This is a genomic window from Pseudomonas sp. D1-36 (genome assembly GCF_051132205.1).
Lineage (GTDB): Bacteria > Pseudomonadota > Gammaproteobacteria > Pseudomonadales > Pseudomonadaceae > Aquipseudomonas.
Window position 1 is genome coordinate 4812368 of sequence record NZ_CP071674.1, and the last position, 112999, is coordinate 4925366.

Below are 112999 nucleotides of genomic sequence, written 5' to 3' on the forward strand. Positions count from 1 at the left end.
GCAACCCACAAGCGCATGATGTCAGCGCCGAGGGTGTCGTTGACTTTCTGCGGCGCGATCACGTTGCCCAGGGACTTGGACATCTTGCGGCCGGACTCGTCGACGGTGAAGCCGTGGGTCAGCAGCTCGCGGTACGGCGCGTGGTTGTCGATGGCGCAACCGGTCAGCAAGGACGAGTGGAACCAGCCGCGATGCTGGTCCGAACCTTCCAGGTACAGGTCGGCGCGCGGGCCGGTCTCGTGGCCCATCGGGTGTGAACCGCGCAGCACGTGCCAGTGGGTGGTGCCGGAGTCGAACCAGACGTCCAGGGTGTCGCTGATCTTGTCGTACAGCGGCGCTTCGTCGCCCAGCAGCTCGGCGGCGTCCAGCTTGAACCAGGCTTCGATGCCTTCGGCTTCGACGCGCTGGGCAACTTGTTCCATCAGCTCGACAGTACGCGGGTGCAGCTCGCCGCTTTCCTTGTTCAGGAAGAACGGAATCGGCACGCCCCAGTTGCGCTGGCGAGAGATGCACCAGTCCGGACGGTTGGCGATCATCGAGTGCAGGCGCGCCTGGCCCCAGGCCGGCACGAACTGGGTCTCTTCGATAGCCTTGAGCGAACGCTGGCGCAGGGTGTCGCCGCTGGTGGGCTGCTTGTCCATGCCGATGAACCACTGCGCCGTGGCACGGTAGATCAGCGGGGTCTTGTGGCGCCAGCAGTGCATGTAGCTGTGCTCGATGACGGTGGTGTGCAACAGCGCGCCGACTTCGGTCAGCTTGTCGACGATGGCCGGGTTCGCTTTCCAGATGAACTGGCCGCCGAAGAATTCCAGCGACGGCACGTACACGCCATTGCTCTGCACCGGGTTGAGGATGTCATCGTTGACCATGCCGTATTTCTTGCAGGTCACGAAGTCGTCAACGCCATAGGCCGGCGCGGAGTGAACCACGCCGGTGCCCGCGCCCAGTTCCACGTAGTCGGCCAGGTACACCGGCGACAGACGGTCGTAGAACGGATGGCGGAAATTGATCAGTTCCAACGCCGAACCTGGCGCGGTGGCAACCACCGAACCTTCGAGGCCGTAACGGGCCAGGCAGGATTCGACCAGCTCTTCGGCCAACACCAGCAGCTTGTCACCGACATCGACCAGGGCGTAGTTGAATTCCGGGTGGACGTTCAGCGCCTGGTTGGCCGGGATGGTCCACGGGGTGGTGGTCCAGATCACGATAGCCGCCGGCTTGGCCAGCTTGCCCAGGCCGAACGCGGCGGCGAGCTTGTCTTCATCGGCGATCGGGAATGCGACATCGATGGTCGAGGACTTCTTGTTTTCGTACTCGACTTCCGCCTCGGCCAGGGCCGAACCGCAATCGAAGCACCAGTTCACGGGCTTGAGGCCCTTGAACACGAAGCCACCCTCGACGATTTTCGCCAAGGCACGGATTTCGCCGGCTTCGTTCGCAAAGTTCATGGTCTTGTACGGGTTGGCGAAGTCGCCCAACACGCCGAGGCGGATGAATTCGGATTTCTGCCCTTCGATCTGCTCGGTGGCATAGGCACGGCACAGCTCGCGGGTCTTGTCCGCGCCCAGGTTCTTGCCGTGGGTCACCTCGACCTTGTGCTCGATCGGCAGGCCGTGGCAGTCCCAGCCCGGGACATACGGCGCGTCAAAACCCGACAGGGTCTTGGAGCGGATGATCATGTCCTTGAGAATCTTGTTCAGCGCGTGACCGATGTGGATGGTGCCGTTGGCGTACGGAGGGCCGTCGTGCAGGACGAACTTCGGACGATCCTTGCCAATTTCGCGCAACTTTCCGTACAGGCCAATGCTGTCCCAACGCTGCAGAATCTGTGGTTCGCGCTGAGGCAGGCCGGCCTTCATTGGGAAGGCGGTGTCCGGAAGGTTTAGCGTGGCTTTATAGTCGGTCATTTAAGGCTCTTCATTAGCGATTGGCGCTGGTTGCGACAAGGGCACGGGCGGCGGCGATATCTGCATGGATCGCCGTCTTGAGCGCCTCCAGAGAGGCAAAACGCTGCTCTTCACGCAGCTTCTGGTGGAAAACCACCGTCAAACGCCGGTCATACAGATCGCCGGCAAAATCCAGAATGTGTACTTCGAGATGGGCCTTGCCATCTCCCTGGACCGTCGGCCGTACACCGATATTGGCGACGCCGGGCCAGGTCTTGCCATCGATGTCGACACTCACCAGGAACACCCCGGTGAGCGGCACACGACGGCGCTTGAGCTGCACGTTGGCCGTTGGCGTGCCTAATTGGCGCGCCAGTTTCTGCCCATGCAGGATCCGCCCGGCAATCCGGTACGGCCGGCCGAGCAAGCGCTCGGCCAATTCGAAGTCGGCGGCCGCCAAGGCGTTGCGGACCTGGGTGCTGCTGACGCGCAAACCGTCCATCTCGACGGTCTGCGCCGCTTCAACCGTGAAGCCCTGGGCGATACCTGCCTGTTGCAGGTAATCAAAATCTCCGGACCGATCACAGCCAAAACGGAAGTCATCGCCGACTTCCAAGTGTTTCACATCGAGACCATCCACCAGGATGGTATCGACGAATTCGGCGGCACTGAGTTTGCTCAGGCGCTGGTTGAAGGCCAGGCACAGGACCCGGTCGACGCCTTCGGCGGCCAGCAGCTGCAGCTTGTCCCGCAGCCGCGCCAAGCGGGCCGGAGCGGTGTCCGGGGCGAAAAACTCCCGGGGCTGCGGCTCGAAGATCACCACGCAGCTGGGCAGGCCCAATTCCAGCGCACGCTCGCGCAGCCGCGCCAGGATAGCCTGGTGACCACGGTGGACACCGTCGAAGTTGCCAATGGTGGCGACACAGCCCCGATGGCGGGGACGCAGGTTGTGAAGGCCTCGAACCAGCTGCATAACGCGCTTCTTGCTCATAAAGTGGCCGATTATAACCACACCCGGCTGTCGGTGACAGGCAACACCGTAACCCAAAGTGATCGAACCGACAAAACCGCCGTCGGGCCCGTGATCATACAGAGCAGGTGCTCAGTTCAAGGCTTTGCGATTGAAGTCGCGCAAACGGAACCCCATCAGCAGCAACATGCCGAAATACGCCACCACGCCCGCCACGACCAACACGCCCAGGCGCAGGAAACGCTCGAGCATCTGCCCTTCGCCCCAAGCCGGCATGAAGTGCATCCCGGCCAACAATACCGCCGACATCACCGCCACGGCGACCAGCAGCTTGAGGCCGAACTTGCCCCAGCCCGGCAGCGGTTGATACATCTTCTGCTTGCGCAGTTGATAGAACAGCAGCCCAGCGTTGAGGCAGGCCCCTGCACTGATTGCCAAGGCCAGGCCGGCATGGGCCAGGGGACCGATGAGCAGCAGGTTGAACAGTTGGGTCATCACCAGCGTGAAGACCGCGATCTTCACCGGCGTGCGGATGTTCTGCTGGGCATAGAAACCTGGCGCAAGGACCTTGATCACGATGATCCCGAGCAGCCCCACCGAATAGGCAATCAGTGCCCGCTGCGTCATCAGGGCATCAAATGCATTGAATTGACCGTACTGGAACAAGGAAACGGTCAGCGGCTCGGCGAGGATCCCCAACGCCAGCGCGCAAGGCAGGACCAGCACGAAGCACAGGCGCAGGCCCCAATCGAGGATCCGCGAGTACTCATGGCGATCCTGGCTGGCGTAGGTCTTGGCCAGGGTCGGCAGCAGAATCGTGCCCAGCGCCACGCCCAGCACGCCGGACGGCAACTCCATCAAGCGGTCGGCGTAGTACATCCACGACACCGAGCCAGCCACCAGAAACGAGGCAAAAATGGTGTTGATGATCAGCGAGATCTGACTCACCGAGACACCGAGAATCGCCGGCAGCATCTGCTTCATGACGCGCCACACGCCGCTGTCGCGCAGGTTCAGCCGCGGCAGCACCAGCATGCCGATCCTCTTCAGGTGCGGCAGTTGATAGAGCAACTGCGCCAGGCCACCCACCAATACCGCCCAACCCAGGGCCATTACCGGTGGATCGAAATACGGCGTCAGGAACAACGCAAACACGATCATGCTGACATTGAGCAGCGTCGGCACGAAGGCCGGCACCGAAAAGCGGTTCCAGGTATTGAGGATCGCCCCGGCCAGCGACGACAGGGAGATCAGCAATATATAAGGAAAGGTCACCCGCAACAGATCCGAGGTGAGCTGGAACTTTTCCGGCGTGTCGGTGAACCCTGGCGCGGTGGCCCAGATCACCCAAGGCGCGGCGAGCATGCCGGCGGCCGTGACAAGTGCCAACACCAGCGTCAGCAACCCCGTTACATAGGCGATGAAGGTGCGGGTCGCCTCGTCGCCCTTCTGGCTTTTATATTCCGCCAGGATCGGCACGAAGGCCTGGGAAAAAGCCCCTTCGGCAAAGATTCGCCGCAGCAGGTTGGGCAATTTGAACGCAATGAAGAAGGCGTCGGTGGCCATTCCGGCACCGAATATCCGGGCGATCAGCGTATCGCGAACGAACCCCAGGACACGGGAAAGCATCGTGATAGAGCTGACGGCAGCCAACGATTTAAGCAGATTCATGAAAAGAGTTTTTGCCTGTCGATAAACAGCAGGCGAACAATGCGCCCACTTGTGCGATACTCCGCGCCGCTAAACAGCACAGCGCCAAAGCCCGCGAGTTTACAGGTCGCACGCCGGAAAGAAATCATTCGGTGCGCCGCACCTGCCATTCAGCGGAACGTGTCACCCGCCCTTGACAAGACCTCAACTCATCGGCATGATTCGCGGCCTATTTTGTTTGCTATTTCCTAAAAAGTCTTTCGAGGAGCTCGACGGTGGCCAACTCACCTTCCGCCAAAAAACGTGCAAAACAGGCTGAGAAGCGTCGCAGCCACAACGCCAGCCTGCGTTCCATGGTCCGTACCTACATCAAGAATGTAGTCAAGGCCATCGACGCAAAAGACGCTGAAAAAGCACAAGCTGCTTACGTTCTGGCTGTGCCAGTTATCGACCGCATGGCCGATAAAGGCATCATCCACAAGAACAAGGCTGCTCGCCATAAGAGCCGCCTGAATGGCCACGTAAAGGCCTTGAACGTTGCCGCTGCTGCCTAAGCGACGCGCTCGTTAAAAAACCGACCTCAGGGTCGGTTTTTTATTGCCTGGGATTTATCAACCACACAGCAAAAAAACTGTGGGAGCGAGCTTGCTCGCGAATGCTGTCTGCCAGCAGCATTGATGCCACCTGACACACCGTATCGCGAGCGGGCTCGCTCCCACACAGGGGCATTGAGCGTAGGTTATTGAGCCCGAGCCCACGGCAGGATCGGAATCGCCGTCACCGCATTTTGCGGGCTGCCCTCGATCACGCGATCGCTATAGACCAGATACACCAGCGTATTGCGCTTCTTGTCGAGGAACCGCACCACCTGCATGGTCTTGAACACCAACGAAGTGCGCTCGCGGAACACCTCTTCGCCGTCCTTGAGGTCGCCCTTGAAGCTGATGGGCCCGACCTGCCGACAGGCGATGGACGCCTCGGCGCGATCTTCGGCCAGGCCCAGACCGCCTTTAACACCACCGGTCTTGGCTCGCGACAGGTAACAGGTCACGCCGTCCACCTTGGGATCGTCAAACGCCTCGACCACGATCCGATCGTTCGGCCCGACAAACTTGAACACCGTAGAGACCTGGCCGATTTCCTCGGCCGAAGCCAGCAGCGGCAGTGCCAGTAGCAAACCGATCAATCCTTTTGCCATACCCATGTTTTTTCCTTAGACGAGGATCAGGTTGTCACGGTGGACCAATTCGGGCTCCGCCATGTAACCCAACAAGCCGACGATCGCATCAGACGACTGGCCGATGATTTTCTGCGCTTCCAACGCGCTGTAGTTGGCCAGGCCGCGGGCGATTTCGCGACCGTCCGGCGCGACGCATACCACCATCTCGCCGCGACGAAAACTGCCCTGGACCAGCTTCACGCCCACTGGCAGCAAACTCTTGTTGCCCTGGGACAAGGCCGACACCGCCCCCGCATCCAGCACCAAGGTGCCACGGGTTTGCAGATGCCCGGCCAACCATTGCTTGCGTGCCGCCAGCATGCCGCGCTCGGGCGATAACAATGTTCCGATACGCTCGCCAGCCTTCAGGCGATCCAATACACGTTCCAGCCGACCACCCACGATAATCGTATGCGCCCCGGAGCGGGCCGCCAGGCGCGCCGCGCGCAGCTTGGTCTGCATGCCGCCACGCCCCAAAGCCCCGCCGGTGCCACCCGCCACGGCATCCAGCGCCGGATCATCGGCGCGGGCCTCGTAGATCAGCTTGGCGTCGGGATTGTTGCGTGGATCGGCATCGAACATGCCGTCGCGATCCGTGAGGATCACCAGCAGATCCGCCTCCACCAGGTTCGCCACCAGCGCGGCCAGGGTGTCGTTGTCGCCAAAACGGATTTCGTCGGTGACCACCGTGTCGTTCTCGTTGATCACCGGGATAACCTTCAGCTCGACCAACGCCCGCAACGTACTGCGGGCATTGAGGTAGCGCTTGCGGTCGGACAGGTCGTCATGGGTCAGCAGGATCTGCGCCGTGTGGCGACCATGCTCGGCGAAGCTCGACTCCCAAGCCTGGACCAGGCCCATCTGGCCGATGGCGGCGGCAGCTTGCAGCTCATGCATCGCGCTGGGTCGCGACGTCCAGCCCAGGCGACTCATGCCGGCAGCCACGGCCCCGGAAGAGACCAACACCAACTCGACACCCGCCTCATGCAAGGCCACCATCTGTTCGACCCACACCGCCATAGCCGTGCGATCCAGGCCCTTGCCATCCGCCGTCAGCAGTGCGCTGCCGATCTTGACGACCCAGCGCTGCGCACCCGTCACCTTGCTCCGCATTTTCTTCAACCTTTGCCAGCGAACGGCGCGACCCAGCGCCGCCCATGGGATTATTCGTATTTGCGTTTTACAGATACCAAAACGCCGCTCGATTGAGCGGCGCCTTGGAAACCGGCTGACTGCGATGATAACACCGCCCTGGACCAGTTAATGCCAGCCACACGAGAATCCTTGTGGGAGCGAGCCTGCTCGCTCCCATAGGTTTTGCCCTCAAGCGGCCGGTATCAGCACAAGATCAGTCGCGGACGTAGATGATCTCCGGACCGTCCTCGTCATCCACATCTTCTTCGTCCCAATCGTCGTCACCGATGTCATGGACCGACTTGACGCCACTGCGGCGCAAGGCACGCTGGTCGTCCAGCGCCTGCAACTGGGCGCGCGCCTCGTCTTCGATGCGCTGGTCGAGCTCGGCCAGCTCTTCCTTGTAGGCCGGGTCGTTGGCCAGGCGATCGGCGCGATCTTCCAGGTAACGCATGATGTCGTGGCACAGACGCTCGGTGTTTTCCTTGGCGATGGCCGAGATCACGTAGACCGGACCTTCCCACTCCAGGCGATCGACGATCTCCTTGACCCGCTCCTCATGCTCTTCCTCGAGGATCTGGTCGCACTTGTTCAGCACCAGCCAACGGTCGCGCTCGGCCAGGGCCGGGCTGAACTTGGTCAGCTCGTTGACGATGACTTCGGCAGCATCGGCAGCACTGGTTTCATCCAGAGGCGCCATGTCGACGAGGTGCAGCAACAGGCGGGTACGGGACAAGTGCTTGAGGAAGCGAATGCCCAGGCCGGCACCCTCGGAAGCGCCTTCGATCAGCCCCGGAATGTCGGCGATCACGAAGCTTTTCCAACGGTCGACACTGACCACGCCCAGGTTTGGCACCAGGGTGGTGAACGGGTAGTCGGCCACTTTAGGCTTGGCCGCCGACACCGAGCGAATGAAGGTACTTTTACCGGCATTCGGCAGACCTAACAGACCCACATCGGCCAACACTTTCATTTCCAGCTTCAGGTCACGCTGTTCGCCGGGCTTGCCTGGCGTAGTCTGGCGCGGCGCGCGGTTGGTACTGGATTTGAAACGGGTGTTGCCCAGACCGTGCCAGCCACCATGGGCCACCAGCAAACGCTGGCCGGCCTTGGTCAGGTCGCCGATGACTTCCTGGGTGGCGGAATCGATCACCGTGGTACCGACCGGCACGCGCAGGATCAGGTCTTCGCCCTTCTTGCCGGTGCAGTCGGTGCTGCCACCGTTGGAGCCACGCTCTGCATCGAAATGCCGGGTGTAACGGTAGTCCACCAGGGTATTGAGGTTTTCATCGGCGAGCATGTAGATCGAGCCGCCGTCGCCCCCGTCACCACCGTTCGGGCCACCGTTTTCAATGAATTTTTCCCGACGGAAACTCATGCAGCCATTGCCGCCGTCGCCAGCCTTTACTCGAATCGATACTTCATCAACAAACTTCATGACACACGCCTCTCGCCGTACGGACGAGCCGAAAAAAACAAGACATAAGACTCTTGCAAAAATGAGCGCAGCGACCTCAAAACACGCCCCAACCGCAGCGCCGACAGCCCATACAAACAGTTTTGCAAGAGACTCACCCCACAAACGAAAAAGCCCCGTCGCAAGACAGGGCTTTTCCAGCGGTCTCGCAATTAAGCTGCGATAACGCTTACGTAACGACGACCGAAGGCGCCTTTTACTTCGAACTTGATCACGCCTTCGATTTTAGCGAAGAGGGTGTGATCCTTACCCATGCCAACGCCGTAGCCAGCGTGGAATTGGGTGCCGCGCTGACGCACGATGATGTTGCCCGCTTTGATAGCCTGGCCGCCATACATCTTCACGCCAAGGCGTTTGGCTTCTGAGTCGCGACCGTTACGGGTACTACCACCAGCTTTTTTGTGTGCCATGAGTTCAATTCTCCTAGTGAGGAATTAGGCTGAAATTAAGCCTGAATACCGGTGATTTTGATCTCGGTGTACCACTGGCGGTGGCCCATACGCTTCATGTGGTGCTTACGACGACGGAACTTGATGATGCGGACTTTATCGTGACGACCTTGGGAGATCACTTCAGCCACAACGGTAGCGCCAGCAACGACTGGAGCGCCGATATTCACGTCATCGCCATTGGCGACCAACAGAACGCGATCAAAAGTCACGGATTCGCCGGTAGCGATTTCCAGTTTTTCGATCTTCAGGTATTCACCTGGGGCGACCTTGTATTGCTTGCCACCAGTAACGATTACTGCATACGACATGGTATTTCTCCGATAATCCTGCTCACCCAGCGCTTTATAAGAAGAGGTATTGGCTGGCATGGCTGCATGGGCTGGAAGGCCCGGATGCAATTGCGTAAGGCAGGTGCTGCCCAGGAAGTTCAGGGTGCGCGATTGTACGCAAGCCGCAACAGCCTTGCAAGTAGCCGCCAGACACTGTTAAAGCGTCGCGAGCGAAGGGAAGACAAGGAAAAAACAGGCGAGGAAGCGGAGTTTACAGGCTGTAAATGAGCATTCCGAGCCTGTTTTTGACGCAGGATTACCGAGCGCAGCAGCTTTAACAGGGTCTGGTCGCGCCTTGACACCTGCGGACGTGGGTCCTAGCATGCCGCGCAACCCTTCTGGAGCGCCTGTCGCTGATGCAACCCCAAGCTTTCTACCGCGCAGTGGCGGACGATTTTAGTGCCGTCGACGGTATCATCAAGAAGCAGCTGACGTCCCGCGTGCCGCTGGTATCGAAAATCGGCGACTACATCACGTCGGCCGGCGGCAAGCGCCTGCGTCCTTTATTGGTGCTACTGTGCGGCAAGGCACTGGGTCGCGAAGGCGACGACATGCGCCTGCTCGCCGCCACCATCGAATTCCTGCACACCGCGACCCTGCTGCATGACGACGTCGTCGACATGTCCGGCATGCGCCGTGGCCGTTCGACCGCCAACGCCATGTGGGGCAACGCCCCGAGCGTGCTGGTGGGTGATTTCCTGTACTCGCGCTCGTTCGAAATGATGGTCGAGCTGGGCTCGATGCCGGTAATGAAGATCCTGTCCCAGGCCACGCGCATCATCGCCGAAGGCGAAGTGCTGCAGTTGTCCAAGGTGCGCGATGCCAGCACCACCGAAGAAACCTACATGGAGGTCATTCGCGGCAAGACCGCGATGCTCTTCGAAGCCTCGACCCACAGCGCCGCCGCCCTGGCCGGTGCCACCGCCGAGCAGAGCGAAGCCCTGCGCACCTTTGGCGACCACCTGGGCGTGGCCTTCCAGCTGGTGGACGACCTGCTGGACTACAAGGGCGACGCCGAGACCCTGGGCAAGAACGTCGGTGACGACCTGGCCGAAGGCAAGCCGACCCTGCCGCTGATCTACACCATGCGTGAAGGCACACCTGAACAGGCAGCTTTGGTACGCCAGGCGATCCAGAAAGGCGGGATCGAGGACCTGGAGAGCATCCGGATCGCGGTCGAAGCTTCCGGATCGCTGGAATACACCGCGAAATTGGCCCAGGACTACGTCGCCCGCGCAATCAAGTGCCTCGACGCCCTACCGGCCAGCGAGTACCGCGATGCGCTGGTGGAACTGAGCGAGTTTGCGGTCGCCCGCACCCATTGATTGCATGAAAACGGCGAGCTTTTGTGGCGAGGGAGCTTGCTCCCGCTCGGTTGCGCAGCGACCGCAAGTGCCATAAGGGGGCGGCTGCGCAGCCCACCGGGAGCAAGCTCCCTCGCCACAAAAGCCCCGTATCACCCTCCTGGCAACAAAACCCTATACAATGTGCGCCCTTTTGCCCTCCTGATACCAAGGAACCTTAGTGAGCACGTTGCCTCCCTGTCCGAAATGCAATTCCGAATACACCTACGAAGACGGTACCCAGCTGGTCTGCCCGGAGTGCGCCCATGAATGGTCCGCCGGCGGCGAAGCGCAAGCGCCATCCGACGACATCGTGAAGAAGGATTCGGTCGGCAACGTCCTGCAGGACGGCGATACCATTACCGTGATCAAGGACCTCAAGGTCAAGGGCACTTCCCTGGTGGTCAAGGTTGGCACCAAGGTCAAGAACATCCGCCTATGCGATGGCGATCACGATATCGACTGCAAGATCGACGGCATCGGCCCGATGAAGCTTAAATCCGAGTTCGTCAGAAAAGTCTGAATCTGTTGTATTTCCCATCCCATGCCCCGCGTGGGATGGTGCTTGTCTTCCCCCTCCCCAACCCTATTTTGTGCGACCCCACGGGATTCCAACCCGCTTGGGCTTTCACAACCCATCGTCAGAAAAAAACCGTTGCGCCAATAGAGACTTGCTATTTAGCGAATAAGAATTATTCTCATCGAACCCATCAAGGAGATGAGAACCATGACTTATTTGATCGATGCCTGGCTGGACCGTCCACATCCCTACCTGAGGATCCTGCACCGGGAAACCGGGGAAGTCTGTGCGGTGCTTGAAGAAGAAGCCTTGAATGAGCTGCAGGACCAGGGGGATCTGGACCTCAACAGCCTCAACTCCAGCGAACCGCTGGTGCTAAAGGAGTTGGTGCGAAACCTGTTCCTGTTCTGCTACGCCCGGGCGTTGCGCCCAACGGGTGATTTCAGCGGCAGATTCCATGGATGAGCATAAATAACCTGTGGGAGAACCTGTGGGAGCGATGGTGCGGCTCGCTCCCACAGTTTTTTGTCCGGCTGTAAAAACCGGACAGGGTCTTACAATACGTCCAACAGCTCGACGTCGAACACCAGCACGCTGTGCGGCGGGATGCTGCCAACGCCCTGGGCGCCGTAGGCCAGCTCGCTAGGCACGTACAAACGCCATTTACTGCCGGCGTTCATCAGTTGCAGCGCCTCGGTCCAGCCAGGAATCACGCCGCCTACCGGGAATTCGGCTGGCTGGCCACGATCGTAGGAACTGTCGAACACAGTGCCGTCGATCAGGGTGCCGTGGTAATGGGTGCGCACCTGGTCTTCACGGGTCGGCTTGGCGCCTTCACCCTGGGTCAGCACTTCGAATTGCAGGCCGGAGGCCAGGGTGGTGATGCCTTCGCGCTTGGCATTTTCAGCCAGGAACGCACGACCTTCGCCCGCAGCGGCCTCAGCCTTGGCGGCGGCTTCCGCTTGCATGATTTCACGGATGACCTTGAAGCTGGCGGACATCTCGTCCTGGCCCACGCGGCTTGGCTTGCCGGCGAACGCGTCGGTCAGGCCGGCCAGGATCGCGTCCAGGCTCACGCCCGGTGGCGGATTGTCGCGCAGTTGGTCGCCCAACTGACGGCCAATGCCGTAGCTGACGCGTGTTTCGTCGGTGGACAGGTTAACTTCGGACATGATGCTGCTCCGCTGTGCGGACGGCCCGGGAAGTTGCCGTGCGTACACAGCGCCTCCCGGAGCGCCCGGAACCAAAAGGGCGAGCAGACTAGCACAGATGCCGCAGCGCGTGACGAACCTCAGTGCTTGGTCAGCTTGTCCAGATACCCCATGGCGAAGGCCGACACCACGAACGTCATGTGGATGATCACGTACCACATCAGGTGGTCGGGATCGACATTCTTGGCATCCATGAAGATACGCAACAAATGGATGGAAGAGATGGCTACGATCGACGCGGCCACCTTCATCTTCAGGGATGAAGAGTCCATGGTGCCCAGCCAGTTGAGCTTTTCCTTGTCGGAATCGATGTCCAGTTGCGAGACGAAATTCTCATAGCCGGAGATCATCACCATGACCAGCAAACCGCCCACCAGCGCCATGTCGATCAGCGACAGCAGTACCAGGATCAGCTCGGACTCGGCCATGGAAAACACGTTGGGGATGACGTGAAAGACTTCCTGGAAGAATTTCAGCGCCAGGGCCAGCAAGCCCAGAGACAGCCCGAAGTAGATCGGCGCCAGCAGCCAACGGGAGGCGTACATTGCATTTTCGATAAAGCGTTCCATTGAGTCTCACACCAGGGCTGAAAAAACGCGGCGAGTATACCAGCCACGCCCCTACCGACAAACGCCGGTCCGGCCTGCGGATCTACTGGCGGAGCATGCCCTTGGACGACTCACTGAAGCGGACGAAACTCGAAACCGCCAACGTTGCGACAACGCCCTCCGTTGATCTCCCGCAGTTGCGCCTGCATGTGCAGGGACCAGATCTGCGGATCGTCGGCCAGTTCATAACCGTGGGTTGTCAGGCTCTGGACGATGGTGTCGAGTATGGTTTCTGCGGCGGTCGGCCCGGGAAACGGCCCCTGGGCCTTGATGGCGGAAGGTTGCTCACCGGCCATTCCGGCGGCGAAGAGCACGGTCCACATGCCCGTGTCTCCAGCGAGCGGACGGACAGCACATTCAATGCGGGTCACCAGGCCCAGGCACTGGCGGGTAAGGCAAAGGTTGCGCGACATGGCGGCGCCCCTCGGTAGATCCGGTATTCAGCCCAGGCGGGGCTGTTTCGATCCAATGATGGCTCTCGTTATCCTTGAACTGAGGATAGGAGAAAAGTTCCGGCGGCGAAGGATTTCGAAACCAGAATGCGCCGAGCGGTCACAGTGTGAATATTGACGCCAAACTGGTGGCGCATTAAGAAAATGATCCACAACAAAACAGTGTGGGAGCGAGCCTGCTCGCGAAGGCGGATGGACAGCAACAATGATGTCGACTGTCCATCCGCTATCGCGAGCAGGCTCGCTCCCACAATTAGGTTTCCGATATCGAGAAAATCCTCAAGCCGGCTTGGCCTCCGCCAGCGCCTGCTGCGCCAGTTCCTTTTCCGCCTCCTTGATATCGTCCTCGCTGATCATTTCCGCGATAACCCGCAGCCGCTCCACCACGCGCGCATTGACGCTGCCCTCCGGGAACTCGCCGTTCTCGTCCGGCTCGCCCGCGGGTTCGCCCACCAGCAGGCTCAGGGCTTCGTCGGCCTGGCGCACGGCGTAGACGTGGAATTGCCCGGCGCGCACGGCGGCCAGCACTTTTTCATCGAGCATCAGCGTCGCAACGTTGGCCTGGGGAATGATCGCCCCCTGCTCGCCTGTCAGCCCGCGGGCTTCACAGAGGCGGAAGAAGCCTTCGATCTTCTCGTTGACCCCACCCACCGCCTGCACTTCACCAAATTGGTTGATCGAGCCGGTGATGGCGAAGCACTGCTTCAATGGCGTCTTCGACAAGGCCGAGATCAGCGTGCAAGCTTCGCCGAGGGATGCGCTGTCGCCGTCCACATAGCCGTAGGACTGCTCCAGGGCGATGCTGGCCGAGATCGCTAGCGGGAATTCCTGGGCATACCGGCTTCCCAGGTAGCCGGTAAGAATCATCACACCCTTGGAGTGGATCGGCTGGCCGAGGTTGACCTCTCGCTCGATGTCGACGATACCGCTGCCGCCGGGATATACCGTGGCCGAAATGCGCGCCGGGACACCGAACGCAGAGTCGCCCACCTCAAGTACCGTCAACCCGTTGCACTTGCCCACGGCCGCGCCGTCGGTGTCGATGAGGATGATCCCCGCCAGCATGTCGTCGAGGATTCGCGCCGAGACACGCCCGGTGCGGGTTGCCTTGGCCTTCAAGGCGCGCTCGATGTGACCGGCATCGGTCATCTCGTCACCGGCCAGTTGGCGTATGAAATCCGCCTCGCTGACCAGTTGGAAAAGGTCACCGATACGCGCCGAAAGGCGTCCCTGGTGTTCGGCCAGACGCGCACTGTAAGTCGCCAGGCGCGCCACCGCATCGGCGGTCAGCGGCGCCATGCCCTCTTCCGAGGTGCGTGTCTTGAGCAACTGGGCAAACTGCTCCAGGCTCTCGTCGCCCATCGGGATGTCTTCATCGAAGTCCACCAGTACGCGAAACATTTCCTGGAAATCCGAATCCAGGTCCTGCAAGGCGTAATAGAGCTGGCGCGCGCCGATGATCACGACCTTGACCTGCAACGGGATGTGCTGCGGCGTCAGGGTGACCGTCGCCAGCCGCCCCAACTCGCCCAGTGGCGACTCCATTTTCAGCTTGCGCGACTGCAGGGCACGCTTGAGCGCATCCCACACGAACGGCTCGCCGAGCATCTTTTCCGCTTCCAGGATCAGAAAACCACCGTTGGCACGGTGCAAGGCGCCTGGGCGCAACTGCCGATACGTGGTGTAGAGCGCGCCCTGGTCGGTGCTGTACTCGATGCGCCCGAACAGGTTGTCGTAGGTCGGGTGCGGCTCGAACACCACCGGCGCGCCACCGCTCGCCGGATGGCCGACGACCAGGCTCGGCGCGTATTGCTCTTCCAGCAGCTTGCGGGCGACGGCGTCGGTCTTGCTGTCGTCCACCAGTTGTTCGACCACGGTCTTGAGCAGATAGACCTGCATGGCTTGCAGATACCCACAAACCGCGGCGTTCTCGGCGTACTTTTCCGACAACGGCGCCAGCAAAGGCTGTAAGGCCAGGGTGATGGTTTCTTCGTTGAGCTGACGCAACTGGTTGTTGGATTCGCGTTTCCACTGCGGGAGGCTGGCGAGCTCTTCGTTCAGGCGCTCCTCCAGGCCGGAAATATCTTCGTGGAACCGCTCGCGCTCGGCCTCCGGCAGTTGGGCGAACTCCGCCTCGTCCAGCGCCTTGCCCTCGCTCATCGGCGTGAACGCGATGTTGCTGCTGTCACGGTACAGCGCGACATCCTTTTCCAATGCCAGGCGCTCGATCACATCGAGAGCGCGGTCGTAGCGCTGGTTGAAGGCGCGGTCGATGGCGCTTTTTTTCTGCTGGTAGGACGGGTGCTCGAACACGGCCGGAAAAGTCGCCAGCAGATTGTCGATAAGGCCATTGATATCGCCGATGAACGTGCCCGCCGTACCCGAGGGCAGCTCCAGGGCGCGTGGCTCGCGAGGCTCATCGAAGTTATTGACATAGACCCAGTCCGACGGGGTCTGCATGCGCTTGCCTTCGGCCTTGAGGTAGCGCTTGACGAAAGAGAACCGGCCAGTACCGGGCTCACCCATGACGAATACGTTGTAACCGGGGCGTGGCATCGCCACACCGAACTGCAATGCTTCGACCGCACGCTCCTGGCCAAGCACACCGCGGAAGGGCTCCAGATCATTGGTGGTAGAGAAGCTGAACTGTTCAGCGGAAAACGGACGGGTCAGCGCTTCGGGCGCTAGACGCAAGCTGGCAGCAACAGGATCAGGCATCGGGCTTCCTTACATCAGGCGGGGCAGATAGCGGCATTCTGGCGCTGCCTATACCTGACTGGCAAGGAGCGTCTCAGGCCAAAGCATAGTCGAGGGAAAAACCCAGCGCAGAGCCCCGCAAGCAACGTGTTTGCAGTAATGTTTTTGCAAAATGTCACGGAACCCTCGGATCGTGCCTAAACTCCAAACTGCGCGGCTGGAACAATAACCGGCCCACTGGCTCCTGTAGGGGCCAGACCCTGTCCATTGGTATGCACATAAAGAGAACATAGCTATGAAACGGATTCTTCTCGGTACTCTCTTCACCGCTGTATCCATCAACGCCATGGCTCAGGCGCCGGGCGGCCCGGATTGCGGTTGGGGCAACATGCTGTTCGAAGGTCAGCGTGGCACCCCGGCCCACTTCCTCGCATCCACCACCAACGGCACCTCCGGCAACGCCACCTTCGGCATGACCTCCGGCACCAACGGCTGCTCGACCAACGCAGCACTGACCTACGGTGGCAAGTCCTGGCTGGCCATGAATGGCATGATGAACGAGCTGTCCGAAGACATGGCCAAGGGTCAGGGCGAAGCGCTGACCACCTACGCCGTGGTACTGGGTGTGGCGCCGGAAGATCGCGCTCACTTCTCCGCTGTGACCCACGAGCACTTCCAGCAGATCTTCAGCAAGGCTGACGTGACCGCAGAAGACGTGCATGCCAACACCCTGGCCATTCTGAAAAACGACCCTCGCCTGGCCAAGTACGCGACTCAAGCTTAAGCTCGACACCACTCGCTCCTTTCGGGGAGCGGGTTTTCTTTCTGGGGCCCTCTCGGTCTTTATTTTTCGATCTTCCAAGTAGCCGACTATGCTCAAACGCCTTGCCTGGCTGGCGCTCTGTGTGTGCGCCCCGCTATCCGCCGCGCCTCATGTCGACCCTCAACGTTTGCAGCAACTGGCCAATGACCGCTTCTGGATTTCCCTTGGCCACTACGAAACCGCCAAGCTCGGCGGCTGGCGCAGCTACATCAGCGACAAGAAATTCTTCCTCGCACCCGACGGCAACGAGCATCCCGACCGCGAACTGACCGCCACGCTGCAAGCCCTGTACGGCCCGGCCAGTGCCGGCCAGCAGCATGTCCAGTGCGTGTACCCGGCGCGTACCCGCTGGCTGAAGGCGCAGCTCGACCTGACGGACCTGCCCTCGGTCAATTGCAGCGATTACACCCAATGGTTCAAGGACGTTTCGCCCCACAGCGCGGTGATGATCTTCCCGGCCGCGTACCTGAACAGCCCGTCATCGATGTTCGGCCATACGTTGCTGCGCATCGACCAGGCCGATGTGCAAAGCGACAAGACCGCGCTGCTCAGCTACGCGATCAACTTCGGCGCCTACATTGAAGGTTCGGATAACAGCATCCTCTACGCCTGGAAGGGCCTGATGGGCGGCTACCCTGGCCTGTTCGCCCTGGTGCCGTACCAGGAAAAACTCTCCGAATACCGCAGCCTCGAGAATCGCGACCTATGGGAATACCGCCTGAACCTGAGCCAGGCGGAAACCGAACGGATGGTCGAGCATGTGTGGGAGCTCAAGCAGATCCAGTTCGACTATTTCTTCTTCGACGAAAACTGCTCCTATCGCCTGCTTGAATTGCTGCAAGTCGCCCGTCCCAGCCTGCGCCTGACCGAACAGTTCCCGCTCACGGCGATCCCCACCGACACCGTCAAGGCGGTGAAAGAAGCCGGGCTGGTGGAAAGCATCCAGTACCGCCCGTCCCGGGAGCGAGAGTTGCTCAGCCGCGCCGAACCGCTCAGCGATAATGAGCAGCAGTGGGTTTTGAAGGTCAGCGCCGACCAGCAACAATTGCAAACGCCCGACTTCAAGGCGCTACCGCGCGAGCGCCAGGCGCTGATCATCGATGCCGCCTACCGCCTGGAGCGTTATCGCGCCAACGGCCAGGAGCGCGATCCACAGCGGGCCCAGCGCAGTTTCGAGCTGCTGAGGGCGATCAACCAGAACCCCGCGCCGGAACTGGACATCCCACAGCCGGGCCTTCCGGAAGACGGCCACGAATCGCGCACCTGGCAGGCCGGCCTGGGTACGCGGGGTGACCGTGCGTTCGGTGAGTACGGCCTGCGCATGGCCTATCACGACCTCAACGACAACGCCGAAAGCTTTCCGCTGGGGGCGCAAATCGAGATCCTTCAACTAAAGCTGCGCCAGTACGAAGGCAACGACTGGCAAGTGCAGCAGCTGGACCTGGCGACCATCCGCTCCCTGACCCCGCGCAACGAGCTGCTGCAACCGTTGTCCTGGCAGGTCACTGGTGGCCTGGAGCGGGTGCCGGGCAAACATGACGATGAAACACTGGTCAGCCACGTCAACGGCGGCGCGGGCGGCACTTGGGCGCTGGGCGAAGATGTACTGGGCTTTGCACTGGGCACGGTGCGGGTCGAACACAACAACGATTTCGCTCAATTCATCGCCCCGGCCGCCGGATTCAACAGCGGCGTGCTGTGGAAAAACCCGCTGGGCAACCTGAGCCTGGAAGCCAAGGGCGATTACTTCGTTAATGGCGAGGTACGCCGTAGCCTGAGCCTGAACCAGCAGTGGGAATTGTCCCGCAACCTGGGCCTGCGCCTGAGCGCCCAGCGAGAGTTCAGCCACTTGGCCTCGCCAGAGAACGAGGTGATGCTCGAGGTGAAGTGGTACCACTACTGAACGAACGGATTGATCACCGCGCTTTCCCACCTTTCTGACGAATCCGCTTCTAGACTTCTTTTATGAGTGGATCGGGCAGGAACGCAAAACATGTGGCGCGCGGCGGTGGTATTGGGGGTGTTGGTGTTGCTCGGTGGCTGTGAAACAACCCATGAGGATTTGATTGCCCGAGGTTATCCACCGGCCTTCGCCGACGGTTTCGATGATGGCTGCAGTAGCGGTCGGCAAGCCGCCGGCGTAATCACAGGCCAGTTCAGGAAGGACGTGCCGCGTTATCTCAAGGATGCCCGCTACGCCGAGGGCTGGAGCGACGGCTTTCGCCAGTGCCAGGCCATGCGCGAGAGTGAAGAGCGTGACGTCTACCGCGAACGCCACTGGGACGATCGCGAACGTGCCTGGCAGCAGGAGAAAGATCGCGACGCCGCTCGGGCCTATCGCACGCAGTGAGTCGCTCAGAGACATCCGTCGAAACCAAAACCTTGCGACCATGGCCCAAACTCCAACAGAGGAGAACCCTATGAGTCGCGCTTTCGTCAACGAAGACAACGCCGCCGCCCAGGCCGATCAACCGGTCGAACGCCAGGTCAGCGCACAGCCCAACTACGTCACGCCGGCGGGGCTTGCTCAATTGCAGGCACGGGTCACCGAACTGCAGCAACTGCATAGCCAACAGTCTGCCCAGGGCGAGCGGGCAGACAAGCAGCGTATCGCCGATATCGAACGGGATCTGCGATATTTCAATCAACGCCTGCAAAGCGCCCAGGTCGTTACGCCGAGCCATTGCGATCAGGTGCGAATCGGGCACTGGGTGACTTTTGCCGATGAGCACGATCAGGAACGGTGTGTGCAATTGGTTGGGGAAGACCAGGCCGATGCGGCCAATGGACTGATCAACTGGGGCTCGCCGCTGGGGCGGGCCTTGCTGGGGGCGAAGGTTGGGGATGAAGTGGTGTGGAAGCGGCCGGCGGGGGATCTATCGATTGAGGTGGTGGCAATTGACCTGAAGTAAAGCCACGGTCCATGAAAAACGGAGCCCGAAGGCTCCGTTTTTCATGCAACCGACCGAATCAGGCCAGTTTCTTGTGCCGTACGCGATGCGGCTGGGCGGCGGCTTCGCCGAGGCGTTTCTTGCGATCGGCTTCGTACTCGGTGTAGTTGCCTTCGAAGAACACCGCTTGGGAGTCGTCTTCATATGCCAGGATGTGAGTTGCCACGCGGTCAAGGAACCACCGGTCGTGGGAGATCACAATGGCGGCGCCCGGGAAGTCCAGCAAAGCTTCTTCCAGGGAACGCAGGGTTTCGACGTCGAGGTCGTTGGACGGTTCGTCGAGCAGCAAGACGTTACCGCCCTCCTTCAACGTCAACGCCAGGTGCAAGCGACCGCGCTCACCGCCGGAGAGATCCTTGACGAACTTCTGCTGATCGCCGCCCTTGAAGTTGAAACGACCGACATAAGTGCGCGACGGGATTTCATAGTTGCCGATACGGATCTGGTCGGAACCGTCAGAGATCTGCTGGAACACGGTCTTGCTGCCGTCCAGGTCCTCACGGCTCTGGTCGACGCAGGCCAGTTGCACGGTTTCACCGATCTCGATGGTGCCGGAGTCCGGGGTTTCCTTGCCCATCAGCATGCGGAACAGCGTGGATTTACCCGCACCGTTACCACCGATCACACCGACAATGGCGCCTTTAGGCATGGAGAACGACAGGTTGTCGATCAACACGCGGTCGCCGTAGCCCTTGGTGACGTTCTTGAATTCGATGACCTTGTCACCCAGGCGCGGGCCGGCCGGGATGTAGATCTCGTTGGTTTCGCTGCGCTTTTGGAATTCCTGAGACTGCATTTCCTCGAAGCGTTGCAGACGAGCCTTGGATTTGGACTGGCGGGCCTTGGCGCCCTTGCGCACCCATTCCAGTTCTTCCTTCATGGCTTTTTCATGGGCCGACTGCTGCTTGGACTCCTGGGCCAGACGATCGGACTTGGCTTCCAGCCAGCCCGAATAGTTGCCCTCGTACGGAATGCCCGCGCCGCGGTCGAGTTCCAGGATCCAGCCGGCGACGTTGTCCAGGAAGTAACGGTCGTGCGTGATCGCAACCACGGTGCCTGGGAAGTCGTGCAGGAAGTGTTCGAGCCAGGCGACGGAGTCGGCGTCCAGGTGGTTCGTCGGTTCGTCGAGCAGCAACATGTCCGGCGCGGACAGCAGCAGGCGGCACAGGGCCACGCGACGCTTTTCACCGCCCGACAGATGTTCCACTTTCGCGTCCCAGGCCGGCAGGCGCAGCGCATCGGCGGCCACTTCCAGCTGGCGATCCAGGTTATGACCGTCGCTGGCCTGCAGGATCGCTTCGAGCTTGGCCTGTTCGGCGGCCAGCTTGTCAAAATCGGCGTCCGGGTCGGCGTAGGCGGCGTAGACCTCGTCCAGGCGCGCCTGGGCGTCCTTGATCACGCTGACCGCTTCCTCGACCACTTCACGCACGGTCTTGGTCGGGTCCAGTTGTGGCTCTTGCGGCAGGTAGCCGATGTTCAGGTCGGGCATCGGACGGGCTTCACCGTCGAACTCCTTGTCGACGCCGGCCATGATTTTCAGCAGCGTGGACTTACCCGAGCCGTTGAGGCCCAGTACGCCGATCTTGGCGCCAGGGAAAAAGGAAAGAGAAATGTTTTTCAGGATTTCCCGCTTCGGCGGAACAACTTTGCCCAGCCGATGCATGGTGAAGACGTATTGAGCCATGGTGAACCTAGCGTCAGTGACAGTGAAAAGAACGAGCCAGGCCATGCGCGGCGCGGGCAGTTGATGTTAATCACTGCCTGCGAGCCGATGGAGCCTGGGAATCCGGAGCTGGAACGCTCTTGTTTGACCGGCAAAGCTACCTCAACCGTCGGTCCAGGTCCAGCCGCCGAGGGCTGGCACTTTGCCACAAGTCAAGGCATGCTAGCCGCCCTTCGGGCGTCCGGCTTATAGTGACGTCGCGCCAGTCCAGCAAACCGCAGGATTACAGCTTGTCCAACGTCACTCCGCCCCCGTCCCCACGCGCACCCGTCGCCGTGCCAGGCTTGCCCCTGCGCGGGACATTGAAGGGCGGGCTGGCCTCGCTGGTGCTGTTGTTGCTGGGGCTACTCTTCTGGCAGTTGCTTGACCAACTGCGCGAAACCCAACAGCAGCAGCGCCAATACACCATCGATTACACGGCCGACCTCGCCGCGCAAGTCAGCCTGAACATGGCCCTGAACGCGCAAATAGCCCTCAATCTGCTACCGATCGTCGAACAACCGCAAACCGCCGACGAACAGCAGGCGCTGTTGCGCAAGCTCAAGCAATCATTGCCCGAATTGCGCAGCCTGGCGCTGCTGAGCCCCTCCGGCAGAGTGCTCAGCGACAGTGACGCGGATAGCCAGGACGCGGATTACCTGGCCGAACTGGTACGGCGCAGTCGCGCCCAGGCTCACTATTTCAGCAATGCCGAGGACGGTTCCGTGGTGCATCTGCTGTTGCACCAGGCCAGCGGCAGCTCTCGCGGATACTGGGCGCTGCGCCTGTCTCCGAGTTTCTTTTCGACATTGACCAAACAGGGCGATACGGGCCTGCGGCCACTGTGGCTGGTGGAGAACCGTCTCAATCGGCAGATCATCAGCCGCGACGAAAGCCTGCCCACGATCACCCCGTCCCAACTGACCCCGCAGGACCTGAGCAACACGGTGTTGACCGTCCCCCTGAGCAGCAGCGACTGGCAGCTGCGCGGGCTGTTCGACCGGCGCCAGGTGCTCGAGCAACTGCTCCCGGCCTTCATCGGCAAATGCCTGCTGGGCCTGGCGTTTTCCATGTTGCCGGTCATTGCCCTGCTGAACATGCGCCGACGCCAGCGGCAGCTGCACGAAGGGCGCCGTCGCTATCAGGACATTTTCGAGGGCACCGGCGTGGCCCTCTGCGTGCTCGACCTGTCCGGCCTCAAGGCGTTTTTTGCCAGGACTGGCCTGCACAACGGCGAGCAATTGCGCGCCTGGTTGCAGGTTCCGCAACAGCTCGAACAGTTGCAACAGCAAGTGCACGTCACCGAAGTCAACCAGGTGGCGTTGAAGCTGCTCAATGTCGACTCCTGCCAACAAGCCTGGCAATTGCTGGTTGGCAACGCCGAAAGGGACAACAACCCGGTCGGTTCGAAACTGCTCGAAGCGTTGCTCGATCCCCATAAACAGCTGGAGCTGGAAATCAGGCTCCAGGACGCCCACGGCCGGGATCAGCATCTGTGGCTGGTGTTGCGCCTGCCGGAAACCCAGCACGACTATAACGCGGTCATCCTGAGCATCAGCGACATCACCAGCCGCAAGCTGATCGAACTGTCGCTACTGGAACGCGAAGGGTTCTGGTCCGATGTGGTGCGCACCGTTCCGGATCATCTTTATGTGCAGGATGTGATCAGCCAGCGGATGATCTTCAGCAACCACCACCTGGGCCAGACGCTCGGCTACGACCGAACCGAACTGCACCAGATGGGCGAGTATTTCTGGGAAATCCTGCTGCACAGCGACGACGCCGATCACTATCACACGCTGCGCCAGGAACAGCGGCGCGGCGGCTACACGCAGTTGCTGCAATGCCAGCTGCGGTTCCGCCATCGCAACGGCAAGTGGCGCCGTTTCGAGGTCCGCGAACAGGCCCTGGCCCGGGACCGCTACGACCAGGTGACCCGGATCATCGGCGTGGCCAAGGACATTACCGAGCAGATCGAGGCCAGCGAATCGCTGCGCGACAGCGAGCAACGCTACCGGATGCTCGCCGAAAGCATCAGCGATGTGATTTTCTCGACCGACAGCAAGCTGTCGCTCAACTATGTCAGCCCGTCCGTCCAGGCGGTGCTGGGCTACACCGCCGACTCGATCTTCCAGAACGGCTGGCAGTCGACCATCGCCAACCCGCAACAACTGACCGGCATCTACAGCCTGATGGACCGCCTCAGCAAGGCCCTCGACAAGCCCGACCAACTGACCGAGCTGCGCAACCAGATGCAGACCCAGTTGTATCTGTTCGACTGCCTGCGCGCCGATGGGCGCAAGATCCCTATCGAGCTGCGGCTGGTGCTGGTGTGGGATGACCATGGCGCGTTCGAAGGTGTACTGGGGGTGGGCCGTGACATCAGCCAGCAGCGGCGCGCCGAAAAAGACCTGCGCATGGCCGCCACCGTATTCGAGCACTCGACATCGGCGATCCTGATCACCGACCCGGCCGGCTACATCGTTCAGGCCAACGAGGCGTTCAGTCGCGTCAGCGGTTACGCGGTATCGCAAGTGCTCGACCAACTGCCCACCATGCTGACCGTGGATGAGCAGCAGGAAGCCCATTTGCGCTACGTGCTCAAGCAACTGCAACAACACAGCACCTGGGAAGGCGAAGTCTGGCTCAAGCGCCGTAATGGCGAACATTACCCGGCCTGGGTCGGCATCACGGCGGTGCTCGACGACGAAGGCGACCTTGCCAGCTACGTGTGTTTCTTCAGCGACATCAGCGAACGCAAGGCCAGCGAGCAACGCATCCATCGCCTGGCCTACTACGACGCATTGACTCACCTGCCCAACCGCACGCTGTTCCAGGACCGTCTGCACACCGCGCTGCAGTCAGCCGAGCGACAGAAGACCTGGGTCGTGCTGATGTTTCTCGACCTGGACCGCTTCAAGCCGATCAACGACTCCCTGGGTCATGCCGCTGGCGACCGGATGCTCAAGGAAATGGCGACGCGCCTGCTCGGCTGCGTGGCCGACGACGACACCGTGGCGCGCATGGGCGGCGATGAATTCACCCTGCTGCTGCAACCGCGAGCCACTCGCGAGATGGCGTTGAACAGGGCGATCACCGTGGCCGAGCAGATCCTTGCTAGCCTCGTCCGGCCCTTCGTGCTGGAAGGTCGCGAGTTTTTCGTCACCGCCAGTATCGGTATCGCCCTCAGTCCCCAGGACGGCAACGAACTCAGCCAATTGATGAAGAACGCCGACACGGCCATGTATCACGCCAAGGAGCGCGGCAAGAACAACTTCCAGTTCTACCAGGCCGACATGAACGCCAGCGCCCTGGAGCGGCTGGAATTGGAAAGCGACCTGCGCCACGCCTTGGAACAGAATGAGTTCGTGCTCTATTACCAACCCCAGTTCAGTGGCGACGGCAAGCGCCTGACCGGCGCCGAGGCCTTGCTGCGCTGGCGCCATCCGCGACGCGGGTTGGTGCCGCCGGGGGATTTCATCCCGGTGCTGGAAGAACTCGGCCTGGTGGTGGACGTCGGCGACTGGGTCATCAGCGAAGCCTGTCGCCAGCTCAGGACCTGGCACCAGGCCAAGGTCCGGGTGCCGAAGGTCTCGGTCAACATCTCGGCCCGGCAGTTCTCCGACGGCCAACTCGGCACACGCATCGCCAATATCTTGCGCAGCACTGGGCTGCCACCGGCCTGCCTGGAGCTGGAACTGACGGAAAGTATTCTGATGCGCGAAGTCAGCGAGGCGATGCAGATCCTCGCCGGGTTGAAAAACCTTGGCCTGAGTATCGCGGTGGATGACTTCGGCACCGGTTATTCGTCGCTCAACTACCTCAAGCAATTCCCCATCGACGTGCTGAAGATCGACCGCACCTTCGTCGACGGCCTGCCGTCCGGCGAGCAGGACGCGCAGATCGCCCGGGCGATCATCGCCATGGCCCACAGCCTCAACCTGGCGGTGATCGCCGAAGGCGTCGAGACCCACGAGCAACTGGACTTCTTGCGCGAACACGGCTGCGACGAAGTACAGGGCTACCTGTTCGGCCGGCCGATGCCGGCGAATCGGTTTGAAGCGCAGTTCAGCAATGATGCGTTGTTCATGATCGACTGAAATTTTTGGTGTCTGGACTGGCCTCATCGCGAGCAGGCTCGCTCCCACACTTGTTTTGGGTGCCTTGGCAATCTACATACACCACAGATCCCTGTGGGAGCGAGCCTGCTCGCGATGAGGCCGGTACAGGCGACGCTGAGCCCTGCGTGAAACCCATTCGTCCAAGACATGACGCCCTTTCATATGCCTTCCAAAACCGGTTGAGGTAGAATGCCCCCCTTTTCTGCCCCGATCCTTGAGGACCGCCATGTTCAGCCGTGATTTGACTATTGCCAAGTACGACGCCGATCTCTTTGCCGCCATGGAGCAAGAAGCTCAGCGCCAGGAAGAGCACATCGAGCTGATCGCTTCGGAAAACTACACCAGCCCAGCGGTGATGGAAGCTCAAGGCTCGGTACTGACCAACAAGTACGCCGAAGGCTACCCAGGCAAGCGTTACTACGGTGGTTGCGAGTACGTCGACGTGGTCGAGCAATTGGCCATCGACCGCGCCAAGCAGCTGTTCGGCGCCGATTACGCCAACGTCCAGCCACACGCAGGTTCCCAGGCCAATGCCGCCGTGTACCTGGCGTTGCTGTCGGCCGGTGACACCATCCTGGGCATGAGCCTGGCCCACGGCGGTCACCTGACCCACGGCGCCAGCGTTTCCTCCTCCGGCAAGCTGTACAACGCCGTTCAGTACGGTATCGACGGCAATGGCCTGATCGACTACGACGAAGTCGAGCGCCTGGCCCTCGAGCACAAGCCGAAAATGATCGTGGCCGGTTTCTCCGCCTACTCCCAGATCCTCGATTTCCCGCGCTTTCGCGAGATCGCCGACAAGGTCGGGGCCTACCTGTTCGTCGACATGGCCCACGTTGCCGGCCTGGTTGCCGCTGGCGTGTACCCGAACCCGGTACCGTTCGCCGACGTGGTCACCACCACCACCCACAAGACCCTGCGCGGTCCACGTGGCGGCCTGATCCTGGCGCGCGCCAACGCCGACATCGAGAAGAAGCTGAACTCGGCGGTATTCCCAGGCGCCCAGGGCGGCCCGCTGGAGCACGTGATCGCGGCCAAGGCGATCTGCTTCAAGGAAGCCCTGCAGCCTGAGTTCAAGGCCTACCAGCAACAAGTGGTGAAGAACGCCAAGGCCATGGCCGGCGTGTTCATCGAGCGCGGCTTCGACGTGGTGTCCGGCGGTACTGAAAACCACCTGTTCCTGCTCTCGCTGATCAAGCAAGAGATTTCCGGCAAAGACGCTGACGCGGCGCTGGGTAAAGCGTTCATCACCGTCAACAAGAACTCGGTACCCAACGATCCACGTTCCCCGTTCGTCACCTCGGGCCTGCGTTTCGGCACCCCTGCGGTGACCACTCGCGGTTTCAAGGAAGCCGAGTGCAAGGAACTGGCTGGCTGGATCTGCGACATCCTGGCCGACCTGAACAACGAAGCGGTGATCGACGCCGTGCGTGAGAAGGTCAAGGCGATCTGCAAGAAGCTGCCGGTATACGGCGCCTGATAGCAGTAGCAAAAAAAAACCGGCCCCAGTGGCCGGTTTTTTTATCGTTGGAAAACCACTCGCCCCACGCGTGGATGGTCAGTGGAGCGCGGCTTCGAAGCCGGCGCGGATCTTTTCTTCGGGCAGTTCATCGGCGATGAACACGATAACGCTTTCTCGGGCCTCGCCTGGCGCCCAATCGGTGTCCCAATCGAAACCGTACAATTTGAGCACACCCTGGAATACCAACCGACGGGACTCGCCCGCGATGTTCAAAACGCCTTTGTAGCGCAGCAACTGCTTGCCGTGTTCTTCCAGCAACTGGTTCATGAAGTCGCTGAGCTTGTCGATGTCCAGCGGCTTGTCGGTGCGCAGCACCAGGCTGCTGATGCGATCGCCCGTGGTCGCCTTGCCAACCGGACGAAGGCTGAGCCCGGCGCCCAGGTCCGCATTGAGGTTGAAACCGCGGATGTCCAGCAATTCGGCCAGGTCGATCTTGCCGTGTTCGACCACCCGAATCGGCGCCCGCCGGTTGATGCGCATAAGGCGTTCCCGAAGAGCCTCGACATGGGCCGCGTCGACCAGGTCTGTCTTGCTCAATAGCAGGCGATCGGCAAATCCGACCTGGGCCTGGGCAATGGCCTGGGCCAGGTGGGTGTCGGCATGCGCGGCATCCACCAAGGTCAGGATACCGTCGAGGATGTAGCGCTCACGCAGGTCCTCGTCGATGAAAAAGGTTTGCGCCACCGGTGCGGGATCGGCGAGACCGGTGCATTCGATCACTAGGCGGTCAAATTGGATCTCGCCGCTGTCCAGCCGCTCGAGCAACAAGTACAGGGCCTTGGTGAGGTCGGTGTGGATGGTGCAACAAACGCAGCCGTTGGCCAGGGTCATGACCTGCACCGGCTCTTCGCCCAGCAACTGGGTATCGATGCCTGCATCGCTGAATTCGTTCTCGATCACGGCAATTTTCAGGCCGTGCTCGGCCTTGAGCAGATGACGCAGCAGCGTGGTCTTGCCAGCGCCGAGGAAGCCGCTGAGGATCGTGACCGGGATGGGAGCGGACAAACTGAATCTCCTTGATGCCTGAAAAAGAAAGCGGATCCTGTGGGAGCGAGCTTGCTCGCGATGGCGTCAGGTCAGTCAATTCATCATTAATTGACCCACCGCTATCGCGAGCAGGCTCGCTCCCACAAGGCGATCCGTGGTGTACGCAATCCCAAGGCCACCCCAAAACAACTGTGGGAGCGAGCCTGCTCGCGATGGCGTCAGGTCAGTCAATTCATCATTAACTGACCCACCGCTATCGCGAGCAGGCTCGCTCCCACAAGGGATGGGCCTCAGTTCAACAGCACTTGGGCCCGGCCTTGCCGCCGTAACGGGCCTCTTGGCGCTCTCGGAAGAACGCCTCGTAGTCCATCAGCGGCTTGTCCGGGTGCTTGGTTTGCATGTGCTCGACGTAGTTGTCGTAGTCGGGCATGCCGACCATCAGGCGGGCGGCCTGACCGAGGTATTTACCGAGGCGACTCAAGTCATTGAACATCGTTGCAATCCTCTATCAAGCGTCCGGCAGGGCCTGGAATGGCGCTTCTTTGTCCGTGCGCTCTTTCGTGCCCCAGGCGGCGATGCCGACCTTGAGCGCGTAGAACAGGATGCTGAAGACCACGAACAGGAACAATACCGTCAGCGTTGCGTTGGTGTAGGCATTGAACACCACGTGCTGCATCTGCTCGATGCTCTTGGCCGGGGCCAGGATCTGGCCGGCGGCCAGGGCATCGTTGTATTTGCGCGCCAGGGCGAGGAAGCCGATCGCCGGGTTGGCGTCGAACAGCTTGATCAGGCCCGCGGTGGTGGTGCAGATCAGCAGCCAGCTCGCCGGCAGCAGCGTGACCCAGACGTAGCGCTGGCGCTTCATTTTGATCAGCACCACGGTGGCGAGCATCAGCGCGATACCGGCCAGCATCTGGTTGGAGATGCCGAACAGCGGCCACAAGGTGTTGATGCCGCCCAGCGGATCGATCACGCCCTGATACAGCAAGTAACCCCACAGCGCGACGCAGCCGGCGGTGGCGATCAGGTTGGCGGTCCAGGATTCGGTTCGCTTGAGGGCCGGCACGAACGAGCCGAGCAGATCCTGCAGCATGAACCGCCCGGCACGGGTGCCGGCGTCCACCGCGGTGAGGATGAACAGCGCTTCGAACAGGATCGCGAAGTGATACCAGAAGGCCATGGTGTTCTCACCCGGCAGCACCGAGTGCAGGATCTGCGCGATACCGACCGCCAGGGTCGGCGCACCGCCGGCACGGGCCAGGATGGTGGTTTCACCGATGTCCTTGGCCACCGCTTGCAGCGCGTCGGGGGTGATTGCAAAGCCCCAACTGCTGACGGTCTGGGCCACGGCCACCACGTCAGTGCCGACGATCGCCGCCGGGCTGTTCATGGCGAAGTACACGCCCGGCTCGATCACCGAGGCGGCAACCATCGCCATGATGGCCACGAAGGACTCCATCAGCATGCCGCCGTAACCGATGTAGCGGGCGTTGGTTTCGTTATCCAGCAGCTTGGGCGTGGTGCCCGAGGAGATCAGCGCATGGAAGCCCGAGACCGCGCCGCAGGCGATGGTGATGAACAGGAACGGGAACAAGCCGCCCTTCCACACCGGCCCGGTGCCGTCGGTGAACTGAGTCAGCGCGGGCATTTTCAGTTCGGGCATGGTGACCAGGATGCCGATCGCCAGGGCGACGATGGTGCCGATCTTGAGGAAGGTCGACAGGTAGTCCCGTGGCGCCAGGATCAGCCACACCGGCAGGACCGCCGCGACAAAACCGTAGCCGATCAGCATCCAGGTGATCTGGATTCCGGTGAAGGTGAAGGCCTTGGCCCAGACCGGATCGGCGGCGATCTGCCCGCCCAGCCAGATAGAACCCAACAGCAACAGCACGCCGATGATCGAGATCTCGCCGATGCGGCCCGGGCGGATGTAGCGCATGTAGATGCCCATGAACATCGCGATCGGGATGGTCGCCATCACCGTGAAGATGCCCCACGGGCTCTCGGCCAGGGCCTTGACCACGATCAGCGCCAGCACCGCGAGGATGATGATCATGATCAGGAAGCAGCCGAACAGCGCGATGGTGCCGGGAATACGGCCCATTTCCTCGCGCACCATGTCGCCCAGGGAGCGACCGTTGCGGCGGGTGGACAGGAACAGGACCATGAAGTCCTGCACCGCACCGGCCAGCACCACGCCGGCGATCAGCCAGAGCGTGCCGGGCAGGTAGCCCATCTGCGCGGCCAGCACCGGCCCGACCAGCGGCCCCGCGCCGGCAATGGCCGCGAAGTGGTGGCCGAACAGGATGTGCTTGTTGGTCGGGACGTAGTCCAGGCCATCGTTGTTGAGCACGGCAGGCGTGGCCCGGCGCGCATCGAGTTGCATCACGTTGTTGGCGATGAAGAGGCTGTAGTAGCGATAGGCGACCAGGTAAATGGCCACGGCTGCGACGACGATCCAGAGGGCGTTGATCGCCTCGCCTCGACGCAATGCCACGACGCCCAGGGCGCACGCTCCTACGACGGCCAGCAGTAGCCAGGGCAGATGGCGTAGCAGGCTATTATTGTTTTTCATTTTTATATTCCAGCCAGGGTGGACAAGAAAGATAGCCACTGGAGTTTAGCGCTAACCAGCGTAAAGGCCATACCCCGACATTCGTCGGCCACTGACCGAACGACAACGACGGCGCGCCAGTTGGGTCTATAGTCAGTGGATCTTCAGGGGGAACGGGTAATGAGCGAACGCCGCCGCTTCGTACGAATTGAATTCCATGCCAAGACCGAACTGAGCCAAGGGCCCTTCATCTGGCCAGTGAAGTTGCTCGACCTGTCCCTCAATGGGCTGCTGATCGAAAAGCCCCAGCCTTGGCTCGGTGACCCCGAGGCGCCTTTCATGGCAGACATCCACCTGAGCCCGGAGGCAGAGGTCAAGATGGAAGTCCGGCTGGCTCACGACGACCACGGCCACCTGGGCTTCGTCTGCGAGCACATCGACCTGGATTCCATCGCCCACTTGCGTCGATTGGTGGAACTGAACCTGGCCGACCATGATGAACTGGAGCGGGAACTGGCGGCGTTGATCCAGATTTGAATCCAGCGGTGCCCCCTGTGGCGAGGGGATTTATCCCCGCTGGGCTGCAAAGCAGCCCTAAACCTGACAACTCGGTGTGCCAGGTTGATTGGGGTCGCTTTTTTGGGGCTGCTGCGCAGCCCAGCGGGGATAAATCCCCTCGCCACAGATAAATCCGCTCACCACAGTGGACCGCACCCGCCTCGGTGCTATTCGAACAACGCATCCAACGCCTGCTCCAGACGTGTCACCGCGATGATCTGCAACCCCGCCGGCGCCTCCTTCGGCGCATTGCCCTTGGGCACGATGGCGCGCTTGAAGCCATGCTTGGCCGCTTCTTTCAGCCGCTCCTGCCCACTGGGCACCGGTCGCACTTCTCCCGACAACCCCACTTCCCCAAACACCAACAAATCGTGGGGCAGCGGCCGGTTTCGCAGGCTGGACATGACCGCTGCCATCAGTGCCAGGTCGGATGCGGTCTCCAGCACCTTGACTCCGCCCACCACGTTGAGAAACACGTCTTGGTCGTGCGTAGGAATCCCGCCGTGCCGGTGCAGGACAGCCAGCAACATCGCCAATCGGTTCTGATCCAGCCCCAACGTGACACGGCGCGGGTTCGCCAGGTGACTGTCATCCACCAACGCCTGCACTTCCACCAGCATCGGTCGGGTGCCTTCCCACGTAGCCATGACAACGCTGCCTGGAACTTCTTCCTGGGCGCGTGTCAGAAAGATCGCCGAGGGGTTGGATACTTCCTTCAAGCCCCTGTCGGTCATGCCAAATACACCCAGTTCGTTGACGGCGCCGAAGCGATTCTTCACCGCCCGCAGCAATCGCAGGCGACCATCGGATTCGCCTTCGAAATACAGCACGGTATCGACCATGTGCTCCAGCACCCGTGGCCCGGCCAGCGCGCCTTCCTTGGTGACGTGGCCTACCAGGAAAATCGCCGTGCCGCTCTGCTTGGCGTAACGCACCAGCAACGCAGCGCTCTCGCGCACCTGGGAAACGCCGCCCGGGGCCGATTGCAGTTGTTCGGTAAAAATCGTCTGGATCGAGTCGATCACCATGACCTTGGGTTTTTCCAGGCGCGCCGTGGCGATGATCGTTTCGATGCAAGTCTCGGTCATGACTCGCAACTGATCCTGGGGCAACCCCAGGCGCCGGGCGCGCATGGCCACCTGCTGCTGGGATTCTTCGCCAGTGACATACAGCGCCGGCATGCGCGTGGCGAGATTGCACAACGTCTGCAACAGGATGGTGGACTTGCCGATGCCCGGATCGCCGCCGATCAACACCACCGAACCGTCCACCAGACCACCGCCCAGCACGCGGTCCAGCTCACCGGATGCCGTGGAGAAACGCGGAATTTCCTCAACGCTGACCTCGGCCAGCGTCTTGATCTGCGCCTGCTGGCCGGCCCAGCCCGTACGCCCGGTGGGCGCCGCCGCGCCGCCGCTTTCCACCATGGTTTCGGTCAGAGTGTTCCAGGCCCCGCATTCGCTGCATTGGCCGGCCCATTTGGGAAAGGTCGAGCCGCACTCGGTGCAGCCGTACATGCGCTTTGCCTTGGCCATCTGAACTCCGGGTAAAAACCGCGATGATAACAGCCGGGCTTTACCGCGGGGCCGGCATTTTGATTTCACCCTTTGCCAGATCTGCCGGGGTATTGCCCAACGGATCCCTGGCCTCCAGGTCGGCCCCCTTGGCCTTCAGGGCATCGAGCAACTCGCCACGCTTGAACAGACCGGCATACATCGCGGCGGTCTGCCCGGCACCGTTGCGCTGATCTGGGCTGCAATCGGTGGACAATAAACGACGCGCGATCTGCACTTCGCCCTTGAAAATCGCCCCCATCAACGCGGTGTTGCCACGTTTGTCCTGGGCACAGGCATCCGCCCCGGCGACCAACAGACGCTCGACCGCCGGGCCATGACCGTGATACGCCGCCAGGATCAGAGCGGTGTAGCCCTTCTCATCCCGCGTGTCCAGCGAATAGCCGGCCTCGATGAAGGTATCGAGCATCGGCACATCGCCCCGGCGGGCGGCATCGAAATAATAATCTTGCAACTGTGCCCGCACCTCATCCGCGCCGGCGGTCGGAGCCTGATCGGCCAGCACAGCACATGACCATGTGATTAATATCAATGAAAGGAACTTACGCATCATGACCTCTCCATGCGACTGCGAATTATGGGAGCCGAACCCACTCGGCTCCCATAAGCGGATCAGTCGCTCAGCTTCTCGGCCAGCGCCTTGACTCGCGCCAGGTCGCCCTTGGCGACACGGGCCACTCCCGTCCCGTATTCAGGATCGGCCTTGTAGAGGAACGACAGGATGATGTGCTTGCTCTCGTCATCGGTAGTCGCCAAAGACCCACCAAAACTCTCGATCAAGTCACTGCGCTCCTTTTGGTTGAACGAGCGGTACAGGTCGCCCGCCTGCTTGAAGTTCTGCTCGCGCTGAATTTTCGCCTGTTGGGTGCTACCGGTCAGCTCGGCCTGGCTATAGCGCGCCGCTTGTTGTTCTTCACGGGGCATCAAGCGGCTCGGCTGGTAATTCACACCGGTGCTGGTCTTGCCAAAATTCATCGCGCCATCCTGGTTGCCGTTGTTGACAGCGACCTTGGGGGCATTGATTGGCAACTGCAGCGCGTTCGGCCCAATCCGGTACATTTGCGTATCGGCGTAGGAAAACACCCGCCCCTGCAACAACCGGTCTTCCGAAGGCTCGATACCCGGCACCAGGTTCGCCGGCGCCATTGCCACTTGTTCGGTTTCCTGGAAAACATTCGCCGGATTACGGTTCAACACCATTTGCCCAACTTTTCGCTCCGGAACATCCGGCCATATCTTGGTCGCGTCCAATGGATCGAAGTCAAACTTGGCCAGGTCCTGAGGCTTGAGCACCTGGATGAACAAGTCCCACTTTGGAAAGTCCCCCTTATTGATATGGCTGACCAAATCGTTGGTCATATGGCTGTAATCCTGTCCTTGTACCTTCACCACTTCTTTCGGGTCGAGATTTTTGAGGCCCTGCAAACTTTTCCAATGAAACTTTACGTAACTGATCTCGCCCTTTGCGTTGATCAGTTTGTAAGCATGTACACCGTTACCGTCCATCTCGCGGTAACTGGCTGGTGTCCCGGAGTTTGAATACAACTCGGTCAGGGTGCGAGTCGCTTCTGGAACATGGGAAAAGAAGTCGAAACGACGGGAGTCATCATCCAGGTTGGTTCGCGGATCGGGTTTGAACGCGTGGACCATGTCAGGGAACTTAATAGCGTCACGGATGAAAAATGTCGGAAAGTTATTACCCACCAGATCCCAGTTACCCTCCGCCGTATAGAACTTGGTGGCAAAGCCACGCGGGTCGCGCAGTGTTTCGGGCGAATGATTGCCATGCACCACGGCGGAAAAACGTACGAACACTGGCGTGACCTGGCCCGCCGCGAAAACCTTGGCCTTGGTCAGGTCGCTCAAATCATTGGACACGGTAAATTCGCCATGGGCACCGGTGCCACGGGCATGGACGACGCGCTCGGGGATACGTTCGCGGTCGAACCGCTGAAGCTTCTGGATCAGTTGAACATCCTGCAGCAAGGTTGGGCCATTGGGCCCCGCCGTTTGCGAGTTCTGGTTGTCGCCTACCGCTGCACCATTATCGCGAGTCAGCGTGGCGGCATGGATGGACAGGGAAAACAGGCTGGCGGTCAGCACAACAAGGGAACGGCGACCGGACATAGCGCCGAGGCCTAGGGAAGTGTTCATTGAAGTTTCCTCTGATTTTATAAAGCGCATCCATGTGCGCCTTTCAGAGGCTAGTGCTCGGAAAATGAAAACCTAAATAGAAATGCCATACCGCGCTGATAGAAAAAACAATATAGGGACTCAGCCCTGAAGCGCGTATCGCGCGCGATTGGTGGCACTTTGTAAACTTTTCGCGGGGGGCCGGGTCGATTACAGGCACGCTTTGTAAGCAATCATGTCGAGCGAGACACCGATGACTGGCTTACACTGCGGCTATCAACTCATCTGTCACAAGGAATCATTCATGGGCGTGCTAAGCGAGTTCAAGGCCTTCGCGGTCAAAGGCAATGTCGTCGACATGGCCGTCGGGATCATCATCGGTGCGGCTTTCGGCAAGATCGTTTCGTCGTTCGTGGGTGACGTGGTCATGCCTCCGATCGGCCTTCTGATCGGCGGGGTGGACTTCAGCGACCTGGCCATCACCCTCAAGGCCGCCCAAGGCGATACGCCGGCAGTTGTGCTGGCCTATGGCAAATTCATCCAGAGCACAGTGGACTTTATCATCGTCGCGTTCGCGATCTTCATGGGCGTCAAGGCCATCAACCGGCTCAAGCGCGAAGAAGCCGTCGCGCCGAGCGCCCCCCCTGTGCCGACCAAGGAAGAGCTATTGCTGAGTGAGATCCGCGACTTGCTCAAGGCCCAGAACGAACGGCCCTGATATTCCCGCGCCTAGAAATGGCGTCCCCGGGACGCCATTTTTCTACCAATAGTTTTCCACCGCTACCTGGCCGGGCCGGCGGGTGAGGCTCAGTTGCAGGCCCCTGGCCTTGAGCAGCTTGCGCGTGTCGTCAATCATCTGGGGATTGCCGCACAGCATGACCCGGGAATGCTCAGGCGTCAGCGGGACACCGGCGACCCGTTCCAGCTCACCGTTTTCTATCAACGTAGTGATTCGCCCGTTAAGGGCCTCTGGAACCTGCTCACGGGTGACGGTCGATATAAACCGGAACTTATGCGCGTATTCGGCCAGGTAGTCTCGCTGGAACAACCCCTCGATAAGGTCTTGGTACGCCAGTTCCCTGGCCTCCCGCGCACTGTAGACGAGGATGATCCGTTCGAATTTTTCCCAGACCTCGAAATCCTGCAGGATCGAAAGAAACGGGGCGACACCCGTTCCCGTGGACAACAGCCATAGATCACGACCGTCGACAAAACGGTCCAGCGTCAAATAGCCAAAGGCCTGGCGCTCGACCAGCAGATTATCCCCTGGTTTCAGACGGCTCAGCTCGCTGGTGAATTCACCGCCCGGGACGACGATCGAAAAGAACTCGAGAAACTCGTCGAACGGCGATGACACCATGGAATAAGCGCGCCAGACGGTGCTCCCATCCGCCTTGACGACACCGAGCCGGGCGAACTGACCAGCCCGGAAGCGGAAACCGCGATCCCTGGTGGTGCGTAGCGTAAACAAGTGAGGCGTCAACGTTTGTACGTCGACCAGTCTCTGGCGGGTAAACTTTTCTGCATTGTCGGTCATGGGGCACTCCAATCGAACAAGGCCTGCAGTGTCCCGCAAAGTGAGGATATTAACCACCGCCGAAGATTGATAGCGTTAAGCCACCCACCTTGTACATCGGCGGATAAAGCTCTACAAAGTAAAAAACATGTATCAGAAACACTGTTAGTAAAGTGCCTTCGTCAATAGCGACGACGCCAGACAAAAGAAAAAAATCTAACTACCGAGCAAGGAAAAGTCCTACACTCATTTTCGCGTCACCGATTGGATCCACCTCGTTGAAAGTTCCAAAGGAGAAATGCAATGGACGAGTGGAAGGACTTGCAACTGCGAAAACTGTCATGTGAAAAGGACTTGCAAAGGGCCTATCGTCTGGTACTGGATTTCTTTAATTTTCAAGGATTTGAATACTGTGCCTTTGCCGCATACTCGGGCGTTCCCGATCGGTATGCCAGCAAGATCAATATTAATAATTACCCTTATGGATGGGACCGGCTTTATGAACAAAATGGTTACGTCAACAATGACCCGATAGTGGCGCATTGCAACCAGTCCGCATTACCGATCCTGTGGAGTGAGAGTGCATTTTCCGAAGCACCCAAGTTATGGCGGGAACTTAACCGACAGGGTCTCAGGCACGGCTGGACACAAGCCATACATGATGAGCACGGCTCCCATTACAGTTTATTCAGCCTCGCCAGGACGCATTGTCCGATCGATGCCGACGAGCACTATGGGAACCTTGGCTATGCCATCTTCGCCAGCCAGAAATTGCATGCTCTGGCGGGCAAGAAGCTGGTCGACAATATGGTGCCCCCGCAAACCTACCACCTCTCCCCCCGGGAGATCGAAGTGCTGAGGTGGTCCGCCGAAGGAAAGACGGCGTCGGAGGTCGGGCGCATCCTGTGCCTGTCCGAACGTACCGTGAATTTCCACGTCTGCAGCTGCATGCGGAAGTTGAACGTGACCAATAAAATCTCGGCGGTGGCGAAAGCTGCGCACATCCATGTGATCTAGGTAACCACTCAGTCCGCAAAAACCCACGGGTAATGCCTGGCAAAAAAACGTACCATTTACGGCCCCACTTGAATGATGACGCGCCTAGTCCGCGACGCAGTTCATTCAGGAGGTCCCGCTGACAGACCTGCCCAAGGCAGCGGGACACCCGTTGATTTGCCAGAGTCCCAGCCATGCCCTTGCTCGATACTCCCTTCGCCCAACTCGACCTGATCCGCCAGCCCGAACAGCCGAACGAACCCCTGCAAGCGTTCGACGCTGCCGATGAATATCTGCTTGCGCACCTGGCCGAACACCAACCGGGCGCGGAAACCCGGGTGCTGGTACTCAATGATGGCTTCGGCGCCCTGGCGGCCAGCCTCGCAGGCAAGGTCAAGGTCACCAGCAGCGGTGACTCGTTCCTGGCGCTGCAGGCATTGGAAAAGAATCTGGTGCGCAACGGCTTGCCGTTCGATACGGTGCCCATCGTGCCGGCCAGCGAAGCGCTGACGGGGCCTTTCGATTGTGTCCTGGTCAAGGTGCCCAAGACCCTGGCGCTGCTGGAGGAGCAACTGATCCGGCTGCAAGGGCAACTGGCACCAGGGGCCCAGGTGATCGCTGCCGCGATGGTCAAGCACCTGCCCCGAGCCGCAGGCGACCTGATGGAGCGCTACGTCGGCCCGGTGCAGGCCTCGCTCGCTGTCAAGAAAGCCCGTCTGTTGATTGCCACGCCGCAACCGAGGACACCGGCCGCTTCCCCTTACCCCACTCGGTATGCGCTGGATGAGCCGAACATCGAATTGCTCAATCATGCCAATGTATTCTGCCGTGAAGGGCTGGACATCGGCACCCGCGCCTTCCTGCCGCACCTGCCCAAGAACCTGGGCTCGGCGCGTGTTGCGGACCTGGGTTGCGGCAACGGCGTGCTGGCCATTGCCAGCGCCCTGGCTAACCCGGACGCTCACTACACCCTGGTGGACGAGTCGTACATGGCCGTGCAATCAGCCGCCGAAAACTGGCGAGCCGCCCTGGGCGAGCGCGAAGTGATCGTGCGGGCGGGCGATGGCTTGGCCGGGCAAGAAGCGCAGTCCCTGGATGTGGTGCTGTGCAACCCGCCCTTCCATCAGCAGCAAGTGGTGGGCGATTTCCTTGCCTGGCGCATGTTTCAGCAGGCCCGTGAAGCGTTGGTGGTCGGCGGCGCGCTGTACATCGTCGGCAACCGCCACCTGGGCTATCACAGCAAGCTGGCGCGGCTGTTCCGCGGTGTCGAGCAGGTGGCCGCCACGCCGAAGTTCGTGATCCTCAAAGCCCGCAAATAACTCCGTCAGTGAGTCGTCAAACCCGCGGCGTTCATGAACATCCGCATCAAGCTGGCTACGATGAACAATGCCAGCACGCTACCGGCCCAAATCGCCGCCAGCCAACCGATCCGCTGCCATAGCGGCTTTTTTTCCGCGGCCTCGATGTCTTTCAAGTCAGGCTTGGCCATCTTCGGCACCTCGCAGGTCGGTCAATGGTAGCCATCGTCATGGGTCACCTTGCCGCGGAACACGTAGTAGCTCCAGAAGGTGTACACCAGGATCAACGGAATGATGAACAACGTGCCGACCAGCATGAAGCCCTGGCTCTGTGGCGGCGACGCGGCGTCCCAGATCGAAATGGACGGCGGCACGATGTTCGGCCACAGGCTGATGCCAAGGCCGCTGTAACCCAGGAAAATCAGCACCAGCGTCAGGATGAAAGGCGTGTAGTTGGCGTTGCGGGCCACGGCGCGGAACAACCCGTACATGGTCACCAACACCAGGATCGGCACCGGCAGGAACCAGAACAGGTTCGGCAAGGTGAACCAGCGCGCGGCGATATCGGCATGGGCCAGTGGGGTCCAGATGCTGACGATGCCGATCACCGCCAGCACCACGAAGGCCAACGGCCTGGCCAGGTCATGCATCTGTTCTTGCAGCTTGCCTTCGGTCTTCATGATCAGCCAGGTACAGCCGAGCAAGGCATAGGCGGCGATCAGCGCCAGGCCGCAAAACATGGTGAACGGCGTGAGCCAGTCCAGGGAACCGCCGGCGAACTGGCGATTGACCACTTCGAAGCCGTCGATGAACGCCCCCAGGGCGACCCCCTGGAAGAACGTCGCCGTCAGCGAGCCACCGATAAATGCCTTGTCCCAAAGATGCCGCTTCTCGGCCTTGGCCTTGAAGCGGAACTCGAACGCCACGCCCCGGAAGATGAGCCCGATGAGCATCAGAATCAGCGGCAGGTACAATGCCGAGAGCACCACCGAATACGCCAGCGGGAACGCCCCGAACAGCCCTGCCCCGCCCAGCACCAGCCAGGTCTCGTTACCGTCCCAGACCGGCGCGACGGTGTTCATCATCACGTCGCGGTCGCGCTCGCCCTTGACGAAGGGGAAGAGAATGCCGATGCCCAGGTCGAAGCCGTCCATGATCACGTACATCATGATGCCGAAGATGATGACCACGGCCCAGATCAGCGGAAGATCAATACCCATGACTCAATTCCCCTTGTTCGAGCTGTCGTTGTGGTCCACTTCGTCGTCGCCTTCGTTGGCGGCCGACAATGGACGGGCCGGGGTGCGTTTCTGACCGGGGCCACCGTCGGTCGGCTCGGCTTCCTGGGCCACCGGGCCCTTGCGCACCAGACGCATCATGTAGCTCAACCCCGCGCCGAACAGCGCGAAATACACCACCACGAACATGACCAGGGTGAAGCTCATCTGCGCAAAGCTGTGGCCGGACGACGCATCCGCCGTGCGCATCAAGCCGTAGACTACCCACGGCTGGCGACCGATTTCCGTGGTGAACCAGCCGGCCAGGATCGCGATCAGCCCGGAAGGCCCCATCCACAGCACCAGATGCAGGAACGGGCGGGATTGGTAAAGCCGGTTGCCGCGGCGTAGCCAGAGGCTGCACAGCCCAGTGAATATCATCAGCAACCCCAGGCCCACCATGACCCGGAACGACCAGAACACGATGGTCGAATTCGGTCGATCCTCAGGCGGGAAATCCTTCAGCGCCGGCACCTGATCGGTCAGCGAGTGGGTCAGGATCAAGCTGCCCAGGTACGGGATTTCCACAGCGAACTTGGTTTGCTCGGCCTTCATGTCCGGCCAGCCGAACAGAATCAGCGGCGTGGGTTCGTCGCCGACGTTTTCCCAGTGCCCTTCGATGGCGGCAATTTTTGCCGGCTGGTGCTTCAGCGTATTGAGACCGTGGAAGTCACCGATTACCGCCTGTACAGGCGCGACCAGCAGGGCCATCCACATCGCCATCGACAACATGCGGCGAATGGCCGGGTTATCGCGACCGCGCAGCAGGTGCCAGGCCGCCGACGAGCCGACGAAAAACGCGGTGGCGACAAAGGCCGCGACCGACATGTGCATCAGCCGGAACGGAAACGAGGGGTTGAACACCACGGCCAGCCAGTCCACCGGAATGACTCGGCCATCGATGATTTCGTAGCCTTGCGGGGTTTGCATCCAACTGTTGGACGACAGGATCCAGAAGGTCGAGATCAGCGTACCGATCGCCACCATGACCGTGGAAAAGAAGTGCAAGCCACGCCCCACGCGATTCCAGCCGAACAGCATTACGCCGAGGAAGCCCGCTTCGAGGAAGAATGCCGTGAGCACTTCATAAGTCAGGAGCGGCCCGGTTACAGCGCCAGCGAAATCCGAAAAACGGCTCCAGTTGGTGCCGAACTGATAAGCCATCACCAGCCCGGAGACCACCCCCATGCCGAAGTTGACGGCGAAAATCTTCGACCAGAAGTGATACAGGTCGCGGTAGGTATCGTCGTGTGTCTTCAGCCACAGGCCTTCGAGTACCGCCAGGTAACTCGCCAGGCCAATGGTGATGGCCGGGAACAGGATGTGGAACGAGATGGTGAACGCGAACTGGATTCGGGCGAGATCAAGCGCCTCCAAACCGAACATAAGTCTTCCTCTGTCAGGTAAAACCGGCTGCGGGCGGGGCTTGCATCACAGCCCCCAGGGATATGGAGTGCGATGCTTTTAAAATCGTTCTTTTTAAACCGTCACAACGCAGGACTTTGGCCCAATGGCCGCCAGCACAACGCCCCAAGGGGATTGACCTGGGTCAAGCAATGTTCAAAGAGTAGTCGCTATATGGCCGATGGACGGCGTGGTTTTTTGTCGCGTGGCAGGTTGTCCCAGGTGCTCAGGACATAAGCAAAAACTCTTGTGGCGAGGGGATTCATCCCCGCTCGATTGCACAGCACTCGCAAAGGCTTGGGGCCGCTTAGCGCCCCAGCGGGGCGGTGCGACGTTTCGCTAAATCCCCTCGCCACAAATGTTCCCTCAAGCCAATATCGATGTTTGGCTAACTATTTTTCCAACCACCGCAACTTCCTGTTACAGCTCAGTGATAATCTCGACCTTCCCATCACCGGACCCCGTCACAGATGCCCAGCCAAGCGCCCCTTCTGCTCCGTCACCATCGTCCCTTCATTGCTTTCTGGCTGGCTCGGATATTCACCGCCAGCGGTTTCCAGATGCTGACGGTGGCCATCGGCTGGAACCTCTATCAACTGACCGGCAATGTCCTGGACCTGGGGCTCGTCGGCCTCGTGGAGTTCGCCCCACGGGTGCTGTTCATGCTGCATACCGGGCACGTGGCGGATCGATACGATCGACGTAAAGTCGCGGCCATCTGCCAATCGTTGCAAGCCATGATCGCCCTCACCCTGGCGATTGGCAGCGCCAGCGACAACGTTACGCGAGAGATGATCTTCATCCTCGCGTTCCTGCTCGGCGCGGCCCGCTCCTTCGAAATGCCGACCACCCAGGCGCTGTTGCCGAGCATTGTCCCTGCCGCGTTGTTTCCCCGGGCTGTGGCCGCCGCGCAATCAGCACAACAATCGGCCACCATCGTCGCCCCGGCCCTGGGCGGTTTGCTGTACGCCTTTGGCAGCGTCTGGGTCTATGGGCCAACCGTGTTGCTTTATGTCATCGCCTGCTGCCTGATGCTCAACCTGCCCGCCCGGCAGACACCGCTGAATAAAGGCAAGGCGACCCTCGACTCGCTGTTGGCCGGTATTCGCTTCATTCGCAGCCGCCCGGACATCCTAGGGGCGATCTCTCTGGACTTGTTTGCGGTGCTGTTGGGCGGCGCCACCGCGCTGTTGCCGGTATTCGCCAAGGACATCCTGCTCACCGGCCCCTGGGGCCTGGGCCTGTTGCGTTCGGCGCCGGCGGTCGGGGCCTTGCTGATGTCGCTGTGGCTGGCGCGGTTTGCCGTGGAGCGCAAGGTCGGCCGGGTGATGTTTACCGCCGTGGGCGTGTTCGGCGTCGCCACCATTGCGTTCGGCCTTTCCACGTCGTTCTGGTTCTCCCTGGCGGTATTGGTGGTGCTGGGCGCGGCGGACATGATCAGCATGGTCATCCGCGCCTCCTTCGTGCAGTTGGAAACGCCCGACGAGATGCGCGGTCGGGTGAGCGCTGTGAATGGGTTGTTTATCGGCGCCTCGAACCAGTTGGGCGAATTCGAGTCCGGGCTCACCGCCCACTGGTTCGGCACGGTGCCGGCGGTGGTCATGGGCGGCGTCGGCACGCTGCTGGTGACCGGGGCCTGGATCAAACTGTTCCCGACCCTGGCCAACCGTGACCGGATGCACGAACCGGTGGACGAGGCGAAAGCCTAGAGCAACTTATCCAGGGTGATGGGGAAATCCCGCACCCGTTTGCCCGTGGCATGGTAGATCGCATTCGCCACCGCCGCGGCCACGCCGACAATGCCGATTTCGCCGACGCCCTTGGACCCGAGGGCGTTGACGATCTCGTCATGTTCTTCGACAAATATCACGTCTATCTCGCCAATGTCGGCATTCACCGGCACATGGTACTCGGCCAGATTGTGGTTCATGTGGCGGCCAAGGGCATGGTCGGTCAAGGTTTCTTCGTGCAGTGCCATGCCAACGCCCCAGACCACCCCACCGAGGATCTGGCTGCGGGCAGTCTTCGGATTGACTACCCGGCCCGCCGCGATGGCGCTGACCACTCGGTTGACCTTCACCGTGCCAAGGTCTTCATCCACCAACACCTCAACAAAAACCGCCGAATGCGTGGCGGTCGCATAGGCCTGGCGTTTTTCATCCGGTCCGGTGGCGACCTCCGCGTGCAACGGCATTTCGCCGCTTTTTTGCGCCAGCTCCGCCAGGGCGACACGGGCCTCGCCCATGCGCAGTTCACCGTCGATGAAGGTTACCTGCTCAAGGGTCGCGCCGCTGAAGGCAGGACAGGACTGACGGGCCACGGCGAGCAGCTTTTCCCTGAGCGCTTCGCAGGCTTTCTGCACCGCCGTGCCCACCGACGAGACGGTAAACGAACCACCCTGCAATGGTGCCGTTGGCAGCGACGAGTCGCCCAGGACAAAGGTGACGTCCTCAAGGGAAACGCCTGACGCCTCGGCGGCAATTTGAGTCATGACGGTATAGGTGCCGGTGCCGATGTCCGTCGTTGCGCTGCTGACGGTCAACTTGCCGTTGGCGTCCAGCGAGGCGCGGGCACTGGCTTTTTGCTGCATGGCTTCCCACACGCCGCCCGCCATGCCCCAGCCCACCAGTTGTCGGCCGCTGCGCATGCTGCGCGGTTCGGGGTTGCGCTTGCTCCAACCGAAACGGTCGGCGCCCTGGGCGTAACAGGCCCGCAGCTCCTTGCTGGAATAGGGCTTGCCTTCGTTTTCGTTGCGTTCGGCATAGTTGATCAGACGCAACTGCACCGGGTCGATCGCCAGGGCGCAGGCCAGCTCGTCCATGGCACATTCCAGCCCGATCAACCCGAGGGCCGCGCCCGGGGCGCGCATGTCCAGCGGTGTGTAAACGTCCAACGGCGCCAGTTTGTACGTCAGTGTCACGTTATCGCAGTGATAGAGCATGCCGCTCCACTCCACCACGTGCTCGGTAAAATCTTCGAAACGCGAGGTCTGGCCAATGGCGGTATGCGCTACCGCGAGCAATCTTCCGTTGGCCGCAGCACCCAATTGCAAGCGCTGGAATGTCCGAGGCCGATAGCCAAACGTAAACATCTGCTGGCGCGTCAGGCTGACCCGTACGGAACGCTTGAGATGCAGCGCCGCCATCACCGCGAGCGCCAATTGGTATTGCGGACGCAGGCCGGAACCAAACGCGCCGCCCACGTAGGCGGCAAATACCCGCACTTGCTCCTTTTCCAGCCCGAATACTTTTTGCACGTACGCCTGGCAGTTCTGCGCGCCTTGGGTCTTGTCGTGGATATGCAGGCTTGCGTCGGGTTGGTACAACACGGTGGAGGCATGGGGCTCCATCGGGTTGTGGTGTTCTATCGGCGTGCTGTAGGACACGTCCACACTCAGGGCTGCGCTCGCGTACTCGCCCTGAAAATTCCCACGGGGCTTGGGCAGTTCTGCAGGTGCTGGATGGGCTTCGTTTTGCAGGATTGTCAGATCGGTCTGATGCCCCTCAGCCTCGTATTCAATCTCCACCAGCGAGCCGGCATAACGGGCCAGCTCCAGGTTTTCGGCGACCACCAGGGCCAGCGGCTGGCCGCTATAGAGGATCTGGTCGTTGAACAGTGGCCGGAACGGCGAGCCCTCCGCTGCGTCGGCATCCTGATAGGGTTCGTCGTAGCTGGCGATTTTGGGCCGATTGGTATGATCGATCACAGCAACGACACCCGGCAGCGCCAGGGCGCGGGAAGCATCGATACCCACCACCCGCCCCCGGGCGATGGCACTGGATACGACACTGCCGTGCAACAAGCCATCTTCCGGATATTCCCCGGCGTAACGGGCCCGACCGGTCACCTTGAGGAGGCCATCAACCCGGTCCAGCGGTTGGCCTATGGTTTTGCTCGGTGCATTCATCGGGCGGTTCCTCCCACCAGTGCGGCATCGCTCAAGGCTCGGACAATCGCCCGGCGCGCCAACTTGACCTTGAAACCGTTGTGCTCTAGCGGCTCGGCGTCTTGCAGCAGCGCATCCGCGGCGGCCGTGAACGTCTCGCGGCTGACCGCCTGACCCACCAACCAACTCTCCACGGATCGATCACGCCAAGGCTTGTGGGCCACGCCACCCAAGGCCAGGCGAGCCTGGCGAATCACCGGCCCGTCCAGCTCCAGCGCGGCGGCGACCGAGACCAGAGCGAAGGCATAGGACGCGCGGTCACGGATCTTCAAGTACTGGCTATGTTCGGCGAAGCCTGTGGGCGGCAGCTCGATATAGGTGATCAGTTCATCATCGGCCAGTTGGTTGTCCCGGTCCGGAGCGTCGCCGGGCAGGCGATGGAAGTCGGCGAATTCGATGGTCCGTGGTCCACCCCGGCCCAGCACATGGACCACCGCGTCAAGCGCGGCCAGTGCCACGCACATGTCCGAGGGATGAGTCGCGACGCATTGATCGCTCGCCCCAAGAATCGCGTGAATACGGTTCAAACCGCTTCGAGCCGGGCAGCCACTGCCGGGCCGACGTTTGTTGCACGGCACACCGGCGTCATAAAAATAGTAACAACGGGTACGCTGCAACAGGTTGCCACCCGTGCTGGCCATGTTGCGCAGCTGTGGCGAAGCACCGGCAAGAATGGCCTGGGAGAGCAATGGATAACGGCGCTCGATCCAGGGGTGCCAGGCCAAATCGGCGTTACTCACCAACGCGCCAATCATCACCCCGCCCGATGGCGTTTCGCTGAGGTCGGCCAAGGGCAGCCCGGTGATATCGATCAGGTGCTGGGGGCGGGTGAGGTTTTCCTTCATCAGGTCGAGCAGGTTGGTGCCGCCAGCGATGAAACGCGAATCGGCACTCGACAGCTCGACGGCGGCCTGCAGCGTGTCGGGCTTGCTGTAGCGAAAGGGATTCACGACTCACCTCCGGTCTGCTGGCAGAGCGGCAGGGCTTCTTCGATGGCATCGCGAATGTTGTTGTAGGCACCGCATCGGCAGAGGTTGCCGCTCATCAGCTCGCTGATTTCGGCGCCAGTGCTCGCCCGCCCCTCGTGGGCCAGCGCCACTGCCGAACAGATCTGCCCGGGAGTGCAATAGCCGCACTGGAACGCGTCATGCTTGATGAATGCCCGTTGCATCGGATGCAACTCGTCGCCATTGGCCAGGCCCTCGACGGTGGTCAACTCGGCACCGTCGCACATCACCGCGAGGGTCAGGCAGGCGTTGATCCGCTTGCCGTCGCGCAGCACCGTGCAGGCGCCGCATTGGCCGTGGTCACAGCCCTTTTTGCTGCCCACCAGGTCCAATTGTTCGCGCAGCAAATCGAGCAACGTAGTCCAGGGCAGCACCTGCAACTCGCGCACCGCGCCATTGAGTGTCAGACGTATGGGATGACGGACGAAGGACGCCTGCGTCGCTTCGGACAAGGTCGCGCTCATGGAACACCTCACGGTTGGTCGTACACGCGGCGTTTTGGAAAACCGCCGTCATAAGGGGTACGACTTCGGGGTGGGATGAGCGTTCCAAGACAATTGCCCGCCCCCAATGCACGAGTCCAGCGCGCCTGTGCGGTACATATGTATCGCACAGACTGTAATGTATCGCCTTACACTCTATTCCATGATGAAATCCTTCCAGCACAAAGGCCTCAGGGTCTTTTATGAAACGGGTTCGACGCGGGAATTCGGCAGACCACGGGAAGCGGCTGGCTCGCATGCTTCAGTTCATGGACAGGGCATGCATGCCAAGCGACCTGGACATACCCGGGTGGCGATTGCATTCGCTCAAGGGTGATCTGGTCGATCATTGGTCGCTGAGCGTTTCAGGGAACTGGCGAATTGTCTTCCGCTTCATCGAGTCCGACATCGAACTGGTCGACTACCTCGACCATCACTGACAGGAGGCTGGAACATGCCCATGCACAATCCGCCACATCCTGGCGAAACATTGCTGGTGGACGTATTGCCCGAGCTGGGCATCACGGTGACCGAACTGGCGAGACACCTCGGTTTCGCTCGATCGCACCTTTCTCGGGTACTGCACGGCCATGCACCGGTCAGCCCAGACCTGGCAGTACGCCTGGAACGCGCAGGCATCGGCAAGGCACGCGTCTGGCTGGGCGTCCAGACCGACTATGACCTATGGCAAGCCGAGCGGCGCGAACAACCAATGATCGAACCCCTTGCCCATCACATTTGACGCTGTCACGCCAACAACTCCGCCGCCACCACGCTCCTCACCCCTTTACCGGCTAATGCTTCCACCAGCGCAAGGGCAAACACCAAGGCGGCGGCGGAACCCTGGGCGGTGATGCAATTGCCGTCCACCACCACCGGCTGGTCGACGAAGCTGCACCCGGACAGTTGCTGGCTCACGGCGGGCAGGCAGGTCATCCGGCGCTGGCGCAGCACGCCGAACGCCTGGAGCACCAACGCCGGGGCTTCGGCGATGGCGGCGAAGATGCGCCCGGCGGCCGCCTGGTCTTTGATCAACTGTTGCAAAGGCGGGTGGGCCGCCAGGTGTTGCACGCCGATGATGCCGCCCGGCAAGACGATCAAATCGAAATCCTGCACCAGCACGTCCACCAGCATGCCGTCGGCGGTCAGGCGCGTTCCGCGTGCGCAGGTGAGCATGCGACGGCCTTCGATACTCGCCACGACGACTTCAAGCTGCGCCCGGCGCAACACGTCGATCAGCGTCACCACCTGCAAATCATCAACGCCTTCAGCCACGGCGATCAGGACTCGGGGGATCTTGGTTCCAGGCATCATGGGCACTCTCCGCTGGGTGATCCTTCAAGACTAGTCAGCTTTGCCGGGCCCTGTCAGCCGAAGGTCGTCCACGGCATGTCATTTGATGTACAACTGGGTCGACATTCGGTTGCCCGGTGCGTTGATCGACACGTTGCTGAAGCTGAAGGTGCCTTCCTGCTTGCCCTTCAGATCGAAGATATACAAGTAGCCGACCGTTCGCCGGGCTCCGGTCGAACAATCATTGAGATTGCCATTGTCGTATGCACACACCGGTGAACGGGTGCCGTCGACCTCGAAGCCGTCCAGCGTGACATTTGGCTGGTGGCCTATGCCGAGCTCCAGCACGTAGACCTTGATATGCGGGCCACTGTGGTCGCAACGGGTTTGCGCCTGTCCTGCGGAAACGTCTTCGAAACCACAGGCCGGCGACTCGACCTTGAGCACCTTGACCTCGCTCAGCGGTGGTGCCGACGCGGCGTGCGCGACCGGCACGGCCAGCCCCAGGCCGAACACCCAGGCCCATGCAATGTTTTTCATGCGATACATCCCGACCGTCCGAAATCGGGCGCAGTATGGCCCAACTTTTGCCTGCGCACACTTATGCGACGCACACCGAGGATCGCAGCCACATCGCCGCGCTGCTATGATGCGCGGCTTTTTCCGACCCGCAGAAAATCCCGGCGCCCCTGGCGACCTGTGCTTTGCTGTTGAGGTCGATACATTCACGGCGCCGCGCGCGCCACGGGGAGCAGACATGCTGGAAAGGCTGTTTCAACTCAAGGCACACAATACCAACGTGCGGACTGAGATCCTGGCGGGCGTCACGACGTTCCTGGCCATGGCCTACATTCTGTTCGTCAACCCGAGCATCCTCGGCGAAACCGGCATGGACAAGGGCGCGGTATTCGTCGCCACCTGTCTGGCGGCGGCCATTGGTTCCACAGTCATGGGCCTGATCGCCAACTACCCGATCGCCCTCGCGCCGGGCATGGGCCTGAACGCCTTCTTCACCTACACCGTGGTCCTGCACATGGGCCATACCTGGCAAGTGGCGCTGGGGGCGGTGTTCGTCTCCGCCGTGCTGTTCTTTCTGCTATCGATCTTCCGCATCCGGGAATGGATCATCAACAGCATCCCGCTGCCGCTGCGCTCGGCCATCGCCGCCGGTATTGGCCTGTTCCTGGCGCTGATCGCCCTGAACAACGCCGGCATCGTGGTGAAAAACCCAGCGACCATGGTCGGCCTCGGCGACCTGAAGCAACCGGCGCCGATCCTGGCAACCCTGGGCTTCGTACTGATTGTCGCTCTGGAGGCGCTTAAAGTGCGCGGCGCGGTACTGATCGGCATCCTGGCGGTCACCATCGTCTCGATCCTGATGGGCTTCACGCCCTTTGGCGGCATCATTTCCGCGCCGCCATCCCTGGCCCCGACCTTCCTGCAACTGGACATCAAGGGCGCCCTGGACATCGGCCTGGTGAGCGTGATCTTCGCGTTCCTGTTCGTCGATCTGTTCGATAACTCCGGCACCCTGATCGGCGTCGCCAAGCGCGCCGGGCTGATGGGCAAGGACGGCCACATGCCGAAAATGGGCCGTGCGCTGATTGCCGACAGCACCGCCGCCATGGCCGGTTCGCTGCTAGGCACGTCGACGACCACCAGCTACATCGAATCGGCGGCGGGCGTCAGCGCCGGCGGCCGCACCGGCCTTACGGCGATCGTGGTCGCGATCCTGTTCCTGCTGGCGCTGTTCTTCTCGCCGTTGGCCGCCAGCGTCCCGGCCTTCGCCACCGCGCCGGCCTTGCTGTTCGTCGCGGTATTGATGACCTCCGGCCTGGCGGAAATCGACTGGGACGACGTTACCGTTGCCGCTCCGGTGGTGATCACTGCCCTGGCGATGCCGTTCACCTATTCCATCGCCAACGGCATCGCCTTCGGCTTCATCGCCTGGACCGCCATCAAACTGGTGTCCGGCCGCGGCCGTGAACTGAACCCGGCGCTGGTCATCCTTTCGATCCTGTTCGTTATCAAGTTGGGTTGGTTCAACGCATGACTTTTGATTCCCAGGCCTACACCACCCAGCTGCAAGACAAGGTCGTGCGCCTGCGCGACCTGCTGGCTCCGTTCGAGGCCCCCGAGCCCGAGGTGTTCGACTCTCCGCTACAGAACTTCCGCCTGCGAGCCGAATTCCGCCTGTGGCGCGAGGCCGGCGAACGCCATTACGCGATGTTTTCCCAGGAAGACAAGCGCACGCCGATCCTCATCGAAGCGTTCCCCATCGCCAGCCTGCGCATCAACCAATTGATGCCGCAGCTCAAGGCCGCCTGGCAAGCCAGCGCGCCGTTGAGCCACAAGCTGTTCCAGGTGGAGTTCCTGACCACCCTGGCCGGCGACGCGATGATCACCCTGTGTTACCACCGTCCGCTGGATGAACACTGGCACGCCGCAGCTTCGAAACTGGCGGCCGAGCTGGGCGTAAGCATCATCGGCCGCTCCAAGGGCAAACGCGAAGTGATCGGCCACGACTACGTGGTGGAGAAACTCCACGTGGGCGGCCGCACCTTCAGCTATCGCCAACCCGAAGGCGCCTTCACCCAGCCCAACGGCACGGTGAACCAGAAGATGCTCAACTGGGCTTATGAAGCCCTGGGCGATCGCAATGACGACCTGCTGGAGTTGTACTGCGGCAACGGCAACTTCACTCTGCCGCTGGCAACCCGTGTGCGCAAAGTGCTCGCCACTGAGATCAGCAAGACTTCGGTCAACGCCGCACTGAGCAACCTCAGCGAGAACGCGGTAGACAATGTCACGCTGGTGCGCCTGTCCGCTGAAGAGCTGACCGAAGCCCTGAACGAAGTTCGGCCGTTCCGGCGCCTGCAGGGCATCGACCTGAAAAGCTACGAATTCGGCAGCGTCTTCGTCGACCCGCCTCGCGCCGGCATGGACCCGGACACCTGCGAGCTGACCCGGCGCTTCGACAACATCCTCTACATCTCTTGCAACCCCGAAACCCTCGCCGCGAACATCGCGCAACTGAACGATACCCACCGCATCACGCGCTGCGCGTTGTTCGATCAATTCCCTTGGACCCACCACATGGAATCCGGGGTGTTGTTGACGCGGCGCTGAGTCCTCCCTTTCGGGGTGAAGGATTACCCTGTGGCGAGGGGATTTATCCCCGCTGGGCTGCGAAGCGGCCCTCTGCTCTGTCTTGTCTGGCCTCTTGCGAGTGCTGCGCACTCGAGCGGGGATAAATCCCCTCGCCACAATTGCTCTCCCTCACCTTTCGGCCGGCAATGTTCGATCATCGAACACTTATTGCCCGACAACCGCTGCTTTATTTGACCAAATTAACCATCTAGTACAATTTATCTCCACCGGCTGAAACCCGCCGAGACCAACAATAAAAATGTGGAGATTGTGCGATGCCTCCGATCGTTCTGGTGCTCAACGGCCCGAACCTGAACCTGCTCGGCACCCGCGAGCCGGCGACCTATGGCCACGAAACCCTGGCCGATATTTCCGCGCTGTGCGGCCGCGCCGCCGAGGAGTTCGGCCTGACCGTGGAATTTCGCCAGACCAACCAGGAGGGTGAATTGATTGATTGGATTCACGGCGCCCGAGGCCGGTGCGGCGGTATCGTCATCAACCCGGCGGCCTGGACCCACACCTCCGTGGCGATCCGCGATGCCCTGGTGGCGAGCGAAGTGCCGGTCATCGAAGTCCATCTTTCCAACGTCCACGCCCGCGAGACGTTTCGCCACCACTCCTTCGTCTCATCCGTCGCCATCGGCGTGATGTGCGGGTTTGGCAGCCATGGTTATCGCCTGGCCCTCGAACATTTCAGTCATCGGTTGAAGGGTTGAGCGCATGCCGAACGTCACTGTACTGGCCGGCCTGATCGGCGCGGGTATCCAGGCGTCTCGCACGCCAGCGCTGCACGAGCGCGAAGGCGATGCCCAAGGCATGCGTTACCTGTATCGACTGATCGATCTCGACGCGCTGAAACTCGACAGCAGCGCCCTGCCCGACTTGCTGATGGCCGCCGAACGCATGGATTTCACCGGCCTGAACATCACCTTTCCTTGCAAGCAGGCGGTCATACCTCTGTTGGATGACCTTTCGGCGGAAGCGCGGGGAATCGGCGCGGTGAACACCGTGGTGCTCAAGGACGGCAAGCGCATCGGCCATAACACCGACTGCCTGGGTTTCGCCGAAGGTTTTCGTCGAGGCCTGGGCGATGTCGCGCGCAACCGCGTGGTCCAGATGGGCGCTGGCGGCGCTGGCGCAGCGGTGGCCCACGCCTTATTGGTGGAGGGCGTGGAGACGCTGAGCATTTTTGATGTCGAGGTCAGCCGTGCCGAGGCATTGGCCAACAACCTGAACCAACACTTCGGCGCCGGTCGCGCCCGTGCCGGGCATGACCTTCCCGCTGCCATGGCCGAAGCCGACGGCTTGGTGAACACCACGCCCATGGGCATGGCAAAACTGCCGGGCATGCCGGTGCCGGTCGAGTTGTTGCGGGGCGACCTGTGGGTGGCGGAGATTGTGTATTTCCCGCTGGAAACCGAACTGCTGCGCAACGCCCGCGCGCTCGGCTGCCGCACACTGGACGGCGGCACCATGGCAGTGTTCCAGGCGGTGAAGGCGTTCGAACTGTTCAGCGGCGTGGCGCCGGATGCGGGGCGGATGCTGGCGCATTTTCAGAGCATGAATCCCTGAAGCTCGCGACAAACTCCCTGAGGGAACTTGTGGGAGCGAGCTTGCTCGCGATAGCGGTGGATCCGTTGATATCAACGTGACTGACATGCCGCCATCGCGAGCAAGCTCGCTCCCACATAGGCTCGCTCCCACAAGGTCTGCATAGGTTCAGGATCAGGCCTGCAAGTACCGCAACACCGACTCACACACCATCTGTCGGTGCCGCTGCTTGACCGCTTCGTCCGACAAGTCGATCTGAAAGATCTCACCAAACGTCTGGCGGTTCGACACCCGGTAGAAGCAGAACGAACTGATCAGCAAATGTACATCCAGCGGTTCCAGGCCGGCGCGGAACACCCCTTCTTCGGCGCCGCGACGCAGGATCACGCCCAGGGAGTCGAGGATGGTATTGGTCATCGCCTTGATTGCACCAGACTGTTTCACGTACTCGGCGTTGTGGATGTTTTCAATGCAGACGATACGCACGAAATCCACGTTGCGGTCGTGGTGATCGAAGGTGAATTCCACCAGGCGCCGGATCGCCTCGACTGGCGCCAGCTCTGCCAGATGCAGGCGGCTTTCGGTGGTGCGGATATCGCCGTAGAGTTTCTCCAGCACCTCCACGTACAGCTGTTCCTTGCTGCCGAAGTAGTAATAGATCATGCGCTTGGAGGTGTGGATGCGCTCGGCGATAGCGTCGACCCGAGCGCCCGCCAGGCCTTGCTGGACAAACTCGACGATGGCTTCCTGGAGAATGTTCTCCCGGGTTTTCTCCGGGTTGTTCTTGCGACTCTTGCGCGGCGCGGCGACAGGTTCGTCGAGGGCTGCGGAAAGCTCTGGATTCATAGTCATTGCGGGCTCACGGCCGTCACTGCACAGGTTGGCGATTATGGGCCGCACCGGGCAGTGAAGGAAGCCAAGGCACTGCCCTTTACCGCCATCGTTACGATTTCCCTACAACTTGGCGTGCCGCACGCCGCCACTGCGGGACTTGGCCATGGCCGCCAGGCGCACCGCGACGTTGGCGGCGCCGTACCCCGCGTAACCGTTCTTGCGCTGGATGATTTCGAAGAAGAAACGCCCTTCGAACGGCTCGGTATAGACATGAAACAGCTCGCCACCCTGGGCATCCCGGTCGTACAGCACGTTGAAGTATGCCAGCTCGCTGAGGAACTCATCGTCGAAATCGAAACGCGCCGCCAGGTCGTCGTAGTAGTTGAGGGGGATGTCCAACAACGGCACCCCGGCCTCCTTGGCACAACTGACCTGGGCAAAGATGTCATCGCAATCGAAGGCAATGTGATGCACGCCGGAACCGCGATAACTCGACAGCGCATGTGAGATTGCGGTGTTGCGGTTCTCGGAAATGTTCAACGGCAAGCGAATCGAGCTGCAGCGGCTGCGCAGCGCACGGCTTTTCACCAGGCCATACGGGTCCGGCAGTACCACTTCGTCGTCGGCCTCGAAGTCCAGCAGGCTCTTGTAGAACAGCACCCAGCTGTCGAGGCTGTCGGCCGGCAGGGCCATCGCCATGTGGTCGATGCGCTTGAGCCCGGCGCCGATGGCGGCAGCGGGCTGCAGATTGAAGTCGGTGCCGTAGACGTCGGCGTCCTGATCCACCAGGTAGATCAGGCTGCTGTCCGGCGCGCGTACCGCCGCCAGCTCCAGTTCATTGGGCCCGACGAGCCCGCGATACGGCTGGCCCTTGTAGGCCACGGCCCGTTTCAGGGCGCTGGTGCTGTCCTTGACGCGTACCGCCATGGCGCACAGCGAAGGGCCGTGGGCCTCGAAAAAACTATGGGCGAAGGAATACGGCTCGCAATTGAGGATCAGGTTGATATCGCCCTGGCGGAACAGGCAGACGTTCTTGGAGCGATGCTGGCCGGCCTTGACGAAGCCCAGGCGCTCCAGCCAATGGGCGAGCTTGGCGCCGAGATTGTCGTCCACGGCAAATTCAAGGAACTCGATGCCGTTGTATTCGCTGGCCGCAGGGGTCTCGAACAGAATTTCAGGCGTCTGCGCGGGCGCTTCCTCGGCCAGGCGCTGGCGCGTCTTCTCTTCCAGGTACAGCAGTGAACGCAACCCATCGGCTGCATTGGCCCTGGGCGGCGCGGCGCGAAAGCCGTCGTTGAAGATTTCCAGCGACAGCGGCCCGGTATAGCCGCTCTTGATGATCGGCGCGAGGAATCCCGGCAAATCGAATTCGCCCTGACCCGGGAAACAACGGAAGTGCCGGCTCCATTCCAGGACGTCCATCGCCAGGATCGGCGCATCGGCCATTTGCACGAAGAAGATTTTCTCGCCTGGAATCTCGGCGATGGCGCTGGGGTCGCCCTTGAGCGACAAGGTATGGAAACTGTCGAGCAGCACGCCCAGGTTCGGGTGATCGGCTTGGCGGACGATGTTCCAGACCTGTTGATAAGTATTGACGTGCCGGCCCCATGCCAACGCTTCATAACCGATGCGCAAGCCTCGGGCGCCGGCCCGCTCGGCCAGCAGCCGCAGGTCATCGACCAGTATCCGTTCGTCGCCGACGCTGTCGGCCGAAGCATTGCTGCACACCAGCACCAGGTCGGTGCCCAACTCCTGCATCAAGTCGAACTTACGCTCGGCTCGCTCCAGGTTGCGCGCCAGGCGATCCCGGCGGCATCCTTCAAAATCTCGAAAGGGTTGGAACAGCGTGATGGCAATGCCCAGGTCGGCGCACATCTGCCTGATTTCCCGAGGGCTGCCGTCGTAGTAAAGGAGATCGTTCTCGAAAATCTCCACACCGTCAAAACCGGCGGCGGCAATGGCTTCGAGTTTTTCCGGCAGGGTACCGCTCAAGGAAACAGTGGCAATGGAACGCTGCATGACTTCGGCTCCCGGGACTGGCGTCGGCTACAAAAAATGCGCCGCTTTTTAAAAGAGTCGGGGGATTATTGAGCTGCCGGTTTCTTTGGGCAATTTAATATGTACCATCCGGTTAGTTTTTTGGGCGATTATCGAACACTATGCCCGATCAGCGAATTGACGATTTTTTGTCCACTGCCCACCATCGACATCACATTGTTGCCAAGCCTCAATGCAGACCCAGACCACGCCATAAGAATTTCAAGAACGGGTGACCCTATGATTCCTTCCCAAAGTTCCCGCCTGGCCCACGGCCCGGTTGTCGCCAGCGGTGGCATCGGCGACAAGATCCGTGGCGCGATGGCCGTGGGCAAGACCCGTTGGGGCATGCTCGCCCTGGTATTTTTCGCCACGACCCTGAACTACATCGACCGCGCCGCCCTCGGAGTCATGCAGCCGATCCTGGCGAAGCAGATGAGCTGGACGGCGATGGACTACGCCAATATCAATTTCTGGTTCCAGGTCGGTTACGCGGTCGGTTTCGTGCTGCAAGGGCGGTTGATCGACAAAATCGGCGTCAAGCGCGTGTTCTTCTGCGCCGTGCTGCTCTGGAGCCTGGCGACCGGCGCCCACGGCTTGGCTACCTCGGCGGTGGGCTTCATGGTCTGCCGCTTCATCCTTGGCCTGACCGAAGCCGCCAACTACCCGGCCTGCGTGAAAACCACGCGGTTGTGGTTCCCGGCGGGCGAACGCGCCGTGGCCACCGGCATCTTCAATGCCGGGACCAACGTCGGCGCGATGTTCACCCCAATGCTCCTGCCGCTGATCCTGCACGTCTGGGGCTGGCAGGCCGCGTTCCTGTGCATGGCGGCCCTGGGCGGTATCTGGCTGGTGTTCTGGGGCCTGAAATACTTCAACCCCGAAGACCACCCGAGCGTGAAGCAGTCGGAACTGGACTACATCCAGGCCCAGGAAGAACCGGACCCGGTAAGTGTTCCGTTCTCCCGCATCCTGCGCATGCGCGGCACCTGGGCATTCGCCCTGGCCTACTCGATCACCGCGCCGGTGTTCTGGTTCTACCTTTACTGGCTGCCGCCGTTCCTGAACCAGCAATACAACCTGGGCATCAACGTGACCCAGATGGGCATCCCATTGATCATCATTTACCTGACCGCCGATTTTGGCAGTGTCGGCGGGGGGATCCTGTCGTCATTCCTGATCGGCCGCGGGGTCAATCCGATCAAGGCGCGACTGATGTCCATGCTGCTGTTCGCTTGCTGCATTGTCGGGGTGATCATGGCGGCCGGCTCCAGCAGTTTGTGGGTGGCGGTACTTGCGATTTCCCTGGCCATCGGCGCGCACCAGGCCTGGACCGCGAACATCTGGAGCCTGGTCATGGACTACACGCCCAAGCACATGATGAGCACGGTGTTCGGCTTCGGCGGCATGTGCGCGGCCATCGGCGGGATGTTCATGACTCAGTTGGTGGGGCACATCCTCACCATCACTAACAACAACTACACCGTGCTGTTCACCCTGATCCCGGCGATGTACTTCATCGCGCTGGCCTGGATGTACTTCATGGCGCCGCGCAAGGTGCCTACCCTGGAAAATTGATGGGGCTATAACGCCCCGTGGCGAGGGAGCTTGCTCCCGCTCGATTGCGCAGCGATCGCAAAAAAGCGAGGGCCGCTTCGCAGCCCAGCGGCAGCAAGCTCCCTCGCCACAAACGTCAGCGCCAACCCTCAGGGGTGTGTGCAGCCCGTTATCTGCGCCGCTGTTGCCACGCCGCCGCCAACCCGCTCAAGCAGATCAGCGTAATACCCACCACCGTCGTCAGCGTCGGCGTATGGCTGAAAAACAACCAGCCCAGCAGCCCGGCAAAGATGATCTGGCAATACCCGAACGGCGCAAGCAGCGCCGGGGCGGCGAAGCGGAAAGCCTGGGTCAGCATCAAATGCGCGGTCATCCCGCACGCCCCCAGCGCCAACATCATCAAGCCGTGGGTCACGCTCGGCACCTGCCAGAAGAACGGCACCAAGGCGCTCATCACTAGCGTATTGCACAGTCCGGCGAAAAAATTGCTGGTCGTGGGGCTGTCTATCTCGGCGAGTTTGCGCGTGAGCAGTTGATAAAAGCAGAAGAACAGCGCCGAACAGAACGGCAACAACACCGCCGGCGTGAACAAATCGCCACCGGGGTGAACAATGATCAACACCCCGATGAAACCGAAGATCACCGCGATCCACTGACCACGTGTCACATGCTCGCCCAGCAGCGGTACCGACAATGCCGTGACCAGCACGGGGGCGAGGAAGTTGACCGCCGTCGCCTCCGCCAATGGGATGAACATCAGCGAGGTGGTAAAAAACAAACTGGTGCCTAACAGGCATAAAGCCCGGGCAACCTGCCACAACGGGCGCTTGGTACGCAGCACCCGCAACCCCGAACGTGGCAGGAAAATACCCGCCATCAACAAGGTGTGCACCACGTAACGGGCCCATACCACCATGATGATGGGATAGAAACCCGAGAGATATTTGGACAACGCATCGTGACTGGAGAACAAAAACGTTGCGACCAGAATAAGCACGATGCCCTTGAAAGCCTGATTGACGCCGGAGAGCGGAGTGCTGATGGTCATGAAGGAAACCTGCGTTGCTTGATATTGAGGCCGGACGCACAGTGCAGTTATTGGGCCAGCGAGGGTTCCGATAAGTTCTGGATCCCAAGTGTAATGAAAAATCCACAGCCGGACAGGATCGGCTCGCCGATGAACCAAAATCCCCGGCGGTTGCCTGACTGCTCAAGCGCGACGCGCGCCTTGAACGCCTGAGGGCTAGACTCATCGCCACGGCAGTCATTTCTTCGCAGGGCCATTCAGAGGATTTCCCACATGTTATGGAAAAAAGGTCGCCGCAGTGACAACGTGGTGGATGCCCGGGGTGACGGTGGGGGCGGCGGCGGGATGCGTTTCGGCGCTGGCAAGGGGCTGAGCCTGACGGCCATCATCCTCATCGTCGGCATCGGCTGGATCACCGGCCAGGACCCGATGCAGATTCTCGGACAACTCACCGGGCAGATGGAACAAGGTTCCGCGCCCACCTCTTCGCAATCCCGCCAGGCGCCACCGGCCAACGATGAGCAGGCGGAATTCGTGCGCTCGATTTTGGGTGATACCGAGGACACATGGGGCCAGGTCTTCCAGCAGGCCGGGCGCCAGTACCAGCAACCGAAGCTGGTGTTGTTCAGCGGTCGGGTCAATTCTGCATGCGGCCTGGCATCCTCGGCCACCGGACCGTTCTATTGCCCGGCAGACCGACAGGTCTACCTGGACATGAGTTTCTTCCATGAAATGTCCCAGCGTTTCTCCGCCGCCGGGGACTTCGCCCAAGCCTACGTCATCGCCCACGAGGTCGGCCACCACGTGCAGACCCTGCTCGGCGTGTCGGCGAAAATCCAGGAGGCGCGCCAGCAAGGCCGGCAAATGGAAGGCGACGGCGGTTTGCTGGTGCGCCAGGAATTGCAGGCCGATTGCCTGGCCGGCGTCTGGGCCAATCACGCGCAGAAACGCCTCAACTGGCTTGAGCCAGGGGACATTGAGGAAGCCTTGACCGCCGCCAATGCCATCGGCGACGACCGCCTCCAGCAGCAAGGCCAGGGCCGCGTTGTGCCGGACTCCTTCACTCACGGCACTTCGGCCCAGCGGGTGCGCTGGTTCAAGACCGGTTTCGCCCAGGGCCAGGTCAGCCAGTGCGACACCTTCGCAGCGAAAAACCTGTAGATGAAGTGGGCGGCGTTGATCGGGCTGGTGCTCTGTTGCGCCGTTGCCCAGGCCGAGGAACACGGCGTCCAGGCGGTCGCCCAGGGGCGCCTGCTGCTCAAGGGCGGGATCATGGCCGTTGCCGTGAGCCCGCCGCCGGCTTCGATCGAGCGGGTGTTGATCATCCTTCACGGTCGGCTGCGCAATGCCGACACTTACCTTCACAGCGGTGAAAAGGCCGCCGCGCAGGCCGGTCAATCGACCACGACGTTGATCATCGCCCCGCAGTTTCTCAACGAACTGGATGCGGCACGTCATCAGTTGCCCGCCGACCTCCTGCGCTGGCAAGGCAACGACTGGATGGCGGGCGGCTTGTCCATCGGACCGAATCCGGTCAGTTCATTTCAAGTGCTGGACGACATCGTGGCGCGGGTCAGCGACCGACAGCAGTTTCCAGAAGTGAAGGAAATCGTCATCGCCGGCCATTCCGGTGGCGCCCAGGTGGTGCAGCGCTACGCCCTGCTCGCCCACGGCACGTATCGCATCGCGCCTCGGTTCGTCATCGCCAATCCATCGTCGTATGCCTATCTTGACGCGCAACGGCCCATGGCGTTCGACCCGGCCAGTTGCCCGGCTTTCAATCGCTGGAAATATGGCTTGGAGTACCTGCCCGCCTATGCGTCCGGACAAACCGCCACGCAGCTCGAAGATCAATACATCAAGCGCGACATCACTTATTTGCTGGGACAACAGGACATCGACCCGGAGCATCCGGCGCTGGACAAAGGCTGCGAGGCTCAGACCCAAGGGGCGTATCGCTTACTGCGCGGGCATTTCTTTTTCGACTACCTGACGCGGCGCCATCCGCAAGGACTCAATCAGCGGCTGATCGAAGTGCCAGGGGTTGGGCATGATGGGGATGGGATGTTCAATTCGCCGGAGGGGCTACAAGTATTGTTTGGGCAGTAAGTCTTGTGGCGGCGTATCGGGCCTCATCGCGAGCAAGCTCGCTCCCACAGTGGGCCTGGTGCAGACACAAATCTTGCGCTCGACGGAAATCTCCTTGTGGGAGCGAGCTTGCTCGCGATGACGATCAATCAGCCAACCGACCTCTCAAGCCGACAACATCCGCCGCAACTCCTCGCAATCCCGCGCATGCCAGTCCGTCAATTCAGGCCAGGGATTGTCCGGCAGGTTCACCAACACCGTCCGCGCCCCCGCTGCACGGCCGCAGTCCAGGTCAAAGCGGTAATCCCCCACCATCACCATCGAGCCGGGCGCCACTTCCCACGCCTCGGCCAGTTTCAACAGGCCACCGGGGTGCGGTTTGGGCGGTGCCTCGTCGCGGCCCAGCACGTCTTGCACCGCAAAACAGTCAGCCAGGCCGATGGCTTCGAGGGTGATATGCGCCAGCTCGCGGGCATTGCGGGTCAGGATGCCCAGGCGGTACCCACGCCCGGCCAGCTCACGCACCAATTCGACCGCCCCCGGCGCGGGCTTGGAGCCCAGCGCCAGGTCCCGCTCGTGCTCCAGCAACCAGGCGTGCTTGGCGGCGGCTTCTTCCGCGGGCAATGCCGCCAGGTGCGTAAGGATGTCGTCTTCGGCCGGAATCGCCAGGGCGACGCGGATCGCGGCGAAATCATGCACGGCAATGGTCAGCGTGCCATCCATGTCGAACACCCAATGGCGCACATCGGACAGGCTCATGCCCAGTCCTTGCGATGGCGGATGAGGCCTTCCTGGGTCACCGATGCCACCAACTGCCCGGCGCGGTTGAACACGCTGCCTCGGGAGAATCCACGGGAATTTCCGGCCCACGGGCTGTCCATGGCATAGAGTAACCAGTCATCGGCGCGCAGGTCGGCATGGAACCACAACGCGTGGTCAAGACTGGCGACCTGCATATCCTTGTGCCACACCGACTTGCCGTGGGGCAGCAGCGAGGTGGTCAACAGGCCGAAATCCGACGCGTAGGCCAGCAGGTATTTGTGCAGGGCCGGGATGTCCGCCAAGGCGCCATCGGCACGGAACCACACGTATTTGACCGGATCGGCCGGTTGCGGGTTGTAAGGGTCTTTTTCGGTGACCGGACGCACCTCGATCGGCTTGGGGCAAAGCAGTTTTTCGCGCATGTGCTCGGGCAGCAGATGGGCGCGCTGCTGGGTCAGCTCCAGCTCGGACGGCAGGTTCTCCGGCCCGACGACTTGCGGCATGGTGCTCTGGTGCTCGAAACCCTGCTCGTCATATTGGAACGATGCGCTGCAGGTGAAGATCGGATTGCCCTTTTGAATCGCCGTGACCCGCCGGGTACTGAAACTGCCGCCGTCCCGTACGCGGTCTACCTGATAGACCACCGGCAGGGCCGCATCGCCCGGACGCAGAAAATAACCATGCATCGAATGCACGTGGCGCGCCTCTTCCACGGTCTGGCTGGCCGCCGACAACGACTGGCCCAATACCTGGCCGCCGAACAACTGGCGAAACCCCAGGTCCTGGCTACGACCGCGAAACAGGTTCTCTTCGATCGGTTCCAGGGTCAGCAGGTCGACCAGATCTTCCAACACGTGGCTCATTCAGACTTTCCTCACACAGCGCAAAAACCGCGCAGTCTACGCTGCGGCGGCGGATCGATAGTGGCCCGGGCCATTTTGGTGGGCATTGTAACGTCCGTGTCGGCTAACCGTGCAGAGTCTGCAACCACTGCTCCCGGTCAATGCGATAGAGCACATGGTGACGCAATGGATGACCGACCGCGAGCTTTGGATGTTCGAAGTCATCGGCCGGGTCGTGGTGCATGCCGATGGCCTGCATGACCTTCTGCGACGGCAGGTTGTCGGTGGCGGTAAACGCCACCACCTCGTCCAGCCCCAGGCGGTCGAAGGCGCAACGCAACGCCGTCCACGCCGCTTCGCTGGCATAGCCGAACCCCCAATGCTCGCGGGCCAGGCGCCAGCCGATTTCCACCGCCGGGGTAAAATGCGCGTCGAATCCGACCACGCCCAGCCCGGTAAAGCCAATGAAAGCGCCAGTATCCTTGCGCTCCAACGCCCACAAACCAAAACCATGCTCTGCAAAATGCCCGCGCACGCGGCCGATCAACGCAGCGCTTTCCAGGCGACTCAAGGGTGCCGGAAAATAACGCATCACTTGCGCATCGGCAGACATGGCCGCGAACGTGGGCAAATCATCGTCGCGCCATTGCCGCAGTATCAACCGTGCGCTTTCCAGTTCCAGTATCGGCTCCATCTTCACTCCCTTTCCATGCCCCAGAGTCTACATCGCTGGTAGGATCCGTGGCTCAACCACCACTGAAAACACCATGCCGCTACCGTTGATCTACCACGAAGACTACAGCCCAGAATTCCCAGCGGAACACCGCTTCCCCATGGACAAGTTCCGCCTGCTGCGCGATCACCTGGTGGAGAGCGGCCTGGCCCGGGACACAGACCTGCTGCGTCCCGCCCTGTGCCCGCCGGAGATTCTCGCCCTGGCCCATGACCGCGCTTATATCGAACGCTACATGGGCGGCGAGTTGTCCCGCGAAGACCAACGGCGACTTGGCCTGCCCTGGAGCGAAGCCCTGGCGCGGCGAACGGTGCGCGCCGTGGGTGGCTCGCTCCTGGCCGCCGAAAAGGCGCTTGAACACGGACTGGCCTGTCATCTGGCCGGCGGCACCCATCACGCCCACTACGACCACCCGGCCGGCTTTTGCATTTTCAATGACCTGGCGGTGATCAGCCGCTACTTCCTGGCCAGCGGCCGGGTTTCGCGCGTGTTGATTTTCGACTGCGACGTGCACCAGGGTGACGGTACGGCTCGAATACTCCATGACACTCCAGACGCCGTGACAGTTTCCCTGCACTGTGAAAAGAATTTTCCCGCACGCAAGGCGCAGAGTGACTGGGACATTCCACTGCCGATGGGCATGGAAGACGCTGCGTACCTTAAAGTCGTGGACGATGCGCTAAATTATCTGCTGCCGCTCTACCAGCCGGACCTGGTGCTGTACGACGCCGGCGTCGACGTACACAAGGATGACGCCCTCGGTTACCTGAAACTTACCGACGAAGGCCTCGCCGCCCGGGACGAAAGCGTCATGCGCCATTGCCTGGGGCGGGACATTCCGGTAGTGGGCGTCATCGGCGGGGGCTACAGCAAGGACCGCAAGGCCCTGGCCCGGCGCCACGGGATCCTGCACCACAGCGCACAAAAGGTCTGGGAGTCATCAGGCTGTCATTGAAATCTGGGCGCTTTACCACAATGCCTGTGGAGCGGCCTGTGGATAACCTGAGCGAAACGGCTTACAGCCTATGGCGCGTATAGCTTGCGTAGATGTGGTTGTTTTTTGATCACGTACTCAGAAGGCATCACATTCAAATGTGGGAGCGAGCCTGCTCGCGATAGGGGCATGTCAGTCGACATGGATGTTACAGATCCGCCGCTTCGCGAGCAGGCTCGCTCCCACAGGAGTTTGTACTGATAGAATGCCGCGCTATTCCTCGTTTCCGCAGTTCACACCATGACCTCGACCACCCAGCCCTCCTCCCCACACATCGCCATCATCGGCGGCGGCCCCGCCGGCTTGATGGCAGCCGAGGTGTTGAGCCAGGCCGGTGTCCAGGTCGACCTGTACGACAGCATGCCGTCGGTGGGCAGGAAATTTCTATTGGCGGGCGTGGGCGGCATGAACATCACCCATTCCGAAGCGTTCCCGGCGTTCCTGTCCCGCTACGGCGAACGCTCGCCAAATATCGCCCCGCTGCTGCGGGCATTCGGCGCGGATGAGTTGTGCCAATGGATACAGGGCCTGGGCATCGACACGTTTGTGGGCAGCTCGGGGCGCGTCTTTCCGACCGACATGAAAGCCGCCCCACTGCTGCGCGCCTGGCTCAAGCGCCTGCGGGACGCCGGGGTGGTGATCCACACCCGCCACCGCTGGCTTGGCTGGAGCCCCGACGGCGGCTTGCGCATCGCCAGCCCGGACGGTGAAAAAACCTTGTTCCCCGACGCAACGCTGTTGGCGCTGGGCGGCGGCAGTTGGTCGCGCCTGGGCTCCGATGGCGCCTGGATGCTGTCGCTGGAACAGCGCGGCGTGGCGTTGGCACCCTTGCAACCGAGCAATTGCGGATTCGACGTGGCCGCCTGGAGCGACTTCATGATCGGCAAGTTCGCCGGTGCCCCGCTCAAGAACATCGCCATCGGCCTCAACGACGATGTGCCACGCCTGGGCGAATGCGTAATCACCGCCACCGGCCTCGAAGGCAGCTTGATCTATGCCCTGTCGGCAGCGATTCGCGAGGCCATCAACCAGCACGGCAGCGCGACCATTCATCTGGACCTGTTGCCAGGCCGGCCTGTGGATAAAATCCTCCAGGCCTTGAACAAACCACGCGGGTCACGCTCGATGGCCAAGCACTTGCACAGTCAATTGGGGCTCGACGGGGTCAAGGCAGCGCTGTTGCGCGAGCTGACGTCCGCCGATTGCTTCGCCGACATGGCGCGGCTGGCGAAAGCGATCAAGGCCTTGCCGGTCACGCTGGTGAAAACCCGTCCACTGGACGAAGCCATCAGCAGCGCCGGCGGCGTGACCTTCGAAGCGCTGGACGAACGGCTGATGCTCAAGCAATTACCCGGCGTTTTCTGCGCGGGGGAAATGCTCGACTGGGAAGCACCGACCGGCGGCTACCTGCTCACGGCGTGCGTTGCCAGTGGCCGGGCGGCGGGGTCGGGGATACTGGAGTGGTTACAGCGCCTGGATTGAAAACCTGGGCGCGGCCATCGCGAGCAAGCTCGCTCCCACAGAAGATCTGTGGTGCATACAGGATCTGTGAACACCTGAGCACCACTGTGGGAGCGAGCTTGCTCGCGATAGCGGTATATCAGGCGCAGCAATATCAAGGCTTACGCTTACGCGGCCCAGTGTTGAAGACCGGCACTTTGCGCACAGGCTTGACCGAAGGTTCCACAGGCGCAGCGTCGCCACTGTCCACCCACTTGCCCAGATTGCGCTTGCCGCCGCCACCGGAGGTCTTTGGTTTCTTCGGCTTCTTCGGTTTTTTGATGACCTGGCCGCTGGAATCGGTCTCCGGCACGCGGTGTTCAGGCTCGAAATCCTGTTCCATCTGGCGCGGCAATGTCTGACGGGTCAGGGTCTCGATGGCCGACAGCAGGTTCACTTCATCGGCGCAGACCAGGGAAATCGCCTGGCCCGTAGCACCTGCCCGGCCCGTACGGCCGATGCGGTGGATGTAGTCCTCGGCCACGATTGGCAGGTCAAAGTTCACCACCAACGGCAAGTCCTCAATGTCCAAGCCACGGGCGGCGACGTCGGTGGCTACCAGTATCTGCACTTCGCTGGCCTTGAAGCGATCCAGCGCGCGCTGGCGGGTCGCCTGGGGTTTGTCACCGTGGATGCCGTCGGCATTCACACCGAGGCCCTGGAGTTTTTCCACCAGCGCATCGACGCCGTTGCGGGTCTTAGCGAACACCAGCACCTGCTTCCACTTGTGCTTGCGCATCAGGTGAATGAACAGTTCCGGCTTGCGCTTCTTGTCCACCGTCACCACCCATTGCTTGACGGTATTGGCAGCCACGTTGCGCGGGCTCACTTCGATGCTCAGCGGGTCGTTGAGCATCTGCCCGGCCAACAGGCGGATCGCATCGGAGAAGGTCGCCGAGAACAGCAGCGTCTGGCGCTTCTTCGGCAATGCCTTGTAGATGTTCGCCAGCTCTTCGGAGAAACCCAGGTCGAGCATGCGGTCGGCTTCGTCCAGCACCAGCGTTTGCAATTGGTTGAACTTCAGCGCGTTCTGGCGGAACAGATCGAGCAAGCGGCCCGGCGTGGCCACCAGCAAGTCGACACCTTTGCGCAACTTCATCATCTGCGGGTTGATGCTGACACCGCCATATACGGCGTAGGTGCTCAAAGGCAAGTGCTGCGCATATTGGCGCACGCTTTCGTGGACCTGCTCGGCCAGCTCGCGGGTCGGCACCAAAATCAGCGCACGCACCGAGTTGGCGGCGACTTTCGGCCCTTCGGTGGTCAGCAACTGCAACAGCGGCACGGCGAAACCGGCGGTCTTGCCGGTGCCGGTCTGGGCCGCGGCCATCAGGTCGCGCCCGGCGAGCACGGCCGGCATGGCTTGGGCCTGGACCGGGGTCGGAGTCTGGTAGCCGAGCGTCTCGAGGGCGCGCAGCAGGGGTTCGATCAGGCCAAGGGTGGCGAAAGTCATGGAGGTACCGTAGGAAAAATCAGCGCAGGGTGTGCAATGCGCGGCAGTTTACCCTAAATCAGGATTCGGCCGGTGCGGGCTTGGGCTTGCGCCACTGGGGCAAACCGATCAGCACCACGGCGCTGATGATCACCAGCATCGCCAAGGCTTCCTCGATACCAATGGTCTCACCGGCGAAGACGATCCCCAGCAACACCGCCACCGCCGGGTTGACGTAGGCATAGCTGGTGGCCGCGGCCGGGCGCACATGCTTGAGCAGATACATGTAGGCGTTGAAGGCAATGATCGAACCGAAACCGATCAGGTAGACCAGCGCGAACCAGCCTTCCAGCGGCGGCATGTGGTCCAGACGTTCGCCGCTGGCAAAGCTGCCGATCAATAGCACCACGCCGGCCACCAGCATCTCCACGGCGCTGGCCATCGCTCCCGCCGGCAACGGCAGATGTTTGCTCAGTACCGAACCGAAGGCCCAGGAAGCCGCCGCGAACACCAGCAAGGCCGCCCCCAACGGGCTCGATTGCAGGTTGGAGCCCAGGTTGAGCATGGCGATGCCGATCAATCCCAACACAATACCGGCCCATTCGAGACGGGTATTACGCGCGCCCCAGAAATATCCACAGAGTAAGGTAAACAAAGGCACCGTCGCCACGGCCAACGCCGCCACCCCCGACGCCACGCCCATGTGCTCGGCGATGCTCACCGCACCATTGCCGAACGTCAGCAACAGCACGCCGATGAGCGCCCCGGCCTTCCATTGCGCCCAGGTCGGTGCCGGCGCCCCGCGCCAGCGCAGGAAGCCGTACATCAGCGATCCGGCGATCACGAAGCGAATCCCGGCCAGCAGCAACGGCGGCCAATGCTCGACGCCAATGCGAATCACCAGGTAGGTCGAGCCCCAGATGACGTACAAGGCAAAAAAAGCAGCGATCAGAGGCAAGGGGAAACGGCGTGGGCCAGGCATGTTCAGCTCGAAGTCAGGACGATGAAACCTGTCATTCTAAAAAGGCGATCGACAGAAATTAAGTTACAAAATCTGTTTATCCGAGCCATACACTTTTCAAGACACGACAGATCTCAGATCAACACGACCCATCCTGTGGGAAGGTTTCGCGGTGTACTCAGAACCCGCGATGGCGTTTGAGGTGTTCGTTGATCTTCGCCGCCGGCACTTTTTGCAAGCTGCACAGCAAGTCATGGGACAACGCCCGCAGCCCATGCTTTTCTCGCAGTTCCGAGGCCAGGTGCGCGGTGAGGTTGGCGGCCATTTCGGCGTCGGCCATGGCGCGGTGAGCCTGGCCGGTGTGGGGCAAGCCGGCGAAAGTGTTGAGGGTGCCAAGCTTGTGGTTCGGCGCCGCTGGCATCAAGCGCCGGGCCAGTAACAGCGAGCAGGCAAAGTTCTGCAAGCGGGTGCGCTTGATGCGTCCCAATTCGAAATCCCAGAACTTCTGGTCGAACGCGGCGTTGTGGGCCAGCAGCGGCGTGATGCCGACGAATTCGTTGACCTCGTTCATCACTTTTTCCGCCGGGGGTGCGCTGCGCAACATGGCGTTGCTGATGCCGGTGAGCTGTTCAATGAAGGCGGGGACGCGAACGCCCGCGTTCATCAGGCTCTGATAACGGTCGACGATCCGGCCCCGTTCAAGGATCACCACGGCGATTTCGGTGGCCCGGCAGCTGCTGCTCGGGGTGATGCCGGTGGTTTCAAAGTCGATGACTGCGATGCGTTCCAAACCTGTGGGGCTCCTTGAAGATCAGTTCTTGAGCAGCAGCGCGCCTTCAATGGGCACGTAGCGGCTGGCGGCGCGGATCAGCGAGTTGGCGGTCAGCCCCGGTACACCGTAGGCCACCGCCTGCACGCCATGCTTGCTGATGATGCGTTCGAGCAGCATGTCGAAATCGCCGTCGCCGGAGGCCAGCACCACCTCATCGACGTGATCGGCGGCGTCCATGATGTCCAGCGTGATGCCCACGTCCCAGTCGCCCTTGGCCGAGCCGTCGCTGCGCTGGATATAGGGCTTGAGCTTCACGGTGAAACCCAGGTTGCGCAGGATCTGCTGGAACTGTTGTTGCTTGCTGTCGCCGCGATCGATCGCGTAGGCATAGGCCTCGACGATCTGACCCTGTTTGCTGACATCAGCCCACAACGCCGCATAGTTGAAATGGCAGCCGTAGGCTTGGCGCACGGTGTAATAGAGGTTCTGGACATCGGCGAACACTGCGATTTTTTTCACCGCGTTTCCTCATGAGTGCACACGCGCGCAGGCCACCAGGCCCGAAAAGTCGCCCAGTATGCCAGCCTCAAGGAATGTTCCGCGAATAATCGGCCCGAGGCGGCTGGGCGCCTCGGACGAATGGCAGGTCAGACGAAGGAGTCGTCGTCGCCGAAGAAGGACGAATCGTCGCTGTAATCCGCGTCGCTGAAACCGCCCGGGTCGTTGTCGTAGGTACTGTTGTCGGCCGTGCGCGAGTCATCGCCCCAACCGTTGCCACTGTTATCAACCGTGTCATTGACGGGTTGGGCCGGTTCTTCCTTGAGAATCTCAACGATTTCCTGAGGCTGATTGCTATGGAAAAGGCTGCTGATGCCTTGCGCCAGCATCACGCCACCGGCCACGCCCGCTGCGGTTTTCAGCGCACCGCCCAGGAAGCTGCCCGCCGCTGGGGCTTGCTGCGGCGGCGCGCCATAGTTGCCGGGCGCTGCGCCGAAGCCTTGCTGTGTCGGCGTATTAAAAGATGGCCGTGCCGGTTCGCGCCAGCCGCCACCGCTGGGTGCCGGCGCGCTTGCGGGACGTGAATCTCGGTTGCTGCCGCCGAAGATGCTTGAAAGAAAGCCACCGCCACCGCTTGGCGCCGATGCCTGGTTGCGCGCCTGCTGCAACTCGGCTTGCAATTGCTCGACCTGCTGGGCGAGTTGCTTGTTCTGCTCGTCCAGTCGCTTGATCGCCGCCTCTTGCACCAGGATCGCCTGGGCCATGAAATAGCCCGCCGCAGGCTGCTTGGCCAAATGCTCCTTGATCCGCGCCTCAGCCTGGGCGTCGCGCGGGGCTGAATCCTTTTCGGCCTGTTGCAACCGTGAAAACAGTCCATCGATCAGGGTTTGTTCTTCGCTGTTCATGGCGACCTCATCAGATTGCCGAATAAAAAACCAGGCCGGTCCGCAAAAGACCGGCGCCCGTTTGTAATGGGGCCCGCCAAGACGCTTTCAATGGTCTTTACCTGATGTTTACGTTTGTTTATGCGGGCAGCTGATGGGTAAAGTGTCGGACCGCTTTTCTGAACTGCGATACCGACCCATGAATCCGTTAGAAGTACTGCGTGACTCCTTGTATTTTTTCAAGCGCCATCTGGGCCGGATCGCCCAGTTGTGCCTGCCGCTGGTGATACTTGAAGCCGTGCTGCAACAAGGGGTGGACAGCGCCGTCGGGGCCGAGGGCTTTTCCGGTTACAGCGTGATCGTCGGGCTGTTGGTATACCCGCTGTACACCGCGGCGTTGATTCTGTTTCTTGACGCCCGCAGTCGTGGCGAAGCCCCCCGCCCTCGCGACCTGCTCGCGGCCTCGCTCCTACAATGGCCACGCTTTGCCTTGCTGACCGCCCTCAATACGCTGTTGATCCTGATTGGCATCTCGTTGTATTTCCTGCCAGGGCTTTGGCTGATGGTTGTCCTCGCCTTTGGTGAGTATCTGGTGGTACTCAAAGGCTTGGCACCACTGGCCGCGATGAAGGAAAGCCTGCGCATGAGCCGCGGTCATTTCTGGCGGATCCTGCTGTGTATCCTGGCGGTGATGATCCCGCTGTGGCTGCTCAAGGGCGCCAGCGTCTCGGTGTATCCGCCGCCGCAAAACCCCTTGGTCAGTTTGCTGATCGACAGCATCCACAGCTTCCTGCAATTGTTCACTACGGTGGTGCTGTTCCGAATGTTCATGTTGATTGTAGAAAAACCTGAGCCATGACCCGCCTGCTGCGATACGCCCTGCTGGGCCTGCTGTTGATTGTCGGGATCGGCGCCTTTTCGGTTTATGGCCTGACCTGGCGTCCACAGGCCCGGGAAACGCTGCCCGTCAGCTGCGCCGCCAACGCCGCGCCGCTGATACCCGGCCAGGCCTTGAAAGTCATGACCTGGAACGTCCAGTTCCTGGCCGGCAAGCGCTATGTGTTCTGGCACGACCTGGCCCAGGGCAACGATGAAAGCCCGACTCCTGAAGACATGGCCTTCAGTCTGGACGAAGTGGCTCGGGTCATTCGCGACGAGCAACCAGACGTGGTCTTGCTCCAGGAACTGGACAACGGCGCCAAGGCCAGCGAGTACCAGGACCAGCTCAAGCTGTTGCAGGAACGCCTGGCCGACCTCTACCCGTGCGGCACCAGCGCCTTCGATTGGAAAGCCGACTTCATTCCCGATCCGCGCATCTTCGGCAGCGTCGGCCGACAGCTGGCGACGCTGAGCCGCTACCGCATCGACCATGCCGAGCGGGTGCAATTGCCGGTGGCCGATGGGAACTTCATCAGCCGTCAGTTCCAGCCGAAAAACGCCTTGCTCGTGAGTTACCTGGCCCTTAACGGCGGCGGTCAACTGGCGGTGCTCAATACGCACCTGGAGCGAGCCACGCAGCTGCACGACACGGCGCGCAGGCAGGTCGAAGCCATTTCCAAGTCCCTCGACAAGCTCGAGTCCGCTGGCACGCCCTGGCTGATCGGGGGCGATTTCAACCTGTTGCCCCTGGGCCAATACCGGCGCCTGTCGATCGAACAGCGCTCGCCCTACTCCGCGGACAGCGAGCTACATTTGCTGTGGGACAAATACCCGATGATCCCCACCAACAACGAGGCCAGCGGTCTCGACCGCACGCACTGGCTGACCCACTACCCCAACGACCCCGGCCTCAACGGCCCCGACCGCACCGTCGATTACCTGTTCTACAGCCCACGCCTCAAACGGGTCGAAGCCCAGGTCCGACAGGACGACACGTTGCGCATTTCCGATCATTTGCCGGTGATTGCGCGGTTTTTGTTGCCGGCGATGCCCTGATCAAACACCTTGCGGGAGCCCTCTGTGGGAGCGAGCCTGCTCGCGAAGACGGCATCAGAGTCGACGAACATGTTGAATGTGCCGACCTCTTCGCGAGCAGGCTCGCTCCCACAGGGGTAGTGTTTCAAACCTCAGGCATGGCATCAGTTCACTTGCGCGGCTTGACCCGCGCCGTTGCCTGCGCCACCAACGGGTCGTCCGGCCAGTAATGCTTGGGATAGCGCCCCTTGAGGTCCTTCTTCACCTCGGCGTAGGTACTGCGCCAGAAGTTCGCCAGGTCCTGGGTCACCTGCACGGGCCGACGAGCCGGCGACAGCAGGTGCAACTTGACCACCTGCCGCCCCCCAGCAATGCGCGGGGTGTCGGACAGGCCGAAGAGTTCCTGCAAGCGCACCGCGAGGATCGGCGGGTGTTCGCTGTAGTCCAGGCGGATCGACGAGCCCGAGGGCACGCTCAAATGGTGCGGCGCCTGTTCGTCCAAGCGTTGCGGCAAAGGCCAGGGCAACAGGTTATGGACGATGCTCGACAGATCCAGGCTGGCGAAATGACTGAGTCGCGACACCCGTCCCAGGTACGGCATCAACCAATGTTCGAGACTGCTCAGCAGTGCGGCATCGCTGACGTCCGGCCATTCGCTCTGGCCCTTGCTCTCCACATCAAGGCGACGCAACAGCGCCACCCGCGCCTGCCATTGCCGCAACTCCGGCGTCCACGGCAGCAGCTCCAGGCCCTTGCGCCGCACCAGGTTGACCAGCGCCTGGCTTCGGGCGGCTTCATCCAGCCCGGTCAACGGCTCGCGACTGAGCACCAGCTCGCCGACCTTGCGCTGGCGCTCGGCGCGCAGTACGCCTTCGCGCTCATCCCAGTCCAGCTGGTCGACCGTATGCACCTGCTCGGCCAGCACCGAGTCGAACAGCGTCGGGTCGAAATCCGTCGCCAGATAAATCCGCTCTTCGCGCTGGCCTTGGCGGCTGCCCAAATCGGCAATGACCAGCCAGGGTTGCTTCATCAGGCTGTCGGCCTCGGCAAACAGCGCCGCACGACCGTTGGCCAGGCGATACTCCGCGCCGCCGGGCCGGCGCTGTTGGGCGACGCGATCCGGGTAAGCCAGCGCCAGCAGCGCGCCGAGCCAACGTGGATGATCGGGATCGGCCACGGCTTCCCCAGCCTTGCCCCGCAAGTAACCGCGATATTGCCGGGCCAATTGCCGCGCCCGCTGCACGCCACCCTGGGCGCCGCGTGCCGCCCGTTCCTCGCCGGAGAGCAAGGCCAGGCGACTATGCAGGTCCGCGCCGGCGCCGCGAAGAATGTCGCGCTCGCCCAACAACGCGGCGACGTTGCAGGCCATGTCCGCCAGCCCCAGCCCCTGGCCGCGCAACAGCAAGTGGGCGATTCGCGGATGAGCCGGGAGTTCGGCCATGGCCTGGCCGTGGCGGGTCAGTTGGCCGCCATCGAGTGCGCCGAGACGTTGCAACAGGTCTTGGCCCTGGGCATACGCGGCGGTCGGCGGGACGTCGAGCCACACCAATTGCTGCGGCGTCATGCCCCAGCGCCCCAATTGCAGGGCCAGCCCGGCCAGGTCCGCCGAAAGAATTTCGGCGCTGCCATAAGCGGCCAACTGTTCGTGCTGGTCTTCGGACCACAGCCGATAGCACACCCCCGGTTCCAGGCGTCCGGCACGGCCGGCCCGCTGGGTCGCGCTGGCGCGGGAGATGCGCTGGGTGTCCAGGCGGGTCATACCGCTGCCCGGATCGAAACGCGGGATGCGGGCGAGCCCGGCATCCACCACCACCCGCACGCCATTGATGGTCAGGCTGGTCTCGGCGATGTTGGTCGCCAGCACGACTTTGCGCAGCCCGGGCGGTGCCGGATCGATGGCGGCGCGCTGGGCCGTCAGGTCCAGTTCACCGTGCAACGGGCACAGCAACACGTTGCCGCCGTCGCCAAGGGCGTCGGCCAATTGTTGATGAACCCGGCGGATTTCGGCTTGCCCGGGCAAGAACACCAGCACGCTGCCGGTTTCGTCGTGCAGCGCTTCGAGCACGGTCTGCACCAGTCGCGGCTCGATGAATTCCCCAGGTTGGAACGGCCGGCCCCAACGCACCGTCACCGGGAACATCCGTCCTTCGCTGCGCAGGATCGGCGCGTCGTCCAGCAATCCCGCCAGGCGCTCGCCTTCCAGGGTCGCGGACATCAGCAGAATCTTCAGTGGCTGGTCTTCGCGAAACAGCTCCCGGCCATTGAGGCTCAAGGCAAGGGCGAGGTCGGCGTCGAGACTGCGCTCGTGGAATTCATCGAAGATCAGCAGCCCCACGCCTTCCAGCGCCGGATCGTCCTGCAGGCGGCGGGTGAGAATGCCTTCGGTGACCACTTCAATGCGCGTGTTGGGGCCCACCTTGCTGTCGAGGCGAATCCGGTAGCCCACGGTTTCACCGACCTTTTCCCCTAGCTCACTGGCCAGGCGCTCGGCCGCCGCCCGTGCCGCCAGGCGCCGGGGTTCGAGCATGAGGATGGTTTGCCCGGCCAGCCAAGGCTCGTTCAGCAGGGCCAAGGGAACACGGGTGGTTTTACCGGCGCCGGGGGGCGCTTCGAGCACCGCTTCGTGGCGCGAGGCCAGCGCTTGGCGCAGCGCGGGTAAAACTTCATCAATCGGCAAAGAAATCATGCTGGCTCCAAAACAGAGGGCCGAGTATAACGGCGAACTGTTTGGCGTGGTCTGGACTCCAACCAGCAACGCCCATACCTGCTCAGGAGATTGCTATGCGTATTCCCTTTCGCGTGATCGGCGGCGTCCTGGTCGCCACCCTGCTGACCCAGATCAGCGCGTGCGGCTCGATCTTCTACCCGGACCGTCGCGGCCAGATCGAAGGCAAGATCGACCCGGCCATCGCCGCGCTCGATGCCGTTGGCCTGCTGTTCTACATCATCCCCGGCCTGATCGCTTTCGCCGTGGACTTCGCCACCGGCGCGATCTATTTCGAGCCGGGCCGCAGCGTCCAGATCGAGCCAGAAAAACTCAAGCCGGCCATCAACCCCGACGGCACGGTCAATAACCACAAGCTGCAAGCGATCCTGGAAAGCGAGCTAGGCCGCAGTTTCCCGCTGGATGACCCACGTCTTATCCAGCACAAGGGCAACGTCCAGCAACTGGCCGCGTTCGGCCTCAAACCCGCCGCATAAGAGGCGCAGCCCAAGGAAGACCGCGCCATGACCACCCGCACCGAACACGCTCGCCTGCTGCGCATGGCCACCCGGGCATCGGTGGCCGTGGCACTCGTGCTGATCGTCGCCAAGGCGCTGGGCTGGTGGCTCAGCGGCTCGGTCAGCATGCTCGCCGGCCTGACCGACTCGGCGTTGGACGGCGTCACCTCGCTGCTCAATCTGCTGGCGGTGCATTACGCGCTGCGCCCCGCCGATGAAGATCACCGCTACGGGCATGGCAAGGCCGAATCCTTGGCCGGCATGGCCCAGGCGCTGTTTATCGGCGGCAGCGCGGTATTGATCGCGTTGCAGGCTTTCGAGCGGCTGAAGGACCCGGTGCCCGTGGACGCGCCCTGGCTCAGCGTCGGCGTGATCGTGTTTTCCCTGTTGCTGACCTTGGCCCTGCTGGCGCTGCAGCATCGGGTCATCCGCGCCACCGGCTCCAATGCCGTGCGCGCCGACTCGCTGCATTACCGTTCGGATTTGTTGCTCAATGGCAGCATCCTGGTGGCGCTGGTCCTGGCCGGGTTCGGTTGGTATCAGCTCGACGCATGGTTCGGCCTGGGGATCGCGGTATACATCCTGTGGAGCGCGATCCAGATCGCCCGGGAAAGCTTCGCGGTGCTGATGGATGAGGAGTTGCCGCCCGACGTCAGCCAACGCATGCTCGAGCTGGCCTGCGCGGTGCCCGGCGTGATCGGCGCCCATGACCTGCGCACGCGGGTCTCCGGCAACCATTGGTTCGTGCAACTGCACCTGGAACTGCCGGGGGAACTGACCCTGTCAGTGGCCCACGGCATCAGCGACCAGGCAGCCGATGCGATCCAGCGTGCTTATCCGAAGGCCGAAGTGCTGGTGCATGCCGATCCGTCGGAAGTGGTGAAGCGCGCCAGCGCCTAGCTCGTGCACACAAACTTGTGGCGAGGGGATTTATCCCCGTTGGACTGCGAAGCAGTCCCAAAGCAGCCAACTCAATCTGCCTGGCACACCGAGGCGGTGGTTCAGGGCCGCTTCGCACCCCAGCGGGGATAAATCCCCTCGCCACAAAAAGCAGCGTCCGCACGATCTTTGCCACGCCTCAGTACGTCACCTGATACCCACGGCTGCTCAGGCAATTGCCCTGCGCCTGGCGATAGGTCTGCACCACCTCCGGCGCTGGCGGGTAGGTGTAGTTGCGCGGGTCGAACCCACTCTGCTGCACCGCCCAGCGATAGCAATCGTAGCCGTCCTGGTTGACCTGTTCCCGGGACTGGCCGTTGGCCGGATAAGCCATCACATCAAAACTGTTGCCCTGCGGTTGCGGCTGCGGGTTGGCGACCGGCGCGTCGACCACGACGTAGTCCTGGGTATTGGCTTCGTAGATGTAATAGGCGCCGGCGGCGAGGAAGAACAGCGAACTGCCGATCCAGACCTCGCGGGCATAATCGGGCAGATAACGGGTGCGAATGCCCCGTGGCGGCTGGACCACGACATAACGCGGCCCTTGAGGGCGATACCAGTAGCCACCGGAGTAGAAATAATCGTGGCCGCGATAAGGCACACGATAATTGCGATCCGGGAAGCGATCGATCACATAACCCGGGCGATATTGCGGCCCCGGCCCCCAGCCGTTGCCATGGCCGTCAGGCCGGCCGGGCCAGTGCTGCTCGGGACGCCCCTCATGACCGGGACGAGGCCCGCCATTGGGGTAGCCATCGTTGCGGCGCGGGATGTCGCGGTAGTAGCCCGGTTGCGGTTCACGGGTCTGGTTCACGCTGTCGGGCCGGCCCTGGATCGGCAGGTTGTTGCCCGGCTGTTGCGGTGGGCGGCCGTGACTGTTGGGGTCCTGCGGTGGACGCTCATATTGCTGTCCACCCGGGTTTTGCGGCCTGACCTCGAACTGTCGGCTGTTATCGCCCCGGATGATCTCGTTGCTTTGCTGCCTGGGTTGCCCTGAATAACCCTGGCCGTTGCCGCCTCGTCCGTTCTGCCCGCGGTCACCGTCCGGGCCGCCACGGTTTTGCTGATCGTCGGCCACCCCCTGCGCACTGACACTTGCCCACAACAGACCAACACCTGCCAAACGCCAGATGCGCGACTTCATGAAATTCCTCACAACGGTTCGGGGCCTGGACGTAAGACTGGAAAAGCCCAGGCCGGTTCGGCGATAGGTTATCAGCCGCGGGGTTTATTTCGCAGGCATAAAAAAGGGAGGCCCGTCGGCCTCCCCTTGAGAATCTAGTCCGTGCTCGACGCTTTTGACGTCGGCTCACCTCACGCCGTCTTCTGGACAGTGTGCAGCTCGGGGGTCTGCCAGTACCGGTGGGTACTGCGACCGCAGCCGGCCGGATTGGGCGGGCTGCACTGGACTGTTTGTCCGAGCAGTGATCTTGGTGATAAGCATAGGCCCGAGGTATCGGCAGGCGATTGCGAAGATTGCTCGAATAAACTCCACTTGCGCAATTTTTACCTCAGGATGGATAATCCTACGCAATTAACCGAATAAAGGCCCGCTCGATGAGCAAACTTGACCGTTACGACCTGAGTATTCTGGCGGAATTGCAGCGCGACGCACGTATCTCCAACCAGGAACTGGCCGAACGCATCGGCCTCTCGCCCTCACCGTGCTCGCGGCGGGTCAAGCAGTTGGAAGACGACGGCTATATCACCCGCCAGGTTGCCCTGCTCGATCGCAAGATGCTGGGCCTGAGCCTCACCGCCTACGTGCTGATCGGCATGGATCGCCACACCCCCGATCGCTTCGAGACCTTCGAAGCCGCGATCCGCAACCTGCCGCAAGTACAGGAATGCAGCCTGGTCACCGGCATCGATGCAGACTACCAGCTCAAGGTGGTGGTGCCGGACATGGACCACTATCAGAAATTGCTGTTGGGGCATCTGACCCGAATCGAAGGGGTCACCAGCGTGCGGTCGAGTTTCGTGTTGAACCAGGTGCTCAACAGCACCGAACTGCCGTTGACACATCTGCGCAGCTGACCGCTTTTGTGGCGAGCGAGCTTGCTCGCGCTCGACTGCGCAGCAGTCGCAAACCGGCCCACTGGCAATCAGGAACCGGTCAAATCTTTTTGGGGTCGCTGCGCAACCCAGCGGGAGCATGCATCCTCGCCACAAAAAGCTCCAGCTTGCGATGAATAGCTGCGACACACCGCCGCAGCCCAATCCTGCGCCCCGCCCCCATGCCGTATACTCGCCGCGCCTTTACAACCCCGCCAATGCCGGAGTGCCCCGATGGATCCTGCTGTTTTCGAAGAGTGGATGATGACCGGCCTGGTCAGCATCCTGATCATTTTCATGGGTTTCATCGTCTGGGACCTGGCGAAGAAGTCCAAGGCCGGGCGCTTTGGTTCGTTCATCCTGTTTTTTGTGCTGGGCCTGGGCGTCGCGGCGTTCATCATCAAGAGCGTGGTGATCGGCCTGATCGAATCCGGCGCGTTATAAGCGCGCCGGTACTTCCTTCCACTGGCCCTGGTCGAGCCCTTCGATCGTCCAATCGCCGATCCTGACCCGCACCAGCCGCAGAGTCGGCAATCCCACGGCGGCAGTCATGCGGCGTACCTGGCGGTTGCGCCCTTCGCGGATCACCAGTTCCAACCAGCTCGTCGGCACGCTTTTACGAAAACGCACCGGCGGGTTGCGCGGCCACAACTGCGGTTCGTCCAGTAGGCGGGCCTCGGCCGGCAGCGTCATGCCGTCGTTCAATTCCACGCCATCGCGCAAGCGCTGCAGCTGTTCGTCGCTCGGCTCCCCCTCGACTTGTACCCAATACGTCTTGGCCAGTTTGTGCTTGGGGTCGGCGATTCGCGCCTGCAATTGCCCGTCGTTGGTGAGTAACAACAGCCCTTCGCTGTCACGGTCCAGCCGACCGGCCGGGTAGATGCCGGGCACGTCGATAAAATCCTTGAGCGTGGCGCGCCCTTCGCCGTCGCTGAACTGCGTCAGCACGTCAAAGGGTTTGTTGAACAGGATCAGCTTCGGCTCGGACGGCGGCGCCTTGGCCACGCGGCGCGGGGCGGAGGCTGAGGGCTTTGCGCCAGGGCGGCGGGAAACGGGACGGGGCGGTCGGGGCATGGCAGTGAAACATCTAACGGTCTGGGCCGACCATGCTAGTGGCCCGACCGTTAAATGACCACCACCTGATCAGCGGAACGGCGGCTCATCGAAACTGCGCAGTTTGCGCGAGTGCAACGAGTTGAGTTCGTTGCGCAGCAGGTCCAGCGCCGCGATGCCGATCTTCAAATGCTGGTTGACCGCCCGCTCATAAAACGCGTTGGCCGAGCCCGGCAGCTTGATCTCGCTGTGCAGCGGTTTGTCCGAAACGCAAAGCAACGTGCCATAAGGCACCCGCAGGCGATAACCCTGGGCAGCGATGGTGCCGCTTTCCATGTCCACCGCGACGGCGCGGGAGAGGTTGATCAACGGTCTCTCCTGGGCCCAGCGCAGCTCCCAGTTGCGATCGTCGTAAGTCAGCACGGTGCCGGTGCGCAGGCGCTTTTTCAGCTCGTCGCCTTTCTCGCCGGTGATGTTCGCCGCCGCCTGCTGAAGCGCCAGTTGCACTTCGGCCAGGGCCGGGATCGGGATGTTCGGCGGCACGACGCGGTCGAGGATGCCATCGCGGCGCATATAGGCGTGGGCCAGCACGTAGTCGCCGATAGTCTGGGATTGTCGCAGGCCGCCGCAGTGGCCGATCATCAGCCAGCAATGCGGACGCAGCACGGCCAGGTGGTCGGTGATGTTCTTGGCGTTGGACGGCCCGACGCCGATGTTCACCAGGGTTACGCCATGGCCATCGCTGGCCTGCAAGTGATAGGCCGGCATCTGGTAGCGGTGCCAGACCACACCCGCGGCGATGGCCGAGGCTTCGCCGTGGTCCATGTTCTTGTCGATGATCACGTTGCCCGGCAGCACCATGCGCACGAAGCGCGGGTCGCTGCGCAATTGCTCCAGGCCATGGACGATGAATTGGTCGACATAACGGTGGTAGTTGGTCAGCAGGATCCACGGCTGCACATGGCGCCAGTCACTGCCGGTGTAATGCACCAGCCGACGCAGGGAAAAATCCACCCGCGCGGCGTCGAACAGCGCCAGGGGCAGCGGGTCGGTGTTTTCCCAATCGTAGAGGCCGTCGGCGATGCCATCGGTGGCGGCCGACAGGTCGGTGCTGGGGAAAACCCGCGCCAGCACGGCGGCGGTCACACCGGAGCCGGCCAGCTCATCGCCCTGCTCCACCACGTACGGGTACGGAATGTTCTGCTCGCTGACGCCCACTTCGACGGTGACAGTGAAGTCGTGCATCAACGGAACGAGTTGTTCCAGCAGGTACTTACGGAACGCGGCCGGGTGGGTGACGGTGACGCTGTAGGTGCCTGGCAACTGGACCTTGGCGTAGGCGCGGGTGGTTTGCGGGACCTCGCCGTGGCAATGGTAGGTCAGGCGCAGGGCCGGATAGCGAAACAAGGCCCGTTGCTCGGCATCCGGCTCGATGCGGTCCTTGAGATACCGCTTGAGCGCCTGGTTCAGCGCAGTGGTCGCACGCTCGTGCAGGGCCGCCAGCCGATCCACGGCTTGCTCGGCGGTTTGAACGACAATAAACGCTTCGGTCACGATCAGCTTCCTGTGTTCTGACTTGCAGGCCTTCATCTTGCCTGCATCGTGGTCCGACGGGAACAGTGGCGTATGGGTATTGCGAGAGCGAGCCTGCTCGCGATAGCGGTGTGTCAGGCACTGGGAAGGTTGGTTGTGCCGACGCTATCGCGAGCAGGCTCGCTCCCACAGGGTCATGTGCCGAACTGAGCCCTTTTTAGAAACCCCGTGGGGTCGAGCGAGCGACGATGGCCTCCACATTCAAGCCTCGGGGCAATGCGCCGTAGACCCTGGCGCCGGCCCCAAGGCGACTGGCAATGAACCCATCGCTGACGTCGCTGTTGCCCGCTTCGAGCAGCAATCGCGCCTGCAGCCCAACAGCGATGTCTTCGGTCAATTGCCGGGCGCGGTATTGGATGTCGTCGGTGTCTTTGAATGCCGCGTGCAATTGGTCGATGTGGCGGGCCAGGCGTTTATCGCCATGGCCATCGCCCAGTTCGTTGAACAGCACTTCCAGTACGCCCGGTTCCTTGGACAGGGCCCGCAACACATCGAGGCATTGCACATTGCCGGAGCCTTCCCAAGTCGAATTGACCGGCGCCTCACGATACAGGCGAGGCAGGATGCTGTCTTCGACGTAGCCGGCGCCGCCCATGCACTCGGCGGCTTCGTTGATCATCGCGGGGGCGCGCTTGCAGATCCAGTATTTGCCCACCGCCGTCACCAGTCGGGCGAACTTGGCCTCGTGGTCGTCGTTCAAGTGGTCCAGCGCCCGCCCCATGCGCAGGCTCAGGGCCAGCGCGGCTTCGCTTTCCAGCGCCAGGTCGGCCAGCACGTTTTGCATCAATGGCTGTTCGCTCAATACTCTGCCACCGACCTTGCGGTGCGCGCAGTGATGACTGGCCTGGGTCAGCGCCTGGCGCATCAGCGCGCTGGAGCCGACCATGCAATCGAAGCGAGTCATGGCAACCATCTCGATGATTGTCGGCACGCCTCGGCCCTCCTCCCCGACCATCCAGGCCAGCGCACCGCGAAACTCCACTTCGCTGGACGCATTGGAACAATTGCCCAGCTTGTTTTTCAGTCGCTGGATATAGAACTGGTTACGTGTGTCATCCGGGCGATGGCGCGGCAGCAGGAAACAGGTGAGGCCCTTGTCGGTCTGGGCCAGGGTGAGGAAAGCGTCGCACATCGGCGCCGAACAGAACCATTTGTGCCCCACCAGTTCGTAGGCCTGGCCAGGCCCGCTGGCGCCTACCGGATACGCCTTGGTGGTGTTGGCCCGCACGTCGGTGCCGCCCTGTTTTTCGGTCATCGCCATGCCAATCGTGACCCCGGCCTTGTGGGCGATGCCGACGTTGCGCGGGTCGTACTCGGTGGCGAGCACCTTCGGCACCCAGCGCTCGGCCAGGTCCGGTTGCAGGCGCAGGGCCGGCACGCTGGCGAAAGTCATGGTCAACGGGCAACCGGTGCCGGCTTCGGCCTGGCTGTGCAGGTAGGTCATCGACGCACGGGCGACATGGGCGCCGGGTTGCGGATGAGCCCACGGCAGGCTGGGCAAGCCGTGCTCGACGGCGGTGCGCATCAACTCGTGATACGCGGGATGAAACTCCACCAGGTCGATGCGATGGCCATACCGGTCATGACTGGAAAACACCGGCGTGTTCTGGTTGGCCAGGAACCCCGCTTCCATCAACGGCCCGCCGGCCAACGCACCGTAGGCATCGATCCGCGCCTGCGCCCAACCGGCACCGAAACGCTGGGACCACTGTTGCAACGGCAGATCGATGCGGTACAGGTTGGCGCCGTCCAAGGACGGCGGCTGATTGGTGACGTCGTGGGTTTCGGCGAACTGATGCAAGTTCATGACGGGGCTCCTCGGTCGGCCAGCAGAGGATCAGTTAAGCACCGCCTCCAGGTCGATCAAAGTGGCATATCCGCCTAAATATCGGCGCTTTCACCCTGTTTCGGACAAAGCACCCGTCGCTGCAGAATCGCCTGGAGCACCTCGAACTTCACCGGTTTGCTCAGATAGTCGATCAACGCTCCAGACGGGCATCGCTCCTGTTCGAGGTTCGGACTGACTACCAGCACGGGCAGATCCTCACAACCGGACAGCGCTCGGATCTGGCAACAGAGCGACACCCCGTCCAATGGCGCCGAATGGCAATCGAGGAGCACCGCGTCAACACTCTCGCCCTGTAGCAGGTCCAGGGCCGCCCGACCGTTGTCGGCGGTGCGCACCCGATAGCCCAGCTTGAGCAACATGCCTCGCATGACCAATTGATCGACGGGGTTGTCGTCCGCCAGGAGTACCGTGCAGTCCTGGGGCTGGCGGGAATCCCGGCGCCCACCGAACGAAAAAGGCGTCGGGACCTCCACTGGCAAGGCGATTTCGAATTCCACGTCCAGCTGGAAACGGCTGCCGCGCCCCGGCTCGGAAATATGAGTCAGGCGCCCGTCGAGCAATTCGACCAGTTGGCGGCAGATCGCCAAGCCTACGCCGAGCCCCCCGTACTCGCGCGTCATCGAGCCATCGAGCTGGAAGAAACGCTGGTACAACGTCGCCTCGCCAAGATCGGTGAAACCGATGCCGGTGTCGATCACCGCGAATGACAGCACCAGGCGATCGAGCTCCGACGGTCGTCCACTGACCCGCAGGGCGATGCCACCCGAGCGGGTGAACTTGATAGCGTTGTCCAGCAGGCATTCCAGGCACTGGGCCAATTTAGCGCTGTCGCCCACCAACCGATCCGCCAGGCTGGGGCTTATGTCGACCTTGAAGTCCAAGCCCTTGGCCGCCGCGTTGGCACCGAACTGCACCTGCAGGGCATCAATCACACCACGCAGGCTGAACGGCGTCGGGTAGACCTTGAGCTTGCCGGCCTGCAACTCGGTAAGAGTGAGGATGCCGTTGACCATGCGCATCATGTCCCGCGCCGAACCGGCGGCGGTCTGTTGATACTGGGTCAGCTCCTCGTCCATCTCGACGGTTTCCATCAGCTCCAGGGAGCCGATCACACCGTTCATCGGGGTGCGCAATTCATGGGTGAGGGTGGCGAGGAATTCATCCTTGAGTTTGTTGCCGTGGGCCAATTGCTGGTTGAGCACTTCCAGTTTCTGTCCGGCGTCGAACAGCGTCTGGGCCTGCTGCTCGCGCATGGCGTTGATGCGGTCCGCCAGGGCCAGGGACAACAATGCCACCTCGATGGCAGAGCCGATCTGGCTGGCATACATGGTCAGGAAGATGTTCGGCAGGTAACCGAGCACCATCATCGTGTTGACGATCCCCCCCAGCAGGAACGCCGACCAGGCGATGATGAAATAACGCGCCACCCGCAGGCCACGCCACCAGGCGAACAGCCCGGCGGCGAAAATCACCACGGTAAATACCAGGGCCAACGCCGTCGCCAGCCGCAGGGCCAAGGCGTAGCTGGTCATCAGCGACAGCCCTACCACCACGGCACTGTAGGCGATCAGCGCCAGCAGCAGTCGATCGAGCCAGCGACTGTGTTGTGAGGTCTGCAGGAAGCTGCGGGCGAATTGACTGCCGAACAGCCCCGCGCAGCCGATGAAGAACGGCGTTGCGGCATTGGCCCACCAGGGATTGTCCGGCCAGAAATATTCCACCGCCGCGCCATTGACCGACAACTGATACAGGCCGAACGAGGCGATATAGAAGATGTAGTACAAATAACTGGTGTCGCGCACGCTCAGGTAAATGAACAGGTTGTAGACCAGCATCCCCAGCAGCACGCCATAGATGATCCCCAACACATACAGGCGCACCGGCTGCTGCTCCAGGTACGCCGTGCTCGACCACAGCGTCAACGGCGCCTGGATCGAACCCTGGCTTTGCAGACGCAAGTACACGACCTGGCGTTGATCCGGCTGGAAGTCCAGGCTGAACAGGTAATTGTTCTGGCGGACCTCGCGACTGGCAAAAGGCAGAGCATCGCCCGTCTGGCGGACCAGGCGATAGGCTCCGCTGCCGTCGGCCAGGTACAGGTCCAGATGATCCAGCGGCGGATACGCCAGCTCCAGCAACCAGGTCCGCTGGGCGTCGGGATTGGCAGGACGATAGTGCAGATCCACTTTCAACCAGAACGCCGAACGTGAGTAACCGGCGTTCAGCGTGGCTTTGTCATGGGGCTTGAAACGATCGGCCGCGGCCTGGGCCAGAATCTCATCGATGGAGGCCGTGCCACTGGGGTCTTCCAACACTTGCAAAGCGTGGCCCAAAGGCAGGCTTTGGGTTGATTCATCGAATTCGAGCGCACTTGCCAAGGGGGACAAGCACAGCAGCAACATCAGCAAATAGCGCATTTAAGCCCCAGCGTGGCCTGTCCGGTTGAGTCAGGAAGCCCCCCATTCCCTGAGTAGACGTAAAACCGGCATTACCTGTTATTGGTTGGATCCATCTCTAGCATAGCCGTTGATGGCCAATTTGCACCACGGAAATTTTTCCGACAAAAGGCTCTAGCACGGGCGTCTCAGCGCCAACCATTGAGATAGAGCTGTTGCTTTGGTCAGGTTGCCAATTGGTAAAGCACAAAAGTGGTCGCCAACAAAACCCTCTGAGCCCAATCACCGATAAAAGAGGTTTGGTGATAAGCTCGCGCACCATGAATATCTACAGCTCTCGCCCCGTTGTCCTCTGTCTCTCCGGCCACGACCCCAGTGGTGGCGCCGGCTTGCAGGCAGATATCGAAGCCCTGCTTGCCCAGGGATGTCATGCCGCCCCGGCCGTTACTGCGTTGACCGTGCAAGACACGGTCAACGTCAGCGATTTCCGCGTGCTGGATCGCGAGTGGGTGCTGGCGCAAGCCAATGCCGTGCTCAACGACTCCCCCGTCGCGGCGGTCAAGCTGGGCATGCTCGGCTCGCTGGAAATGGTCGACACCGTGGTCGAGCTGCTCCAGGCACACCCGCAGTTGCCGATGGTCTGCGACCCGGTGCTGCGCGCCGGCGGTGGCGGACGGCTGGGCAAGGATGAAGTCGGCTACGCCATGCGCGAGCGCCTGCTGCCCCTGGCCACCATCGCCACGCCCAACCTGCCTGAAGCACGCATCCTCGCCGAACTGCCCGAAGGCAGCGCCGATGAATGCGCCGAAAAACTGCTGCCCTTCGTCAAGCACCTGCTGATCACCGGCGGCCATGGCGACGAGCATGAAGTCCACAATCGCCTGTACAGCCGCGACGGACACCGCGAAACGTTCACCTGCCAGCGCTTGCCCGGCAGTTATCACGGCTCCGGCTGCACCCTCGCCAGCGCCATCGCCGGCCGACTGGCCCAGGGCGAACAACTCTCCAGCGCGGTCAAGACAGCCGTGGACTACACGTGGCGCACGCTGCGCGATGCCGAACAATTGGGAAAAGGCCAGTTCGTACCGCGTCGCCTACCGCTGGATTTCTGCTCGTAGCACAGGAGCCGTGGAATGAAATTACGTGGCCTTTATGCCGTGACCGACAGCCAACTGCTGGCCGGCAAGTTCCTAGCCTATGTGCAAGCCGCGCTGGAAGGCGGCGTGACCTTGCTGCAGTACCGCGACAAAAGCAGCGACGAGGCCCGCCGCCTTCGTGAGGCCGAGGCCCTGCGCAACCTGTGCGAGCGCTACAAGACCCAACTGATCATCAATGATGACGCCGAATTGGCCGCGCGCCTGGGCGTCGGCGTGCACCTGGGCCAGACCGATGGCCCGTTGGCGCCGGTGCGGGCGTTGCTGGGCCACAAGGCAATCGTCGGCTCAACCTGCCACGCCAGCCTGGAGTTGGCCGAACAGGCCGTCAACGAAGGCGCCAGCTACGTCGCGTTCGGGCGCTTCTTCAACTCCAGCACCAAGCCTGGGGCACCCAGCGCAAACCTTGAACTGCTCGAACAGACCCGCATCAAACTGCATATACCGGTTTGCGCCATCGGCGGCATCACCCTGGAAAACGCCGCCCCGCTGGCGGCCCATGGGGTCGACCTGCTTGCGGTGGTCCACGGCCTGTTCGGCGCCGACAGCACCGCTGAAGTGACGCGCCGCGCCCGCGCCTTCAACGACCTGCTGCACATCAAATAGTCATTTCCGTTTTCGAGAGCCCTACCATGTCCCGTTCCGAAACCCTGTTTGCCAACGCCCAGAAACATATCCCCGGCGGCGTGAACTCGCCTGTTCGCGCGTTCAAGAGCGTCGGCGGCACACCGCTGTTCTTCAAGCACGCCGAAGGCGCGTATGTCACCGATGAAGACGACAAGCGCTACGTTGACTACGTCGGCTCGTGGGGGCCGATGATCCTCGGCCATAGCCATCCGGACGTGCTGGATGCGGTGCGCCAGCAGCTGGAGCACGGGCTGTCCTATGGCGCGCCGACGGCGATGGAAACCGAGATGGCGGACCTGGTCTGCTCCATCGTGCCGTCGATGGAAATGGTGCGCATGGTCAGCTCCGGCACCGAAGCGACCATGAGCGCGATCCGCCTGGCCCGTGGCTACACCGGCCGCGACAGCATCATCAAATTCGAAGGCTGCTACCACGGCCACTCCGACAGCCTGCTGGTCAAGGCCGGTTCCGGCGCCCTGACCCAAGGCGTTCCGAGCTCGGCGGGCGTGCCAGCGGCATTTGCCAAGCACACCCTGACCCTGCCGTTCAACGACCTTGAAGAAGTCGAGAAGATGCTCGGCGAAGTCGGTCAGGAGGTGGCATGCATCATCGTCGAGCCGGTGGCCGGCAACATGAACTGCGTGCCGCCGGCGCCAGGCTTTCTCGAAGGTCTGCGCAGCCTGTGCGACCAGCATGGCGTGGTGCTGATTTTCGATGAAGTGATGACCGGCTTCCGTGTCGCCCTTGGTGGCGCCCAGGCCCACTATGGCGTGACGCCGGATTTGAGCACCTTCGGCAAGATCATCGGTGGCGGCATGCCCGTAGGCTGCTTCGGCGGCAAACGCGCCATCATGGAATGCATCGCGCCGCTGGGCCCGGTCTATCAGGCCGGCACGCTGTCGGGCAACCCGTTGGCGATGGCTGCTGGCCTGACCACCCTGCGCCTGATCAGCCGCCCGGGCTTCCACGCCGAACTGACCGAATTCACCACGCGCCTGCTCGATGGCCTGCAGGTGCGCGCCGACGCGGCCGGCATTCCGTTTGTGACCACCCAGGCCGGCGGCATGTTCGGCCTGTATTTCAGCGGCGCCGATGACATCGTGACCTTCGACGACGTGATGGCCAGCGACGCCGACCGCTTCAAGCGCTTCTTCCACCTGATGCTCGAAGGCGGCGTCTACCTGGCGCCAAGCGCCTTCGAAGCCGGCTTCACCTCCATCGCCCATGGCGAGGCGGAACTGAAAATTACCCTCGACGCGGCTGAACGAGCCTTCGCGGCACTGAAATAAACCTGTGGATAACTGACGCTGGCTGACACCAGCGTCAGTTATTGCCCATAACCCACCGTGCCTTTTCCTACATATCTGCCCAACAAACCGTCGTTGCGGTTCCTTTGCAGCAGAAAAACGAGTAAAGACTTTGTAAGGATGGCCCCGCTTATTTCATAATGCGCGCTTATTGGATCCCCCGAAGGGTCCACGCGCCCCTCAGAGGTAAGTCGATTCCCATGAACCGCACCGGCCGCACCCTTGCCTTGGGCTGCCTGTTGCTCCTTCAGCCCCTGCTCGCTCATGCACAGGCAGGCGGTAACTCGTTGTTGATCCCGGCGATGGGCCGTTGCACCCTCAACACCCAGCCACAAGATCTCGCACCGGCACTTGACGCCTGTCGAAAAGCGGCCGACGAGGGCGATGCCCAAGCGCAATATGAATTGGGCGAGTTCTACTACGACGGCAAGGCCGCGCCGCGCGACCTCAAGCTGGCCCTCAACTATTTCGAAAAAGCCTCGCTACAAGGCCACGCCCAGGCGCAGTTCAAGCTTGGCGGCATGTTCTTCCATGGCGAAGGCGTACCGGCCAACAATGTCCAGGCGTATATCGTCTTGAAGATGGCGGCGGTCAACGGCGCCGAAGAGGCATTGGACACCGCCGACGAAGTCGCCGAGCAGATGCCCCGCGACGAGCTGGAAGTGGCCACCCAGGTGCTGGGGCAGATTTTTCGCAAATACCTGATGGAATTGCAGAACGCCGACGGACGCACGCCGTTCTCGCCACTGCCCTGATTAATGTTCTGGCCTTGAAGGCCTCATCGCGAGCAAGCTCGCTCCCACAGTTGGCTCTCTGGCGACGCAAGATTTGTGCTCGGCGATTTACTGTGGGAGCGAGCCTGCTCGCGATTGGGAGCAACCCGGTCTTGAACCCTACTTCTCAGGCATCGGCATCGGAAACGGCATCACATTGCCGACCGCGCCGCGGGCTTCGCTGATTTTCGGAGTGCCAAGGCGCTCGACCTCATCGATGCGCACGATCGAATGCATCGGCACGAAGCTGCGCACCACGCCCTCGAATTGCGCCTTGAGCTTTTCTTCGCTTGGGTCGACGACCACTTGTGTACGCTCGCCAAAGACGAACTCTTCCACTTCCAGAAAGCCCCACAGATCACTCTGATAGATCTGCTTGGCGTACATCTCGAACACCTGGCCCTGGTTGAGGAAAATCACCTTGTAGATTGGAGCTTCACGTTTGGTCATGGCTGGCGAAACACATCGGCGGGTAAAAATGAGGGCGCGAACTATAGCATAGCCACTGCTCGCGCAGCGGTAGGAACCGGGGGACTTGTTGCCTATAATGCGCGGTTCTTTGAATCACGTGATGATCCGTCCATGGCCAAGAAGCTTTACATCGAAACCCACGGTTGCCAGATGAACGAGTACGACAGCTCGCGCATGGTCGATCTGCTGGGTGAACACCAGGCCCTGGAAGTCACCGCCCGCGCCGAAGACGCAGACGTGATCCTGCTCAACACCTGCTCGATCCGCGAGCGCGCCCAGGACCGGGTGTATTCCCAACTGGGCCGCTGGCGTGAACTGAAGCTGGCCAACCCGGAAATGGTCATCGCGGTCGGCGGCTGCGTCGCCAGCCAGGAAGGCGCGGCCATTCGTGACCGCGCGCCGTACGTGGACGTGGTCTTCGGCCCCCAGACCCTGCACCGCCTGCCGGAAATGATCGACGCGGCGCGCGTGACCAAACTGCCCCAAGTCGACGTTTCGTTCCCCGAAATCGAGAAGTTCGACCACCTGCCCGAGCCGCGCATCGACGGCCCCAGCGCTTATGTGTCGGTGATGGAAGGCTGCAGCAAATACTGCACGTTCTGCGTGGTCCCCTATACCCGCGGCGAAGAGGTCAGCCGGCCGTTCGACGACGTGATCGCCGAGATCATCCACCTGGCGGAAAACGGCGTGCGTGAAGTGACCTTGCTGGGGCAGAACGTCAACGGCTATCGCGGCCTGACCCACGACGGTCGCCTGGCGGACCTCGCCGAGTTGATCCGCGTTGTGGCGGCGGTGGACGGTATCGACCGGATCCGCTACACCACGTCCCATCCGTTGGAGTTTTCCGACAGCCTGATCCAGGCCCACGCCGAAGTTCCCGAGCTGGTCAAGCACCTGCACCTGCCGGTGCAATCGGGTTCGGACAGAATCCTCGCAGCGATGAAGCGCAACCACACGGCGCTGGAGTACAAATCCAAACTGCGCAAGTTGCGCGCCGCAGTGCCGGGGATCTGTATCAGCTCGGACTTTATCGTCGGATTCCCTGGCGAAACCGAGAAAGATTTCCAGCAGACCATGAAGCTGATCGAAGACGTGGGCTTCGACTTCTCCTATTCCTTTGTCTACAGCCAGCGCCCCGGCACGCCGGCGGCCGACCTGGCGGATGAGACGCCCGAGGAAGTGAAGAAGGAACGGCTCAATGCTTTGCAGCACCGCTTGAACCAGCAGGGCTTTGAAATCAGCCGACAGATGGTCGGTTCGATCCAGCGGATCCTGGTCACCGACTACTCGAAAAAAGACCCGGGCGAATTGCAGGGCCGTACGGAAAACAACCGTATCGTCAACTTCCGCTGCGACACGCCAGCCCTGATCGGCCAGTTCGCCGACGTACACATCGACGCCGCGCAACCGCACTCGCTGCGGGGTTCGCTGGTGCAGTAACTGTACAGATCCCTGTGGGAGCGAGCCTGCTCGCGAAAGCGGTCTATCGGCCAACACATGCGCTGGATACAAGACCGTTTTCGCGAGCAGGCTCGCTCCCACAATGGGATGTGTAGGTCCTGTTGTCAGATTGCGCCGCTTAAGACCTTTCGCACCCAGCCTACTGGCGTTATCCTTGATTTCACCTTAATTGCCCCTGGGCGGCTAAAAACGACCTTGAACGCACCCATCGAACCTCATCGTTTCATTCTCGAGCCCTTTGAGGCTCGCCGCTTCGCCAATCTGTGCGGGCAATTCGACGAGCATCTTCGCTTGATCGAACAGCGCCTGGCCATCGAGATCCGCAATCGCGGGAACCAGTTCGAACTGATCGGCGATCCCAAGCACACCACCTCCGCGGAAAACCTGCTGCGCCGTCTCTACCGAGAAACCAAGGCGAGCGAGCTGTCTCCGGACATGGTCCACCTGTTCCTGCAAGAGTCGGCGGTCGAAGAACTCGACAATCACGCCCCGTCGGAACCTGCCGTGGCCCTGCGCACGAAAAAAGGCATGATTCGCCCTCGCGGCTTGAATCAGCAGCGCTACGTGAAGGAAATCCTGGCCAACGACATCAATTTCGGCATCGGCCCGGCCGGTACCGGCAAGACCTACCTGGCCGTTGCCTGTGCGGTCGACGCGTTGGAGCGCGAACAGGTGCGCCGCATCCTGCTGGTGCGTCCCGCCGTCGAAGCAGGGGAAAAACTCGGTTTCCTGCCCGGCGACCTGACCCAGAAGATCGACCCGTATCTGCGCCCGCTCTATGACGCGCTGTACGAAATGCTCGGCTTCGAATACGTCGCCAAGCTGATCGAGCGACAGGTCATCGAGGTCGCGCCGCTGGCCTACATGCGTGGTCGGACCCTGAACAACAGCTTCATCATCCTCGACGAAAGCCAGAACACCACCGTCGAACAGATGAAGATGTTCCTGACCCGGATCGGTTTCGGCTCCACCGCCGTCATCACCGGGGACATCACCCAGGTCGACCTGCCCCGAGGCACCAAGTCCGGGCTGAACCACGTGATCCAGGTGCTCAAGGACGTCCCGGGCATCAGCTTCACGCACTTCATGCCCAAGGACGTCGTACGCCATCCGTTGGTGCAGCGCATCGTCGAAGCCTACGAGCGTTTCGAGAACCGCGCCGATGAAGATTCGGCCGAAAGCAAAGGCAATCGCCACAATGCTTGAACTCGACCTGCAAGAGGCCAGTGAACACCCCGCCCCCAGCGAAGCCCAGTTCCGCCAATGGTGCGAACTGGCGCTGCGCCAGCGCAGCGCCGACTCGGAACTGACGATCCGCCTGGTGGACGAAGCCGAAGGCCGCGAGCTGAACCACACCTGGCGGCAGAAAGACTACGCCACCAACGTGCTGTCGTTCCCCGCCGACGTGCCCGACGAAATGCTCGACATCCCGTTGCTGGGGGACCTGGTGATCTGCGTCCCGGTCGTCGAGCGCGAGGCCGCCGAACAAGGCAAGTCACCCGAAGCCCACTGGGCCCACCTGGTGATCCATGGCTGCTTGCATTTGCTTGGTTACGACCATATGGAAGAGGACGAAGCCGAGGAAATGGAAGCGCTGGAACGAACGTTGCTTGCCGAGCTGGGTCATCCCGACCCGTATGCCGGCGACGAACACTGAAACATCAACCTGTAACGACAAAGGATTCAGAGTAATCGCTATGAGCGAAGATCGATCGACCAACGGGCAGAAGTCATGGCTGGGCAAGCTCACCCAGGCTTTTGCCCATGAGCCGAAAAACCGCCAGGAGCTGTTGGAGCTGCTGCGCGATGCACACCAGAACAAATTGCTGGACAGCGAAGCGCTGGCCATCGTCGAAGGCGCCATCCAGGTGGCTGACCTGCAAGTTCGGGACATCATGGTCCCGCGCTCGCAGATGATCAGCATCAAGGCGACCCAGACTCCCCGCGAATTCCTGCCCGCCGTGGTCGACTCCGCTCACTCGCGCTACCCGGTCGTCGGCGAGAGCCATGACGACGTCATGGGCGTGCTGCTGGCCAAGGACCTGCTGCCGCTGATCCTCCAGGAGAACGGCGACAGTTTCAATATCAAGGACCTGCTGCGCCCGGCCACGTTCGTGCCCGAGTCCAAGCGCCTGAACGTACTGCTGCGTGAATTCCGCGCCAACCACAACCACATGGCCATCGTCATCGACGAATACGGCGGCGTGGCCGGGCTGGTCACCATCGAAGACGTGCTTGAACAGATTGTCGGCGACATCGAGGATGAGCACGACGTCGAGGAAGACAGCTACATCAAGCCCTTGCCCAGCGGCGACTTCCTGATCAAGGCCCTGACGCCGATCGAGAACTTCAACGAGTTCTTCGACAGCGAATTCTCCGACGATGAGTTCGACACCGTCGGCGGCCTGGTGATGAGTGCCTTCGGCCACCTGCCCAAGCGCAACGAAACCACCGAGATCGGCTCCTGGCGCTTCCGCATCCTGAATGCCGACAGCCGCCGGATTCATCTGCTGCGCCTGTCACCCATTGCCCGTTAAACCCTGCAAGAGCCGCTAAGGAAACACATGCGCTGGATAAACCGCCCCGGCTGGCCCGGTAACCTGCTGGCCGTGGCGGCCGGTGCGATCACCACCCTGGCCCTGGCGCCGTTCGATATCTGGCCGCTGGCATTGCTGGCGGTCGGGCTGTTCTATGCTGGCCTGCGCGAGCTCTCGCCGCGCCAGGCCCTGGGGCGCGGCTGGTGTTTCGGTTTCGGCCTGTTTGGCGCCGGCACCAGTTGGATCTACGTCAGCATCCATAACTTCGGTGGCGCCTCGGTGCTGCTGGCCGGGCTTTTGATGCTGCTGTTCATTGCCGCGATCGCTTGGTTCTTCGCCCTGCCCGCCTGGCTCTGGGCGCGCTGGCTGCGGCGCAACGAGGCACCGTTGGCCGATGCCCTGGCCTTCGCCGCGCTCTGGCTGGGCCAGGAAGCCTTTCGGGGCTGGTTCCTGACCGGATTCCCCTGGCTTTACTCCGGCTACAGTCAACTGGACGGCCCACTGGCCGGCCTTGCACCGCTGGGTGGCATGTGGCTGATCTCCTTCACCCTGGCCCTGACCGCCGCGCTGTTGTACAACGCGCCCCGATTACTGCGTTCCGGGCGCAAAGGCTTCGTCGTCGCGGGTGTGGCCTTGCTGATCGGCCCCTGGGCGGCCGGCTTTGCGCTCAAGGGGCATGCCTGGACCAGCCCCTCGGGCGAGCCGCTGAGTGTCGCGGCCATCCAGGGCAACATCGAACAAAGCATGAAGTGGGACCCCGAGCAGCTCAACGCGCAACTGGCGCTGTACCGTGACATGAGCTTCACGTCCAAGCGCGTCGACCTGCTGGTCTGGCCGGAAACGGCCGTGCCGGTACTCAAGGAGTCCGCCCAGGGCTACCTGGACATGATGGGCAGTTTCGCCGCCGAGCGGCATTCGGCGCTGATCACCGGCGTACCGATCCGCCAGGAAGTACGTCATGAGAAGCGCTATTTCAACGGCATCACCGTGACCGGCGAAGGCGACGGCACTTACCTGAAGCAGAAACTGGTGCCCTTCGGCGAGTACGTGCCATTGCAGGATATCCTGCGCGGCCTGATCGCGTTTTTCGACCTGCCAATGTCGGATTTCGCCCGCGGCCCGGCTGATCAGCCATTGCTGCAGGCCAAGGGTTACCAGATCGCGCCATTCATTTGCTACGAAGTGGTCTACCCGGAATTCGCTGCCAACCTTTCAGCGCGAAGCGATCTGTTGCTGACGATCAGCAACGACACTTGGTTCGGTACGTCGATCGGCCCGTTGCAGCACTTGCAAATGGCCCAGATGCGCGCGCTGGAGGCCGGGCGCTGGATGATTCGCGCCACCAACAATGGCGTGACCGGCCTGATCAACCCCTTCGGCCAGATCACCGTCCAGATTCCGCAGTTCCAACGCGGCATCCTCTACGGTGAAGTGGTGCCGATGCACGACCTGACGCCGTACCTTCAATGGCGCTCGTGGCCGCTGATCATTTTGTGTGTATTGCTTTTGGGTTGGGCGCTGGTGGCGGGGCGGATGGCCAAGACGGTTTAACTCGCTCCCCCCATCCCTGTGGCGAGGGAGCTTGCTCCCGCTGGACCGGTCCGACGCTTCGGGCGCAGCAGGCCCCGCTTTTTGGGGCCGCTGCGCGCCCCAGCGGGAGCAAGCTCCCTCGCCACAATAAGCGTTCACTTCAATGATTCAGCGATAAAACAACCAATACCCCACCAACCCCACCGCCTCGTTCATCAACTGCCCCGATTGCCACACCGATTTGAATTCCGGCATCCAGCCACCCAACGGCCGGGCGTTATCCTGACCCAGGAAACCGACAGGCGCAGGCACCACTTCAAATCCAGAACGTTCAAAACTCCAGACCGCCCGTGGCATGTGCCAGGCCTGGGTCACCACCACCACGCGCTTCGCCCCTTCGGGCAGCAGGATCTGCGCGCTCATCTGGGCGTTCTCCCACGTGGTGCGGCTGTGGCCCTCCTGCCAGCGCACGTCGACGCCGAAATCCTCACGCATCGAGTCAGCCATCAGCTTGGCCTCGCTGGGCGGGGTGCCGTAATGCAAGCCGCCGGTTGTCAACACGGGCAAGCCCGAAGCCTTGGCCAGCCGCGCCGCATAACGCTGGCGCTCCAGGCCCACCCCGGTGGGCTGGTCAGTGCCCCAGGCCAGGTCACCGCGCTCGCGCCCCGAGCCCAGCACCACGATGGCGTCGGCGCGCTGGGCCAGGGTCGCCCATTCACTGCGCAGCAGCGGCGGTTCGCGCTCCAATGCCTTGGCGCTCCACTGCACCACTATCGGCAGGCTCATCAGCCAGAAACCACCCAGCCCCAGGATAAAACACACGCGGGCCAGGCGCGGCCGGGAATCACGCCACCACCAGGCAAGCGCCAGCAAAAGCAAAAGAATGCCAGGCGGCAATAGAAGTTGTTTGATGAAATAGCGAAACGGCATCGGGCATCTCCATAGATGCCCGAAGCCTAGGTGGGTTGACGCAAAGCGACAACAGATTCCAAGAACCTCGAATCAAAAAAAAGCGACACGCGTGAATCCGGCCTTTACTTGAACTGCAGGGACCGGACCTTTACAGCATCCTTGTCGGGCGTCCGATCCTTGAGCCAGACAACCTTGGCCGATCGGGGCGCTTCGAGACGCTTGTTTGCCTGGGCCCCATTTGCTGAGGCCTGGTGCCCGGCCTGTTCAAGGTAAGCCTTGACCAGCTCGAACTCTGCGGGGCTCAGGCCTCGCAGTTCCAGCTCTGCCGGGCGTTCATCACGCAAGCGACCGGCGGTTCTTGCGGCGTCCAAGGCCATCCCCAGGCGATCGATCAGTTTTTCATACAACTCAGGTGTAGCGACTTTTCGTTGTGATTCAACCATCCCTCACCTCATTGAAGATAAGACTCACTCCCCATTCAGAAGCTTAGCTTCGCTGGGCAAACCGGCTGGACGCCGCGACCAACGGCCCAGAACCCCGGTCGTCGCCAATGGTCGGCAAAAGGCTCGGCAATGGTTGAGCAGCAATCAGGGTTTCCCTCGGCGGAGCGCGGTCATGTATGCTACGGCGCTTCCTGTAACTCCACTTCCAGCTTGGCTGGGCATCGAAAACGCCGCATTCGGCGTCATCTGCGTCCAGCATGGCAATGAAGAGGATTGGGCCACCCCATTCAGTACAAAAGTAGCCATGCACGAACACTACCAGCCCCGTGAAATCGAAGCCGCCGCCCAGTCGTTCTGGGACGAGCAAAAGTCCTTTGAAGTCAGTGAACAGCCAGGCAAGGAGACGTACTACTGCCTGTCGATGTTCCCTTACCCCAGCGGCAAGCTACACATGGGGCACGTGCGCAACTACACCATCGGCGACGTGATCTCCCGCTATCAGCGCATGCAAGGCAAGAACGTCCTGCAACCCATGGGTTGGGACGCCTTCGGCATGCCGGCGGAAAACGCCGCGATGAAGAACAACGTCGCCCCCGCCAAGTGGACCTACGAAAACATCGCGTACATGAAGACCCAGCTGCGCAGCCTGGGCCTGGCGGTGGACTGGTCCCGCGAAGTCACCACCTGCAAGCCCGACTACTATCGCTGGGAACAATGGCTGTTCACCCGCCTGTTCGAGAAAGGCGTGATCTACCGCAAGAACGGCACCGTGAACTGGGACCCGGTGGACCAGACCGTACTGGCCAACGAGCAAGTGATCGACGGTCGCGGCTGGCGCTCCGGCGCGCTGATCGAAAAGCGCGAGATCCCGATGTACTACTTCAAGATCACCGCCTACGCGGATGAACTCCTGGAGAGCCTCGACGAGCTGACCGGCTGGCCCGAGCAGGTCAAGACCATGCAGCGCAACTGGATCGGCAAGTCCCGGGGCATGGAAGTGCAGTTCCCCTACGACGTCGCCTCCATTGGCGAAGCCGGCACCCTGAAGGTCTTCACCACCCGTCCGGACACCCTGATGGGCGCCACTTACGTGGCCGTGGCCGCCGAGCATCCGCTGGCGACTCTGGCAGCGCAGAACAACCCCGAGCTGCAGGCGTTCATCGCCGAATGCAAAGGCGGCAGCGTCGCCGAAGCCGACGTCGCCACCCAAGAGAAGAAAGGCCTGCCGACTTCGTTGTTCGTCGAGCACCCGCTCACCGGCGAGAAACTGCCGGTGTGGGTCGCCAACTACGTGCTGATGCACTACGGCGACGGCGCGGTCATGGCGGTGCCCGCCCACGACGAGCGTGATTTCGAGTTCGCCCACAAATACAACCTGCCGGTCAAGCCAGTCGTGCGCACCAGCGCCGGCGACCAGACACCAGCGCCTTGGCAGGACGCCTACGGCGAACACGGCGAGCTGATCAATTCCGGTGAGTTCGACGGCCTGGATTTCGCTGGCGCCTTCGATGCCATCGAAGTGGCCCTGATCAAGAAGAACCTCGGTGCCTCGCGCACCCAGTTCCGCCTGCGCGACTGGGGCATCAGCCGCCAGCGCTACTGGGGTTGCCCGATCCCGATCGTGCATTGCGACACCTGCGGTGACGTACCGGTGCCGGAAGATCAGCTGCCGGTGGTCCTGCCGGAAGACGTCGTACCCGACGGCGCCGGTTCGCCCCTGGCGCGCATGCCCGAGTTCTACGAGTGCAGCTGCCCGAAATGCGGCGCACCGGCCAAGCGTGAAACCGACACCATGGACACCTTCGTCGAGTCCTCGTGGTACTACGCCCGCTACGCCTCGCCGCACTTTGAAGGCGGCCTGGTGGAAAAATCCGCGGCTGACCACTGGTTGCCGGTGGATCAATACATCGGCGGCATCGAACACGCCATTCTTCACCTGCTCTACGCGCGCTTCTTCCACAAGCTGATGCGTGACGAAGGCCTGGTGAGTTCAAACGAGCCGTTCAAGAACCTGCTGACCCAGGGCATGGTGATCGCCGAGACGTACTATCGTCGCGAAGCCAACGGTGCCTACACGTGGTTCAACCCGAGCGACGTCGAGCTCGAACGCGACAGCAAGGCCAAGGTCATCAGCGCCAAGCTGATCGCCGACGGCCTGCCGGTGGAAATCGGCGGCACCGAGAAAATGGCCAAGTCGAAGAACAACGGCGTCGACCCTCAGTCGATGATCGACCAGTTCGGCGCGGACACCTGCCGCCTGTTCATGATGTTCGCCTCGCCACCGGACATGAGCGCCGAATGGTCCGACTCCGGCGTCGAGGGCTCGCACCGCTTCCTCAAGCGCGTCTGGCGCCTGGCCCAGGCCCACGTCACCCAGGGCCTGCCGGGCAAACTGGACGTCGCCAGCCTGAACGATGACCAGAAAGCCGTCCGTCGTTCGATTCACCTGGCGATCAAGCAGGCCAGCCACGACGTCGGCCAGAACCACAAATTCAACACCGCCATCGCCCAGGTGATGACGCTGATGAACGTACTGGAAAAAGCCGCCCAAGGCACCGAGCAGGATCGCGCACTGATTCACGAAGGCCTGGAAGCAGTGACGCTGCTGCTGGCGCCGATCACCCCGCACATCAGCCACGAGTTGTGGAATCGCCTGGGTCACGCTGACCCGGTGATCGACGCCCGCTGGCCGCTGGTGGACGAAAGTGCGCTCGTGCAGGACAGCCTGACCCTGGTCATCCAGGTCAACGGCAAACTGCGTGGCCAGATCGAAATGCCGGCCGCCGCCACGCGCGAAGAAGTCGAAGCCGCCGCGCGGGCCAACGAAAACGTGCTGCGCTTCGTCGATGGCCTGACAATCCGCAAAGTGATCGTCGTGCCCGGCAAACTGGTCAACATCGTCGCAAGCTAATTGGATCGGGCGTCCGGGCCAAGGGCCCGGCGCCGAATTTGACCTGCGGGGCCGCACGCTCGGCCCATGGGTTTCAAGGGGAGCAACAAGATGATCAAACGTAATCTGCTGGTTATGGGCCTGGCGGTCCTGTTGAGCGCCTGCGGCTTCCAGCTGCGCGGCACCGGCACCACCGAACTGGCCATCACCGAACTGGACCTCAGCGCGCGCGACGCCTATGGCGATACCGTAAAAGCGTTGCGCGACACGCTGGAAGACAGCGGCGTGAAAGTCTACAGCGGTGCGCCGTACAAGCTGGTATTGACCCGCGAACAGCAAAGCCAGCGCAGCCTGAGCTATGCCGGCGCCGGTCGCTCGGCCGAATACGAGCTCAACAACGTGCTGAACTATGAAATCCGCGGGCAAAACAACCTGGTGCTGCTGGACGACAAGCTGCAAGTACAGAAGGTCTACCTGCATGACGGCAACAACATCACCGGCTCCGACCAGGAGTCCAGCGAAGTACGCGAAGAAATGCGTCGCGACCTGGTACAACGGATGATGCTGCGCCTGCAACAACTGAGCCCGGCCCAGTTGGAGCAACTGCAACAGACCGCCGACGCCAAGGCCAAGGCCGAAGCCGAAGCGCTGGAAGCAGCACGCAAGGCGGAAGCGGAAACCCCGCAACAATCGCCTATGCAAATTCCTGCTCCATAAGCCTTGCGGGGCGCCTCGGCGCCCCGCTCGCCTTCTCTCCTGAACAGCGTTTATGAAACTGGCCCCCGCCCAACTCGGCAAACACCTGCAAGGCGCCCTCGCGCCGGTCTACATCATCAGCGGCGATGACCCGCTGCTGTGCCAGGAAGCCGCCGACGCCATCCGCTCCGCCGCTCGCCAACAAGGCTTCGACGAACGCCAGGTGTTCGCGGCCGACGCCGGTTTCGACTGGGGCACGCTGCTGCTGGCAGGGGCGAGCATGTCGCTGTTTGCCGAAAAACGCCTGCTGGAACTGCGCTTGCCCTCGGGCAAACCCGGTGACAAAGGCGCCGCCGCGCTGATCGAATATTGCTCGCGACCGGCCGAAGACACGGTGCTGCTCATCAGCCTGCCGAAACTCGACGGCAGCGCGCAGAAAACCAAATGGGGCAAGGCGCTGGTCGAAGGTCCACAGACCCAGTTCGTGCAGATCTGGCCGGTGGATGCCAGCCAGCTGCCGAGCTGGATCCGCCAGCGCCTGTCCCAGGCCGGTCTATCGGCCAGCCAGGACGCGGTTGAACTGATTGCCGCCCGGGTCGAAGGCAACCTGTTGGCCGCCGCCCAGGAAGTCGAAAAGCTCAAGCTGATGGCCGAGGGCGGCCAGATCACCGTGGAAACGGTGCAGGCCGCCGTGGCTGACAGCGCCCGCTTCGATGTCTTCGGGCTGACCGACGCAATCCTCAACGGCGAAGCCGCTCATGCCTTGCGCATGCTCGAAGGCCTGCGGGGCGAAGGCGTCGAACCTCCGGTGATCCTCTGGGCCCTGGCCCGGGAGCTGCGGCTGCTGGCCAACCTGTCGCTGCAATACAGCCAGGGGGTGCCCCTGGACAAGGCCTTCAGTCAGGCTCGCCCGCCAGTGTGGGACAAGCGCAAACCGCTGATGAGCAAGGCGCTGCAACGCTATTCCGCGTCACGCTGGGCCCAATTGCTGCTCGAGGCCCAGCGCATCGACGCGCAGATCAAGGGCCAGGCCGCCGGCTCGCCGTGGATGAGCCTCAGTCGGTTGTCGTTGTTGATGGCCGGACAACGACTCCCTTTACCCGCGGAATAAACCTCTTTTCCAAGCAACAGACTTTTTGTGTCAAGCATGATTTTGTGGCGAGGGAGCCACACCCCCCTCGCCATCTTGAAATTTCCTACGCAATGCAGGGACTGGACAAAACCCCAGTCCTGTCCCATGATTTCCCCCCGCAAAACCACCCCACGAGAGATCCAATCATGAGCAAAAAGCCATCAAGGCATGGCCCCAACAAAGCCAAGTCCATCGTCGCCCAACCCCTGTTCCGCAGCCGCCAGGAACGACCCGCCAAGGGCAAAGGCAGCTACCGCCGCGAAGCCTTCCAGTCTGACAACTGGGAGGCTTCTTGCTTTCTGGCGGCATGAAACACCTGGACAAGCCCTACAGCCCTTTCGCATGTTAAGGTCAGCACCTGATTTGATTTTCTGGACCCCTGAATGCCCTTCTGTCTTCCCCGTGGTTGGCCTTTGCGCCAATTGATTGCCGCCACAAGCGTTGTCCTGCTGGTGGCCTGTGCAGAGAAACCCACCGCCGCCGACGCCCAACCGCTCCAGACCGCTCCCGTCGTGACAGCGCCGGCTATCGTGCCGCCTGTCGTGCCTACCGGGGACGACCTGGCCATCGTGCCCACCCAGACCTTTGCCGAATGGCAAGCCGGGTTCCGCAAGCAGGCATTGGCCGCCGGGATTCGAGCCGACCTGTTCGACCGCGCCTTCATCGGGGTCAGTCCGGACATGAGCGTGATCAAGGCCGATCGCAGCCAACCTGAATTCACCCGGCCGGTGTGGGAATACCTCGACGGAGCGTTGTCGCCTCTGCGGGTACGCAAGGGCCAGGCGTTGGTCCAGCAGCACGCCGATATCCTGCAAAGCATCGAGCAACGCTATGGCGTCGATCGCGCGGCGTTGGTGGCGGTGTGGGGCATGGAGAGCAATTTCGGCCAGTTTCAGGGCACCAAGTCGGTCATCAACTCCTTGGCGACCTTGGCCTATGAAGGACGACGCCCAGGTTTTGCCCACGCACAACTGATCGCCGCGCTGCAGATCCTGCAACAGGGCGATATCACGCCAGAAAAAATGCTCGGCTCCTGGGCCGGCGCCATGGGCCAGACCCAGTTCATTCCAACCACCTACAACACCCATGCGGTGGACTTCGACGGCGACGGCCGCCGGGACATCTGGGGCAGCTCTACCGACGCCCTGGCCTCGACCGCGCATTACTTGCAAAGCTCCGGATGGCAGCGCGGCCAGCCGTGGGGGTTCGAGGTGCGGCTGAAGGAAGGCTTCGACTATCCGCTGGCCGACGGCTTGATCCGCAAGCCCGTCGCCGAGTGGCTGCAACTGGGTGTAAGCCTGCCCAACGGCGCCCAGCCGCCGGCCGGCTCCGAACATTTGTCGGCAGCCCTGCTGTTGCCCGCAGGCTATCGCGGCCCGGCGTTCCTGGTGCTCGATAACTTCCGTGCAATTCTCAAATACAACAACTCGTCGTCCTATGCATTGGCGGTCAGCCTGCTGTCGGAGCGTTTCAGCGGCGCAGGGCTGATTGACGGCTCATGGCCAAAGGACGACTTGCCCCTGAGCCGCAGCGAACGCATCGAATTGCAGACCCTGCTGGGCAAACATAATTACGACGCTGGCAACCCCGACGGCATCATCGGCGCCAATACCCGCAAGGCGATCCGCAGCGCCCAGCAGTCGCTTGGCTGGCCGGCGGATGGGTATCCGACGCACAAATTGCTGGAGGCGTTGCGTAGCCGTTGAAGCCGCTTATGGCGGAGTATCGCCATCGCGAGCAGGCTCGCTCCCACAGGTCCTCGAACAGCCTGTGAGAGCGAGCCTGCTCGCGATGACTGATTTGCAAACGCTGATAACTAGCGGCTGACCACCACATCCTGCCCCAACACCAGCCTCTTCTCCACCGCATCCAGCGTCACCAACGCCCCCATGGGCAACGTCAGGTTCGGATCACAGTGCCCGCTGCGCCAACCCGACAACACCGGGATGCGCAACGGCGCGAAGGTCTGCTTGAACAAGCGATTCAACGCCTCGACGTCCACACCCGCCACGTCTCCCAACAGCACTCCACGCAATTTGGCCAGGGTTCCCGCCAATCGCAGCTGGGTGAGCAGGCGATCGATGCGGTAAAGCGGCTCGTTGACGTCCTCCACCAGCAGGATCACCCCTTCTGCGTCGATTTCGTAGGGCGTGCCCATGGTGGCGGCAATCATCGACAGATTGCCCCCCAGCAAGCGGCCGTGGGCGATGCCCGGCTCGACTGTGGTCAACGGATACGCTGCCGGATGGCTCAACACGTCACCGGCCTTCAATTGCCCGCGTAGCAGGCTGAAGAATGAGGTAATGGTCGATGGCTCCTTGTCGCCCAGCAGGTCGGCATTGAGCAAGGGGCCGTGGAAGGTGACGAAGCCTGCGTAGCGGCTGATGGCCAGGTGCAGGGCTGTGATGTCGCTGTAGCCTACGAATGGCTTGGGGTTGCTTTTCAAGAGGTTGAAGTCGATGCGATCGAGTAGACGCGGGGTGCCGTAGCCGCCGCGCAGGCAGATGATGGCTTTGACTTCTGGATTGGCGAAGGCGGCGTGGAGGTCGTTGAGGCGTGTTTCGTCGCTGCCGGCGAGGTAGCCGTTCGTTTCGTAGACGCCTGGGAAGATGCGCAGTTCATGGCCCCTTGCGCGCATCCATTGGATTGCTTTCTCCGTATCCAGGGGGGCGGGGCCGGCGGGGGCGATCACGCCGATCAGGCCTTCGGGCGGGAGGGCTGGGACGGGGTGATGTGGGGTTAGGGTCATGAGTTTCCCGTTTTTTGCTGGTGTGTATATCCGTTTTTTGCGTGATGGCGGCTGGCGGTTCCGCTCTTACAGCGGGTCACTTTTTTCAGACGCCAAAAAAATAACCCGCCGTAAGGGCGGAACCATAAGCCGCCATCACACAATAACGGATCTACACACCACCCAAAGGTAAAAGATCAGGACCCCAGAAGCTCAGCCTTGACCAATTTGGCCTGCTCATCAGCATGATACGAAGAACGCACCAAAGGCCCCGAGGCCACATTCTTGAAGCCCATCTTGTACCCCTCCTCAGCAAACCAGGCAAAGGTATCCGGGTGCACAAAACGCTGCACCGGCAAGTGGCTGCGCGAAGGTTGCAGGTACTGCCCCAAGGTCAACATGTCGATGTCATGCTCACGCATGCGCTTCATGACTTCGATGACTTCCTCATCGGTCTCACCCAGGCCCAGCATCAAGCCGGACTTGGTCGGAATATGCGGCATCATTTGCTTGAAGCGTTGCAGCAGGGTCAACGACCACTGGTAATCCGAACCCGGACGCGCGGCCTTGTACAGGCGCGGCACGGTTTCCAGGTTGTGGTTGAACACATCCGGCGGCTCGGCGGCGGTGATTTCCAGGGCGATGTCCATGCGGCCGCGGTAGTCCGGCACCAGGGTTTCCAGTTGGACATTCGGCGACAGCTTGCGGATTTCGCGGATGCAGTCGGCAAAGTGCTGGGCACCGCCGTCACGCAGGTCGTCGCGGTCCACCGAGGTGATGACCACGTACTTGAGCTTCAGGTCAGCGATGGCGATGGCCAGGCTTTCCGGCTCGTTGGTGTCCAATGGCTTCGGACGGCCGTGGCCGACGTCACAGAACGGGCAGCGACGGGTGCAGATGTCGCCCATGATCATGAACGTCGCGGTGCCGCCGGAGAAGCATTCGCCCAGGTTCGGGCAGGAGGCTTCTTCGCAGACGCTGTGCAGCTTGTGCTTGCGCAGCAGCGCCTTGATGCGGTCGACTTCCGGAGAGACCGGGATGCGCACGCGGATCCAGTCGGGCTTCTTCGGCAATTCGGTGGTCGGGATGATCTTGACCGGGATGCGTGCAACCTTCTCGGCGCCGCGCAGCTTGACGCCGGCCTCTACCTTGGCACGCGGGGCCGGACGCTCGGTGACGTCCAGCGTCGGGATCATGGTTTGCACTGCATCAGTAGTCATATCAGTCGATTCCGCCCGTGAGGGTCGTCTGCTCAGCATAGTCGAGGTGTTTGACGAGCTGCGCGCGCAGCCGGGCACTTACCTCGGCAAATTCAATCGATCCTGTGTGATCGCGCAGCTGGGTCATCGCCAGCCCTGCGTAGCCACAGGGATTAATCCGTCGAAACGGCTCAAGATTCATGTCCACGTTCAACGCCAGGCCGTGAAACGAACAGCCATGGCGGATCCGCAGCCCAAGAGAGGCGATCTTCGCCCCGTCGACGTACACGCCCGGCGCATCGGGCTTTGCCGCCGCGCTTACGCCGTAGCTGGCGAGCAAATCGATCAGGCACGTTTCCATGCGGGTGACCAGCTCGCGTACACCGAATCCCAGCTTGCGCACATCCAGCAACAGATAGGCGACCAGTTGGCCGGGCCCATGGTAAGTCACCTGCCCGCCCCGGTCGACCTTCACCACCGGGATGTCGCCTGGCAACAACAAGTGCTCGGCCTTGCCCGCCTGGCCCTGGGTGAACACCGGTGGGTGCTCGACCAGCCAGACTTCATCGTCGGCGGTGGTACCGCGTTCGTTCGTGAAGCGTTGCATGGCATGCCAGACCGGCTCGTAAGCCATCGTGCCTAGCTCGCGAAAGCCCAGCGTGCCCGGCATCACAACACCATGTGCACGAAACCGGTCGCTCGCAGCTCGCTGTTGATGTCGTAGAGCTGTTCCTGGCCGGTGGCAATGATATGCAGCTGGATTGTCGTGTACTTGCCGTTGGTACTCTGGCGCTCGGCCAGGGTCTTGAGGTCAACGGTGGCGTGCTTCTCAAGGATCGCGACGATCTTGTCCTTGAAGCCCACACCGGTGTCGCCGATTACTTTGATCGGGTAGTCCTCGCAAGGAAACTCGATCTTTGGCGCCTTTACTTCGGAGTCTGTCATGGCGTAACGGCCTCGCAAGCCGTGGTAACGAACATGGCCCCGTGCCGGAAAGGAACGGGGCCATGCAGGTCAACACTTGAAATCAGTTGAACAAGCCGTAGAAGAATAGACGGATGCTATCCCACATGCGGCGGAAAATACCACCTTCCTCGACCGCATCCAGCGCGATCAGGTCGGCGCTGTGCACCACTTTGTCGTCCAGTTTGACTTCGACCTTGCCGATGACGTCACCCTTGGCGATCGGCGCGGTCAGTTGCGGGTTCATGGTCATGCTGGCGGCGAGCTTCTTGAGCTGGCCTTTAGGCAAGGTCATGGTCAGGTCCTGGGCCAGCCCGGCCTTGACCTGGTTGGTGGCGCCTTTCCAGACCTGGGCCTGGGCCAGTTCGGTGCCCTTCTGGTAGAAGGTCTGGGTTTCGAAGAAGCGGAAACCGTAGGTCAGCAGCTTCTGGGTCTCAGCGGCGCGGGCCACTTCGCTGTTGGTACCGAACACCACGGCGATCAGGCGCATGCCGTCACGAACGGCCGACGACACCATGCAGTAACCCGCTTCCTCGGTGTGGCCGGTCTTCAGACCGTCGACAGTCTTGTCGCGCCACAGCAGCAGGTTGCGGTTGGGCTGCTTGATGCCATTCCAGAAGAACTCTTTCTGGGAATAGATGGCGTAGTGCGCCGGGTCTTCATGAATGATGGCCCGCGCCAGGATCGCCATGTCGTGAGCCGACGAATAATGCTCCGGGTTCGGCAGACCGGTCGGGTTCATGAAGTGACTGTTGGTCATGCCCAGGTCGGCAACGGTCTTGTTCATCATGTCGGCGAATGCGTCTTCACTGCCGGCGATGTGCTCGGCCAGGGCGACGCTGGCGTCGTTGCCGGACTGGATGATGATCCCGTGCAGCAGGTCGCTGACGGTCACTTGCGAACCGACCTTGATGAACATCCGCGAACCGCCGGTGCGCCAGGCGTTCTCGCTGACGGTCACCGGATCGTTTTCACCGATCTGGCCACGACGGATTTCCAGCGTGGCGATGTAGGCCGTCATCAGCTTGGTCAGGCTGGCCGGTGGCAGACGCTGGTCACCGTTGTTTTCCACCAGCACCTCGCCGCTGCTGGCATCCATGAGCACAAAGGATTTGGCGGCCAATTGAGGCGGCGCCGGCATCATCTCGACCGCGAACGCGGCCGGTGAGAGAAGCAGCGGGACTAGCAGGCAAAGGCGTTTGGCAAAGGTGGTGATGTTCATCCGTCTCTCGAAATCGCTAATGGAAACTGCCCGGAGGCAATACTAAACAGGCAGCTTTCTAACGGGCCGCCGCGCACTTAAGTTGCTCACTCACAACCCTTGCCGGGCTTTTGTTATTCATCGAGCCAACAACCTGACCCGCCCAAACCACAAGCGGGCCTCAATCAATTATTCAGCGGTGACCAGGCTCGGCGAACCGAGATTGGCCAGGCGCACGCTGTTCTGTACCTGCTGGACCTCACCCGGAGAACCGATCGGCCCCAGGCGCACCCGATGCAGTGTCTGCTGGTTGCGCACGATCGAGCTGATGAACACCGGCGCGCTGACCATCGAGCTCAGCTTCGATCTCAACAGCTCTGCAGCGTCCGGGTTGGCGAACGCGCCCACTTGAAGATACTGGCCAGACGCTGTTGCAGAAGCGTTTTTTTTTGCGTCGATCTGCACGGGCACCACGGCCGCCGCATGCTGCTGCGGCGGTGGGGTCCATTGCTCGACCGTGCCGGTGGAAGCCGTCACGGTTGGCGCGGCATTCTGCGCTACTTTTGGCTCGTTGAGCATCAAAGGCGCCGGACGGCCGCGCTGGGCCCACCATTCCTGCGGATCGATGCCCTCGACTTTTACCCGCGCGGTGCCAGTTTCAGCGTAACCGAGCTTTTTCGCCGCCGCATACGACAAGTCGATGATGCGATCGGAATAGAACGGCCCACGATCGTTGACACGCAGGATCACCGTCTTGTTGTTGTCCAGGTTGGTCACCCGCACATAACTGGGCAGTGGCAAGGTCTTGTGGGCCGCGCTCATGCCATAGAGATCGTAGACCTCGCCATTGGCGGTGTTCTGGCCGTGGAACTTGGTGCCGTACCAGGACGCCGTGCCCGAGGCGACGTAGCGCTTGGATTCAGCCATCGGGAAATAGGTCTTGCCCAGCACCGTATACGGGTTGGCCTTGTAGGGGCCGGTGTGCAGGGTCGGCGTCGCGTCGGGAATGCGCGAGACATCCACGTCCCACCACGGCGCGCCGTCCTTGTGGGCCCGGTTGATGTCCAGGCCTGGGGTGGCGCGCACGACGTTGGGGCTTTTCTGGGTGGGTGCGCGGCTGGTCGAACAACTGACAACCAGTAACGACAGCGCCGCCAATGCCACCAGCTTGAGGGGCCTGGCTTTCAGGGGTTGATAGGTAGGCAATGCCTGCATTATTTGACGCCCCGTGCTTTGACCAGCTCTTCAGACAGTTGATATACAGCCATGGCGTACATCACGCTGCGGTTATAACGCGTAATCGCGTAGAAATTCTTCAGGCCCATCCAATATTCAGGGCCCTGCTCGCCTTCCAGGCGCATCGCGGTGACCGACATATCGTCACGCAGCGCATCATGACTCGACCAGCCCAGCGCTCGCAACTCCCCGACGGTTTTCGTCGGCTCGATCCCTTCGGTCAAGCCCTCGTCAACCTGCTCGCCGCGCACGTCGGCACGGCTGACCACCGGCTCGCCGGCTTCCCAGCCGTGGCGCTTGAAATAACTGGCAACGCTACCGATCGCATCGGTCGGGTTGGTCCAGATATTGATGTGGCCATCACCGTCGAAATCCACCGCGTAGGCGCGGAAACTGCTGGGCATGAATTGCGGCAGGCCCATGGCTCCGGCGTAGGAACCCTTGAGAGTCAGCGGATCGACCTGCTCTTCGCGGGCCAACAGCAGAAACTCGCGCAGCTCCTTGCGGAAGAACTCGGCGCGCGGCGGATAATCGAAGCCCAGGGTCGACAATGCGTCGATGACCCGGAAATTGCCGGTGTTGCGGCCAAAGAAAGTTTCAACGCCAATGATCGACACGATGACCTGGGCCGGCACGCCATATTCCTGCTCGGCGCGAGCCAGGGCCGCCTCGTGCTGACGCCAGAAGTCCACGCCCCGGGCGATACGCGCCTCGGTGATGAACATCGGCCGGTACTCGCTCCACTGCTTGACGCGCTCGGCGGGCCGGGAGATCGCATCGAGGATCGACTGCTTGCGCTCGGCCTCGCGGAACACCCCCATCAGCTGCTCGCCGGCAAACCCGTAGTCGCGGGTCATCTCACCGACGAACTCGGCCACTTGCGGCGAGCCTTCGTATTCGCCCGCCAAGGCATGCGGCGCACAGCCCAGTAAGCCGACCAGGCCGACCCACGGCGCATATCGCGTCGACCAGCCACGCATTGCTTGCATTGAACTCTTCACCTTATTCAAACCTGCGCGATCCATTTGCGATGCGTATGAATCGACATCAAAACCCCAAACGCTGACAGTAGCGTCACCAGCGAAGTTCCTCCGTAGCTAATGAATGGCAACGGCACCCCCACGACCGGCAACAGGCCACTGACCATACCGATGTTGACGAAAACATAAACAAAAAAAGTCATGGTCAGGCTGCCAGCAAGCAATTTGCCGAACAGGGTCTGGGCCTGGGCGGTGATCACCAGGCCTCGCCCGATCAGCAGCAGATAGATCAGCAGCAGCACGCAGATGCCTACCAGGCCGAACTCCTCGCCCATCACGGCAATGATGAAGTCGGTATGGCTTTCCGGCAAAAAGTCCAGGTGCGACTGGGTGCCCATCAGCCAACCCTTGCCGAACACCCCACCGGAACCGATGGCGGCCTTGGACTGGATGATGTTCCAGCCGGTGCCCAGCGGATCGCTTTCCGGGTCGAGGAATGTCAGGACGCGTTGCTTCTGGTAGTCGTGCATCACGAAATACCACATGGCCACCGACACCGGCACGGCGGCGGCGATCACGCTGAGGATCCAGCGCCAGCGCAACCCGCCCATGAACAGCACGAACGCGCCGCCGGCCAGGATCAGCAGCGAAGTGCCCAGGTCCGGCTGGCGCACGATCAGGATGAACGGGATACCGATCAGCAACAGGCTGATACATACATGCTTGAGTTGCGGCGGCAACGAGCGTTTGGCCAGGTACCAGGCAATGGTCGCCGGCATGATGATCTTGAGAAATTCCGAGGGCTGGAAACGGATCACCCCGGGGATGTTGATCCAGCGGGTGGCGCCCATGGCGTTATGACCCATGATGTCCACCACCACCAGCAACCCCACGCCGACCACATAGGCCAGTGGCACCCAGCGCGCCATGAAGCGTGGTTCGAGTTGGGCGATGACGATCATCGACACCAGGCCGATGCCGAACGAGGTGGCCTGCTTGGCCAGCAGGTCCCAATTCTTGCCGCTGGCTGAATAAAGTACGAACAGGCTGCCGGCCGCCAGTGTCAGCAGCAGGATCAGCAGCGGACCGTCGATGTGCATGCGCTGCAGCAACGTGGCGCGACGGCGCATCACATCTTCGCTGGAGAGGATGCGGTCGAAATTATTCTTCACGGGCCGTAGCCTCCGCGCTGATCGGGCTTGCGAATTCGGGCTTGAGCTGGCCGTGCTCATCCAGCAGCCAGGCGTCCATGACCTGGCGCACCACCGGCGCGGCGACACCAGAACCGGACTCACCGTTCTCGACCATTACCGAGACGACGATCTTCGGGTTATCGGCCGGCGCGAAACCGACGAACAAGGCGTGGTCGCGGTGGCGCTCCTGGACCTTGGAGCGGTCGTACTTCTCACCCTGCTTGATGGCCACGACCTGGGCGGTCCCGCTCTTGCCGGCGATCCGGTATTGCGCACCGATGGAAGCCTTGCGCGCCGTGCCCCGGGCACCGTGCATTACCTGTTGCATGCCAATGTTGACCTTCTGCCAGTCCGATGGATTGCGCAGGATGATGTCCGGCACCGGGTCCGGATCCACGGGCTTCTGGCCCTCGATGGTCTTGGCCAGGTGCGGGCGATACCACTTGCCCTTGCTCGCCACCAGAGCCGTGGCCTGGGCCAGTTGCAACGGCGTGGCCTGCATGTAGCCCTGGCCGATCCCCAGGATCAAGGTTTCGCCCGGGAACCAGGCCTGTCGGCGGGTCGCGCGCTTCCACTCCCGAGACGGCATCAGGCCCGGCGATTCTTCGAACATGTCCAGGGAGACTTTCTGGCCGAGACCGAACTTGTTCATGTAGGACGACAACCGATCGATCCCCAGCTTGTGGGCCAGGTCATAGAAGTAGGTATCGTTGGAGCGCATGATCGCCGTTTCCAGGTCCACGTAGCCGTCACCGGTGCGGTTCCAGTTGCGGTACTTGTGGTCGTAGTTCGGCAGTTGGTAATAACCGGGGTCATAGACCCGGCTCGATGCAGTGACCACGCCGGCATCCAGCCCGGCGATCGCCACGGCCGGCTTGATGGTCGACCCCGGCGGATACAGGCCGCGCAGCACGCGGTTGAACAGCGGCCGGTCGATGGAATCGCGCAGCTCGGCGTAGGCCTTGAAGCTGATGCCGGTGACGAACAGGTTCGGGTCGAAGCTTGGCTGGCTGACCATCGCCAGGACTTCGCCGGTGCTGGGGTCCAACGCGACCACGGCGCCACGCCGTCCGCCCAGCGCCGCTTCGGCGGCTTCCTGCAACTTGATGTCCAGGCTCAGGACGATGTCCTTGCCAGGAATCGGGTCGGTGCGCTTGAGCACCCGCAACACCCGGCCTCGGGCGTTGGTCTCGACTTCCTCGTATCCCACCTGGCCGTGCAGCTCGGCCTCGTAGAAACGCTCGATACCGGTCTTGCCGATATGGTGGGTGCCGCTGTAGTTGACCGGATCGAGGGTCTTGAGCTCTTTCTCGTTGATCCGTCCCATGTAGCCGACCGAGTGGGCAAAGTGCGGCCCTTGCGGATAATGCCGCACCAACTGCGCCACCACCTCGACGCCGGGCAGGCGGAACTGGTTCACCGCGATCAGCGCGATCTGCTCTTCGGTCAGCTCGAACATGATCGGCACCGGCTCGAAGGGGCGCCGGCCCTGGCGCATGCGCTTCTCGAAAATCGCCCGGTCCTCAGGTGTCAACTGCAGCACCTCGACGATCACGTCGAGGACTTTTTGCCAGTCGCCAGAGCGCTCGCGGGTCATGCTCAGGCTGAAGCTAGGCCGGTTATCGGCCACCACCACGCCATTGCGGTCGAAAATCAGCCCTCGGGTCGGCGGAATCGGCTGTACGTGGACGCGGTTGCTCTCCGAGAGGGTCGAGTGATACTCGTACTGGATGACCTGGAGGAAATACAGCCGCGCGATCAGCACGCCGATCAGCGTGACCACGGCGATAGCCCCGAACACGACGCGGCCCCGCACCAGACGGGCGTCTTTTTCGTGGTCCTTGATGCGGATCGGCTGAGGCATGAGGGCAGGATTACTTGTGATAAGGGTGCCCGGACAAGACTGTCCAGGCACGGTACAACTGTTCACCGATCAGGATCCGCACCAGTGGGTGCGGCAACGTCAGGGGCGACAACGACCAGCGCTGATCCGCCCGCGCACAGACTTCAGGCGCCAGCCCTTCCGGGCCACCGACCATGAAATTGACCGTGCGCGAATCCAATCGCCAGCGATCGAGCTCCACCGCCAGTTGCTCGGTGCTCCAGGGCTTGCCGTGGACTTCGAGCGTGACGATCCGCTCGTTCGGCCCGACCTTGGCCAGCATGGCTTCGCCTTCCTGGCGGATGAAACGCGCCACGTCAGCGTTCTTGCCACGGGTATTGAGCGGAATTTCCACCAGTTCCAGGGCCAGCTCGGACGGAAGACGCTTGGCATATTCATGCCAGCCTTCTTCCACCCACTTGGGCATGCGAGAACCGACGGCGATCAGGCGCAGTCGCACAGCGATCCCTTATTGCTGGTCTTTGTTGAGCTTGGTGAAGTGCTCATGGGAGTTTTCCGGGCTGTGGTGCGCGGCACTGGCCGAACGGCTCTGCTCGGCGCCTGCCCACAGGCGTTCCAGGTCGTAGAACTGGCGCGCCGACGCGGTCATCATGTGAACGATGACATCGTCCATGTCCAGCAGCACCCAGTCGCTTTCGCCCTTGCCTTCTTCGCCCAACGGCTTGGCGCCTTGCTTTTTGACTTCTTCGCGAACTTTTTCCAGCATCGCATTGATCTGGCGATTGGAGGTACCGGTGGCGATGATCATGTAGTCGGTGATGCTCTGCTTCTCGCGAACGTCGATCACCTGGATGTCCTGGGCCTTGACGTCTTCCAGGGCCGCCACGGCCACCTTGACCAGCTCTTCGCCGGTCAGCGCCACGCCGGCGTGTGCTTCTACCGGCAGCGGGGCGCTCTTGAAGGTGCCCTTGCGCTTAACTTTGTTCAG

Annotated in this window: 105 protein-coding genes and 1 pseudogene (2 of these 106 cut by a window edge); 47 read left to right on the forward strand and 59 right to left on the reverse strand. The window is 61.7% G+C overall.

The window, feature by feature from the left end; all coding sequences use genetic code 11:
- The 3 genes from ileS to murJ all read right to left on the reverse strand — a co-directional run.
- Positions 1–1907, reverse strand: partial view of an isoleucine--tRNA ligase gene (gene ileS / locus J3P76_RS21570; protein ID WP_420767644.1) — the 5' portion only. Its footprint begins 925 nt before the window's first position; 1907 of the gene's 2832 nt are visible here — the first part of the coding sequence; the start codon lies at positions 1905–1907; its stop codon lies beyond the left edge, outside the window.
- Between the two features lie 13 nt (positions 1908–1920).
- Entirely contained in the window at positions 1921–2859 is a 939-nt protein-coding gene (ribF, locus tag J3P76_RS21575; protein WP_420767645.1) for a bifunctional riboflavin kinase/FAD synthetase, read from the reverse strand.
- Positions 2860–2988: 129 nt separating this feature from the next.
- Positions 2989–4527, reverse strand: coding sequence for a murein biosynthesis integral membrane protein MurJ (gene murJ / locus J3P76_RS21580; protein ID WP_420767646.1), 1539 nt, complete (start codon positions 4525–4527; stop codon positions 2989–2991).
- Positions 4528–4781: 254 nt separating this feature from the next.
- On the opposite strand from murJ, the gene rpsT reads away from it, so the two are divergent.
- Positions 4782–5060 carry a 30S ribosomal protein S20 gene (gene rpsT, locus J3P76_RS21585; RefSeq protein WP_020798646.1) on the forward strand — a complete coding sequence of 93 codons (279 nt, stop codon included), beginning with the start codon at positions 4782–4784 and terminating at the stop codon, positions 5058–5060.
- 185 nt (positions 5061–5245) lie between these two features.
- On the opposite strand, the gene J3P76_RS21590 is transcribed toward rpsT, so the two are convergent.
- The 5 genes from J3P76_RS21590 to rplU form a co-directional block, all read right to left on the reverse strand.
- Positions 5246–5710 (reverse strand): CreA family protein, encoded by a 465-nt coding sequence (locus J3P76_RS21590; RefSeq protein WP_420767647.1) that lies wholly within the window; start codon positions 5708–5710, stop codon positions 5246–5248.
- A gap of 9 nt (positions 5711–5719) precedes the next feature.
- Entirely contained in the window at positions 5720–6838 is a 1119-nt protein-coding gene (gene proB, locus J3P76_RS21595) for a glutamate 5-kinase (protein ID WP_420767648.1), read from the reverse strand.
- 235 nt (positions 6839–7073) lie between these two features.
- Positions 7074–8297, reverse strand: coding sequence for an Obg family GTPase CgtA (gene cgtA, locus J3P76_RS21600; protein WP_039593902.1), 1224 nt, complete (start codon positions 8295–8297; stop codon positions 7074–7076).
- A gap of 191 nt (positions 8298–8488) precedes the next feature.
- Positions 8489–8746 carry a 50S ribosomal protein L27 gene (gene rpmA / locus J3P76_RS21605; RefSeq protein ID WP_053153633.1) on the reverse strand — a complete coding sequence of 86 codons (258 nt, stop codon included), beginning with the start codon at positions 8744–8746 and terminating at the stop codon, positions 8489–8491.
- Positions 8747–8781: 35 nt separating this feature from the next.
- Positions 8782–9096 (reverse strand): 50S ribosomal protein L21, encoded by a 315-nt coding sequence (rplU, locus tag J3P76_RS21610; RefSeq protein WP_003176051.1) that lies wholly within the window; start codon positions 9094–9096, stop codon positions 8782–8784.
- An 84-nt stretch (positions 9097–9180) separates the two neighbouring features.
- Between rplU and J3P76_RS21615 the strand changes: the two genes are divergently transcribed.
- The 4 genes from J3P76_RS21615 to J3P76_RS21630 all read left to right on the forward strand — a co-directional run bounded on the left by J3P76_RS21615 (position 9181) and on the right by J3P76_RS21630 (position 11445).
- Positions 9181–9345, forward strand: a complete 165-nt coding sequence (locus tag J3P76_RS21615) for a hypothetical protein (RefSeq protein ID WP_434701223.1) — start codon at positions 9181–9183, stop codon at positions 9343–9345.
- 128 nt (positions 9346–9473) lie between these two features.
- Positions 9474–10442: a polyprenyl synthetase family protein gene (locus tag J3P76_RS21620; RefSeq protein ID WP_420767649.1), complete on the forward strand. Its 969-nt coding sequence runs from the start codon at positions 9474–9476 to the stop codon at positions 10440–10442.
- 199 nt (positions 10443–10641) lie between these two features.
- Positions 10642–10983, forward strand: coding sequence for a zinc ribbon domain-containing protein YjdM (locus J3P76_RS21625; protein ID WP_420767650.1), 342 nt, complete (start codon positions 10642–10644; stop codon positions 10981–10983).
- A gap of 204 nt (positions 10984–11187) precedes the next feature.
- On the forward strand, positions 11188–11445 hold the full coding sequence (locus J3P76_RS21630; protein WP_003205743.1) for a PA4570 family protein: 258 nt from the start codon (positions 11188–11190) through the stop codon (positions 11443–11445).
- Positions 11446–11534: 89 nt separating this feature from the next.
- Here J3P76_RS21630 and J3P76_RS21635 read toward each other — a convergent pair whose 3' ends face one another.
- From J3P76_RS21635 to J3P76_RS21650, 4 genes are all read right to left on the reverse strand, one after another.
- Positions 11535–12152 carry an FKBP-type peptidyl-prolyl cis-trans isomerase gene (locus tag J3P76_RS21635; protein WP_003205746.1) on the reverse strand — a complete coding sequence of 206 codons (618 nt, stop codon included), beginning with the start codon at positions 12150–12152 and terminating at the stop codon, positions 11535–11537.
- A 119-nt stretch (positions 12153–12271) separates the two neighbouring features.
- Positions 12272–12760: a TIGR00645 family protein gene (locus tag J3P76_RS21640; RefSeq protein ID WP_420767651.1), complete on the reverse strand. Its 489-nt coding sequence runs from the start codon at positions 12758–12760 to the stop codon at positions 12272–12274.
- 110 nt (positions 12761–12870) lie between these two features.
- A complete protein-coding gene (locus tag J3P76_RS21645) occupies positions 12871–13212 on the reverse strand; it encodes a hypothetical protein (RefSeq protein WP_420767652.1) in 342 nt (113 codons plus the stop codon).
- 318 nt (positions 13213–13530) lie between these two features.
- The gene (locus tag J3P76_RS21650; RefSeq protein WP_434562228.1) at positions 13531–15969 is read right to left on the reverse strand and encodes a Lon protease family protein; all 2439 of its coding nucleotides are present in this window, start codon (positions 15967–15969) and stop codon (positions 13531–13533) included.
- Positions 15970–16243: 274 nt separating this feature from the next.
- On the opposite strand from J3P76_RS21650, the gene J3P76_RS21655 reads away from it, so the two are divergent.
- From J3P76_RS21655 to J3P76_RS21670, 4 genes are all read left to right on the forward strand, one after another.
- On the forward strand, positions 16244–16732 hold the full coding sequence (locus J3P76_RS21655) for a DUF3015 domain-containing protein (RefSeq protein WP_420767654.1): 489 nt from the start codon (positions 16244–16246) through the stop codon (positions 16730–16732).
- Between the two features lie 88 nt (positions 16733–16820).
- A complete protein-coding gene (locus J3P76_RS21660; RefSeq protein ID WP_434609482.1) occupies positions 16821–18674 on the forward strand; it encodes an Lnb N-terminal periplasmic domain-containing protein in 1854 nt (617 codons plus the stop codon).
- A gap of 90 nt (positions 18675–18764) precedes the next feature.
- Positions 18765–19121 carry a hypothetical protein gene (locus tag J3P76_RS21665; protein WP_420767656.1) on the forward strand — a complete coding sequence of 119 codons (357 nt, stop codon included), beginning with the start codon at positions 18765–18767 and terminating at the stop codon, positions 19119–19121.
- 70 nt (positions 19122–19191) lie between these two features.
- On the forward strand, positions 19192–19683 hold the full coding sequence (locus J3P76_RS21670; protein ID WP_434562224.1) for a GreA/GreB family elongation factor: 492 nt from the start codon (positions 19192–19194) through the stop codon (positions 19681–19683).
- 58 nt (positions 19684–19741) lie between these two features.
- Here the strand turns inward: J3P76_RS21670 and ettA are convergent, their stop codons facing one another.
- Positions 19742–21406, reverse strand: a complete 1665-nt coding sequence (ettA, locus tag J3P76_RS21675) for an energy-dependent translational throttle protein EttA (RefSeq protein WP_420767658.1) — start codon at positions 21404–21406, stop codon at positions 19742–19744.
- 269 nt (positions 21407–21675) lie between these two features.
- Between ettA and J3P76_RS21680 the strand changes: the two genes are divergently transcribed.
- Complete coding sequence (locus J3P76_RS21680) at positions 21676–25524, forward strand: sensor domain-containing protein (protein WP_434609479.1); 3849 nt, start codon at positions 21676–21678, stop codon at positions 25522–25524.
- Between the two features lie 247 nt (positions 25525–25771).
- A complete protein-coding gene (gene glyA / locus J3P76_RS21685) occupies positions 25772–27025 on the forward strand; it encodes a serine hydroxymethyltransferase (protein ID WP_230153609.1) in 1254 nt (417 codons plus the stop codon).
- A gap of 78 nt (positions 27026–27103) precedes the next feature.
- Here the strand turns inward: glyA and yjiA are convergent, their stop codons facing one another.
- The 3 genes from yjiA to J3P76_RS21700 form a co-directional block, all read right to left on the reverse strand.
- Positions 27104–28072 carry a GTPase gene (gene yjiA, locus J3P76_RS21690; RefSeq protein WP_434701224.1) on the reverse strand — a complete coding sequence of 323 codons (969 nt, stop codon included), beginning with the start codon at positions 28070–28072 and terminating at the stop codon, positions 27104–27106.
- Positions 28073–28349: 277 nt separating this feature from the next.
- Complete coding sequence (locus tag J3P76_RS21695) at positions 28350–28547, reverse strand: YbdD/YjiX family protein (protein WP_072390895.1); 198 nt, start codon at positions 28545–28547, stop codon at positions 28350–28352.
- Positions 28548–28562: 15 nt separating this feature from the next.
- Positions 28563–30629, reverse strand: coding sequence for a carbon starvation CstA family protein (locus tag J3P76_RS21700; RefSeq protein ID WP_420767271.1), 2067 nt, complete (start codon positions 30627–30629; stop codon positions 28563–28565).
- A 159-nt stretch (positions 30630–30788) separates the two neighbouring features.
- Between J3P76_RS21700 and J3P76_RS21705 the strand changes: the two genes are divergently transcribed.
- Positions 30789–31145: a PilZ domain-containing protein gene (locus tag J3P76_RS21705; RefSeq protein WP_434609476.1), complete on the forward strand. Its 357-nt coding sequence runs from the start codon at positions 30789–30791 to the stop codon at positions 31143–31145.
- Between the two features lie 188 nt (positions 31146–31333).
- Here the strand turns inward: J3P76_RS21705 and radA are convergent, their stop codons facing one another.
- From radA to katB, 3 genes are all read right to left on the reverse strand, one after another.
- Positions 31334–32701 (reverse strand): DNA repair protein RadA, encoded by a 1368-nt coding sequence (gene radA / locus J3P76_RS21710; protein WP_030140305.1) that lies wholly within the window; start codon positions 32699–32701, stop codon positions 31334–31336.
- Between the two features lie 40 nt (positions 32702–32741).
- Positions 32742–33290 (reverse strand): ankyrin repeat domain-containing protein, encoded by a 549-nt coding sequence (locus tag J3P76_RS21715; protein WP_434702048.1) that lies wholly within the window; start codon positions 33288–33290, stop codon positions 32742–32744.
- Positions 33291–33352: 62 nt separating this feature from the next.
- Positions 33353–34894: a catalase KatB gene (gene katB, locus J3P76_RS21720; RefSeq protein ID WP_434628265.1), complete on the reverse strand. Its 1542-nt coding sequence runs from the start codon at positions 34892–34894 to the stop codon at positions 33353–33355.
- Positions 34895–35177: 283 nt separating this feature from the next.
- On the opposite strand from katB, the gene mscL reads away from it, so the two are divergent.
- Complete coding sequence (gene mscL, locus J3P76_RS21725; RefSeq protein ID WP_420767274.1) at positions 35178–35591, forward strand: large-conductance mechanosensitive channel protein MscL; 414 nt, start codon at positions 35178–35180, stop codon at positions 35589–35591.
- 42 nt (positions 35592–35633) lie between these two features.
- Here the strand turns inward: mscL and J3P76_RS21730 are convergent, their stop codons facing one another.
- Positions 35634–36410, reverse strand: coding sequence for a ferredoxin--NADP reductase (locus J3P76_RS21730; RefSeq protein ID WP_420767275.1), 777 nt, complete (start codon positions 36408–36410; stop codon positions 35634–35636).
- A gap of 282 nt (positions 36411–36692) precedes the next feature.
- Here J3P76_RS21730 and J3P76_RS21735 point away from each other — a divergent pair, with 282 nt between their 5' ends.
- Entirely contained in the window at positions 36693–37406 is a 714-nt protein-coding gene (locus J3P76_RS21735; protein ID WP_434562214.1) for an autoinducer binding domain-containing protein, read from the forward strand.
- A 173-nt stretch (positions 37407–37579) separates the two neighbouring features.
- Complete coding sequence (locus J3P76_RS21740; RefSeq protein WP_434609471.1) at positions 37580–38704, forward strand: methyltransferase; 1125 nt, start codon at positions 37580–37582, stop codon at positions 38702–38704.
- A 5-nt stretch (positions 38705–38709) separates the two neighbouring features.
- Here J3P76_RS21740 and J3P76_RS21745 read toward each other — a convergent pair whose 3' ends face one another.
- From J3P76_RS21745 to J3P76_RS21755, 3 genes are read right to left on the reverse strand one after another with little or no spacing between them, the layout of a single operon-like run.
- Positions 38710–38874, reverse strand: coding sequence for a DUF2474 domain-containing protein (locus J3P76_RS21745; protein ID WP_434609469.1), 165 nt, complete (start codon positions 38872–38874; stop codon positions 38710–38712).
- Between the two features lie 21 nt (positions 38875–38895).
- Positions 38896–39903, reverse strand: a complete 1008-nt coding sequence (gene cydB / locus J3P76_RS21750) for a cytochrome d ubiquinol oxidase subunit II (RefSeq protein ID WP_434562210.1) — start codon at positions 39901–39903, stop codon at positions 38896–38898.
- A 3-nt stretch (positions 39904–39906) separates the two neighbouring features.
- Positions 39907–41346: a cytochrome ubiquinol oxidase subunit I gene (locus J3P76_RS21755; RefSeq protein ID WP_420767279.1), complete on the reverse strand. Its 1440-nt coding sequence runs from the start codon at positions 41344–41346 to the stop codon at positions 39907–39909.
- A gap of 488 nt (positions 41347–41834) precedes the next feature.
- On the opposite strand from J3P76_RS21755, the gene J3P76_RS21760 reads away from it, so the two are divergent.
- Positions 41835–43073 carry an MFS transporter gene (locus J3P76_RS21760; RefSeq protein WP_434609466.1) on the forward strand — a complete coding sequence of 413 codons (1239 nt, stop codon included), beginning with the start codon at positions 41835–41837 and terminating at the stop codon, positions 43071–43073.
- Here J3P76_RS21760 and J3P76_RS21765 read toward each other — a convergent pair.
- From J3P76_RS21765 to J3P76_RS21775, 3 genes are read right to left on the reverse strand one after another with little or no spacing between them, the layout of a single operon-like run.
- The gene (locus J3P76_RS21765) at positions 43070–45271 is read right to left on the reverse strand and encodes a xanthine dehydrogenase family protein molybdopterin-binding subunit (RefSeq protein WP_434701225.1); all 2202 of its coding nucleotides are present in this window, start codon (positions 45269–45271) and stop codon (positions 43070–43072) included. The genes J3P76_RS21760 and J3P76_RS21765 overlap by 4 nt on opposite strands.
- Positions 45268–46260, reverse strand: coding sequence for an FAD binding domain-containing protein (locus tag J3P76_RS21770; RefSeq protein ID WP_434701226.1), 993 nt, complete (start codon positions 46258–46260; stop codon positions 45268–45270). Before J3P76_RS21770 ends, J3P76_RS21765 begins: the two co-directional genes overlap by 4 nt.
- A complete protein-coding gene (locus J3P76_RS21775) occupies positions 46257–46781 on the reverse strand; it encodes a (2Fe-2S)-binding protein (RefSeq protein WP_434562202.1) in 525 nt (174 codons plus the stop codon). The genes J3P76_RS21770 and J3P76_RS21775 overlap by 4 nt, the downstream gene beginning before the upstream one ends.
- Positions 46782–46962: 181 nt before the next feature.
- Between J3P76_RS21775 and J3P76_RS21780 the strand changes: the two are divergent.
- Positions 46963–47239 (forward strand): annotated as a pseudogene (locus tag J3P76_RS21780) (type II toxin-antitoxin system RelE/ParE family toxin).
- Between the two features lie 14 nt (positions 47240–47253).
- The gene (locus tag J3P76_RS21785) at positions 47254–47541 is read left to right on the forward strand and encodes a HigA family addiction module antitoxin (RefSeq protein ID WP_434701228.1); all 288 of its coding nucleotides are present in this window, start codon (positions 47254–47256) and stop codon (positions 47539–47541) included.
- Positions 47542–47546: 5 nt separating this feature from the next.
- Here the strand turns inward: J3P76_RS21785 and J3P76_RS21790 are convergent, their stop codons facing one another.
- Together J3P76_RS21790 and J3P76_RS21795 are read right to left on the reverse strand one after the other, a co-directional pair.
- A complete protein-coding gene (locus tag J3P76_RS21790) occupies positions 47547–48113 on the reverse strand; it encodes a DJ-1 family glyoxalase III (RefSeq protein ID WP_420767286.1) in 567 nt (188 codons plus the stop codon).
- 78 nt (positions 48114–48191) lie between these two features.
- Complete coding sequence (locus tag J3P76_RS21795) at positions 48192–48632, reverse strand: DUF4879 domain-containing protein (protein WP_420767287.1); 441 nt, start codon at positions 48630–48632, stop codon at positions 48192–48194.
- 217 nt (positions 48633–48849) lie between these two features.
- Here J3P76_RS21795 and J3P76_RS21800 point away from each other — a divergent pair, with 217 nt between their 5' ends.
- The 4 genes from J3P76_RS21800 to J3P76_RS21815 all read left to right on the forward strand — a co-directional run bounded on the left by J3P76_RS21800 (position 48850) and on the right by J3P76_RS21815 (position 52814).
- Positions 48850–50145: an NCS2 family permease gene (locus J3P76_RS21800; RefSeq protein ID WP_420767288.1), complete on the forward strand. Its 1296-nt coding sequence runs from the start codon at positions 48850–48852 to the stop codon at positions 50143–50145.
- Complete coding sequence (gene trmA / locus J3P76_RS21805; protein ID WP_434701229.1) at positions 50142–51221, forward strand: tRNA (uridine(54)-C5)-methyltransferase TrmA; 1080 nt, start codon at positions 50142–50144, stop codon at positions 51219–51221. The genes J3P76_RS21800 and trmA overlap by 4 nt, the downstream gene beginning before the upstream one ends.
- Before the next feature lie 296 nt (positions 51222–51517).
- A complete protein-coding gene (aroQ, locus tag J3P76_RS21810) occupies positions 51518–51958 on the forward strand; it encodes a type II 3-dehydroquinate dehydratase (protein ID WP_420767290.1) in 441 nt (146 codons plus the stop codon).
- A gap of 4 nt (positions 51959–51962) precedes the next feature.
- Positions 51963–52814, forward strand: coding sequence for a shikimate dehydrogenase (locus tag J3P76_RS21815; RefSeq protein WP_434609451.1), 852 nt, complete (start codon positions 51963–51965; stop codon positions 52812–52814).
- A 153-nt stretch (positions 52815–52967) separates the two neighbouring features.
- On the opposite strand, the gene J3P76_RS21820 is transcribed toward J3P76_RS21815, so the two are convergent.
- Complete coding sequence (locus J3P76_RS21820) at positions 52968–53645, reverse strand: TetR/AcrR family transcriptional regulator (protein WP_420767292.1); 678 nt, start codon at positions 53643–53645, stop codon at positions 52968–52970.
- A 102-nt stretch (positions 53646–53747) separates the two neighbouring features.
- On the reverse strand, positions 53748–55646 hold the full coding sequence (gene quiC / locus J3P76_RS21825; RefSeq protein ID WP_434701230.1) for a 3-dehydroshikimate dehydratase QuiC: 1899 nt from the start codon (positions 55644–55646) through the stop codon (positions 53748–53750).
- A gap of 258 nt (positions 55647–55904) precedes the next feature.
- Here quiC and J3P76_RS21830 point away from each other — a divergent pair, with 258 nt between their 5' ends.
- Positions 55905–57242 carry an MFS transporter gene (locus J3P76_RS21830; RefSeq protein ID WP_434701231.1) on the forward strand — a complete coding sequence of 446 codons (1338 nt, stop codon included), beginning with the start codon at positions 55905–55907 and terminating at the stop codon, positions 57240–57242.
- Positions 57243–57390: 148 nt separating this feature from the next.
- On the opposite strand, the gene J3P76_RS21835 is transcribed toward J3P76_RS21830, so the two are convergent.
- Positions 57391–58269, reverse strand: a complete 879-nt coding sequence (locus J3P76_RS21835) for a DMT family transporter (RefSeq protein WP_249873253.1) — start codon at positions 58267–58269, stop codon at positions 57391–57393.
- Positions 58270–58521: 252 nt separating this feature from the next.
- Here J3P76_RS21835 and ypfJ point away from each other — a divergent pair, with 252 nt between their 5' ends.
- Positions 58522–59409 carry a KPN_02809 family neutral zinc metallopeptidase gene (gene ypfJ, locus J3P76_RS21840; protein ID WP_434701232.1) on the forward strand — a complete coding sequence of 296 codons (888 nt, stop codon included), beginning with the start codon at positions 58522–58524 and terminating at the stop codon, positions 59407–59409.
- Positions 59410–60357 (forward strand): alpha/beta hydrolase, encoded by a 948-nt coding sequence (locus J3P76_RS21845; protein ID WP_420767296.1) that lies wholly within the window; start codon positions 59410–59412, stop codon positions 60355–60357.
- Between the two features lie 144 nt (positions 60358–60501).
- Here the strand turns inward: J3P76_RS21845 and J3P76_RS21850 are convergent, their stop codons facing one another.
- The 3 genes from J3P76_RS21850 to J3P76_RS21860 all read right to left on the reverse strand — a co-directional run bounded on the left by J3P76_RS21850 (position 60502) and on the right by J3P76_RS21860 (position 62634).
- On the reverse strand, positions 60502–61095 hold the full coding sequence (locus J3P76_RS21850; RefSeq protein WP_420767297.1) for an HAD family hydrolase: 594 nt from the start codon (positions 61093–61095) through the stop codon (positions 60502–60504).
- On the reverse strand, positions 61092–61961 hold the full coding sequence (tesB, locus tag J3P76_RS21855; protein ID WP_181289449.1) for an acyl-CoA thioesterase II: 870 nt from the start codon (positions 61959–61961) through the stop codon (positions 61092–61094). The genes J3P76_RS21850 and tesB overlap by 4 nt, the downstream gene beginning before the upstream one ends.
- Positions 61962–62064: 103 nt before the next feature.
- Positions 62065–62634: a GNAT family N-acetyltransferase gene (locus J3P76_RS21860; protein ID WP_434609436.1), complete on the reverse strand. Its 570-nt coding sequence runs from the start codon at positions 62632–62634 to the stop codon at positions 62065–62067.
- A 73-nt stretch (positions 62635–62707) separates the two neighbouring features.
- Between J3P76_RS21860 and J3P76_RS21865 the strand changes: the two genes are divergently transcribed.
- A complete protein-coding gene (locus tag J3P76_RS21865; protein ID WP_434701233.1) occupies positions 62708–63628 on the forward strand; it encodes a histone deacetylase family protein in 921 nt (306 codons plus the stop codon).
- A 279-nt stretch (positions 63629–63907) separates the two neighbouring features.
- The gene (locus J3P76_RS21870) at positions 63908–65149 is read left to right on the forward strand and encodes a TIGR03862 family flavoprotein (protein WP_434701234.1); all 1242 of its coding nucleotides are present in this window, start codon (positions 63908–63910) and stop codon (positions 65147–65149) included.
- 133 nt (positions 65150–65282) lie between these two features.
- Here J3P76_RS21870 and J3P76_RS21875 read toward each other — a convergent pair whose 3' ends face one another.
- The 5 genes from J3P76_RS21875 to J3P76_RS21895 form a co-directional block, all read right to left on the reverse strand.
- Positions 65283–66620: a DEAD/DEAH box helicase gene (locus tag J3P76_RS21875; protein ID WP_434701235.1), complete on the reverse strand. Its 1338-nt coding sequence runs from the start codon at positions 66618–66620 to the stop codon at positions 65283–65285.
- 58 nt (positions 66621–66678) lie between these two features.
- Positions 66679–67581 (reverse strand): drug/metabolite exporter YedA, encoded by a 903-nt coding sequence (gene yedA / locus J3P76_RS21880; RefSeq protein WP_420767303.1) that lies wholly within the window; start codon positions 67579–67581, stop codon positions 66679–66681.
- Positions 67582–67738: 157 nt separating this feature from the next.
- Positions 67739–68350 (reverse strand): 3'-5' exonuclease, encoded by a 612-nt coding sequence (locus J3P76_RS21885; RefSeq protein ID WP_420767304.1) that lies wholly within the window; start codon positions 68348–68350, stop codon positions 67739–67741.
- A 21-nt stretch (positions 68351–68371) separates the two neighbouring features.
- On the reverse strand, positions 68372–68851 hold the full coding sequence (locus J3P76_RS21890; RefSeq protein ID WP_030140338.1) for an NYN domain-containing protein: 480 nt from the start codon (positions 68849–68851) through the stop codon (positions 68372–68374).
- 128 nt (positions 68852–68979) lie between these two features.
- Positions 68980–69735 (reverse strand): DUF2076 domain-containing protein, encoded by a 756-nt coding sequence (locus tag J3P76_RS21895; protein WP_434649951.1) that lies wholly within the window; start codon positions 69733–69735, stop codon positions 68980–68982.
- 178 nt (positions 69736–69913) lie between these two features.
- Between J3P76_RS21895 and J3P76_RS21900 the strand changes: the two genes are divergently transcribed.
- On the forward strand, positions 69914–70573 hold the full coding sequence (locus J3P76_RS21900; RefSeq protein ID WP_434562168.1) for a hypothetical protein: 660 nt from the start codon (positions 69914–69916) through the stop codon (positions 70571–70573).
- Complete coding sequence (locus tag J3P76_RS21905) at positions 70570–71649, forward strand: endonuclease/exonuclease/phosphatase family protein (protein WP_434701236.1); 1080 nt, start codon at positions 70570–70572, stop codon at positions 71647–71649. The genes J3P76_RS21900 and J3P76_RS21905 overlap by 4 nt, the downstream gene beginning before the upstream one ends.
- 148 nt (positions 71650–71797) lie before the next feature.
- Here the strand turns inward: J3P76_RS21905 and hrpB are convergent, their stop codons facing one another.
- Positions 71798–74314 (reverse strand): ATP-dependent helicase HrpB, encoded by a 2517-nt coding sequence (gene hrpB / locus J3P76_RS21910; protein WP_434701237.1) that lies wholly within the window; start codon positions 74312–74314, stop codon positions 71798–71800.
- 95 nt (positions 74315–74409) lie between these two features.
- On the opposite strand from hrpB, the gene J3P76_RS21915 reads away from it, so the two are divergent.
- Complete coding sequence (locus J3P76_RS21915; protein WP_420767309.1) at positions 74410–74829, forward strand: polyribonucleotide nucleotidyltransferase; 420 nt, start codon at positions 74410–74412, stop codon at positions 74827–74829.
- A 27-nt stretch (positions 74830–74856) separates the two neighbouring features.
- A complete protein-coding gene (locus tag J3P76_RS21920) occupies positions 74857–75750 on the forward strand; it encodes a cation diffusion facilitator family transporter (RefSeq protein WP_420767310.1) in 894 nt (297 codons plus the stop codon).
- A 178-nt stretch (positions 75751–75928) separates the two neighbouring features.
- Here J3P76_RS21920 and J3P76_RS21925 read toward each other — a convergent pair whose 3' ends face one another.
- The gene (locus J3P76_RS21925; protein WP_434701238.1) at positions 75929–76933 is read right to left on the reverse strand and encodes a DUF6515 family protein; all 1005 of its coding nucleotides are present in this window, start codon (positions 76931–76933) and stop codon (positions 75929–75931) included.
- Positions 76934–77346: 413 nt separating this feature from the next.
- Between J3P76_RS21925 and J3P76_RS21930 the strand changes: the two genes are divergently transcribed.
- Positions 77347–77826 (forward strand): Lrp/AsnC family transcriptional regulator, encoded by a 480-nt coding sequence (locus J3P76_RS21930; protein ID WP_039594083.1) that lies wholly within the window; start codon positions 77347–77349, stop codon positions 77824–77826.
- 252 nt (positions 77827–78078) lie between these two features.
- Entirely contained in the window at positions 78079–78288 is a 210-nt protein-coding gene (locus tag J3P76_RS21935) for a DUF2788 domain-containing protein (protein ID WP_003228500.1), read from the forward strand.
- On the opposite strand, the gene J3P76_RS21940 is transcribed toward J3P76_RS21935, so the two are convergent.
- The 4 genes from J3P76_RS21940 to J3P76_RS21955 form a co-directional block, all read right to left on the reverse strand.
- Positions 78283–78849, reverse strand: coding sequence for a pseudouridine synthase (locus J3P76_RS21940; protein WP_420767358.1), 567 nt, complete (start codon positions 78847–78849; stop codon positions 78283–78285). The two genes, J3P76_RS21935 and J3P76_RS21940, sit on opposite strands and share 6 nt — an antisense overlap.
- A 138-nt stretch (positions 78850–78987) precedes the next feature.
- Positions 78988–80487, reverse strand: coding sequence for an AMP nucleosidase (gene amn, locus J3P76_RS21945; RefSeq protein ID WP_305501175.1), 1500 nt, complete (start codon positions 80485–80487; stop codon positions 78988–78990).
- A gap of 160 nt (positions 80488–80647) precedes the next feature.
- Complete coding sequence (locus tag J3P76_RS21950) at positions 80648–82297, reverse strand: acyl-CoA dehydrogenase family protein (protein ID WP_434701239.1); 1650 nt, start codon at positions 82295–82297, stop codon at positions 80648–80650.
- A 74-nt stretch (positions 82298–82371) separates the two neighbouring features.
- Entirely contained in the window at positions 82372–84756 is a 2385-nt protein-coding gene (locus J3P76_RS21955) for a 7TM diverse intracellular signaling domain-containing protein (RefSeq protein WP_434701240.1), read from the reverse strand.
- A gap of 299 nt (positions 84757–85055) precedes the next feature.
- Here J3P76_RS21955 and J3P76_RS21960 point away from each other — a divergent pair, with 299 nt between their 5' ends.
- The 4 genes from J3P76_RS21960 to J3P76_RS21975 all read left to right on the forward strand — a co-directional run bounded on the left by J3P76_RS21960 (position 85056) and on the right by J3P76_RS21975 (position 88578).
- A complete protein-coding gene (locus tag J3P76_RS21960) occupies positions 85056–85853 on the forward strand; it encodes a hydroxymethylpyrimidine/phosphomethylpyrimidine kinase (RefSeq protein ID WP_434609417.1) in 798 nt (265 codons plus the stop codon).
- A gap of 15 nt (positions 85854–85868) precedes the next feature.
- Positions 85869–86495 carry a thiamine phosphate synthase gene (thiE, locus tag J3P76_RS21965; protein ID WP_434701241.1) on the forward strand — a complete coding sequence of 209 codons (627 nt, stop codon included), beginning with the start codon at positions 85869–85871 and terminating at the stop codon, positions 86493–86495.
- A 26-nt stretch (positions 86496–86521) separates the two neighbouring features.
- Positions 86522–87805: a glutamate-1-semialdehyde 2,1-aminomutase gene (gene hemL / locus J3P76_RS21970; protein ID WP_434609412.1), complete on the forward strand. Its 1284-nt coding sequence runs from the start codon at positions 86522–86524 to the stop codon at positions 87803–87805.
- 218 nt (positions 87806–88023) lie between these two features.
- Complete coding sequence (locus J3P76_RS21975) at positions 88024–88578, forward strand: tetratricopeptide repeat protein (RefSeq protein WP_420767317.1); 555 nt, start codon at positions 88024–88026, stop codon at positions 88576–88578.
- A 138-nt stretch (positions 88579–88716) separates the two neighbouring features.
- Here the strand turns inward: J3P76_RS21975 and J3P76_RS21980 are convergent, their stop codons facing one another.
- Positions 88717–89046: a DUF1820 family protein gene (locus J3P76_RS21980; RefSeq protein WP_003185742.1), complete on the reverse strand. Its 330-nt coding sequence runs from the start codon at positions 89044–89046 to the stop codon at positions 88717–88719.
- 132 nt (positions 89047–89178) lie between these two features.
- On the opposite strand from J3P76_RS21980, the gene miaB reads away from it, so the two are divergent.
- The 5 genes from miaB (at position 89179) to lnt (ending at position 94616) form a co-directional block, all read left to right on the forward strand.
- Positions 89179–90507: a tRNA (N6-isopentenyl adenosine(37)-C2)-methylthiotransferase MiaB gene (gene miaB / locus J3P76_RS21985; RefSeq protein ID WP_420767318.1), complete on the forward strand. Its 1329-nt coding sequence runs from the start codon at positions 89179–89181 to the stop codon at positions 90505–90507.
- 216 nt (positions 90508–90723) lie between these two features.
- Positions 90724–91734, forward strand: a complete 1011-nt coding sequence (locus J3P76_RS21990; protein ID WP_434609410.1) for a PhoH family protein — start codon at positions 90724–90726, stop codon at positions 91732–91734.
- A complete protein-coding gene (gene ybeY, locus J3P76_RS21995) occupies positions 91727–92185 on the forward strand; it encodes an rRNA maturation RNase YbeY (protein ID WP_434562148.1) in 459 nt (152 codons plus the stop codon). The genes J3P76_RS21990 and ybeY overlap by 8 nt, the downstream gene beginning before the upstream one ends.
- 40 nt (positions 92186–92225) lie before the next feature.
- Positions 92226–93065 carry an HlyC/CorC family transporter gene (locus J3P76_RS22000; protein ID WP_420767321.1) on the forward strand — a complete coding sequence of 280 codons (840 nt, stop codon included), beginning with the start codon at positions 92226–92228 and terminating at the stop codon, positions 93063–93065.
- Between the two features lie 27 nt (positions 93066–93092).
- Positions 93093–94616, forward strand: coding sequence for an apolipoprotein N-acyltransferase (lnt, locus tag J3P76_RS22005; RefSeq protein ID WP_434649945.1), 1524 nt, complete (start codon positions 93093–93095; stop codon positions 94614–94616).
- A 147-nt stretch (positions 94617–94763) separates the two neighbouring features.
- Here the strand turns inward: lnt and J3P76_RS22010 are convergent, their stop codons facing one another.
- On the reverse strand, positions 94764–95525 hold the full coding sequence (locus tag J3P76_RS22010; RefSeq protein ID WP_420767323.1) for a YdcF family protein: 762 nt from the start codon (positions 95523–95525) through the stop codon (positions 94764–94766).
- A 104-nt stretch (positions 95526–95629) separates the two neighbouring features.
- Complete coding sequence (locus J3P76_RS22015) at positions 95630–95950, reverse strand: hypothetical protein (RefSeq protein WP_420767324.1); 321 nt, start codon at positions 95948–95950, stop codon at positions 95630–95632.
- A gap of 304 nt (positions 95951–96254) precedes the next feature.
- On the opposite strand from J3P76_RS22015, the gene leuS reads away from it, so the two are divergent.
- The 5 genes from leuS (at position 96255) to J3P76_RS22040 (ending at position 102374) form a co-directional block, all read left to right on the forward strand.
- The gene (leuS, locus tag J3P76_RS22020) at positions 96255–98861 is read left to right on the forward strand and encodes a leucine--tRNA ligase (protein ID WP_434701242.1); all 2607 of its coding nucleotides are present in this window, start codon (positions 96255–96257) and stop codon (positions 98859–98861) included.
- A 90-nt stretch (positions 98862–98951) separates the two neighbouring features.
- A complete protein-coding gene (gene lptE, locus J3P76_RS22025) occupies positions 98952–99557 on the forward strand; it encodes an LPS assembly lipoprotein LptE (RefSeq protein WP_420767326.1) in 606 nt (201 codons plus the stop codon).
- A 52-nt stretch (positions 99558–99609) separates the two neighbouring features.
- The gene (gene holA / locus J3P76_RS22030) at positions 99610–100647 is read left to right on the forward strand and encodes a DNA polymerase III subunit delta (RefSeq protein ID WP_434701244.1); all 1038 of its coding nucleotides are present in this window, start codon (positions 99610–99612) and stop codon (positions 100645–100647) included.
- 167 nt (positions 100648–100814) lie between these two features.
- Positions 100815–100979: an alternative ribosome rescue factor ArfA gene (arfA, locus tag J3P76_RS22035; protein WP_030140368.1), complete on the forward strand. Its 165-nt coding sequence runs from the start codon at positions 100815–100817 to the stop codon at positions 100977–100979.
- A gap of 72 nt (positions 100980–101051) precedes the next feature.
- Positions 101052–102374 carry a lytic murein transglycosylase gene (locus J3P76_RS22040; RefSeq protein ID WP_434562136.1) on the forward strand — a complete coding sequence of 441 codons (1323 nt, stop codon included), beginning with the start codon at positions 101052–101054 and terminating at the stop codon, positions 102372–102374.
- 110 nt (positions 102375–102484) lie between these two features.
- On the opposite strand, the gene J3P76_RS22045 is transcribed toward J3P76_RS22040, so the two are convergent.
- The 11 genes from J3P76_RS22045 to rsfS form a co-directional block, all read right to left on the reverse strand.
- Positions 102485–103417 carry a S66 peptidase family protein gene (locus J3P76_RS22045; RefSeq protein WP_434701245.1) on the reverse strand — a complete coding sequence of 311 codons (933 nt, stop codon included), beginning with the start codon at positions 103415–103417 and terminating at the stop codon, positions 102485–102487.
- Between the two features lie 176 nt (positions 103418–103593).
- Positions 103594–104616, reverse strand: coding sequence for a lipoyl synthase (gene lipA / locus J3P76_RS22050; RefSeq protein ID WP_014340371.1), 1023 nt, complete (start codon positions 104614–104616; stop codon positions 103594–103596).
- A gap of 1 nt (position 104617) precedes the next feature.
- Positions 104618–105265, reverse strand: a complete 648-nt coding sequence (gene lipB / locus J3P76_RS22055) for a lipoyl(octanoyl) transferase LipB (protein ID WP_434562132.1) — start codon at positions 105263–105265, stop codon at positions 104618–104620.
- Positions 105265–105540, reverse strand: coding sequence for a DUF493 domain-containing protein (locus J3P76_RS22060; protein WP_420767331.1), 276 nt, complete (start codon positions 105538–105540; stop codon positions 105265–105267). The genes lipB and J3P76_RS22060 overlap by 1 nt, the downstream gene beginning before the upstream one ends.
- Positions 105541–105622: 82 nt before the next feature.
- Positions 105623–106780, reverse strand: coding sequence for a D-alanyl-D-alanine carboxypeptidase family protein (locus tag J3P76_RS22065; RefSeq protein ID WP_420767332.1), 1158 nt, complete (start codon positions 106778–106780; stop codon positions 105623–105625).
- A gap of 168 nt (positions 106781–106948) precedes the next feature.
- On the reverse strand, positions 106949–107974 hold the full coding sequence (locus tag J3P76_RS22070) for a septal ring lytic transglycosylase RlpA family protein (RefSeq protein WP_434562130.1): 1026 nt from the start codon (positions 107972–107974) through the stop codon (positions 106949–106951).
- Positions 107974–108984 carry a lytic murein transglycosylase B gene (mltB, locus tag J3P76_RS22075; protein WP_420767334.1) on the reverse strand — a complete coding sequence of 337 codons (1011 nt, stop codon included), beginning with the start codon at positions 108982–108984 and terminating at the stop codon, positions 107974–107976. The genes J3P76_RS22070 and mltB overlap by 1 nt, the downstream gene beginning before the upstream one ends.
- Before the next feature lie 17 nt (positions 108985–109001).
- Positions 109002–110105 (reverse strand): rod shape-determining protein RodA, encoded by a 1104-nt coding sequence (gene rodA / locus J3P76_RS22080; protein ID WP_045157031.1) that lies wholly within the window; start codon positions 110103–110105, stop codon positions 109002–109004.
- A gap of 31 nt (positions 110106–110136) precedes the next feature.
- Positions 110137–112032, reverse strand: coding sequence for a penicillin-binding protein 2 (gene mrdA, locus J3P76_RS22085; RefSeq protein WP_420767335.1), 1896 nt, complete (start codon positions 112030–112032; stop codon positions 110137–110139).
- A gap of 10 nt (positions 112033–112042) precedes the next feature.
- On the reverse strand, positions 112043–112510 hold the full coding sequence (gene rlmH / locus J3P76_RS22090; RefSeq protein WP_003185785.1) for a 23S rRNA (pseudouridine(1915)-N(3))-methyltransferase RlmH: 468 nt from the start codon (positions 112508–112510) through the stop codon (positions 112043–112045).
- 9 nt (positions 112511–112519) lie between these two features.
- Positions 112520–112999, reverse strand: partial view of a ribosome silencing factor gene (gene rsfS, locus J3P76_RS22095; protein ID WP_420767336.1) — the 3' portion only. 15 nt of this gene lie beyond the right edge of the window; the window shows 480 of its 495 coding nt (coding positions 16–495); its start codon lies beyond the right edge, outside the window; its stop codon occupies positions 112520–112522.

What these genes read in the sequence shown, in the direction of transcription:
- ribF (WP_420767645.1), bottom strand. Translation starts at nt 2,859, where the DNA reads ATGCAGCTGGTTCGAGGCCTTCACAACCTGCGTCCCCGCCATCGGGGC.
- murJ (WP_420767646.1), bottom strand. Translation starts at nt 4,527, where the DNA reads ATGAATCTGCTTAAATCGTTGGCTGCCGTCAGCTCTATCACGATGCTT.
- J3P76_RS21590 (WP_420767647.1), bottom strand. Translation starts at nt 5,710, where the DNA reads ATGGGTATGGCAAAAGGATTGATCGGTTTGCTACTGGCACTGCCGCTG.
- proB (WP_420767648.1), bottom strand. Translation starts at nt 6,838, where the DNA reads ATGCGGAGCAAGGTGACGGGTGCGCAGCGCTGGGTCGTCAAGATCGGC.
- cgtA (WP_039593902.1), bottom strand. Translation starts at nt 8,297, where the DNA reads ATGAAGTTTGTTGATGAAGTATCGATTCGAGTAAAGGCTGGCGACGGC.
- rpmA (WP_053153633.1), bottom strand. Translation starts at nt 8,746, where the DNA reads ATGGCACACAAAAAAGCTGGTGGTAGTACCCGTAACGGTCGCGACTCA.
- rplU (WP_003176051.1), bottom strand. Translation starts at nt 9,096, where the DNA reads ATGTCGTATGCAGTAATCGTTACTGGTGGCAAGCAATACAAGGTCGCC.
- J3P76_RS21615 (WP_434701223.1), top strand. Translation starts at nt 9,181, where the DNA reads ATGCAATTGCGTAAGGCAGGTGCTGCCCAGGAAGTTCAGGGTGCGCGA.
- J3P76_RS21620 (WP_420767649.1), top strand. Translation starts at nt 9,474, where the DNA reads ATGCAACCCCAAGCTTTCTACCGCGCAGTGGCGGACGATTTTAGTGCC.
- J3P76_RS21630 (WP_003205743.1), top strand. Translation starts at nt 11,188, where the DNA reads ATGACTTATTTGATCGATGCCTGGCTGGACCGTCCACATCCCTACCTG.
- J3P76_RS21635 (WP_003205746.1), bottom strand. Translation starts at nt 12,152, where the DNA reads ATGTCCGAAGTTAACCTGTCCACCGACGAAACACGCGTCAGCTACGGC.
- J3P76_RS21640 (WP_420767651.1), bottom strand. Translation starts at nt 12,760, where the DNA reads ATGGAACGCTTTATCGAAAATGCAATGTACGCCTCCCGTTGGCTGCTG.
- J3P76_RS21645 (WP_420767652.1), bottom strand. Translation starts at nt 13,212, where the DNA reads ATGTCGCGCAACCTTTGCCTTACCCGCCAGTGCCTGGGCCTGGTGACC.
- J3P76_RS21650 (WP_434562228.1), bottom strand. Translation starts at nt 15,969, where the DNA reads ATGCCTGATCCTGTTGCTGCCAGCTTGCGTCTAGCGCCCGAAGCGCTG.
- J3P76_RS21655 (WP_420767654.1), top strand. Translation starts at nt 16,244, where the DNA reads ATGAAACGGATTCTTCTCGGTACTCTCTTCACCGCTGTATCCATCAAC.
- J3P76_RS21660 (WP_434609482.1), top strand. Translation starts at nt 16,821, where the DNA reads ATGCTCAAACGCCTTGCCTGGCTGGCGCTCTGTGTGTGCGCCCCGCTA.
- J3P76_RS21665 (WP_420767656.1), top strand. Translation starts at nt 18,765, where the DNA reads ATGTGGCGCGCGGCGGTGGTATTGGGGGTGTTGGTGTTGCTCGGTGGC.
- J3P76_RS21670 (WP_434562224.1), top strand. Translation starts at nt 19,192, where the DNA reads ATGAGTCGCGCTTTCGTCAACGAAGACAACGCCGCCGCCCAGGCCGAT.
- ettA (WP_420767658.1), bottom strand. Translation starts at nt 21,406, where the DNA reads ATGGCTCAATACGTCTTCACCATGCATCGGCTGGGCAAAGTTGTTCCG.
- glyA (WP_230153609.1), top strand. Translation starts at nt 25,772, where the DNA reads ATGTTCAGCCGTGATTTGACTATTGCCAAGTACGACGCCGATCTCTTT.
- J3P76_RS21695 (WP_072390895.1), bottom strand. Translation starts at nt 28,547, where the DNA reads ATGTTCAATGACTTGAGTCGCCTCGGTAAATACCTCGGTCAGGCCGCC.
- J3P76_RS21700 (WP_420767271.1), bottom strand. Translation starts at nt 30,629, where the DNA reads ATGAAAAACAATAATAGCCTGCTACGCCATCTGCCCTGGCTACTGCTG.
- J3P76_RS21705 (WP_434609476.1), top strand. Translation starts at nt 30,789, where the DNA reads ATGAGCGAACGCCGCCGCTTCGTACGAATTGAATTCCATGCCAAGACC.
- radA (WP_030140305.1), bottom strand. Translation starts at nt 32,701, where the DNA reads ATGGCCAAGGCAAAGCGCATGTACGGCTGCACCGAGTGCGGCTCGACC.
- J3P76_RS21715 (WP_434702048.1), bottom strand. Translation starts at nt 33,290, where the DNA reads ATGCGTAAGTTCCTTTCATTGATATTAATCACATGGTCATGTGCTGTG.
- katB (WP_434628265.1), bottom strand. Translation starts at nt 34,894, where the DNA reads ATGAACACTTCCCTAGGCCTCGGCGCTATGTCCGGTCGCCGTTCCCTT.
- mscL (WP_420767274.1), top strand. Translation starts at nt 35,178, where the DNA reads ATGGGCGTGCTAAGCGAGTTCAAGGCCTTCGCGGTCAAAGGCAATGTC.
- J3P76_RS21730 (WP_420767275.1), bottom strand. Translation starts at nt 36,410, where the DNA reads ATGACCGACAATGCAGAAAAGTTTACCCGCCAGAGACTGGTCGACGTA.
- J3P76_RS21735 (WP_434562214.1), top strand. Translation starts at nt 36,693, where the DNA reads ATGGACGAGTGGAAGGACTTGCAACTGCGAAAACTGTCATGTGAAAAG.
- J3P76_RS21740 (WP_434609471.1), top strand. Translation starts at nt 37,580, where the DNA reads ATGCCCTTGCTCGATACTCCCTTCGCCCAACTCGACCTGATCCGCCAG.
- J3P76_RS21745 (WP_434609469.1), bottom strand. Translation starts at nt 38,874, where the DNA reads ATGGCCAAGCCTGACTTGAAAGACATCGAGGCCGCGGAAAAAAAGCCG.
- cydB (WP_434562210.1), bottom strand. Translation starts at nt 39,903, where the DNA reads ATGGGTATTGATCTTCCGCTGATCTGGGCCGTGGTCATCATCTTCGGC.
- J3P76_RS21755 (WP_420767279.1), bottom strand. Translation starts at nt 41,346, where the DNA reads ATGTTCGGTTTGGAGGCGCTTGATCTCGCCCGAATCCAGTTCGCGTTC.
- J3P76_RS21760 (WP_434609466.1), top strand. Translation starts at nt 41,835, where the DNA reads ATGCCCAGCCAAGCGCCCCTTCTGCTCCGTCACCATCGTCCCTTCATT.
- J3P76_RS21765 (WP_434701225.1), bottom strand. Translation starts at nt 45,271, where the DNA reads ATGAATGCACCGAGCAAAACCATAGGCCAACCGCTGGACCGGGTTGAT.
- J3P76_RS21775 (WP_434562202.1), bottom strand. Translation starts at nt 46,781, where the DNA reads ATGAGCGCGACCTTGTCCGAAGCGACGCAGGCGTCCTTCGTCCGTCAT.
- J3P76_RS21785 (WP_434701228.1), top strand. Translation starts at nt 47,254, where the DNA reads ATGCCCATGCACAATCCGCCACATCCTGGCGAAACATTGCTGGTGGAC.
- J3P76_RS21790 (WP_420767286.1), bottom strand. Translation starts at nt 48,113, where the DNA reads ATGATGCCTGGAACCAAGATCCCCCGAGTCCTGATCGCCGTGGCTGAA.
- J3P76_RS21795 (WP_420767287.1), bottom strand. Translation starts at nt 48,632, where the DNA reads ATGAAAAACATTGCATGGGCCTGGGTGTTCGGCCTGGGGCTGGCCGTG.
- J3P76_RS21800 (WP_420767288.1), top strand. Translation starts at nt 48,850, where the DNA reads ATGCTGGAAAGGCTGTTTCAACTCAAGGCACACAATACCAACGTGCGG.
- trmA (WP_434701229.1), top strand. Translation starts at nt 50,142, where the DNA reads ATGACTTTTGATTCCCAGGCCTACACCACCCAGCTGCAAGACAAGGTC.
- aroQ (WP_420767290.1), top strand. Translation starts at nt 51,518, where the DNA reads ATGCCTCCGATCGTTCTGGTGCTCAACGGCCCGAACCTGAACCTGCTC.
- J3P76_RS21815 (WP_434609451.1), top strand. Translation starts at nt 51,963, where the DNA reads ATGCCGAACGTCACTGTACTGGCCGGCCTGATCGGCGCGGGTATCCAG.
- J3P76_RS21820 (WP_420767292.1), bottom strand. Translation starts at nt 53,645, where the DNA reads ATGACTATGAATCCAGAGCTTTCCGCAGCCCTCGACGAACCTGTCGCC.
- quiC (WP_434701230.1), bottom strand. Translation starts at nt 55,646, where the DNA reads ATGCAGCGTTCCATTGCCACTGTTTCCTTGAGCGGTACCCTGCCGGAA.
- J3P76_RS21830 (WP_434701231.1), top strand. Translation starts at nt 55,905, where the DNA reads ATGATTCCTTCCCAAAGTTCCCGCCTGGCCCACGGCCCGGTTGTCGCC.
- J3P76_RS21835 (WP_249873253.1), bottom strand. Translation starts at nt 58,269, where the DNA reads ATGACCATCAGCACTCCGCTCTCCGGCGTCAATCAGGCTTTCAAGGGC.
- ypfJ (WP_434701232.1), top strand. Translation starts at nt 58,522, where the DNA reads ATGTTATGGAAAAAAGGTCGCCGCAGTGACAACGTGGTGGATGCCCGG.
- J3P76_RS21845 (WP_420767296.1), top strand. Translation starts at nt 59,410, where the DNA reads ATGAAGTGGGCGGCGTTGATCGGGCTGGTGCTCTGTTGCGCCGTTGCC.
- J3P76_RS21850 (WP_420767297.1), bottom strand. Translation starts at nt 61,095, where the DNA reads ATGAGCCTGTCCGATGTGCGCCATTGGGTGTTCGACATGGATGGCACG.
- tesB (WP_181289449.1), bottom strand. Translation starts at nt 61,961, where the DNA reads ATGAGCCACGTGTTGGAAGATCTGGTCGACCTGCTGACCCTGGAACCG.
- J3P76_RS21860 (WP_434609436.1), bottom strand. Translation starts at nt 62,634, where the DNA reads ATGGAGCCGATACTGGAACTGGAAAGCGCACGGTTGATACTGCGGCAA.
- J3P76_RS21865 (WP_434701233.1), top strand. Translation starts at nt 62,708, where the DNA reads ATGCCGCTACCGTTGATCTACCACGAAGACTACAGCCCAGAATTCCCA.
- J3P76_RS21870 (WP_434701234.1), top strand. Translation starts at nt 63,908, where the DNA reads ATGACCTCGACCACCCAGCCCTCCTCCCCACACATCGCCATCATCGGC.
- J3P76_RS21875 (WP_434701235.1), bottom strand. Translation starts at nt 66,620, where the DNA reads ATGACTTTCGCCACCCTTGGCCTGATCGAACCCCTGCTGCGCGCCCTC.
- yedA (WP_420767303.1), bottom strand. Translation starts at nt 67,581, where the DNA reads ATGCCTGGCCCACGCCGTTTCCCCTTGCCTCTGATCGCTGCTTTTTTT.
- J3P76_RS21895 (WP_434649951.1), bottom strand. Translation starts at nt 69,735, where the DNA reads ATGAACAGCGAAGAACAAACCCTGATCGATGGACTGTTTTCACGGTTG.
- J3P76_RS21900 (WP_434562168.1), top strand. Translation starts at nt 69,914, where the DNA reads ATGAATCCGTTAGAAGTACTGCGTGACTCCTTGTATTTTTTCAAGCGC.
- J3P76_RS21905 (WP_434701236.1), top strand. Translation starts at nt 70,570, where the DNA reads ATGACCCGCCTGCTGCGATACGCCCTGCTGGGCCTGCTGTTGATTGTC.
- hrpB (WP_434701237.1), bottom strand. Translation starts at nt 74,314, where the DNA reads ATGATTTCTTTGCCGATTGATGAAGTTTTACCCGCGCTGCGCCAAGCG.
- J3P76_RS21915 (WP_420767309.1), top strand. Translation starts at nt 74,410, where the DNA reads ATGCGTATTCCCTTTCGCGTGATCGGCGGCGTCCTGGTCGCCACCCTG.
- J3P76_RS21920 (WP_420767310.1), top strand. Translation starts at nt 74,857, where the DNA reads ATGACCACCCGCACCGAACACGCTCGCCTGCTGCGCATGGCCACCCGG.
- J3P76_RS21925 (WP_434701238.1), bottom strand. Translation starts at nt 76,933, where the DNA reads ATGAAGTCGCGCATCTGGCGTTTGGCAGGTGTTGGTCTGTTGTGGGCA.
- J3P76_RS21930 (WP_039594083.1), top strand. Translation starts at nt 77,347, where the DNA reads ATGAGCAAACTTGACCGTTACGACCTGAGTATTCTGGCGGAATTGCAG.
- J3P76_RS21935 (WP_003228500.1), top strand. Translation starts at nt 78,079, where the DNA reads ATGGATCCTGCTGTTTTCGAAGAGTGGATGATGACCGGCCTGGTCAGC.
- amn (WP_305501175.1), bottom strand. Translation starts at nt 80,487, where the DNA reads ATGAAGGCCTGCAAGTCAGAACACAGGAAGCTGATCGTGACCGAAGCG.
- J3P76_RS21950 (WP_434701239.1), bottom strand. Translation starts at nt 82,297, where the DNA reads ATGAACTTGCATCAGTTCGCCGAAACCCACGACGTCACCAATCAGCCG.
- J3P76_RS21955 (WP_434701240.1), bottom strand. Translation starts at nt 84,756, where the DNA reads ATGCGCTATTTGCTGATGTTGCTGCTGTGCTTGTCCCCCTTGGCAAGT.
- J3P76_RS21960 (WP_434609417.1), top strand. Translation starts at nt 85,056, where the DNA reads ATGAATATCTACAGCTCTCGCCCCGTTGTCCTCTGTCTCTCCGGCCAC.
- thiE (WP_434701241.1), top strand. Translation starts at nt 85,869, where the DNA reads ATGAAATTACGTGGCCTTTATGCCGTGACCGACAGCCAACTGCTGGCC.
- hemL (WP_434609412.1), top strand. Translation starts at nt 86,522, where the DNA reads ATGTCCCGTTCCGAAACCCTGTTTGCCAACGCCCAGAAACATATCCCC.
- J3P76_RS21975 (WP_420767317.1), top strand. Translation starts at nt 88,024, where the DNA reads ATGAACCGCACCGGCCGCACCCTTGCCTTGGGCTGCCTGTTGCTCCTT.
- J3P76_RS21980 (WP_003185742.1), bottom strand. Translation starts at nt 89,046, where the DNA reads ATGACCAAACGTGAAGCTCCAATCTACAAGGTGATTTTCCTCAACCAG.
- miaB (WP_420767318.1), top strand. Translation starts at nt 89,179, where the DNA reads ATGGCCAAGAAGCTTTACATCGAAACCCACGGTTGCCAGATGAACGAG.
- ybeY (WP_434562148.1), top strand. Translation starts at nt 91,727, where the DNA reads ATGCTTGAACTCGACCTGCAAGAGGCCAGTGAACACCCCGCCCCCAGC.
- J3P76_RS22000 (WP_420767321.1), top strand. Translation starts at nt 92,226, where the DNA reads ATGAGCGAAGATCGATCGACCAACGGGCAGAAGTCATGGCTGGGCAAG.
- lnt (WP_434649945.1), top strand. Translation starts at nt 93,093, where the DNA reads ATGCGCTGGATAAACCGCCCCGGCTGGCCCGGTAACCTGCTGGCCGTG.
- J3P76_RS22010 (WP_420767323.1), bottom strand. Translation starts at nt 95,525, where the DNA reads ATGCCGTTTCGCTATTTCATCAAACAACTTCTATTGCCGCCTGGCATT.
- J3P76_RS22015 (WP_420767324.1), bottom strand. Translation starts at nt 95,950, where the DNA reads ATGGTTGAATCACAACGAAAAGTCGCTACACCTGAGTTGTATGAAAAA.
- leuS (WP_434701242.1), top strand. Translation starts at nt 96,255, where the DNA reads ATGCACGAACACTACCAGCCCCGTGAAATCGAAGCCGCCGCCCAGTCG.
- lptE (WP_420767326.1), top strand. Translation starts at nt 98,952, where the DNA reads ATGATCAAACGTAATCTGCTGGTTATGGGCCTGGCGGTCCTGTTGAGC.
- holA (WP_434701244.1), top strand. Translation starts at nt 99,610, where the DNA reads ATGAAACTGGCCCCCGCCCAACTCGGCAAACACCTGCAAGGCGCCCTC.
- arfA (WP_030140368.1), top strand. Translation starts at nt 100,815, where the DNA reads ATGAGCAAAAAGCCATCAAGGCATGGCCCCAACAAAGCCAAGTCCATC.
- J3P76_RS22040 (WP_434562136.1), top strand. Translation starts at nt 101,052, where the DNA reads ATGCCCTTCTGTCTTCCCCGTGGTTGGCCTTTGCGCCAATTGATTGCC.
- J3P76_RS22045 (WP_434701245.1), bottom strand. Translation starts at nt 103,417, where the DNA reads ATGACCCTAACCCCACATCACCCCGTCCCAGCCCTCCCGCCCGAAGGC.
- lipA (WP_014340371.1), bottom strand. Translation starts at nt 104,616, where the DNA reads ATGACTACTGATGCAGTGCAAACCATGATCCCGACGCTGGACGTCACC.
- lipB (WP_434562132.1), bottom strand. Translation starts at nt 105,265, where the DNA reads ATGCCGGGCACGCTGGGCTTTCGCGAGCTAGGCACGATGGCTTACGAG.
- J3P76_RS22060 (WP_420767331.1), bottom strand. Translation starts at nt 105,540, where the DNA reads ATGACAGACTCCGAAGTAAAGGCGCCAAAGATCGAGTTTCCTTGCGAG.
- J3P76_RS22065 (WP_420767332.1), bottom strand. Translation starts at nt 106,780, where the DNA reads ATGAACATCACCACCTTTGCCAAACGCCTTTGCCTGCTAGTCCCGCTG.
- J3P76_RS22070 (WP_434562130.1), bottom strand. Translation starts at nt 107,974, where the DNA reads ATGCAGGCATTGCCTACCTATCAACCCCTGAAAGCCAGGCCCCTCAAG.
- mltB (WP_420767334.1), bottom strand. Translation starts at nt 108,984, where the DNA reads ATGCAAGCAATGCGTGGCTGGTCGACGCGATATGCGCCGTGGGTCGGC.
- rodA (WP_045157031.1), bottom strand. Translation starts at nt 110,105, where the DNA reads ATGCGCCGTCGCGCCACGTTGCTGCAGCGCATGCACATCGACGGTCCG.
- mrdA (WP_420767335.1), bottom strand. Translation starts at nt 112,032, where the DNA reads ATGCCTCAGCCGATCCGCATCAAGGACCACGAAAAAGACGCCCGTCTG.